The organism is Sphingobium sp. FW305-3-2-15-F-TSA7, from assembly GCF_058787155.1.
On the sequence record NZ_JBYSZM010000017.1, the window covers coordinates 1 to 115,343 of the forward strand.

83 protein-coding genes and 2 tRNA genes (1 of these 85 running past the window's edge) are annotated in these 115,343 nt (G+C 65.1%); 35 read left to right on the forward strand and 50 right to left on the reverse strand.

The genetic code is table 11. The annotated features are described in order from the left end of the window. Positions 1-86: 86 nt before the first annotated feature. Entirely contained in the window at positions 87-1,379 is a 1,293-nt protein-coding gene (locus AC3WN8_RS14790) for an O-antigen ligase family protein (protein WP_492670212.1), read from the forward strand. Here the strand turns inward: AC3WN8_RS14790 and AC3WN8_RS14795 are convergent. Further along, positions 1,355-2,131, reverse strand: a complete 777-nt coding sequence (locus AC3WN8_RS14795; RefSeq protein ID WP_492670213.1) for a DUF2569 domain-containing protein — start codon at positions 2,129-2,131, stop codon at positions 1,355-1,357. The genes AC3WN8_RS14790 and AC3WN8_RS14795 overlap by 25 nt on opposite strands. Before the next feature lie 333 nt (positions 2,132-2,464). Here AC3WN8_RS14795 and AC3WN8_RS14800 point away from each other — a divergent pair, with 333 nt between their 5' ends. From AC3WN8_RS14800 to AC3WN8_RS14810, 3 genes are read left to right on the forward strand one after another with little or no spacing between them, the layout of a single operon-like run. Further along, entirely contained in the window at positions 2,465-6,019 is a 3,555-nt protein-coding gene (locus AC3WN8_RS14800; RefSeq protein ID WP_492670214.1) for a DUF7507 domain-containing protein, read from the forward strand. A gap of 25 nt (positions 6,020-6,044) precedes the next feature. Continuing rightward, on the forward strand, positions 6,045-7,421 hold the full coding sequence (locus AC3WN8_RS14805) for a tetratricopeptide repeat protein (RefSeq protein WP_492670215.1): 1,377 nt from the start codon (positions 6,045-6,047) through the stop codon (positions 7,419-7,421). Between the two features lie 60 nt (positions 7,422-7,481). Then, positions 7,482-7,793, forward strand: coding sequence for a hypothetical protein (locus tag AC3WN8_RS14810; RefSeq protein ID WP_492670216.1), 312 nt, complete (start codon positions 7,482-7,484; stop codon positions 7,791-7,793). 13 nt (positions 7,794-7,806) lie between these two features. On the opposite strand, the gene AC3WN8_RS14815 is transcribed toward AC3WN8_RS14810, so the two are convergent. From AC3WN8_RS14815 to AC3WN8_RS14855, 9 genes are all read right to left on the reverse strand, one after another. Next, positions 7,807-8,145, reverse strand: a complete 339-nt coding sequence (locus AC3WN8_RS14815) for a hypothetical protein (RefSeq protein ID WP_492670217.1) — start codon at positions 8,143-8,145, stop codon at positions 7,807-7,809. Positions 8,146-8,300: 155 nt separating this feature from the next. Next, a complete protein-coding gene (locus AC3WN8_RS14820) occupies positions 8,301-9,707 on the reverse strand; it encodes an erythromycin esterase family protein (RefSeq protein WP_492670218.1) in 1,407 nt (468 codons plus the stop codon). A gap of 99 nt (positions 9,708-9,806) precedes the next feature. Continuing rightward, the gene (locus AC3WN8_RS14825) at positions 9,807-12,335 is read right to left on the reverse strand and encodes a TonB-dependent receptor (protein WP_492670219.1); all 2,529 of its coding nucleotides are present in this window, start codon (positions 12,333-12,335) and stop codon (positions 9,807-9,809) included. A 107-nt stretch (positions 12,336-12,442) separates the two neighbouring features. After that, positions 12,443-13,495: a FecR family protein gene (locus AC3WN8_RS14830; protein ID WP_492670220.1), complete on the reverse strand. Its 1,053-nt coding sequence runs from the start codon at positions 13,493-13,495 to the stop codon at positions 12,443-12,445. Further along, positions 13,492-14,025 (reverse strand): RNA polymerase sigma factor, encoded by a 534-nt coding sequence (locus AC3WN8_RS14835; protein ID WP_492670221.1) that lies wholly within the window; start codon positions 14,023-14,025, stop codon positions 13,492-13,494. Before AC3WN8_RS14835 ends, AC3WN8_RS14830 begins: the two co-directional genes overlap by 4 nt. A 296-nt stretch (positions 14,026-14,321) precedes the next feature. After that, complete coding sequence (locus tag AC3WN8_RS14840) at positions 14,322-15,716, reverse strand: alpha/beta hydrolase (protein ID WP_492670222.1); 1,395 nt, start codon at positions 15,714-15,716, stop codon at positions 14,322-14,324. Positions 15,717-15,771: 55 nt separating this feature from the next. Continuing rightward, a complete protein-coding gene (locus tag AC3WN8_RS14845; RefSeq protein WP_492670223.1) occupies positions 15,772-18,909 on the reverse strand; it encodes a TonB-dependent receptor domain-containing protein in 3,138 nt (1,045 codons plus the stop codon). 88 nt (positions 18,910-18,997) lie between these two features. Further along, complete coding sequence (locus AC3WN8_RS14850) at positions 18,998-20,035, reverse strand: FecR family protein (protein WP_492670224.1); 1,038 nt, start codon at positions 20,033-20,035, stop codon at positions 18,998-19,000. 2 nt (positions 20,036-20,037) lie between these two features. Continuing rightward, positions 20,038-20,553, reverse strand: a complete 516-nt coding sequence (locus AC3WN8_RS14855; RefSeq protein ID WP_492670225.1) for an RNA polymerase sigma factor — start codon at positions 20,551-20,553, stop codon at positions 20,038-20,040. Between the two features lie 322 nt (positions 20,554-20,875). On the opposite strand from AC3WN8_RS14855, the gene AC3WN8_RS14860 reads away from it, so the two are divergent. The 4 genes from AC3WN8_RS14860 to AC3WN8_RS14875 all read left to right on the forward strand — a co-directional run bounded on the left by AC3WN8_RS14860 (position 20,876) and on the right by AC3WN8_RS14875 (position 23,740). Then, positions 20,876-21,178, forward strand: a complete 303-nt coding sequence (locus tag AC3WN8_RS14860; protein ID WP_492670226.1) for a putative quinol monooxygenase — start codon at positions 20,876-20,878, stop codon at positions 21,176-21,178. A gap of 80 nt (positions 21,179-21,258) precedes the next feature. Next, positions 21,259-22,242 carry a hypothetical protein gene (locus AC3WN8_RS14865; protein ID WP_492670227.1) on the forward strand — a complete coding sequence of 328 codons (984 nt, stop codon included), beginning with the start codon at positions 21,259-21,261 and terminating at the stop codon, positions 22,240-22,242. 308 nt (positions 22,243-22,550) lie between these two features. Next, complete coding sequence (locus AC3WN8_RS14870) at positions 22,551-22,925, forward strand: MarR family winged helix-turn-helix transcriptional regulator (protein WP_492670228.1); 375 nt, start codon at positions 22,551-22,553, stop codon at positions 22,923-22,925. Next, positions 22,925-23,740: an NAD-dependent epimerase/dehydratase family protein gene (locus AC3WN8_RS14875; RefSeq protein ID WP_492670229.1), complete on the forward strand. Its 816-nt coding sequence runs from the start codon at positions 22,925-22,927 to the stop codon at positions 23,738-23,740. Before AC3WN8_RS14870 ends, AC3WN8_RS14875 begins: the two co-directional genes overlap by 1 nt. Before the next feature lie 27 nt (positions 23,741-23,767). Here AC3WN8_RS14875 and AC3WN8_RS14880 read toward each other — a convergent pair whose 3' ends face one another. Beyond that, positions 23,768-24,382, reverse strand: a complete 615-nt coding sequence (locus AC3WN8_RS14880) for a TetR/AcrR family transcriptional regulator (protein ID WP_492670230.1) — start codon at positions 24,380-24,382, stop codon at positions 23,768-23,770. 74 nt (positions 24,383-24,456) lie between these two features. Here AC3WN8_RS14880 and AC3WN8_RS14885 point away from each other — a divergent pair, with 74 nt between their 5' ends. Next, positions 24,457-25,395, forward strand: coding sequence for an SDR family oxidoreductase (locus AC3WN8_RS14885; protein WP_492670231.1), 939 nt, complete (start codon positions 24,457-24,459; stop codon positions 25,393-25,395). A gap of 329 nt (positions 25,396-25,724) precedes the next feature. Here AC3WN8_RS14885 and AC3WN8_RS14890 read toward each other — a convergent pair. After that, positions 25,725-25,800: transfer RNA gene (locus AC3WN8_RS14890), tRNA-Thr, on the reverse strand. Between the two features lie 159 nt (positions 25,801-25,959). On the opposite strand from AC3WN8_RS14890, the gene AC3WN8_RS14895 reads away from it, so the two are divergent. Then, the gene (locus AC3WN8_RS14895; RefSeq protein WP_492670232.1) at positions 25,960-27,273 is read left to right on the forward strand and encodes a PAS domain-containing protein; all 1,314 of its coding nucleotides are present in this window, start codon (positions 25,960-25,962) and stop codon (positions 27,271-27,273) included. 123 nt (positions 27,274-27,396) lie between these two features. Further along, entirely contained in the window at positions 27,397-32,058 is a 4,662-nt protein-coding gene (locus tag AC3WN8_RS14900) for an NAD-glutamate dehydrogenase (RefSeq protein ID WP_492670233.1), read from the forward strand. Between the two features lie 646 nt (positions 32,059-32,704). Here AC3WN8_RS14900 and AC3WN8_RS14905 read toward each other — a convergent pair. Then, complete coding sequence (locus AC3WN8_RS14905; RefSeq protein WP_492670234.1) at positions 32,705-33,397, reverse strand: alpha/beta fold hydrolase; 693 nt, start codon at positions 33,395-33,397, stop codon at positions 32,705-32,707. Positions 33,398-33,532: 135 nt separating this feature from the next. On the opposite strand from AC3WN8_RS14905, the gene AC3WN8_RS14910 reads away from it, so the two are divergent. From AC3WN8_RS14910 to AC3WN8_RS14925, 4 genes are read left to right on the forward strand one after another with little or no spacing between them, the layout of a single operon-like run. Beyond that, complete coding sequence (locus AC3WN8_RS14910) at positions 33,533-34,177, forward strand: PepSY-associated TM helix domain-containing protein (RefSeq protein WP_492670235.1); 645 nt, start codon at positions 33,533-33,535, stop codon at positions 34,175-34,177. Positions 34,178-34,191: 14 nt separating this feature from the next. Beyond that, complete coding sequence (locus tag AC3WN8_RS14915; protein ID WP_492670236.1) at positions 34,192-34,728, forward strand: DUF2271 domain-containing protein; 537 nt, start codon at positions 34,192-34,194, stop codon at positions 34,726-34,728. A 15-nt stretch (positions 34,729-34,743) separates the two neighbouring features. Next, the gene (locus AC3WN8_RS14920; protein ID WP_492670237.1) at positions 34,744-35,628 is read left to right on the forward strand and encodes a DUF4198 domain-containing protein; all 885 of its coding nucleotides are present in this window, start codon (positions 34,744-34,746) and stop codon (positions 35,626-35,628) included. Between the two features lie 53 nt (positions 35,629-35,681). Next, positions 35,682-36,611, forward strand: coding sequence for an FAD:protein FMN transferase (locus tag AC3WN8_RS14925; protein WP_492670238.1), 930 nt, complete (start codon positions 35,682-35,684; stop codon positions 36,609-36,611). Positions 36,612-36,775: 164 nt separating this feature from the next. Here AC3WN8_RS14925 and AC3WN8_RS14930 read toward each other — a convergent pair whose 3' ends face one another. From AC3WN8_RS14930 to AC3WN8_RS14945, 4 genes are all read right to left on the reverse strand, one after another. Next, a complete protein-coding gene (locus AC3WN8_RS14930; protein WP_492670304.1) occupies positions 36,776-39,100 on the reverse strand; it encodes a TonB-dependent receptor in 2,325 nt (774 codons plus the stop codon). A gap of 572 nt (positions 39,101-39,672) precedes the next feature. Then, positions 39,673-41,472: a diguanylate cyclase gene (locus tag AC3WN8_RS14935; RefSeq protein ID WP_492670239.1), complete on the reverse strand. Its 1,800-nt coding sequence runs from the start codon at positions 41,470-41,472 to the stop codon at positions 39,673-39,675. Between the two features lie 50 nt (positions 41,473-41,522). Then, a complete protein-coding gene (locus AC3WN8_RS14940; protein WP_492670240.1) occupies positions 41,523-42,476 on the reverse strand; it encodes a diguanylate cyclase domain-containing protein in 954 nt (317 codons plus the stop codon). 135 nt (positions 42,477-42,611) lie between these two features. Then, the gene (locus AC3WN8_RS14945) at positions 42,612-43,253 is read right to left on the reverse strand and encodes a peptidylprolyl isomerase (protein ID WP_492670241.1); all 642 of its coding nucleotides are present in this window, start codon (positions 43,251-43,253) and stop codon (positions 42,612-42,614) included. A 103-nt stretch (positions 43,254-43,356) separates the two neighbouring features. Here AC3WN8_RS14945 and AC3WN8_RS14950 point away from each other — a divergent pair, with 103 nt between their 5' ends. The 8 genes from AC3WN8_RS14950 (at position 43,357) to AC3WN8_RS14985 (ending at position 60,839) form a co-directional block, all read left to right on the forward strand. Continuing rightward, positions 43,357-43,908 (forward strand): ECF-type sigma factor, encoded by a 552-nt coding sequence (locus AC3WN8_RS14950; RefSeq protein ID WP_492670242.1) that lies wholly within the window; start codon positions 43,357-43,359, stop codon positions 43,906-43,908. Further along, entirely contained in the window at positions 43,895-46,207 is a 2,313-nt protein-coding gene (locus tag AC3WN8_RS14955) for a serine/threonine-protein kinase (RefSeq protein WP_492670243.1), read from the forward strand. Before AC3WN8_RS14950 ends, AC3WN8_RS14955 begins: the two co-directional genes overlap by 14 nt. Before the next feature lie 121 nt (positions 46,208-46,328). Then, on the forward strand, positions 46,329-55,952 hold the full coding sequence (locus AC3WN8_RS14960; protein WP_492670244.1) for an autotransporter-associated beta strand repeat-containing protein: 9,624 nt from the start codon (positions 46,329-46,331) through the stop codon (positions 55,950-55,952). 130 nt (positions 55,953-56,082) lie between these two features. Further along, a complete protein-coding gene (locus tag AC3WN8_RS14965) occupies positions 56,083-56,937 on the forward strand; it encodes a hypothetical protein (RefSeq protein ID WP_492670245.1) in 855 nt (284 codons plus the stop codon). Then, positions 56,910-57,452 carry a TolC family protein gene (locus AC3WN8_RS14970; RefSeq protein ID WP_492670246.1) on the forward strand — a complete coding sequence of 181 codons (543 nt, stop codon included), beginning with the start codon at positions 56,910-56,912 and terminating at the stop codon, positions 57,450-57,452. The genes AC3WN8_RS14965 and AC3WN8_RS14970 overlap by 28 nt, the downstream gene beginning before the upstream one ends. Next, positions 57,449-58,492 carry an HlyD family secretion protein gene (locus AC3WN8_RS14975; protein WP_492670247.1) on the forward strand — a complete coding sequence of 348 codons (1,044 nt, stop codon included), beginning with the start codon at positions 57,449-57,451 and terminating at the stop codon, positions 58,490-58,492. The genes AC3WN8_RS14970 and AC3WN8_RS14975 overlap by 4 nt, the downstream gene beginning before the upstream one ends. Continuing rightward, a complete protein-coding gene (locus tag AC3WN8_RS14980) occupies positions 58,489-59,685 on the forward strand; it encodes an ABC transporter permease (protein ID WP_492670248.1) in 1,197 nt (398 codons plus the stop codon). Before AC3WN8_RS14975 ends, AC3WN8_RS14980 begins: the two co-directional genes overlap by 4 nt. Then, entirely contained in the window at positions 59,682-60,839 is a 1,158-nt protein-coding gene (locus AC3WN8_RS14985) for an ABC transporter permease (RefSeq protein ID WP_492670249.1), read from the forward strand. Before AC3WN8_RS14980 ends, AC3WN8_RS14985 begins: the two co-directional genes overlap by 4 nt. Here AC3WN8_RS14985 and AC3WN8_RS14990 read toward each other — a convergent pair. The 6 genes from AC3WN8_RS14990 to AC3WN8_RS15015 form a co-directional block, all read right to left on the reverse strand. Beyond that, complete coding sequence (locus tag AC3WN8_RS14990) at positions 60,785-61,792, reverse strand: NADP-dependent oxidoreductase (protein WP_492670250.1); 1,008 nt, start codon at positions 61,790-61,792, stop codon at positions 60,785-60,787. The genes AC3WN8_RS14985 and AC3WN8_RS14990 overlap by 55 nt on opposite strands. Before the next feature lie 57 nt (positions 61,793-61,849). Further along, entirely contained in the window at positions 61,850-62,008 is a 159-nt protein-coding gene (locus AC3WN8_RS14995) for a hypothetical protein (RefSeq protein WP_492670251.1), read from the reverse strand. A 96-nt stretch (positions 62,009-62,104) separates the two neighbouring features. After that, positions 62,105-63,133: an alpha/beta fold hydrolase gene (locus AC3WN8_RS15000; RefSeq protein WP_492670252.1), complete on the reverse strand. Its 1,029-nt coding sequence runs from the start codon at positions 63,131-63,133 to the stop codon at positions 62,105-62,107. Positions 63,134-63,150: 17 nt separating this feature from the next. Then, positions 63,151-65,610: a TonB-dependent receptor gene (locus AC3WN8_RS15005; protein ID WP_492670253.1), complete on the reverse strand. Its 2,460-nt coding sequence runs from the start codon at positions 65,608-65,610 to the stop codon at positions 63,151-63,153. Between the two features lie 95 nt (positions 65,611-65,705). Next, a complete protein-coding gene (locus AC3WN8_RS15010) occupies positions 65,706-66,662 on the reverse strand; it encodes a FecR family protein (protein ID WP_492670254.1) in 957 nt (318 codons plus the stop codon). After that, on the reverse strand, positions 66,646-67,146 hold the full coding sequence (locus AC3WN8_RS15015; protein ID WP_492670255.1) for an RNA polymerase sigma factor: 501 nt from the start codon (positions 67,144-67,146) through the stop codon (positions 66,646-66,648). Before AC3WN8_RS15015 ends, AC3WN8_RS15010 begins: the two co-directional genes overlap by 17 nt. 226 nt (positions 67,147-67,372) lie before the next feature. Here AC3WN8_RS15015 and AC3WN8_RS15020 point away from each other — a divergent pair, with 226 nt between their 5' ends. From AC3WN8_RS15020 to AC3WN8_RS15035, 4 genes are all read left to right on the forward strand, one after another. Beyond that, positions 67,373-67,882, forward strand: coding sequence for an RNA polymerase sigma factor (locus tag AC3WN8_RS15020; protein ID WP_492670256.1), 510 nt, complete (start codon positions 67,373-67,375; stop codon positions 67,880-67,882). Then, positions 67,879-68,916 (forward strand): FecR family protein, encoded by a 1,038-nt coding sequence (locus tag AC3WN8_RS15025; RefSeq protein ID WP_492670257.1) that lies wholly within the window; start codon positions 67,879-67,881, stop codon positions 68,914-68,916. The genes AC3WN8_RS15020 and AC3WN8_RS15025 overlap by 4 nt, the downstream gene beginning before the upstream one ends. 96 nt (positions 68,917-69,012) lie before the next feature. Continuing rightward, positions 69,013-72,021 (forward strand): TonB-dependent receptor domain-containing protein, encoded by a 3,009-nt coding sequence (locus tag AC3WN8_RS15030; protein WP_492670258.1) that lies wholly within the window; start codon positions 69,013-69,015, stop codon positions 72,019-72,021. A gap of 80 nt (positions 72,022-72,101) precedes the next feature. Beyond that, positions 72,102-73,286, forward strand: coding sequence for a serine hydrolase domain-containing protein (locus AC3WN8_RS15035; RefSeq protein WP_492670259.1), 1,185 nt, complete (start codon positions 72,102-72,104; stop codon positions 73,284-73,286). Positions 73,287-73,385: 99 nt separating this feature from the next. Here AC3WN8_RS15035 and AC3WN8_RS15040 read toward each other — a convergent pair whose 3' ends face one another. Beyond that, a complete protein-coding gene (locus tag AC3WN8_RS15040; protein WP_492670260.1) occupies positions 73,386-74,306 on the reverse strand; it encodes a LysR substrate-binding domain-containing protein in 921 nt (306 codons plus the stop codon). 99 nt (positions 74,307-74,405) lie between these two features. On the opposite strand from AC3WN8_RS15040, the gene AC3WN8_RS15045 reads away from it, so the two are divergent. From AC3WN8_RS15045 to AC3WN8_RS15055, 3 genes are all read left to right on the forward strand, one after another. Next, on the forward strand, positions 74,406-75,575 hold the full coding sequence (locus tag AC3WN8_RS15045; RefSeq protein ID WP_492670261.1) for an MFS transporter: 1,170 nt from the start codon (positions 74,406-74,408) through the stop codon (positions 75,573-75,575). A gap of 134 nt (positions 75,576-75,709) precedes the next feature. After that, complete coding sequence (locus tag AC3WN8_RS15050; protein WP_492670262.1) at positions 75,710-76,579, forward strand: CPBP family intramembrane glutamic endopeptidase; 870 nt, start codon at positions 75,710-75,712, stop codon at positions 76,577-76,579. A gap of 205 nt (positions 76,580-76,784) precedes the next feature. Next, on the forward strand, positions 76,785-77,432 hold the full coding sequence (locus AC3WN8_RS15055; protein WP_492670263.1) for a helix-turn-helix domain-containing protein: 648 nt from the start codon (positions 76,785-76,787) through the stop codon (positions 77,430-77,432). 47 nt (positions 77,433-77,479) lie between these two features. Here the strand turns inward: AC3WN8_RS15055 and AC3WN8_RS15060 are convergent, their stop codons facing one another. Next, positions 77,480-78,928, reverse strand: coding sequence for a helicase HerA domain-containing protein (locus AC3WN8_RS15060; RefSeq protein ID WP_492670264.1), 1,449 nt, complete (start codon positions 78,926-78,928; stop codon positions 77,480-77,482). Positions 78,929-79,102: 174 nt separating this feature from the next. Next, a complete protein-coding gene (locus AC3WN8_RS15065; protein WP_492670265.1) occupies positions 79,103-80,332 on the reverse strand; it encodes a DmpA family aminopeptidase in 1,230 nt (409 codons plus the stop codon). A 137-nt stretch (positions 80,333-80,469) separates the two neighbouring features. On the opposite strand from AC3WN8_RS15065, the gene AC3WN8_RS15070 reads away from it, so the two are divergent. Then, positions 80,470-81,435, forward strand: a complete 966-nt coding sequence (locus AC3WN8_RS15070) for a LysR substrate-binding domain-containing protein (protein ID WP_492670266.1) — start codon at positions 80,470-80,472, stop codon at positions 81,433-81,435. Here the strand turns inward: AC3WN8_RS15070 and aptA are convergent, their stop codons facing one another. From aptA to AC3WN8_RS15105, 7 genes are all read right to left on the reverse strand, one after another. Continuing rightward, positions 81,436-82,755: an omega-aminotransferase AptA gene (aptA, locus tag AC3WN8_RS15075; protein ID WP_492670267.1), complete on the reverse strand. Its 1,320-nt coding sequence runs from the start codon at positions 82,753-82,755 to the stop codon at positions 81,436-81,438. 130 nt (positions 82,756-82,885) lie between these two features. After that, positions 82,886-83,254 (reverse strand): DUF427 domain-containing protein, encoded by a 369-nt coding sequence (locus AC3WN8_RS15080; RefSeq protein ID WP_492670268.1) that lies wholly within the window; start codon positions 83,252-83,254, stop codon positions 82,886-82,888. Between the two features lie 62 nt (positions 83,255-83,316). After that, on the reverse strand, positions 83,317-84,420 hold the full coding sequence (locus tag AC3WN8_RS15085; protein ID WP_492670269.1) for a YkvI family membrane protein: 1,104 nt from the start codon (positions 84,418-84,420) through the stop codon (positions 83,317-83,319). 169 nt (positions 84,421-84,589) lie between these two features. Further along, on the reverse strand, positions 84,590-86,491 hold the full coding sequence (locus AC3WN8_RS15090) for a CocE/NonD family hydrolase (protein ID WP_492670270.1): 1,902 nt from the start codon (positions 86,489-86,491) through the stop codon (positions 84,590-84,592). Positions 86,492-86,610: 119 nt separating this feature from the next. Then, on the reverse strand, positions 86,611-87,729 hold the full coding sequence (locus AC3WN8_RS15095) for an HlyD family secretion protein (RefSeq protein ID WP_492670271.1): 1,119 nt from the start codon (positions 87,727-87,729) through the stop codon (positions 86,611-86,613). Then, positions 87,726-88,163, reverse strand: a complete 438-nt coding sequence (locus tag AC3WN8_RS15100) for a PaaI family thioesterase (protein WP_492670272.1) — start codon at positions 88,161-88,163, stop codon at positions 87,726-87,728. The genes AC3WN8_RS15095 and AC3WN8_RS15100 overlap by 4 nt, the downstream gene beginning before the upstream one ends. Continuing rightward, positions 88,160-88,753, reverse strand: a complete 594-nt coding sequence (locus tag AC3WN8_RS15105) for a TetR/AcrR family transcriptional regulator (protein WP_492670273.1) — start codon at positions 88,751-88,753, stop codon at positions 88,160-88,162. The genes AC3WN8_RS15100 and AC3WN8_RS15105 overlap by 4 nt, the downstream gene beginning before the upstream one ends. A gap of 69 nt (positions 88,754-88,822) precedes the next feature. Between AC3WN8_RS15105 and AC3WN8_RS15110 the strand changes: the two genes are divergently transcribed. Then, on the forward strand, positions 88,823-90,373 hold the full coding sequence (locus AC3WN8_RS15110; protein WP_492670274.1) for a DHA2 family efflux MFS transporter permease subunit: 1,551 nt from the start codon (positions 88,823-88,825) through the stop codon (positions 90,371-90,373). A gap of 18 nt (positions 90,374-90,391) precedes the next feature. Here AC3WN8_RS15110 and AC3WN8_RS15115 read toward each other — a convergent pair whose 3' ends face one another. The 6 genes from AC3WN8_RS15115 to AC3WN8_RS15140 form a co-directional block, all read right to left on the reverse strand. Continuing rightward, positions 90,392-92,080, reverse strand: a complete 1,689-nt coding sequence (locus AC3WN8_RS15115) for a serine hydrolase domain-containing protein (protein ID WP_492670275.1) — start codon at positions 92,078-92,080, stop codon at positions 90,392-90,394. 118 nt (positions 92,081-92,198) lie between these two features. Then, the gene (locus AC3WN8_RS15120; protein ID WP_492670276.1) at positions 92,199-93,380 is read right to left on the reverse strand and encodes an erythromycin esterase family protein; all 1,182 of its coding nucleotides are present in this window, start codon (positions 93,378-93,380) and stop codon (positions 92,199-92,201) included. Between the two features lie 176 nt (positions 93,381-93,556). Then, the gene (locus tag AC3WN8_RS15125; RefSeq protein ID WP_492670277.1) at positions 93,557-95,191 is read right to left on the reverse strand and encodes a serine hydrolase domain-containing protein; all 1,635 of its coding nucleotides are present in this window, start codon (positions 95,189-95,191) and stop codon (positions 93,557-93,559) included. Further along, on the reverse strand, positions 95,179-96,201 hold the full coding sequence (locus tag AC3WN8_RS15130; protein ID WP_492670278.1) for an N-acetyltransferase DgcN family protein: 1,023 nt from the start codon (positions 96,199-96,201) through the stop codon (positions 95,179-95,181). Before AC3WN8_RS15130 ends, AC3WN8_RS15125 begins: the two co-directional genes overlap by 13 nt. Further along, entirely contained in the window at positions 96,198-97,706 is a 1,509-nt protein-coding gene (locus AC3WN8_RS15135; RefSeq protein ID WP_492670279.1) for an amidohydrolase family protein, read from the reverse strand. The genes AC3WN8_RS15130 and AC3WN8_RS15135 overlap by 4 nt, the downstream gene beginning before the upstream one ends. After that, positions 97,706-99,904: a TonB-dependent siderophore receptor gene (locus AC3WN8_RS15140; RefSeq protein ID WP_492670280.1), complete on the reverse strand. Its 2,199-nt coding sequence runs from the start codon at positions 99,902-99,904 to the stop codon at positions 97,706-97,708. Before AC3WN8_RS15140 ends, AC3WN8_RS15135 begins: the two co-directional genes overlap by 1 nt. 180 nt (positions 99,905-100,084) lie before the next feature. Here AC3WN8_RS15140 and AC3WN8_RS15145 point away from each other — a divergent pair, with 180 nt between their 5' ends. Beyond that, entirely contained in the window at positions 100,085-101,044 is a 960-nt protein-coding gene (locus tag AC3WN8_RS15145) for a MurR/RpiR family transcriptional regulator (protein WP_492670281.1), read from the forward strand. A 53-nt stretch (positions 101,045-101,097) separates the two neighbouring features. Here AC3WN8_RS15145 and AC3WN8_RS15150 read toward each other — a convergent pair whose 3' ends face one another. Together AC3WN8_RS15150 and AC3WN8_RS15155 are read right to left on the reverse strand one after the other, a co-directional pair. Further along, positions 101,098-102,639, reverse strand: a complete 1,542-nt coding sequence (locus tag AC3WN8_RS15150) for a right-handed parallel beta-helix repeat-containing protein (protein WP_492670282.1) — start codon at positions 102,637-102,639, stop codon at positions 101,098-101,100. Between the two features lie 185 nt (positions 102,640-102,824). Next, entirely contained in the window at positions 102,825-104,057 is a 1,233-nt protein-coding gene (locus AC3WN8_RS15155; protein ID WP_492670283.1) for a hypothetical protein, read from the reverse strand. 114 nt (positions 104,058-104,171) lie between these two features. Here AC3WN8_RS15155 and AC3WN8_RS15160 point away from each other — a divergent pair, with 114 nt between their 5' ends. Continuing rightward, positions 104,172-105,089, forward strand: a complete 918-nt coding sequence (locus AC3WN8_RS15160) for a class I SAM-dependent methyltransferase (protein WP_492670284.1) — start codon at positions 104,172-104,174, stop codon at positions 105,087-105,089. A gap of 60 nt (positions 105,090-105,149) precedes the next feature. Here AC3WN8_RS15160 and AC3WN8_RS15165 read toward each other — a convergent pair. From AC3WN8_RS15165 to AC3WN8_RS15175, 3 genes are all read right to left on the reverse strand, one after another. Beyond that, a tRNA-Gly gene (locus AC3WN8_RS15165) sits at positions 105,150-105,223 on the reverse strand. Positions 105,224-105,282: 59 nt separating this feature from the next. Beyond that, on the reverse strand, positions 105,283-105,966 hold the full coding sequence (locus AC3WN8_RS15170) for an RBBP9/YdeN family alpha/beta hydrolase (RefSeq protein ID WP_492670285.1): 684 nt from the start codon (positions 105,964-105,966) through the stop codon (positions 105,283-105,285). A gap of 263 nt (positions 105,967-106,229) precedes the next feature. After that, on the reverse strand, positions 106,230-106,646 hold the full coding sequence (locus tag AC3WN8_RS15175) for an RrF2 family transcriptional regulator (RefSeq protein WP_492670286.1): 417 nt from the start codon (positions 106,644-106,646) through the stop codon (positions 106,230-106,232). 126 nt (positions 106,647-106,772) lie between these two features. Between AC3WN8_RS15175 and AC3WN8_RS15180 the strand changes: the two genes are divergently transcribed. Next, complete coding sequence (locus AC3WN8_RS15180) at positions 106,773-108,209, forward strand: aldehyde dehydrogenase family protein (protein WP_492670287.1); 1,437 nt, start codon at positions 106,773-106,775, stop codon at positions 108,207-108,209. Here AC3WN8_RS15180 and AC3WN8_RS15185 read toward each other — a convergent pair. The 6 genes from AC3WN8_RS15185 to AC3WN8_RS15210 all read right to left on the reverse strand — a co-directional run. Then, entirely contained in the window at positions 108,194-108,910 is a 717-nt protein-coding gene (locus AC3WN8_RS15185; RefSeq protein WP_492670288.1) for a FadR/GntR family transcriptional regulator, read from the reverse strand. The genes AC3WN8_RS15180 and AC3WN8_RS15185 overlap by 16 nt on opposite strands. Next, on the reverse strand, positions 108,907-109,713 hold the full coding sequence (locus AC3WN8_RS15190; RefSeq protein ID WP_492670289.1) for a helix-turn-helix domain-containing protein: 807 nt from the start codon (positions 109,711-109,713) through the stop codon (positions 108,907-108,909). The genes AC3WN8_RS15185 and AC3WN8_RS15190 overlap by 4 nt, the downstream gene beginning before the upstream one ends. Before the next feature lie 55 nt (positions 109,714-109,768). Further along, positions 109,769-110,716, reverse strand: a complete 948-nt coding sequence (locus tag AC3WN8_RS15195) for an alpha/beta hydrolase (protein ID WP_492670290.1) — start codon at positions 110,714-110,716, stop codon at positions 109,769-109,771. 191 nt (positions 110,717-110,907) lie between these two features. After that, positions 110,908-112,314 carry an FAD-binding oxidoreductase gene (locus AC3WN8_RS15200; protein ID WP_492670291.1) on the reverse strand — a complete coding sequence of 469 codons (1,407 nt, stop codon included), beginning with the start codon at positions 112,312-112,314 and terminating at the stop codon, positions 110,908-110,910. Positions 112,315-112,316: 2 nt separating this feature from the next. Then, on the reverse strand, positions 112,317-114,419 hold the full coding sequence (locus AC3WN8_RS15205) for a TonB-dependent receptor (RefSeq protein WP_492670292.1): 2,103 nt from the start codon (positions 114,417-114,419) through the stop codon (positions 112,317-112,319). A gap of 143 nt (positions 114,420-114,562) precedes the next feature. Next, positions 114,563-115,343, reverse strand: partial view of a carboxylesterase/lipase family protein gene (locus AC3WN8_RS15210; protein WP_492670293.1) — the 3' portion only. It continues 704 nt past the right edge of the window; 781 of the gene's 1,485 nt are visible here — the last part of the coding sequence; the start codon falls outside the window, past its right edge; its stop codon occupies positions 114,563-114,565.

Genomic DNA, 115,343 nt, shown 5'->3' on the forward strand with positions numbered 1-115,343 from the left:
CACCCCATCTACGGACAGTGCCCCCGCTTGCCCGACGCCCGAATATAGCAGAGGCTCCTTCCGGCCGTATAGTGGAGCATGGCGAGATGACAGCAGCCCCATCGCCCGATGAGCCGGTGAACCATCTTTTCGTCTGGATCCTAATCGCGGCAGCACCCCCAATCTATGCACTGGCAAGCTGGACGGCGTTCGCTGCCCCTGGGGCGGTGGCAGGACTTCTGAACCGGTACTCGTTGCCGATTGTCACGATCGAGATGCTTGTCATCGGCATGTCGCTCGCCTGGGGCTTTCGGCCAATTCACATGTTCGAACATCTGCCGACCGCGCCCAAGTCCGCGATGGTCATGCTCATCGCCCTGACGTGGGCGACGGCGTTGTTCCGCGCACCCGATCAGTCAGCGGCCCTGGCCGGTGCCTATGGTACCACAATCCATATGCTGTTCGGCCTCGCCCTGTTCTCACTCGTCCGCGATGCCCACCTCATATCACCTGATCGGATCTGGCGCGTGTTGCTCGCAGGGCAGTTGGCCTTTCTCATCGTCGTCGCGGCGTTCGTCCTCACCATGTGGGACATACGAGACTTCGACTGGTCGCGGTTCAGATTGGCCGGAAGCAATGTCCGCCATCTGGGCTATTATTCGGCGTCCGGCGGCTTGATCGCGCTCGGGCTCGCCATCACCGATCCGATGCGCGTCCGTCGCTGGGGATATGTGGCCATCGCCGCGGCGTTCGCGGGCCTGGGCTTCTGGACGGGATCACGCGGCGCGGTCTTCGCCATTCTGGCCGCACTGCCGCTTTGCGCGCTTGCCTCACCGTCCTTTCGAGGGCGATTTCCCGTTATAGCCTGGCTTGTCAGCATATGCGCAGGCGCGCTGCTCGCCGGGGCATTGCCGGTACCCCATCCTTATTTCGGGATACAGCGGGTCATCTCATCGGCCGCCACGGCTGAGTCCGGGATCGACGCCTTGAGCAGCGGACGCGTCGCGATGTGGCGCGGGACGCTCACCAAGATCGCGGAGCAGCCTTGGCTCGGCCTGGGCGAGAGCCAGTTTCGCAGCCAGGTTCCCGAAGCACTGCGCTCGGCGAACCATCCTCATGACGCCGTGCTGCAGATCCTCCTGCAATGGGGCGTCGTCGGCCTCGCGCTGGTCGCAATTCTGGCCATCATGCTGGCGGCACGGATAAGGCGCGTCGTGGACGCGGCGCCCTCGGCAACCGCGCCGGCAATCGGCGTCATTGCCGGCTTGCTGACCTTTTCGCTTTATGACGGAACACTCTATTATCCATATCCCATCATGATGATCGTCAGTGCGGTGGCGATCATCCTCGGTCACGACCGTCAGGTGGACAAGGGTCAGGCCGGCACCCGGCTCCGATAGGTCAGGTTCACCCGGCGCGAAAACAGCAGATAGGGCAGCCAGATCGCGATGCTGATCAGCGCCTTCTTGCTGTTGCCGGTCAGCAGTCCATCGAGTGCGGCGGCGACGGCGGGCGGCACGTTGGGCACCGCCGCCATCAGCTTCGCGATCGAGGATTGGGCCAGCAGATCGAATGCCCAGACCAGCGCCAGGAAGCGCGGGAACCAGGGGACATGGCGCAGCGCCATGACGAAGGCGATGGCATAGAGGCTGGTGAGCACGACGACATCGGCCAGCATCAGCACGTAGAGGCTGTCCAGCCAGACCGGCGCCGAGCCGCCCGGCGCGGGCATCGCGGTCAGGAATTCGACGGTGCGGACGGGAATGTTGAGCAGCATGCCGATCAGCAGCGACGCCATCAGCCCGGTCGCGCCGAACAGCGGCAGATGGCGCTGGGTCACGCAATCGACCGTCCGCCATGCACCGAAGCGCGCGAGGCGGATTTCGGGCTGGGCCAGGAGCGCGCCGCGCGGAAACCAGTGAAATGCCAGGAACAGCGAGATGACGGGCGCCGCCACGACGAGAAGATAAGGCAGCGCGTTCGCCAGCGCCGCGCCGCCCGAGGGGATCGCGGTCAACGGCACGCCGAGCCTCAACCCGCACAGCGCACTCGCCAGCGCGACCCAGATGAGCACGAGGGTGCGGATATTGGCCTGAAGCTGGCCGACAAGCGTCACGCTTTTCGCGTGAAAGCGATTCCTGAGCCGTTCCATCCCGTCCCTACTTCGCCAGGCGGAGATTGTTCCATCCGCACCGACATGGTGCCTCAACATGCTTAACAAATCGCAAAGCCATCGGTTGCACCGACAATGGACCCGCCCCTCACAACAAGCAATATCGAAAGATATATGACCAGTTACGCAAAGATATAACTCCAGACATGCAAAGTAATAGATCAAATACTCTACGAAATCCCGTTTCGGAACATAAGTATTAAAATGGATACCTTGCAACGTAATTGGGTTAAAATAGCGTTAGCCCCGAGTCGCGCCAGAGAGGCGGACCGATCTGCCTCCAGCTCGCGCGACACAACAGTGGAGGATGTCATGGCGACAACTTACGATGCAACCGGTTATGTCGAGCAGACAATCGGCGGACTGATCGTCCATCATTTGGCGACGGGGGAGCGCGTGACCTCCGGATCGGGGCTCTATCAACCCTTCCTCCACCAGGATTCCAACGGCCCGCTTTCGATCGGATATAATTCTGACGAAAACGGCAATCCGCTGGACGTAGGCAGTTCGCAGACCGAAGCGCTGCGGCTCTCCAATATCCCGATCATCTATCGGGCGGGTGTCGCCTATTACGAATTCCGCCTCGATGTGAACGAGCCGAACAACGACAACCGCCAGGTCGCGCTCGAGCAGCTGCGGATCTACACCGCGACGCGCGAAGCGAGCCTGGCCGATTATAATAACGGCTTCACCGCGCCCGGCGTGTTCACCACCGTCTACGATCTCGACGCGGGCGAGGATCGCCGCGTGCTGCTGTCCGACGACAGCACGGGCGGCGGCACCGACGATTATGCGTTCTACATTGCGGTCAGCGCCTTCTCCGGCGATCCCGCGACGACCTTTGTCACCTTCGTCAGCCAGTTCGGCCCCAATCCCGACGAGGATGGCGGCTTCGAGGAATGGCGCACGCAGGATGCCGCGAGCATCAGCGGCATCAAATTCGCGGACCTGGACGGCGACGGCGTCAAGGACGCCAATGAGGCCGGTGTCGCGGGCTTCACCGTCTATATCGACGCCAATAACAACAACATATTGGACAATGGCGAGGCATCGACCGTCAGCGGCGCGGGCGGCGTCTTCCATTTCTATGGCTTGCCGGTGGGCGAGAGCGCCGTGACGGTGATCATACGCGAAGCATTGACGCCCGCGCAGCAAGCCGACTGGCTGCTGACCACGGGCGATGCGTCCGGGGATCATGCCGTCACCTATTCCGCGGCGCAGGCCTATGCCGTCGAGGTCGGCAACATGCCGATCATCAAGGCGATCACGGTCGACAAGACGGTCGATTCGGTCACGGGCGGCACCCCGGACAACAAGGCCGACAGTGCCGGTGATGTGATCCACTATCTGATCTCGCTCGCCAATGCCGGCAATGTCCCGCTGACCAACGTCACGCTGACTGATCCCAATGCGGATGCGGGCAGCATCACCTATGTCAGCGGCGATGGCGGCGTGGCGGGCGTGCTCGAGGTGGGTGAGACCTGGATCTTCTCCGCCACGCATCTCGTCACCCAGGGCGAGCTCGACAGCAATGGCGGCGGTGACGGCGATATCGACAACACCGCGACGGGCAGCGCCTTCTACAACGCCACCGAAGTGCAGGACGACGATTCCGCAGAGGCGGGACTGGTCTACAACCCACTGCTCGCGATCGAGAAGGATTTCGTCGACGTCACCAATGACGACCAGACGACAAGCAGCGAGGCGGACAAGGCCGGTGATGTCGTCAATTACCACATCACCGTCGAGAACACCGGCAACGTCACGCTGACCGGCGTGACGGTGACCGATCCCGCCGCCGATCCGGGCAGCATCCAGCGGATCATCCCCGTCCAGCCATCGGCACTCGATGATGGTGATGCCCTGCTCGAAGTCGACGAGATCTGGACCTACTCCGCCACGCACACCGTGACGCAGGCCGAGCTCGACGCGAAGGGCGACGGCACCGGCGTGTTCGTCAACACAGCGACTGCCGACAGCACCGAAAGTCCCCCGGACGACGACGACGCGGAAACGCCGCTCGTCTATGATCCGCTGCTGGCGATCGAGAAGGATTTCGTCGACGTCACCAATTCGGATCAGACGAAGAGCAGCAGCGCCGACAAGGCGGGTGATGTCATCAACTACCACATCATCGTCGAAAACACCGGCAATGTGACGCTGACCGGCGTGACAGTGACCGATCCCGCCGCTGATCCGGGCAGCATCCAGCGGATCATCCCCGTCCAGCCCTCCGCGCTCGACGATGGCGACGACTTGCTCGAGGTCGACGAGACCTGGACCTATTCGGCCACGCATACCGTCACCCAGGCCGAACTCGATGCGAAGGGCGACGGCACCGGCGTGTTCGTCAACACAGCGACTGCCGACAGCACCGAAAGTCCCCCGGACGACGACGACGCGGAAACGCCGCTCGTCTATGATCCGCTGCTGGCGATCGAGAAGGATTTCGTCGACGTCACCAATTCGGATCAGACGAAGAGCAGCAGCGCCGACAAGGCGGGTGATGTCATCAACTACCACATCATCGTCGAAAACACCGGCAATGTGACGCTGACCGGCGTGACAGTGACCGATCCCGCCGCTGATCCGGGCAGCATCCAGCGGATCATCCCCGTCCAGCCCTCCGCGCTCGACGATGGCGACGACTTGCTCGAGGTCGACGAGACCTGGACCTATTCGGCCACGCATACCGTCACCCAGGCCGAACTCGATGCGAAGGGCGACGGCACCGGCGTGTTCGTCAACACCGCCACCGCCGACAGCACCGAAAGCCCGCCCGACAGCGACGACGCGGAAACCCCTCTGGTCTACGACCCCGAAGTCGATCTCGAAAAATATGTCTCGGTCGATGGCGGGGTAACCTTCACCGACGAGGATAATCCGACCGGCCCGACCACCAGCCTCAATGCGCCGGTGATCTTCCGCATCACCGTCGCCAATACCGGCAATGTCACGCTGACCGATATCGCGCTGACCGACACGAAATACGACCTGACCGGCGCGCCGCTCTATCTCGATGCCGACAAGGACAGCGTGCTCGACGCCGACGAAACCACGGTCGTCACCTCGCTGGCACCGGGCGAACAGGGCATCCTGCTCTACTCCCTGCCCTATGAGACCGGACAGCATGTCAACACCGCGTCGGTGACCACCGGACAGGGCGCCACCGACTCCGATGCCGCGCATTATTTCGGGCTGGTCAATGACGGGCCCGGGGTACGCACGCCCGGCTTCTGGTCCAATCTCGGCTTCGGTTTCTGGGACGGCAAGGCCGGCCTGCCCAAGCAAGCGGGCCAGCCCGGATTCGCCGATCACGAATTGCTCTATGCCGTCGATTCCAATCGCAACGGATCGATCGGCGCAGGCGATGCGCCCGGCTTCCTGCTCGGCGATTTCGATATGAACGGGCTGACCAATGGCGGCGAGGACACGATCTTCATTCCGCTCGCGCTTGCCCAGCAGCTTATCGACGCGTCGCAAAAGGATCAGCAGGACGGACGCTGGATGCTGGGCCGCGATACGGTGGCGACCTGGCTCAATTACCTGGCCGGCAACAATATCGGCGAGGCGAACGATCCGAACAGCCCCAAGGCGTTGCTCCAGGATGCCGTGGACTGGTTCCAAACCTATGCCGACGCCAATCACGACAATATAATGGACCTGGCAAAGGCGAACGCGATAAAGACCAGCGATGCCAAGTGGAGCGCGCCGGGTGACGGCGGCTATGGCGCGTTCGTCTCGGCCGCATCGATGCACAACCAGCTGGACGCGTATAACAATACGGGCAGCACATCACCGGGGCACGACTATGCCGGCGACGCCGACAGTTCGGTCTTCCTGTTTGCGCTGGCCAACATCGTCTAGCTTGCCAGCCATCGCGGCGCTGCTGTTGGCGACCTGCACGAACGGTTTCGCGCAGGTCGCCGAGCGCCCGGCAGATGCCTGGGCGGAACTGAATGCCCAGGTGCAGCAGGCCTATCGCGACCAGCAATATCAGCGCGGCGCCGAACTGGGCGCGGAAGCGCTCGCACTTGCCGAAAAACGCTTCGGTTCGCAGGATACGCGCACGATCATGTCGGCGAACAACCTGGCACTCAATTACGACGCGCTCGGCCGGCTGGACGCGGCGGAACCGCTGTTCCTGCGCGCGCTGCAATCGCATGAGCGCGTCTATGGTCCCGATCATCCGCTGACCCTGGTCTCGCTCACCAACCTGGCCGGCCTCTATCAGCTTCGCGGCCGGTTCGACGAAGCCGAGGCGATGCTGCGCAGGGTGATCGATGCGCGTGTCCGGCAATTCGGCGAAGACAGTGCCGACACCGAACGCGCGCACCACAACCTGCAGGCACTGCAACACGCGCGCGCGGCAGCACACCCGGAAACCCTGGCAACGACCGCGCCGGCAGCGGCAGCGGCAGCGGCATTGCCGGTGCCGACGCCGGCAATGGTGGCAGTGGCAATACCTGTGGCAGTGGCAACGCCGGTAGCAGTGGCAACGCCGGTAGCAGTGGCAACACCGGTAGCAGTGGCAGCGCCGGTGGCAGTGGCAGCGCCGGTGGCAGCGGTAACACCGGTAGCGGTGGCGACAGTGAGCCCGGAGCCCTCCTCGATGGCGGCACTGGCGGGAATCGATCTCGCGACAATCGCCTTCGAGGATGGGGCCGGATATCCGCCGGCAAACCGCATCCACGGGCTAACATCCGTCCTGCCGATCACGCCGCATAGCGATGCCTTCGCCGATGCGCGCGACGTGAAGACCGGCCGCTTCCTCCCCCGGCCGGCCGCGATCTCCGGGCATGTCGAGCAGGTCGCGGACAGCCCGGCGGTGGCCCCGGAAATGCGCGTGGCATCCGCGCCGATGGCGGCAGCCGCGGCGGCGCCCGATCCGACGCCAATCGCGACGCCTGCAGGCATCGATTTCGCCGCGATCGCCGTTGGAGGGGATGAGGCCGGGCACTCGGCGGTGAATCGCATTCGGGGACTGACGTCGTTCCTGCCGATCGCGCCAAGCGTCGACGCCTTCGCCGACGCGCGGGACGTGAAGGCCGGCCCATCGCGCACCAGGCCAACCATGATTTCAGGACAGGTCGAGCGCGTTGCGGACAGCGCACCGGTGCCCCCGCCCCCGATCGCTTCGGCACCGGAGACCGGTCAGCCCGTCCTGATCGTCGACCTCTCCGCCCTGACCTTCGGCGAAACCGATGAGGTGAAGAGCGACATGGTCACGACCGCCGAGCCGAAGGACGCGGCATCGGATCCGCCGTAACGGGTCATTTGTGGCAAGGTTTGCGACCATAACCATGCTACGGCCATCGACATGGTTCAAATGCGCAGCCTTGCCGGCATCGTCGACGTCGACGGACTTAAATATGAGTGGGAACTCCAGCGAGAGCCGCAGTGGAGCGACGTCGATGGCTGGAAGGGCATGAGCATCTCGTTGCGGGAAAAGGATATGCAGCGTGGGGCGCTGCTGGAATTCCCTCCGCCGAAGCGCCTGTTGAAAGGATTGCAGCGGGGCCGCCTTCAGATCAACGACGCGATCGTCGCCAGGGGAATTCGCGCAGCCTTGCTGGCGGGATGGGAGCCGGCGTCGCGTGGCAAGCCGATGGTGTTCACGGTCGATGCCGACGGCAATTAGGCCCAAAGCCTGATCAGCGTTGCTTCTTGGCCGTGGTCGCGGTGAAGTCCGGATCCTTCTTCGCCACCCAATCGACGAATTTGCGCACATTGGGGTTGGCCAGCAGGCCCTCCACAACCATCCCATGGCGCTGCAGTTCAGAATTGGTGAAATTGGCGATCAGCGTCTGCTGGCAAATGGGGTGCATGGGCACGGTATCGCGCCCGCCCCGGCTCTTGGGCACGGGATGATGCCAGACAATGGTCTTGCCGGTAGGCCGGTCGCAGAGCCAGCAGGGCACCACCGGCGCCGGAGCCTCCTCCTCGCGATGCAAGTCGCCATAGGGACCATGTTTCGGATGCTTGCGGGCCATGCGTCTACCTGATTTGCCTGAACTTGCGCTGCCCACCTACAGCGGACCGGCCGGTATTGCCACGAGCATGTCGCGACGCCTCAATCTCCTATCGCCTCCAATCCGGCCGACGATCCATTTGTCGGAACATGGCGCCTCGACAAGATATTCTCGGCTTATCTCGGCATTGGCCTGGATCGGGATAAAGCGGAAAAATGAACGATCGCATCGGTGGCCGAGCTTGGAACAAAAGCGATTTCGGTATTCAAGTTCGCTCTCAGCGTCTGCGAAGCTCCCAGCCATTTCCGGACATCCGACGCCGGCTTCGCAAGACGGAGACTCAAGATGAAATTGTTCGGATCGGCGGCTCGCAGCGCCATATCTACACGACCGGCCGTGCGATTCCGTTCTCCGAGATCGGCGTCATTCGTCGCCGAGCTTGTCGCAATGATCCGAAGCGCGCTTCCAAGGTCTTTCCGCAAATGCTGACCCATCATGACTGCGGGTTTGCGGTAAACGCTCCAAAGCCCGCTGCGCAGGGAGGCGTTAACAATGTGCGCGTTGTGCGCAAAGACCATCATTTTCCCGCGCGGCCCTTCTTTCTGCAGCGCCCATATGACGTTGGCCGCCATTGCGGCGTCACGAACGCTCGACGGCTTGTAGAATTCCGGTGAAAGCCCGCCGCCAGGCGGGTCCGGAGGCAGAACTGCGAACATCTGTTCGATTTTCTCCGCAACGACAAGATTGCGACGCTCGAAATCATAGTCGTCGGGAGAGCTGGCTGCGACGATGGCCTGACGGCTTCCTTCGAAGGCATGTGCCAGCGCGCGCAGCAGGCTCCGGAATTGAGCCCGCTCCTCTGCCGAAAACGACGAATAGCCCTTTTGCGAGAACCGGGGCAAGAACTGCTCCAGTGTGCGCCGGGTTTCCCGGGGCAATTCGACCCCAGATCTTGTCATCAAGGCCAACGGACCATCCAGCGTCGATCGGGCATTCTCGATCTCGCCCGCGTCGCTCCCACCGCTAATGTCTATCCCGTAGACCCTGACCTTGCGCTCCGACACGGCGTTGTGGTTCCGAAGCCATCGAAGCAACTCGAGATTTTCGCTCGCGCGACCGAAGCCCCACGTAAACCCGCGCTGCAGAACGTCGCGTGGATCCTCCGCGCCGCCAAGGACATAATCGTTCAATAGACGCGCTTCGGTGAAGCCGGTCTCCAGAGAGATCGCGGTATAGCCGCATTCCTCAACGAGGAATCGGAACAGGCGATTGCGAAACGCCAGCGGTTCGTGGACCCCATGCGCCGCCTCACCCAGAGCGACGACCCTGGAATTTCCGACGATCGCTTTTACGGCGCGCGCCTCCGCGCCGGTGATGGCGGGATCCTGCAGCGCGACAGGTGCCGCATTTTCGCGCGCCCAGACGATAAACGCATTTTCACTCGAAACGCGCCGCTCGACCGCGACAATTTTCCCCTGCGCGCGCGCCTTGCGAGCCAGTAACGGATCGCCTTGAAGGCAAATCCACCCGAGAAGAGCGGCCATGCAAAGGCGGCGGAAATAGAGGCAGGTTTTTATAGCCATGTCGATCTCGCACAAACGCGTCCCGATCGCTTTCGAGATAGCAGGTCAGGGCCATCGCCTCCCCCGCCTGCTATCCGGAATTTCGGACATTCGAGAGCGTCAGAAATTCTTAGTGACGGTCAATCCCAGCGTTCTCGGCCTGGAATATACGATCAGATTGCTCGAAACAGGGTCCCCGGACAGTGACGCTCGTTTGTCGGTCAGATTGTTGACATACACATCGAACTTGAACGTGCGATATTCGACGCCCGCACTGAAATCGGCCTGTACATAGGATGGATAGACAAGGGGGGCGAGCACGAGCCCTCCGATACGGTCGTCCACATAGCTGACCGATCCACCGACATGTGCGCGCAAATCGGGCCCCAGATCAAACTCGTGATTGATCGATACACTTCCAGACCATCTGCTGCTCATGGGCAGGCGGGATCCTTCCGGCAAATTGGCAAGGTCTCCCGCCGTCGCGGGAAGCGCCTTTACCAGCCGCGCGTCGTTATACGCCACCCAACCGGCCACGGTCAGACCTGCAATCGGACGGCTTTCGAGGGAGAGTTCGACACCTTCGCTTCGTGCCGTGCCGGCATTGGCGTTATACCCCAGAACAGTTGTCGGCACCGTCAGCCCCAGCTGGATATCGCTCCAGTCGATCCTGTAGATGGACAAATCAAAGGAAAGCGCGCCATTCAGGATTTTACCCTTGGTGCCTATCTCGTAATTTGTCGTGGTGTCATGCGAATATTGACACGGGACACCCATTACGCCGCAATTCGAATTCGGACCGCCCGGTCTGTAACCTGATGCAACACGGCCATAAACCATTATATCGGGGCTGATTTTATATCGCGGCGAAATCAGATAGGTGAAGGGACTGTCCTTGGCCTTAAGAGTGGGCGTCTGAAATGTATCGCTGTTCGGATCGAAGAAAATCCGGACGAGTGGGCCTTCTCGCGACACGCTGGCACCTTCCTGCCTGATGTAAGCAAGGCGACCGCCAAACTGAATATCGAACTTGTCCGTGATCTGCAGGTCCAGATTCGAGAAAAACGCAGTCTCTTTATATTTTGACGGCAATCCGTTGGTGAGCAATGTGCCCACGAACTCGCCGGTTTGTGCATTGACCGCCTGGAAGTCGCTGGAATCGTCAATATTTTCGTTATTGTACAGAGCGCCGATCAGCCAGGTCGATTCACCGCCAAAGATCTGCAGCGGAATTGAAGCGCGCAGTTCCTGCGAAAATCGCTTTGCGGTATTCGCACCGTAGACCGCCACGCCGGACACCCCGAAGAATGTCGTCGCCAGGTCGCTGAAAAAACCGCCCAGGAACGGAGCCGTATAATCCGGCGCCGAAACCACTTTCAGATAGGACGATCCCGTTATGGACTTCAGTTCGACATTTCCGATTTTACCCGTGACGATTGCGGAATAATTCTCGATCCTCTGCTTGTAGATGTTGACGCCCGGAATTCCGCTGAGCTGCAAGTCGTTGCGCGTGCTCAAGGTCGCATTGGCGACGTCGGCGCCGGCGGTAAGACTCTCTTGAACAAGACCGCTCAACCTGACGGAGAATTCGCTGTTGGGCTGCCAAAGCAATGCCACGCGCCCGCCCTTGCCGTCACGCCGATTCACGTCGTTTTTCCCGGTCAGCGGGTTGTCGACATAGCCGGGATCGCGAAGCCTGAAGCCACTGGCCCTGACCGCGATGGTATCGCTGATCGGCACATTGATACCGCCCCTCAGGCTATAGCCCATTTCCCCGGTGCGGACCGTGTTGACGCCCGCCTGAATGCGCCCGCTCACCGCGCCAACTGACGGATCGATGGTAACGAATTTCAACAGGCCGCCCATGCTGCTCGCGCCGTACAGCGTCCCTTGCGGGCCCCGCAGGACTTCGATGCGCTCAAGGTCGCCCGGATCGATGTCGGGCACCACCGCCGCGAAAGAGGGGCTGGCGGACGCACCGAAAGGAACGTCGTCCACCACGTTGCCGACGACCGCGTTACCCACGCCACCCGTCGAGATGCCGCGTATGACAATGATCGCCTGGCTTTCCTGGCCTTCAAGACCGCCTGCCTGATAGCTCACGCCCGGGATCTTCGAAAAATAGTCTTGAACCCGTAGCTGGTTCGTCTGTGCGAGTTGGGTCGTGTTGACGACAGTCACCGGTACCGGCACGTCCTGCAGACGCTCGGAGCGCTTTTGCGCGGTGACGACAATATCCTCACCGCCATTGAACTGGTCTGCAGTTGATCGTTCATTGCCAGTGTCCGGCCCGCCGACCCCGTTTCCCGCCGCTTGCTCTACGATCAACGCGCCCTGAGACGTCGCCCGGACCGTCAGACCCGTTCCACCGAGCAGGCGGCTCAATGCCTCGGATGCGGTCAGGTTGCCGCGCACCGCGGGGCTGCGACGCGCCCCTATGATGGCGGCGCTGAAGATGATCTCCGTGCGGGTTTGGCGGCCGACCTGGCGGATTGCCGTCGACAGGCTTTGCGCGGGAATATCCACCGAGACGGCGCGTTGAGCCTGCGCCGACGCCGGCAACGCGGTAAGCGCAAGCGGCGCAATTCCGAGCATCATGGCCATTCTGATCATTGAAAATCCGGTCGTCGTCTCGCGAGCGCTCACCATGATCCCCCCTTTTTGTTTCTCTCCGGGGAAGCGCGTCGCCCCTCCCTTTCGGAAGCACGCAGCAAAAACAAAAACCCACACCGGAGCATGAATTTTTTGTGGCGGGACTATTTGTGTTTCGTGCCGGCGACCAAATCGATCCGGTCCGGTGCCGGTCGGGCCTCCACCGGCAGCAATTCGCTGACGATCGCCGCGAAACGCTCTGGATCGCCTGTACGGAAAACACCGCTCACCCTCAATGCACCGACCCGATCATCGGCGATCACCAGCGGCCTTGTCGTGTACCGATTAATCTCCGCGACAGCGTCTCCAAGCGGCATATCCGCAAACTCGACAAAGCCTTCCCGCCAGCGCAACTGCGTACCGAGATCGACGGCGGAGACCTGCTGCGCGGCGCCCATTTCAGCCACCAGTTCCTGTCCGGGCACCAGTGTCGTTGGGGAAATCGGGCCGAGCGTGGCGCTGGATACGGCCAGCCGGTCGACGACAACCTTGCCCTCCACCAGGGTTACCTGCATCCGGCCAGGATCCAGCCGAACCTCGAACACCGTACCGAGCGCCGTGATCTGCCTGTCCGCCGCCTCGACCACGAACGGATGCGTCGGGTCATGCGCGACCTCGAACAAGGCTTGACCACGAACCAGACGCACGACCCGACGTTCCGAGTCGAAGGCAAGACGGATCACGGTATCGGTATTGAGGGTCACCGCACTGCCGTCGGGAAGCTGAACGCGACGCTGTTCGCCTTTTCGAGTGGCAAGATTGGCTGCGTTGGACGCAATTGCAGATGCGACGCCCTGAACGGGCGCATCCATCACATTGGGCACCCCGGTGAGAAACAGCGCTCCGGCAATCGATGCGGCCAGAGCGCCGCCGATCGCCCATTTCCACCGACGGCCAGACGGCGCAGGCCCGTGTGAAAGCGCATTTTGCCGAAGGGCCGAGAAGGCAGGATCATCGGCATTGGCATCGTACAGCCCGGCGGCCCGCTCCATGCGGGCATATTGTGACGCATTATTGGGATTGGCATTCAGCCAGGCGTCGAACTCCGCCTGTTCGGCCGGCGTGAGATCACCGCGATCCTGGCGGATATGCCAATAGGCTGCGGCCTCCTCGGGCGACATGCCGAGCGTCGGCTCCTGGCGGACAAGCCCCTTCATTCTTCGTCCATCCTGCGCGCAATGTGGAGGGTCGCGCGCTGCATATGTTTTTCCACCGCGCTGACCGAAATGTCGAGCCGAGCCGCAATGTCGAGATAACGCATGGCTTCGATCCGTCTCAGCACGAAAATCGCCCGCGTCCTGTCCGGCAACTCCAGCAGGATCGCCGTCGCGCGCAGCAACTGTTCCCTATTGGCAAGCACGTGCTCGGGCGAGAAATCCACATCCGAATGCAGATCGGGGTCGAAGGGCTGGTGCAACGCCTCGTGCCGCGCCCGCCCGCGACGGCTCCTGTCGACGAGGACGTTGCTGGCCGTCTTGAAGACATACCCATCCACATCGTCGCCATTCTCGATCTCGCCACGGCGCAGCAGCCGTTCAAACACGTCCTGCACCATATCCTCCACGTCGGACGCTTTGCTGACCCGGCGTGAGAAATAGCGACGAAGCGACGATCGGAAACGGTTATGCAACCGGGCGATGCGGGCATTCTCGTCGGGCGATGTCGGACCGATGTCCCGCTTCTGCACGCCTCACCCACCCATTGCGCGGTTGCGCTCCCGGTTGCCCATGCAGCCGGTTCTCACACCTAACACGCAGCCGCGGACAAAACCCGCACCTCCTTGATACCCGACCAGCACACGGGGCTACAGAACGCCGAGGCCGGAGCGACCGCTTCGGAAAAGGAGGTGCCGGGCAAGGGGTGTCTATGTTCGGGATGCTCCAGCGCCGGTTTTCACTGAGCGCGCCTCACAGCCACCCAAAACCAGCCGAAGTGCGTCGTACGGCCGTTTCCGATCCATTCGATCAATGCCGTTGCTGCGGATCATTTGGCTGGCCCGACAATGCCCTTTTTTGCGTCTTGCCGGAGCTTGCGCAGCTTGATCTCATTGCTCCAGATATCATCATATTCGCCCGGTTGTTTTGCAGCCGCCTCATAATATGGAAGGGCCTCGGCAGGCCGCCCTATTTCGGTGAGCACACGGCCCAGGCGTTCCTTCATTCCGGAATATTCGGGGAAGAGCGCGACGTTGCGCCGCGCCGCAGCCAGCGCGTCATCGTAACGTTTCTGCTTGACGAACCATTCGGTCAGAGCGTCGGATTCACCGGGCTGGGGCGCTACATCATAACCATATTTGCGTGATCGCGCGGCCTGATGCGCGGCAAGCAACGCCGGAAAATCCTTACTCCCGACAAAGTCCGACCCCTCAAGATCGTGCATGTTCATATCGGGCGCCCAGCCCTGATACAGCGCGGTCAGGCCGTCATAGAGCGTGCGATGCGGCGTGGTGCCATGCGTATCGTCCGGGTAATAACGATGCTTCCAGGTCAGGTGGGCAGGCGGGCTCGTGGTGAGCCAGTCGACCAGCTTCTGGCCGGAACCGCTGATCGTATTCTCGTTGTCGCCCCATCCGATGAACAGGAAATGCGGCTGCTTGAGCGTCGTTAGCTTTTCCTGCGCCAGCTTTACATAGGCCTGCTGATCCCACCACAAGGACGGGCTGGCGGCGATATGCGCCTGGAATGCATCCGGCCGATCGAGCAGCGCGATCATGTTGAACAGACCGCCGAGCGAATGGCCCGTCAGCACGCGATAAGGCGCGGTGCGATAGTGCGAATCCACCCACGGCATCAGTTCATCGGCAAGGAAGTTGGCGAAAACGCCCGCGCCGCCGACCGGACTGTGCTTGTCCTCTTCCCGTTGCTTCTCGTCGTGCAAAATCGGCGCAGTCAGGTCACGCATGCGGCGCCGCATGTTGGGCACGGCGATCACGATCATCTCGGGGATAAGGCCGTTATCGCTCAGGAAATCGACGACGCCGGACGCGTGAAGCAGATGCTTGTTGCCATCGAGCACGATCAGGACGGGGTAGCGCTGCTTCGACTGCGCATAATGGTTGGGCAGATGAATCAACACCTCCCGGTCCTCGTCCAGCAGCTTCGAATGGATGGCGAAGCGCTGACCGAGCAGGATCGGCTCCGCCTTCGACGCATTACTCTTCTCCGCGATGGCTGACTGCGAAAGGAAAGTTGCCGCACACGCCAACAGGAAGGCGCCGTATCTCGGAAAACGTGCGAAACCTATCATCTTCATTCTCCAATCGTCAGCAGATGGCAGAAGATCGCGTCCAGCCGGATCATTTCCATTCCGATCAGCTCCTGCGGCGGCGGCAGACGCGGGGCCCCATCCGGGCGGCAGCAGCGCCGGATGCGAAATCACCCCCGGCGCTGCATGTGGTCAGCCCCGCATCTTCGACAGGTCGCTCAACCGAGCCTTAGAACTTCAGATTTGCCGTCAGGAAAAACGAACGACCAAGGGCATCGTGATACCCAGACCTCAGGAAAGGAGGGGCCGTGTCGAAAAGATTACTGACGCCAATGCCGACGGTAGCGATTTCAGTAAAATTATATGTAACATAAACGTCGTTGTAGAGCCGGGACGGAATATGATTCCGATCATATTCTTCCGACGTCGCGTCCGCGTCGTTCTTTGAACTTGAAATATAGCGAAACGTCCAATTTGTCTTCAGCTTTCCAACGTCCGCGCCCAACGTCAAACTGCCTCGGAAATTTGGCATCAATGCGGAGTTATGGAACTTCAATACGTTATCAGGCTGAGTCGCGTCGGGCGTCTGATCGTATTTGAAATTGTAACTCCCGACAAACGACGCCGAGATCGTCACCGGCCTTCCCAAAAGGACACCGGCATCGGTGCGGTAATCGGCTGAAAAATCAATGCCTCGATAGATTAACCGACCAATATTGACCGACGATGCCAGCACCTTTTCGATCGAATGATCCGCCCTGCGCGTGATGAGGCTGCAAGCTGTGCTCGCGGGCGGATCCGTATCGTAGCAAGCACGAATGACACTGTCCAAATCGAGGTTCTCGACAGCGTCGGTCATCTTGATCTGGAAGTAATCGATGGCGGCTCTAAATCCGGGCAGAAAGCGCGGTTCGAATATAGCGCCGATCGTGAGGCTGTCGGAGGATTCCTCTTTAAGATTTGGATTGCCACCACTGATCAAAGCTTTTGGAGCTCCGTATATCCCACCATTGCCAATATCTCGGAAGTTCGCGGGAACGCCGCTTGCGGCGCACCCTTTGGCTCGATTGGCCGTTGCGCCAAGCTGGGTGGCGTCACACGGATCGAACAAGGCCAGCGTCGACGTCGATACCGTTGCCGGGGTGTACAATTCGTTCAGATTCGGAGCGCGAACGCTGTGCGATATCGTGGCCCGGAGCCGAACATCGGAGACCGGGGCCCACACCAGTCCGGCCTTCCAGGTAAAAGTGCTGCCGATTGTCGAATAATCGGACAGCCGCGCTGCGCCATCGATCTCCAATGCCTGAAAGAAGGGCACATCGCGCAGAATAGGGACGACAAGTTCACCGTAAGCCTCGGAGACGTCGAAGTTGGCTTTTATGCCTCGTCCGAAATTCAACGCCAGCAAGCCCTGGGCTGCCAATGGATCACCCTGGACGTCGATGGTTTCCCGGCGATGCTCGACGCCGGCCGAAAATTTGACCGATCCCGCGGGCAAATCAAACAGACTGCCATTAAGATCGCCCCCGCTCACAAACTGTGTATTGGTCGTCAGCGTGCGCGCATTATAATTGAAATATGGCAGCGCCGCCGGATCGATGGAATTGATTCCCAGGACATTGATGGGCTTGCAACCAGCCGCACGGGCAGTCGCGCTGAAGCAGACCGGGCGTCCGGTTTCCGGGTCAAGCACGACATCAGTTGCCTCGCTTGCGCGCGACGTGATCTTGTCGTTCAATGACAAAGACCGATTGTCAAAACGCCCATATTGGCCAAATACCTGCCAGGCGATACGATCGTTCAATCTACCGTTGAGCCGAACCGTCCCGGTGTAAATGCTTCTTGTGACGGCCAATCCAGTACGGCCCTGATCATTCCCGGTGCGCTGGACCGTAAGCGAAGTAAGGCCGCGCTCGTCCATCAATGATTTGATCGCCGCCGGAATAAACGGATTGTCGCGACCCGGCTCGTGATGCAACTCGATATCCGGATAGTATGGATCGGCAAGATTGAGCGCCTTGGTTTGTCCAAACTGAAGGTCGGAGGTGAGATTGACGCCATCAAGCACTTCATATGAAAAATGCGTCATCGCCGATATCGTTGACAGCCTTCCCCGTAACAAAACGAAATCGGCGGGATTATACCCGTCTCCGCCAAAGGCAATTATCGGGTCGTCGGCAGGTCCGGCATAAGGATAAGTGGAATCATTCTGCAGTGCCCTTAGCGCACCGTTCTCATACGTCATTCGAGGGAGCTCGCCGATCTTGAACGAGCCCCCCGGAGTGCCTGGCCGGTACCGAAAATTGTCGTAGACGATTTGGTTCGGGATGCCGTCAGCCGGGCCGGTGTCGGCAGGATTTCCCAGAGCAATCTGGAATGTCCGGGTCCAGGGCCGATCCGTCCAGTTGATCATGTTATCGTGATTGTAGGAGACACCTATGGTGACGCGACCTCGCTCTCCGACTTTCCCGCCGAATATACCGCCATAGCTATAGCTGTATCCATCTCCGCGGCTCGACAGCCCCTGGCGTGTGCTGAGTTCCAGACCGTCCACATTCTCGCGTAGAATGACGTTGACCACACCCGATACAGCGTCCGCTCCGTAAATGGCCGCCGCTCCCCCCGTGACCACCTCGGCTCGCTCGATCATGTTCGACGGGATCGACGAAAGATCGGTCGCGGCTGTGGTGCTTCCCCCTGAAACGCGCCGGCGGCCATCGATCAGGACCAGGGTGCGATTTGTCCCCAACCCGCGAAGATTCAGGAACTGCGCGCCCAATTCGGCAGGGGCAGCAAATGCGTCATTGCCCGGCCCTTGCCCGGGAGCGAACTGGGGCAATTGATTCAAGGCCTGATAGACGTTGCTGAAGCCTTTCCGCTCGATGTCCGCACGATTCTCGACCGTCACTGGGCTGGGCGTATCGTATGTCGTCCGCGCGATACGCGATCCGGTGACGATGATCGCATTGTCCTCGGATGCTGCGGCATCGTCTGCTGCTGAACCTTCCTTGTAATTCGATGCCGGTTGTAAGCCGGCGCCCCCCACTGCGGCAGCCACGATGAACACGCCTTGCGGACTGAGGCGATAAGTCAGGCCCGAAGTGCCAAGCAGAATACGAAGCGCACCACCGGCGGAGTGCGAGCCACTGACGGACACCGAACGCTTTCCACGCGTCTGGCCGCCGTCGAAAGAGATCGGCTGACGGGCAGCCTTGCCGAATGCGCGGAGCGCCTTTGCCATGTCCTGAGACGGAATGTCGAACCGGTAGGTCGCCTCCTGGGCATAAGCCGCGAGGGGCATTGCTGCCATTGTCGCGGCGAAGGCTCCGCTCGCCAAAAAACACGCTCTGCGCAGAGTTCCGATCATGCTTCCCCCTTGTCGCGCCAGGCTGATCTTTATTGGCGCTACAGGATAAGACGCGCCACATCCGGGCGACTGTCATTCGACCGCAAAATTAACGCATGAAGGTTTTGACGCCTGCGCGGTCTTCGACGCGCAGCGGCACAACGCTGGTGACGCCCTCGATGAACGCAGCTGAATTTCCAGCCGAATAGACACCATTTACGGGCGTGCGCGCCGCTGCTGCGGTGCCGACGGCCATCTTCTCGTTCGAATAGCGGTTCATGCGCTCTACTGCGGACTGTAGCGGTTCGTCGGCGAAGCTGAGCATGCCCGCTTCCCATGTCAGAGTGAGTGCGGGGTCGGCAGGCACGATCTTTGTCAAATCCGTCGAAATGTCCGCTACCAGCTCGCGACCCGGCATAAGTGCAGCATCCGACATGCGCGATTCAGTGCCGGAGGCATTTACGGGTGCCGCGCCCAGCCGCTTGCCCCGATCGCTCATCACGGCGACATGACCTTCGTAGAGAATGACATGTACCTTGCGTCCAAGCAGTTCGACGCTGAATTCGGTGCCTGTGGCAATCACCATCCTGTCAGCGGCGGTGACCGTGAAAGGCCGCAATGGATCCTTGGCGACGTCGAATTTGGCGCGCCCGTGGACGAGCTGCAATTCTCGTCGCGAGCCACCATAGCGCACACGAACATTCGTGTCGGCATCGAGCGATATGCGCGATCCGTCGTCCAGCACGATGACGCGGCGTTCGCCGGTCGCGGTGACATAGGATGCAAAGGCGAACTGCGCGTAGATGCCATAGGCAAGCAGCATCAGGACCAGCGACGCGGCGACGGCGAAAATCTGTCGATATCCTGAGAAGCGGCCCGCCCAGCGGCGACGATTGGTCGCACCGAATCCGTCCAATGCTTCCGCGCGGAAAGCAATGATATCCGGCTGCAGGCTGATTTCGTCGATGCCGTGCCATGTCCGCACAATATCCTCGAACGCCAGGCGATGCTGGTCCGATTGCGAGAGCCAGGCTGCGAATGCCGCCTGCTCCTTGTCCGTCATGCTGCCATCGGCCATGCGGATGCACCACAGCCCGGCTTCCTCGAGGAGCGACATGCCGTCCGCTGTATCGGGAGATGCCGTCATGATCACGCCTCCCCTCTGATACGGCTCGTCAGGAGCGCCAATGCCCGCGCGAGTTCTCGGTCGATCGTACTCATACTGACCCCGAACGCCTCGGCAACGATCTTGCGATCCATGTTCTCAAGCCGGCACAGAAGGAAGATCGTACGGGTCCGTTCCGGAAATTCCGCCACGCCCTTGCGCAGGATCGAAAGCGCCTCGCGGTCGCTGGCTATGCGGAGCGGATCGAGAGGATCGACGCCGCGGCCTTCGATCATCGACACCCCCGCGCGATATTCGCTGCGAACCTTCTCGCGCCGCCCCCGATCATGGAGGAGATTGGCGGCAATCTGGAAGATGTAGGCTTCGGGCGATTGCATCTCGACTTCATCATGCCCGGCGAGGCGCAGGAACACCTCTTGCGTCATGTCCTCCGCTTCGGAGTGGTTGCGCAGGCGGCGAAGGAAATACGCCATGAGCACCGGCCTGAATCGCCGGTTCAACTGGGTAAAGTTCGCCCTGTTTTCAAGCGCGCCGGTCATGCAATTCCGCCCTCGTGATTCCCGCATGACATAAGACGCACGAGCACGGATGGATCGTCACAGAGATCTTCACTATCTTGAAGAATCGAAAAAGCACATAAACTTAATCGCATTTCGGTGACATGTGCAAAAACCCCTTAACTATCTGACGATTGCGCTGCCAAACCGCGGGGCAAGAATTTAGGGGTTTTTGCACGTATCACTGGAATACGAACGTCCGAAGGCCTGCCGGCGCGGTTTTCAATCTGCCACACAATTCCCGAGCTATTCTCTTCAAAGAGGTTTATGCAGCGTTCGGCCGGGGGGTGCACAGGAGGACACCATGACAGCCTTGGCGCTTTATGTAGAACTCAAAGCAAAGCCCGGGAAGGAAGACGCAGTTGCGGCTTTCCTGGCAAGCGCGAGAGGCTTGGTCGATGCCGAACCGGGCACGATAAGCTGGTTCGCCGTTCGCTTCGATCAAAGCACGTTCGCGATCTTCGATGCCTTTGATGATGACGCCGGTCGCGAGGCCCACCTCTCCGGCAAGGTGGCTGCCGCACTAATAGAGAATGCGGAAGAATTGCTGGCCACGTCGCCTCAGATCCGCAAGGCAGATGTTTTGGCCGACAAGCTGCCGGGCTAGCTCAATGCCGCTATGGCCGCGTTGGAAGTCCAGCCGGCTACGTAGACCTAAGGCTCATCTTGGAGCTTGAGGAGGACGGCATGACAGCTTCACCAATTCGCGTTCTGCTCCAGACGACGATTCCGTCGATCGAGGACGATTGGAATATCGGGCGGTTCTCGATGATGCGAGACTATCTCGCGAACTTGACCAACGACGATGGCTCGCCGCTCTGCCTCGTCACCGCACGCGACCGTTTTGAGCCCGGCCGCCCTGATCCCATATTGTCGACCATGGATCGATCGGACTTCGACGAGCTTTGGCTATTTGCGGTCGATACCGGCGACGGCCTTCACGCTGAGGATTGCGCTGCGATAGGCCGCTTCCGGTCGAACGGCGGCGGTTTGCTGGTTACGCGAGACCATATGGATCTTGGAAGATCGGTCTGCTCGCTAGGCGGCATCGGACGCGCGCATTATTTCCACAGCACGAACGTCGATCCCGACGAGGCGCGCCGCGTCATCGACGACCGCGAGACGTCGTACATTCTGTGGCCCAATTATCATTCCGGGGCCAATGGCGACTTCCAAGAAATCGAGATCATCGGCCCCCCGCATCCGGTGCTGCTTGATCCGACGGTATCGGGAGGGCTGATCCGATATCTGCCGGCCCATCCGCATGAGGGAGCGGTAGGGGCGCCGATCGATGATCAAACCGCGCGGGTGATCGCGACGGGAACCAGCCAGGCCAGCGGCAGGCAGTTCAATTTGATCGTCACATTCGAGCCGTCGGCGGATGGTGGCCCGGGCATTGCCCAGTCGACCTTTCACCATTTTGCCGACTTCAATTGGGACCCCGCAGCGGGCTGCCCAAGCTTCGTCGAGGAGACGCCCGGCGCTGCACTTGCGCGATCGCCAGAGGCTCAGCGGTCGATACGCCGCTACGTCCAGAACGTTACTTTGTGGCTGGCCGGCCGGGAGCCATTTGAAGATCGTAAGGACCATCGTGAAGGGCAGTTGGACGAAGCGCTGGAAGAAAGCTTTCCAGCAAGCGACCCGCCAGCGATCATCTCCGATAGGCTGTAACTGATCGAACAGATGAACTTCGCTTGTCCTTTAGAATGGCGGCTTCCGGGAAGAGCGGTTGGCATCGTCTACTTCCGAGATTGGTCGACTGCCGATCGGCAGCTTTCCGTCTTCGACCATTGCAAACCGGACAGTCTCCTGCCGGCCCAAAAGCCGCTGCCCCTTCTGACGAGAGGGCGACATTAGAAGTGCTTGACACATTGTTAGCCCCCTGACAATATTGTTAGGTGCCTGACAATAATTACGAACGTGAGCCGCGATCCATCGCGATCTGGGCGAAGCGATGCTATTTCGCCGGACGAACGGTGATGGAGGACGCGCTTCGCGTCCACGGGCTCGGTGCCACGCAATGGTACGTCCTGCACCAACTCGCCACCATTGGCCCCACGAAGCAGCGCGACCTTGTGAAAACGCTCCAGGTCGAACGGGCGACCCTGAGCGCAGTGGTGGGGACACTCGTGGCCAAGCATCTCGTCGAGCAGGTGCGGGACACCGTCGACCTGCGGCAGAAGCTGCTTCGCCTTACTCCCGTCGGCGAGAAGCTGTGGGACGAGCTGCCTGATCTCAGTTTCATTCACGAAGACGCGTTCGGCAGCGTCAGCGAGGCCGATGCGGCGATCGTGGTGCGGGTGCTTCGGACTGCGACCGAGTGCCTCGCTCAAAGATCCGAAGGAGGAATGTGATGACGATCCTTTTGACGGGAGCGACCGGTCTTGTCGGAGAGCGCCTGCTAGCCCGGCTCGTCGAAGCCGGCGTGAGCTGCCGCGCCCTGGTTCGGGCGGGCAAGACCGTCGCTGTCGGTGCCACGGTTTTTGAGGGCGACCTTTTCGACCGCGATGCGCTCGCCAGGGCGGTCGACGGCATCTCGGCGATTGTGCATCTTGCCGCTGTGTTTCGCACCGCCAACACGGATCTGATCTGGAAGAGCAATCTCGAGGGGACGCAGAACCTGATCGCCGCAGCAAAGGCGCAGGCTCCCGACGCACGCTTCATCATGGCCAGCACGGCGCATGTCTACGGTCGGAGCGGCTCCCATCCGGGTCGAGAAAGCGATGTCGTGGATCCGCAGCAGGCCTATCCCGCGAGCAAATTGGCTGCCGAGCGCGCACTGCAGGGCAGTGGCCTTGGCTGGTCCGTCCTGCGCTTCCCCTTTGTGTATGGCGACGGTGACGGTCATCTTGAGGCGTTGCCGTCGCACCTGGACACGTTCGCGTTCCACCCGGCGCAGCGCATGAGTACAGTCCACCACATCGATATTGCCGCGGCCATCCGACTGGCGTTGACCGGCACGTTCGACGGGCAGATCGTCAATATCGCGGACGACGCAGCGACGACACTCTACGAACTGGTGCGCTTCGTCGGTAAGGATATGGATACGTCGTCAGAACCGATGTCGGACCCATGGTATCTGCATGTGGATGGATCCCTGGCACGCAGTCTCGGTTTTCGGCCCAGCGTGCGCACAGTCCGCGAAGCGGTCGAAGGCGGCCTGATGTAGGCAACGTCGCTTGTAGCGATCCCGAGCTCACCGGCGGGTGAGCAACTCCGTCTCCAGGGTGCCGAAGGTTTCTCGCAACAGAGTGGGCATCGTGCGCGCGCCGGCTTCCTGGTTGAACGCTTCGGTGGACAGGCGGATGGCGCCCATCGCGATCATCGCGACCAGCTTGAGCGCGGGTTGCCGTTCCGGTTCGGGCCAGCGTTCGCGCAATGCCGCGAGCAAGGTTCTTTCCTGCTCGACATAGCTGGCCTGCTTGCGGGCCTGCACGGTTTCGCTCGATCGCATCAACCGGTCGATCGCGAGCATGTCGTCGGGGGGGACCGCGGCGCATACATCGAGGACGGCGTCGCGCACGGCCTCGATCGGGCGCTTGTCAGGGGGCGCCTTGCGGATCGCCTCGGCGATCGTGGTCCCCATCCCGCTCTGCAGGGAAATGAGGATGTCGTCCTTGGACTTGAAGTAATGGAAGAAGCTTCGACGCGAGATTGCGGCCGCGGCGGCTATATCGTCCAGCGTGGTCGCTTCGTAACCGCGATCGAGAAAGAGGCGTATCCCAGCCTCGGTGATGCGCTTCATGGTCTCGCGGCGCTTGCGAGCCCTCAGGCCTTCCTCCGAATTCGCACCAGTAGACGCCGCCGGCATGATGCCCCTCTTGAAATATGCACTGAGTGCAAATATTATCCTGCACTCGGTGCATATATATGGACGAATAAAACATGCGTAAATGGACGGTGGCAGATATTCCCTCGCAGGATGGCCGCGTCGCGGTGGTCACCGGGACGGGAGGCCTCGGTTACGAGACGGCGCTCGCCTTGGCGCGCGCGGGCGCGAACACGATCATCGCCGGCCGCAACGCGAAAAAGGGGGCGGCCGCGGCGGCCCGGATTTCCGCCGAGCTTCCATCCGCGTGCGTGCGGTTCGAGTTGCTCGATCTGGCATGCCTGGCTTCCGTCGCGGCGTTCGCGGCCCAACTAGAAGGCCAGGAGGAGAAGCTCGACCTACTAATCAACAATGCCGGCGTGATGGTCCCGCCCAAGCGTGAGGAGACGAGGGACGGTTTCGAGCTTCAGTTCGGAACGAATTACCTCGGGCATTTCGCGCTGACGAACCACCTGCTTCCGCTGCTTCGCAGGGCGGGCAACGCAAGGGTCGTCTCGCTTTCGAGCGTCGCCGCACGCAGCGGCGCGATCGCCCTCGACGATCTCAACAGCGCGAAGGGCTACAAGCCGATGCCGGCGTACAGCCAATCGAAGCTCGCCTGCCTGATGTTCGGCCTCGAGTTGCAGCGCCGCAGCACCGCCGGCGGTTGGGGCGTGACGAGCATCATCGCGCATCCCGGCGTCGCGCGTACCGACCTCCTGCACAATGCTCCGGGTCGCTGGAGCGGAATGGGCCTGGCGCGGACACTGTTATGGTTTCTTTTCCAGCCGACCCCGCAAGGAGCGCTCCCGACGCTATTCGCGGGGACATCCGCGGACGCCGAGCCGGGCGGCTATTATGGCCCGGATGCACTGGGCGAGACGCGCGGATATCCCTCACCCGCTCGGATTCCGCCGGCTGCACTGGACAAGACAATCGCACGGCGTCTTTGGGAAGCCTCCGACAAACTGATCCAGAGCTCCATCAGCTGCCGCTCAGCGACCGATAGACCTTAGAAATTCGACCGCCGAGCTAATAAAATGCCGGCTTTGCACGATGTGACGCCCGATAGCTGCCGGTCTGCAGACGGACCAAAATTCGCCTTTCGCCGACGGACTCAGTGGGACTGAACACAATCGGAGACGGCGCGCATATGTGGGCGAGCGCAGGTGCGTGCGCAAAAATCGGAGCACCGGAGCCAAAGCAGCTATTCTGGAGCAATTCGGCCAGGACAACGTCTCGCGCGGACACCTAAGAATTCTCGCTCCGCCAACCCACGGTAAAGTGGCGACAATTCGGTCTGCCCCTGAGGGGCTAGCTCTGAACTGCGGAGACGGGGACTGAATGGTGCCGCTTAGGTGACTCGAACACCTGACCCTCGCATTACGAATGCGATGCTCTACCGGCTGAGCTAAAGCGGCCCACTGCATCCCGCGCCGATCTGCGGGCGGGTGGCGATTAGCAGCGCTTTGCGCGTTGCACAAGCATCGAAGATGCGGATCGTCACCATGCCCCACTTTACCATTCTTCAACCATATGGGTGCACTGAGACGGATGGGCGACGTGCCCTGGAGCGCGGAATGGATACGATGCGGGCAATCGAGGAGCAGGATGCGTTCGACCGCAGCCATGCGGACGACGGGACCGCCCATGCGCAGACTTCGATCGGCACCGACGAACGCCGCATGCATGTGCGTGCCTATAATCACTGGGCATCTTTGCTCGAAGGGCGCCCTTATCCGTTGATCGCGGACCTCCAGCCCGCCGACCTCGAGGATTTCGGCCCGCACAGCGTGCTGCTCGATTTCACCACCGATGCCGAAAATCCGTCGATCGCCTATCTCGGACGCAAGCTCCAGGACGAATGCGAACTGGATCGGGCGGCCACCGTCACCGACATTCCGAGTCGCTCGCTGCTGTCGCGGCTGACCGATCATTATCTCGAGATCATCGCCAACCGTGCGCCGATCGGCTTCGAGGCCGAATTCGTCAACGGGCGCGGATCGAACACGCTCTATCGCGGCATATTGATGCCCTATTCGTCGACGGGTGAAGCGATCGATTTCATCTATGGCGTGATCAACTGGAAGGAAATGGCGGCCGCCGATCTCGAGGACGAACTCGTCCTCGAAATGGATCAGGCGATCCGCACCACCCCGCGTGCCGTGGCGCCCGCCGTACCGATCTGGGCCGACGGCCCCAATGGCGAGACCATATCCGCACTTGGCGACGGGATCGACGACGACGGCTTCGGCGAAGAGGATGAAGCGCTCGAGGATATCGCGGCGCTGCCCGAGGATGCGGGTCTCGCCGACTGGCTCGACGTTGCGCGCAACGGCGCCATCGCATTTCGCGGCGCGGACAGCCGCAGCCGCGCCGCCCTCTATCGCGCGCTTGGCCTTTGCTATGATTTTGCGCTCGTCGCCGAACGCCGGGCGGAGGAATATGCCGAACTGCTCGAGGATGCCGGCCTGACCGCGCAGGCACGCGCGCCGATGACGCCGATCGTCAAGCTCGTCTTCGGCATAGATTATGACAAGGGCAGGCTGACCGAATTCGCCGCGGCGCTGAGCCATGGCCGCCGCCTCTCTCTGGGCGCCGGCGAACTGCGCGGCTTCCTCGAAAGCGCCAGGGGCGGACTGAAAGCGATCGTGAAGGCCGAACGCGCCCTGCGCACGCACGCGACGCCCCGGCCCGATCGCGCCGAGGCCGGCCGGGCCAGGCTTCGCGATGTCGCGCCCAAGGGGCTCATCGACATGGAAACCGGCGATGCGGAATTCGTCCTGCTGATCGCACGCCGCATCGGCGACGGCACCATCGGCGTCATCGATGCGGTGGAGGATTCCGACATGCTCGACCGCGCGCTCCGCAAGGCCGCCAAAGCACCCCGATAGCTCAAATCAACGTCCGTCATGGCCAAATCGACGCCCGTTATGGGTTGAGATCGCCACCGCATAGGCGCATAGACGCGTAATAATATTGCGCGGAATCACCGCGTGACTTGCAGGCGGAGTAATATGACGGACTCGATCGAAGTGCGGCCCAGCGCGCTCGCGAAACCCTTTCATGCGCCCATAGCGGCGGCACTCGTCGAGGGCGCATTGCCCGGCGAAACCCAGAATTTCGGCAAGGCCGCACGTGCGGCGGCAGCGGCGTTCATCGCGGAAACCGCATGGCAACGCCGGCCCGAGACGCCCGCGATCGCCCTCGAATCGATCGGCGCGGAAGAGGAAGGGGGTCTCCGCCGCATGCGGCTGGCGGTGATCAACCGCGACAAGCCCTTCCTCGTCGATTCGATCGCCGGCGCCATCGCATCGTTCGGCCTCGCCATCGAACGCCTGCTCCATCCCGTCGTGCCGGTGGCGCGCGACAAGGACGGCCGGCTGAGCGCGATCGGCAAGAAGGCAGGCAAGGATGCCGCGCCCGAATCCCTGGTCTATGTCGAAATCGAGCGCGCCGACGCGAAGGATCGCCGCGCACTGGTGTCGGCGATCCGCGACACGCTGGGCGATGTCCGCGCCGCCGTGCGCGACTGGCCGAAAATGCAGGTGGCGTTGCGCAGCGACGCCGAATCGCTCGGCGATACCGAGGGCGCGGCGTTGCTGCGCTGGTTCCTCGACGGCAATTTCACCCAGCTCGGCCACCAGGTCCGCCTCAATGACGGCACGATCGAATCGTCGCTCGGCATCGCCGGCAATGACGGTGCCGCGATCCTGGCCGATGCCTCGCTCGATCTCGCGCGCAAATGGCTTGCGGCCAAGGGCAACAAGGCCCCGCTCGTCGTCAAGTCCAACCGGATTTCCTCGGTCCATCGCCGGGCGCCGCTCGACGTGCTGATCGCGCCCGTCGTCCGTGGCGGCAAGACCGTCGGCCTTTCCATCCATAGCGGCCTGTGGACCAGCGCCGCGCTGGCGGCCGCCCCCGGCAAGGTGCCGGTGCTGCGCCATGGCCTCGCTTATATCCAGGACAAATACGGGTTCAGCGCCACCGGCCATGCCGGCAAGGCGCTGGCGCATGCGCTATCCGAACTGCCCCATGATTTGCTGATCGGTTTCACGCTGGAGCAGCTCGAGGAAGCCGCGCTCACCGCGATGTCGCTCGCCGATCGTCCGCGCCCCGCCTTGCTGCTGCAGAAAAGCCCGCTCGGCCGGCATTTGTTCGCGCTGGTCTGGCTGCCGCGCGACGAGGTCTCGACCGCACGGCGCGTCGCCATCGGCACCATGCTGGAGGAAGCGGCCAACGCCACGGTGCTGAGCTGGGCGATGGAGCTCGACGACGGCAATGTCGCGCTGATCCGCTATGCGCTCGATCTGCGCGACGGCGGCAGCCTGCCCGACAACGCCGCGCTCGATCGCCGGCTGGTGCAGATGGTGCGCGGCTGGCTGCCCGGCGTCGAGGCGGCCTTGGGCGAATTGGGTGAGGGACAGCGCGGCGCGGCGCGCCTCGCCATGCGCTACGCCAACGCCTTTCCCAACGGCTATCGCAATGCCTATGGGCCGGAGGAAGGCGCGCGCGATATCGCCCGGCTGGGGGCGCTCACCGAAACGAGCGATCGCGGTTCGCGGCTGTTCCGTCGCGAGGGCGATGCGCCCAACCAGCTCCGCCTGAAAATCTATCATGCCGGCGGCCTGATCCCGCTGTCCGACGCGGTCCCCGCGCTCGAACATTTCGGCTTCCGCGTGCTGGAGGAGATCCCGACCGCGCTCGATGCCGGCAAGCTCGGCTATATCCACGATTTCCTGCTGGAGACGACCGCGAATGCGGACGATCTGCTCGCACGCGCCGATGTGATCGAATCCACCATCTCGGCGGTGCTCCAGGGTCGGGCCGAGAATGATTCGTTCAACCAGCTGATCACCACCGTCGCGCTCGATCCGCAATCGGTCGTGCTGTTCCGCGCCTGGTTCCGCTATCTGCGCCAGACCGGCTTCGCCTATGGCCTCGACACCTTCACCGCGGCGATCCGCCGCGCACCGACGGTCGCACGCCGGATCATCGAGCTGTTCCACGCGCTGCACGATCCGGCCAGCAAGGCCGATGCCGAAGCGGCCGAGGCGGCGATCGACGCCGCGCTCGCCAAGGTGACCGCGATCGACGACGACCGCATCCTCCGGCGCATCCGCGCGGTGGTGGCGGCGACGCTGCGCACCAACGCCTTCTCCCCCGCCGCCGCCGAGGCGCTGGCGTTCAAGCTGGACAGCGCGGCGATCCCGGGCCTGCCGGCGCCGCGCCCCTGGCGTGAGATCTGGGTCTATTCGCCGCGCGTCGAGGGCATCCATCTGCGCGGCGGGCCGATCGCCCGCGGCGGACTGCGCTGGTCCGACCGGCGCGACGATTTCCGCACCGAGATCCTCGGCCTGATGAAGGCGCAACTCGTCAAGAATGCGGTGATCGTGCCGACCGGCGCCAAGGGCGGCTTCTATCCCAAGCAGCTTCCCAGCCCCGCCACCGATCGCGACGCCTGGCTTGCCGAGGGCACCGAAAGCTACCGCATCTTCATCCGCTCGCTGCTGTCGGTCACCGACAATATCGTCGAGGACAAGGTCGTCCATCCGCAGAGCGTCGTCGTGCGCGACGGTGAGGACCCCTATTTCGTGGTCGCCGCCGACAAGGGCACGGCCACTTTCTCCGACGTCGCCAACGCCATCGCGCTCGACCGCAATTTCTGGCTCGGCGACGCCTTCGCATCGGGCGGCAGCCAGGGTTACGACCACAAGGCGATGGGCATCACCGCCAAGGGCGCCTGGGTCTCGGTCCAGCGGCATTTCGCCGAAATGGGCATCGACGTGCAGAGCGATCCGGTCACGGTCGCAGGCTGCGGCGACATGTCGGGCGACGTCTTCGGCAACGGCATGCTGCTGTCGAAATCGCTCAGGCTGGTCGCGGCGTACGACCATCGCCACATCTTCCTCGATCCCAATCCCGATCCGGCGGCGAGCTGGGCCGAACGCGCGCGCATGTTCGAATTGCCGCGTTCCTCCTGGGCCGATTATGACGCCAAATTGATCTCGAAGGGCGGCGGCGTCTTCCCGCGCACCCAGAAGGAGATCCCGCTCAGCAAGGAGATCCAGGCCGCACTCGGCATCAGCGCCAAGAAGCTCGATCCCTCCTCGCTGATCTCGGCGATCCTGACCGCGCAGATCGACCTGTTCTGGTTCGGCGGCATCGGCACCTATGTGAAGTCGCGCGACGAGAGCAATGCCGAGGTCGGCGATCCGGCGAACGACGCGCATCGCGTCAATGGCGGCGACATGCGCTGCCGCGTCGTCGGCGAAGGCGCCAATCTGGGCGTCACCCAGGCGGGCCGCATCGAGTTCTCCGAACGCGGCGGCCGGATCAACACCGACTTCATCGACAATTCGGCGGGCGTCGATTGTTCGGATAACGAGGTCAACATCAAGATCCCGCTCAACCGCGAGATGCGCGAAGGGCGGCTGTCCTTCGAGGATCGCAACGCCTTCCTCGCCAGCATGACCGACGACGTGGCGACGCTGGTGCTCGAGGATAACCGCTTCCAGACGCTCGCGCTGTCGATCGCCGAACGCGGCGGCGCCAACGCCCTGCCCCAGCAGGTTCGCGTGCTCGAGATCCTCGAGGCCTCGGGCCGGATCGATCGTGCGGTCGAGGGGCTGGAAAGCTCGGACGAGTTGCTGCGCCGCGCGCAGGACAATCGCGGACTGACCCGCCCGGAACTCGCCATCCTGCTCAGCCATGGCAAGCTCGCGCTCCAGGACGCGATCGAGAAAAGCGCGGTGCCGCAGGATGGCGCGCTGACGCCGCTGCTCCACCAGTCCTTCCCCAAGCCGATGCGCAAGCGTTTCGCCAAGGCGATCGACGCGCACCGGCTGCGTTCGGAGATCATCGCGACCGAAATGGCCAACCGCTTCGTCAACCGCATGGGGCTCGTTGCCCCGTTCGAGCTGGCCGAAGAGGAAGGCGCACCGCTCTCTCAGGTGACGATGGCCTATTTCGCCGCCGATGCGATGTTCGGCCTGCAATCCTTGTGGGACGCGATCGAGGCCGCGACGGTCAGTGAAACCACCCGGCTCGAACTGCTGGTGACGGCGGCCGCCGCCGCCCGGCTCCACGTCAGCGATCTGTTGCGCGCGACCCGGCAGGATTCGCTGGTCGGCGAGACCGCCGAGCGGCTCGGCCCCGGCATTGCCCGGCTCGACCGCCAGACCGACAAGCTGCTCAAGGCCGAGGCCAAGAGCCAGGCGAGCGCATTGCGTGCCCGGCTGGAAGCGCTCGACGCGCCGGCCGCGATCGTCGACCGGATCGTCCGGCTCGACGAGCTCGACGGCGCGGTCGGCATCGCCGATCTCTGCCGCGACCGCGACTTTGACGAGATCGAGGCGACCAAGGCCTATGTCCGGCTCGGCGAGGCGCTGGGGCTCGACTGGGCAAAGGCCGCCGCGCTGCGCTGCGCAACTGCCGATCCGTGGGAGAAGCTGCTCGCCGCCGGCCTCGCGCGCGATTTCGAGCAATTGCGCATGGACTTCCTGGCCCGCGCCGAAGGCGGCGATCCGCAGGCCGTGGCGGATAGCTGGCTGGATGCCCAGGCCGCGCGCATCGCGCAGTTCCGCGCCCTGATCGACCGCGCCCGCACCGCACCGGTCCCGACCACCGCGATGCTGGCACAGATCGCGAACCAGGCCAGGATCCTGCTGGCGCGGTAAAACCACCCCTTTTTGTCATTCCCGCGAACGCGCACTGCTGTCCGGGATTTCATTTCAGGCGTCCGGTGCGAAGCGGGAATTCTGGGTGATGGGTCGCTCTTCTCGTTGTCGAGACATGATTTGGATGTGATCTCTCCTCCCTGCGCTTCAGCGCGGGGAGGGGGACCGCCGGCCAACGGCCGGTGGTGGAGGGGAAATGCGATATTGACGTCGCGCAGGGCCTTTAACTAGCGCTTATGGAGCGATTTCTGTGAGATACGGGGAGGAATGACGTATCGCAATTCCCCTCCACCACGACGCTTCGCGCCGAGTGACGGGTCGATCGTGCCCCCGGCACGGTCTTGGATTGCCGGGGGCAATCCAACCCGGCACTCCCCCTCCCCGCGCTGAAGCGCAGGGAGGAGAAAGTCTCGTTGCCCCAAGTACCGAGCAAAATCCCGGACACCAGTGCGCGCACGCGGGAATGACAATGCAGGATATTTATACCCGCGAGCGTGGTAGCCGCGCCCGATCCCTCCGCGTATCCGCGGCTCCGCGCGAACCATTCCGATACACGGTGCCTGTCCCAATTCATCAGATTCACGCGGAGCCGCGGAGACGCGGAGAGGAGAGATTGACGTAGGCGGTCGGGACGACTGGCTTCCGCCTATCCCTGAAGCCAGCCCCGCAGCAGCGCGCTCGTCTCGCCGGGCGCCTCCATCGCGGGCAGATGGCCGCATCCTTCGAAGACATGCAGCGCCGAACCGGCGATATCCGCATGGATCGCCCGCGACGCGGCCGGCGGGGTGAGTCGGTCGCCGTCCCCCACGCCCACGATCGTCGGCACCGTGATCGTGGACAGGGTCGGCCGGCTGTCGGGCCGGGTGAGGATTGCCTGTTGCTGGCGGAGAAAGGCGTCGCGGCCGACACGCTGCGCCATCGCGGTCACCGCCTCCCCCACCGCACCCTCGACATGCGAGGGGTGAACGAGCTGCGGCAGCAGCCGTGCGGTGACGCCGATGAATTTGCCCAGCCTGAGCGAGTCGATCGCGCCGCGCCGTTCCGTCGCGCGCGCCGCGTCATCGGGTGAAGCGCTGGTCGCGAGCAAGGCAAGCCGCGTCACGCGCTCCGGCGCCTGGCGCATGATCTCGAACGCGACATAACCGCCCATCGACAGCGCCGCGAGCGCGAAACGCGGCGGTGCCGCGGCCAGCGTGCGGGCCGCCATCGCGGCGACACTGTCGTCGAGCGTGAGGTCTGCGACGACGGGCGCGGCAATGTCTGCCAGATCGTCGATCTGCGCGCGCCACAGCGTCGCATCGCACAGCAGCCCGGGCAGGAACAGGACAGGCATGAGCATGATCGCGGGTCATGACATGCGCGACCGGCAATGCCAACGCGCCGATACGATTTGCGACACTTTTCGATATTGTAAATGCGAATCGTTCTCGATATGCGATTCTCATCACCCAATAGCAGGACCGATGCGGCGCCGATGCCCGAACCGACGCCGACACGAACGCCGCCGAAGCGCAACCGCAAGGCATTCTGGCTCAAGCAGCTTCATACCTGGCACTGGATGAGTTCGGCGGTCAGCCTGATCGGCCTGTTGCTGTTCACCATCACCGGATTCACGCTCAACCACGCCGCCGAGATCGAGGGCGCGCCGGTGGTGACCGAGGGCAGCGGCCAGCTCCCCGCGCCCCTGCTTCCGCAGATCGCCCCCGACGACAGGCCCGACGCCAAGAAGCCGCTGCCGCCCGCCGTCGCGAAATGGGTGGGTGAGACATTCTCGGTCAAATCGGGCGGCACCGCCGAATGGTCCGCCGACGAGATCTATCTGGCACTGCCGCGCCCCGGCGGCGACGGCTGGGTCGCGATCGACCGTGCGACCGGCGCCGCGACCACCGAAAAGACCGACCGGGGCTGGATCTCGTACCTGAACGACCTCCACAAGGGCCGCAATGCCGGCACCGCCTGGAAATGGTTCATCGACATCTTCGCCTTTGCCTGTCTCGTCTTCGCGCTGACCGGCCTGGTGCTGCTCCAGCTTCACGCCGCCAAGCGCCGGAGCACCTGGCCGATCGTCGGTCTGGGGCTCGCCATTCCCGCGGCCATCGCCATCGTCTTCATCCATTAGGGAGCCAAGGAACCATGCAGCTTTCCCACCGTATCGTCCTGACCGGCGCCACGCTGGCCGTGGGCGTAGTCGGGGCGCTCGCCGCTCCCGCCGCGGCGCAGACGATGGACGTCACCGTCACCATCCCGCGGCTGACCGTGGCCGAATATCATCGGCCCTATGTGGCGATGTGGATCGAACCCGCCGCCGGCGCGCCGCGCACCATTGCGGTCTGGTACGATTTCGACATGAAGAATAACGAGGGCACCAAATGGCTGCGCGACGTGCGCCAATGGTGGCGGGCCTCGGGCCGTAGCATGCAATTTCCCGCCGATGGCGTGACCGGCGCGACGCGCGCGCCGGGCGCGCAGAAGATCAGCTTCACCGCCGGACGCGGACCGCTCGGCACGCTTGCGCCGGGCCAGTACACATTGTTGATCGAGGCCGCCCGCGAAGTCGGCGGCCGCGAATTGCTCCGCCTGCCCTTCGCCTGGCCACCCAAGCCCGGCCAGACCGCACGCGCCGCGGGCACCGCCGAACTCGGCGCCGTCAGCGTCGCTTTCCGTCGTTAATAGGGGGAGGATTCAATGAAGATCCGTATCGCACGCATTCTCGCAGGTGCGGCGCTCGCCGCTGCGCTCGTCTCTCCCGCCGCCGCGCATCGCCAATGGATGATGCCGTCCGCCACCGTCCTTTCGGGTGACGATGTGTGGGTGACGGTCGACGCCGCCGTCTCGAACGACCTGTTCTATTTCGAGCACCAGCCGATGCGCACCACCAACGTCAAGGCGTGGGCGCCCGACGGCTCAGAGGTGAAGATCGAGAACGCCTCCACATTGCGCTATCGTAGCACCTTCGACGTGCACCTGCTGCAAAAGGGCACCTACAAGATCGCGTCGGTCAGTGATGCGCTGATGGGCAGCTATACGCTCAACGGCAAGACCGAGCGGTTGCCGCGCGGCACCACCGCCGAAAATCTCGCCCAGGCGATCCCGGCGGGCGCGACCAACGTCCAGACCGCGGAGAGCAGCAATCGCAACGAGATCTTCGTGACCGTCGGCGCACCGACCGAAACCGTATTCAAACCGGTCGGCAAGGGCATCGAGCTGGTGCCGGTCACCCATCCCAACGATCTGATCGCGGGCGAAGCCGCGACCTTCCAGTTCCTGCTCGACGGCAAGCCAGCAGCGAACCTGCCGGTCACCGTCATCCCCGGCGGCATCCGCTATCGCAACGCGCTCAACCAGATCGACGCCAAAACCGGCGCCGACGGCAAGGTGACGATCACCTGGCCCGAACCCGGCATGTACTGGCTCAACGTCACCACCGGCAGCGGTCGTGGCGAAGGCATGGGTGGCCCCGGCGGTCCGGGCGGTCCCGGTGCCGGAGAAGGTCAGCCGCCGGCGGCACCCGCCGGCCCGCCGCAGCGTCGCGCCAGCTATGTGACGACGCTCGAGGTGCTCGCGCCCTGACCGGCGATCCGCGGATCCTGATTCCCCGCGCACTTTCCCCGGCCGCGTTCGCCATGCGCGACGCGGCCGGATCCATTGTGACGCTGAACGGCCTTACCATGGGCACGAACTGGTCGGTGCGCGCGATATCCCCGCCGACAGGCATCGCACGCGACATTCAGAGCGTGCTCGATCAGGTCGTCGCCCAGATGAGCAACTGGGAAGCGGGATCGGAAATCAGCCGCTTCAACCGCGCCGCGCCGGGCGTCTGGCGGATGCTTCCACCAGAATTCGCGACCGTGCTCGACGCCGCGCTCACCATTGCCCGCGACAGCGACGGCGCGTTCGACCCGGCAATCGGCACACTGGTCGACCTGTGGGGTTTCGGCCCCTCGGGTCCCATCGCCGGACCACCGGATGACGCCACACTGCTGCGCGCCCGCGACCAGGCTGGCCATCGCCGGATCGAGCTCGATATGCTCGGCCTGCGCGCGCGTCGCACCCGCAATGCCGCGCTCGACTTTTCCGGCATCGCCAAGGGTTATGGCGTCGATCGCGTCGCCGAACTGCTGCTGTCGCGCGGGGTACGACATTTCCTCGTCGAGGTCGGCGGCGAATTGCGCGGCGCAGGGCTCAAGCCCGACGGCCAACCCTGGTGGATCGATCTGGAAGCGCCGCCCGGTATCGCATGTGCGCCCGCCCGCGTCGCGCTGCACGAGCTGTCGGTCGCGACGTCAGGCGATTATCGCCGCTGGTGCGAGCATGACGGCCACCGCTATGCCCACAGCATCGATCCCGCGACCGGCCGCCCCACGACCAATGGCGTGCGATCGGTGACGGTGCTTCACCCCAGCTGCATGCGCGCCGACGCCTGGGCGACCGCGCTCACCATCGCCGGGCCGGATGCGGGCATGGCCATGGCCGAAACGCAGAAGCTCGCCGCGCTGATCGTCAGCGACGGTGGCGAGGCGATGTCCTCCGCGATGCGCGCAATGCTCGACTGAAGGGGCGAGAGGGCCGGAGCTTGATCCGGCGGGATGCAACCCTCCTTGTCATTCCCGCCTACGCGGTAATGACAAGGAAGGGGGAAATCAAGCGTCTGACATGACCGCCCCAGCGCGCTTTATGGCCGGCGACAGAGGGACAAGTCGCCGGCCATCGCTGTTCGTCAGAAGCTGTAATAGAGGCTCAGCACCGCCGACCGGCCCTCGCCGGGCATTGCCCAGCCATTGTTGCGGATGCTGGTGTAATATTTCTCGTTGGTGAAATTCTGGACGTTGAGCTGCGCGGTCAGCCCTTCGGTGACCGGATAGGAAAGGAAGGCGCGGTGCGTCAGATAGCTGTCCGCCTTGTACAGCACCGTCGTCGGCGTCGTGCGGGCATTGTTAAGATAGAAGCTGCCCTGATAGGTCAGGCCGTAACCCACCTGCAGCCCGAACGGGAAGGTATAGGTGGTGAACAGGCTGCCCGAATGCTTGGGCGTGTTGGTCAGCGGATTGCCCGCCTGCGGATCGAATGCCGGGCAGCTATAGGTGGTACCGCCGATCACCTTGGTCGCGCCGGGATTGGCAAGGCACTCATCGGTGATGCTCTGCTTCACGACACTGTCGAGATAGGTGTAGTTCGCAAAGATCGACCATTCGCGCGTGATGTTGCCGGTGGCGCCCAGCGAGATGCCGTCCACCCGGTTGCGGCCGTCATTGACCGGCAGGCTACCGACGAACGGATCGTTGGCGGTGACGCGGTAATTGGTCCGCTCGTTGCGGAAGAAGGCGGCGGTGAGCTGGAGCTTGCGGTCGAACAGGTCGATCTTGCCGCCGATCTCGTAATTCACCGCCTGTTCCGGCGCCAGGCTGCAGGGATTGACGTTCAGGTTGGTCGCCGCCGCCAGGCCGCAGCCCGAACGCACGCTCGTCGAGGTCGGATTCTTCGAATTGCCATAGGCGATGTAGAGGCTCGACGCGGGCGTGGGCTTGAAGACCAGGCCGACGCGGTAGGAGAAAAGGCTGTCGTCCGAACTCTGGGTGACGCCGGTCAGATAACGGCTCGTCTGTCCGGCCGGGATCGCCAGCGCGTCGGGCGTGATCGTGTCCGATCGGAAATCGGCCTTGTTCTTCTCGTAGCGAAGGCCGGCATTGAGTTCGAGCTGGTCGGTGATCTTGATCGCGTCGAAGACGTAGATCGCCTTGTTGTTGGTTTCGCCGTCCTGGTGCCCCGTGCGGATCGCGTTGATCGGGCCGGTATAGATCGCGTTGGGATTGGCGATGTTGATCGGATCAAGCACCGGATTGGGGGTGGCGCCGCCGGGATTGCGCTGCACATTGCCGTTATTGAGGATGTAATCCTCGACCAGGAACGATGCGCCGATCACCATGGTGTGCTCGAGCCCGCCGGTGTCGAAGTTCAGCCGCACGTCGAGCTGGTTGTAGAGCGTCTGGTTCACCGAGTTGCGATAGCCGCCACGCGGCCCGCTCGGATAATAGATGCCGGGCAGCTGGCCGGCGGCGCAGGCCGCACCGGTCGGCAATGTACCGTTGGCGAGGCAATAGCTGCCCTGCGGAGGATCGACGATCAGCTTCTGTTCGACGCGCTGCCAGCGCGAGAGATTGCGGATCGACACAGTGTCGTTGAACGCGTGATCGAAGATGATCGTCGCCTGGTCGACGGTCTGATCCTGGACGTCGACATTCTTGTAGCCGTAATAGCCCGAGTCCGAAGCGCCGGGCAGCGGGCCGTCATACAGGGCGTTCTTGTAATAGGGCACGCCATATTGCGGCGTATTCTTGTCCTCCTGATGGATATAGAGGAACGTCAGTGAGGTCGGCCCGTCGATGCCGAGCTTGACCGACGGCGCGACGCCCCAGCGCTTATATTTGTCGAAGTCGCGGCCGGGCACGTCGTTGCGATGGAACATCGCGTTGACGCGGACGGCGGCGAGATCGGACACGCGGACATTGCTGTCGACCGTCGCGCGATAATAATCGTCGGTGCCGACCCCGGCCTGCAGGATCGTCAGATCGTCGGCGCCCGGGCGCTTGGTGACCAGATTGACGGTGCCGCCGATCGAGCCGGAGCCGCCATAGACTGAATTGGCGCCGTTCACGACCTCGATCTGCTCGAGGTTGAAGGGGTCGGTGCGGCTATATTGCGCGCTGTCGCGCACGCCGTCGATGGTGATGTCGGTATTGGCGCTCTGGCCGCGCAGGTTGATGCTGTCGCCATAGCCGCCGCCGCCTTCGCCGGCGCCGAAGGTGATGCCGGGAACGGTGGCGAGCACGTCGCGCAAGGTCAGCAGGTTCTGCTTGCGGATCGTCTGGCTGCTGACGACGGTGATCGTCTGCGGCGTGTCGAGCAGCGGCCGTACCTGCTTGGGCGATTCAAGCTCCGAATGGGGGTTGGTCGCGGTGACGATGATCGGCTTGGCCTCGGCATCGCCATGCTGTTCATCCACGGGGACGGTATCATCGGCTGCGAAGGCGGGCGAAGACAGCATTCCGACGCACGACAGAGCGAGAAAGGCTGGCGCTGCGGCCGATGTTTTTCTGGACACGGTGAAACCCCCATTATTGTCTGCGGGGCCTGCTATTGAGAGTCGTTCTCACTGTCAATGCTATTGCGAGACATTCCTAATTTCATGTCCGCGACGCTCGATTCCATGGGCTCCAGGCACGGCCTTGTCTGGGCCGCCGCCCCGATCTCGGTCGACGATGCATTGAGGGAAACGGCGAAACTGCCGGGCAGACCGACGACACCCGCCGAAATCGGGGCACGCGCAGATTTCGTTCGTGACGTGCGGCGACATGAAGGCGTCCGCGCTGCGGACAAGCAAACCCCCGGCAGGGAGGGACCGCCTGCCGGGGGAGCTTCGGGCATGAATGCCCTCAAAGGGGAAATGGCCGGCGACAGAGGGACAAGCCCCGGCCACCCCCTTATCGCTACAAGCAACAGTCAGAGCTCAAAGCCGCTATTTGCTGCCTCTTTTGTTATGCTATTGAGAAACATTATCACTGTCAAACCGCAAAATGATCCATTCTGATTTTTGCGGCAAAACGGATCCGCAGCCGCTCAGGCGGCTGCGCTGTCCTGGGTTCCGGACAGGCTGGATGCACGCAGCGACTGGTTGCGGCCGCGACGTTTCGCTTCGAGCAGCACCGCATCGGCGCGGTTGATGAGGTTGTTGGGCGGGCTGTCCTCCGGCGACGCCGCGACGCCCACCGAAACCGTGACATTGCCCAGGATCCGGCCGCGATAGGCCAGCGACGCCGAGGCAACCGCGATGCGCAGCTGCTCCGCCAGGTTGAGCGCCGACGATGCATCGGCATCGGGCAGCAGAACCGAAAACTCCTCGCCGCCGAACCGATAGACACTGCCGGCCGGCCCGATCACTTCCAGCATGATCTGCGCGACATGCTGCATCACCGCATCGCCGGCATCATGGCCGAACTCGTCGTTGAACCGCTTGAAATGGTCGATATCGATCATCAGGCAAGCCAGGCCTTCGCCCGTGCGATCGCGCGTGCGCCGATTGAGCGCCTCGTCGAGCGAGCGGCGATTGAACAGGCCGGTCAGCGCATCCTTGATCGCAAGATTGGTCAGTCGCTCGCGCAGGCGGAGATTGGCGAGCGCAAGGCCGATATTCTCCGCCATCAGTTCGAGATAGAGCCGCGTCGTCTCCGCCGACTCATGTCCGGCAGCTTCCTCGAAATAGAGCAGGCCGACAGTGTCGCCCTGCGCGGTCAGCGGAACGCACAGGCTCGCCACGTCGATCTCGCCGATATGCGGGCAGGCGACATCGCTCCTCTCGCGATTGCTGACATGCGGACGGCCGCGGCGCAGCCCCCAGCATGCCGTCGAGGGAAAGGCGGTAGTCGGCTGTACAGGGTCGAGCCAGGTGCCGACGCGTGAAAGGCCCGTACGGCTGTCGTTGAGCACATAGAGATTCCCCGGCAGGCCCGGAAAGATCTGCGGCGCGAAACAGGTGACGACCTCGGCCAGTTCGTCCTGCGAGTCGCACGCCTGCAGCCGGTGCATCATCTGCAGGATCAGATCCTTGGTCTCGCGATCCGCCTTTTGCGCGGCGTCGAGCTTGTCGCGCTCGAGCCCGTTGTTGCGGAAGACCTCGATCGCCGTGGTCATGTCGCCAATCTCGTCGCGTCGACGGGCGGGCGGAACATCGACGGCATAATCCTGATTGGCGAGACGCGTGACGATGCCCGCCATCCGCACGAGCGGCAGCGCGACGCGCCGCCTCAGCACGAAATAGAGCACGCCCAGGAACAAGGCCGCGGTCAGCCCGAGCATGATCTTCGCGGCCAGGCTCAGCGCATCGCTGGTCTTCTGCGCCTGCGCCACCGCCGTGTCGGACCGCGCGGCGACCAGGTCACGGAAACGCACGACCGGATCGAGCACCGCCGCCTGCGCGCGTTCATGATCCGGCCCGAACAGCAATTGCGTGGCGCCGTCGCGGTCGCCGGCCTGCATCTTCGCAACGCCGGCGCGCTCGATCGCGTCGAGCTCGTCGAGATTGCGTTCGGCCTGATGCAGCGCCGCGCTTTCGGCCGGCGCCAGACCCAGGCGCTTGAGGCCATCGATGGCGCGTTCGCGCGCACGGATCTCACGCTCCTCGCGAAGGAATGCCGCAAGATGACGGTCGGCGCCGCGCATGACGTAAAGCCGAGCCTCGTCGGCGCGCTTCTCCGATTCCAGCGCCAGCGTCTCACCGAATTCCTCGAGCGTCAGCTTGTGCTCGATCGCGATGCGCTCGTCGGTGGCCGCCTTGGCCGAAAGCAGGAAGGCGACGCCCGAAACCGCCGTCAGGACGACGGTGAGACCATAGGCCCAGTTGGTGATGGTGCTGATCCGCATCGAACCAGTCTTAATCGACACGCGTTGAAGTGTGGTTAAGGATCCGGACCCTAATTCAGCGCGTCGGCCGACCGCAGCGTATTCCGGCCCGCGCGCTTGGCCGCATAGAGCGCGGCGTCGGCCGCGACGAACATCGCCTCGGCATCATAGGCAAAGGGGTCGGCGGTATGCGCGATGCCCGCCGAGGCGCTCAGCTCCAACAGGCGGCCTTGCCAGAAGATCGGCATGGCCAGGCTGGCAAGGAGGTCCGCAACCTGCCGATCCAGCGTCTGCGGGGGCCAATGCGGACGGGCAAGCACCGCAAATTCGTCGCCACCGATCCTGGCCACCATCAATGCATTGTGAAATCCGGCCGAAAGCCGCTTCGCAACCGCTTCCAGACAGGCATCCCCGGCGGCATGGCCGCTGCTATCGTTGATCTGCTTGAAACCATCGATATCGAACAGGACCAGCGCGCCCAACGGCGACATCTCCGGATCGGCCAGACGTCCGTCGAGGAACCGGCCCTGGAAGATCGCGCGATTGACCAACCCGGTCAGCGCATCGCGTTCGGCCAGCTTTCGCATGGCCTCCCAACGCGCTCTTTCCTCGGTGATGTCGTGCTTCAGGCCGTACAGATGAGTCACGCGCTCACCCCGGCACACGACATCGGCGGTCAGGCGCATCCAGCGATGGGCGCCGTCGATGCGCCTGATCCGCGCATCCATGCTGAAACAACGCCGCCGGCTGATCGCCTCCATGCGAAGCCGTTCCATCGCTTCGCGCGATTCGTCGCAATACATTGCAACGGCATCCCCGCGCGTAATCTCCGATCCCTCCGGAATGCCGAACAGATCGAACACGCCTGTGGTCCAGCTCAATGCCTCGGTCGCAAGATCGCATTCCCACGCGCCGATCCCGGCAAGCATCGTCGCGCGAGCAAGCAGGTCGGGCGCGGCGCTGGCTCGGCCCCACCGCATATCGAGCGGGATCGAACGAGTCGGATCGGGTCGGTGCAGGATCATATGGCACCCCGGCAATCCGCTGCCCCTGTCGATGGCACCCTGCTCATCGGATCGACGATAAGCGCCAATGGATTAAGGCCAAGTTAGCCAAGCGATATCCCCGCACACCCGATCCATATCGATACATCCACATTTCTAGGGTGCACGGCGCGCGGTGGTGACCTTGATCGGGGCGGCGATCATCTGCCCCTTCATCACGCCTTCGCCCTGGGTCGCGGAGGTCGGCGCCTGGAGGATGCGGCGGACTACGTCCATGCCCTCGACCACCCGGCCAAAGACCGCGAAGCCCTGATTGTCGCCGGGCTTGGTCGGATCGGCATCGAGCGAAACCAGATCGCCGATGGTGATGAAGAAATCGGACGTGGCGGTGCCCGGCGCATCGCGCGCCATCGAGATCGCGCCGTCCAGATGCGACAGGCCGGTCAGGGTGGTCGGTTCGTGTTTGATCTTGGGCAGCAGCTTTTTGGGGTCGTTCCTGATGCCCGCCTGGATCAGGCCATAGCCCTCCCCAACCTTCAGCGCACGATAGAAGCTCATCCCGTCGAAGCGCTTCTGATCGACATAACGCAGGAAATTGGCGGTGCTGATCGGCGCCCGCTCCTTTTCCAGCTCAAGCACGATCGCGCCTTCGCTGGTCTGGAGCGTGACGCGGACGGTCGCCGGCTTCGGGGCGTCGGCAGGAGCCGGCTGGGCGGCGGGTGCGGGAGCAGGCGGCTGGGCGAAGACCGGGGGGACGGCAAGGCACAGCAGCGCCAGAGGTGCGAATCGTCTCAACATCCGACAGGTTTAACCCGGAATCCGAACGGAAACCTATCGGGCTTGACGGGTCTGGGCTGGCGGCATCTTATGCGCCGGGGTCAATCGCCGGGGACTCGATCGCATGCATATCGCGGCCGCACAGGACGCAGGGGTGGACTCCGCCGCACCGCCGCGCATGCTGTTGATCGATTGCTATGCCGAAATGCGCCGCACCGCCCGTGCCATGATCAGCGGTGAAAGCGATCTGTCCTTCCAGCCCACCGATCTCGCGCATGAAGCGGCGATCCGGCTGATGGGGCTGGATCGCATCGAAGTGAACGGCCAAAGCCATATGCTGGCGCTGTCGGCGCGGGTGATGCGCCAGACGCTGATCGACGAGATCCGGCGCGCACGGGCCGCCAAGCGTCAGGCGCCGGACTCGCTGACCGAATGGCCGGGCGGCGGCCGCACCCGGATCGAGCTCGATATCCTCGACGACGCCCTGCGCGCGCTCGCCGAGGTGTCCGCCGAACATGCCGAGATCGTCGAGCTGCGCTTTTCACTCGGCCTGACCGTCGAGGAAGCCGCGACCGCGACGGGCATCACCACCCGGACGGTCAAGCGCCGCTGGCAGGCCGCGCGCGCCTGGCTGCAGCGCTATCTCGAAACGGACGGGGCCGTTGTCCACGCTTGAGGCCAGGCGCCGGGCGCTGCTGCTCTTCGAGCGGCTGCTCGACCTTCCTCCCGGCGCACCACAGCGCGCAACCCTGTTCGACGGCGAGTCGCCCGAGATCCTGGCCGAAGTCGCAGCACTCGAAGCGGCAGAGGCACGCAGCGCCGAAAGCTTCGCCACCGCATTCGACGGCGACGAACCGATCCTTCCCGGCGAACGGCCGCTGCGCGTCGGCGCCTATCGGCTTGAGGCGCTGATCGGCGAAGGCGGCATGGGAGAGGTCTGGCGCGGATCGCGCGACGACGGGCTGTTCGAGCATCGCGTCGCGATCAAGCTTATCCGTCCCGGCATCGTCTCCGCCGCGGCCGAGGCGCGCTTTGCCGATGAGCGCCGCCTGCTCGCCCGGCTCGACCATCCGGGCGTCGCGCGGATCATCGATGGCGGGGTGAGCGAGGGCGGCTGGCCCTATCTGGTCACCGAACTGGTCGAAGGCCGACCGATCGCGCAGCGGGTTGCGGCAGATGGCGACAGCTTGCGGCAGATTGCGGCGCTGGTGCGTGAAGCCGCGAGCGCGATCCAGGCCGCGCACGGCCAGTTGATCGTCCATGCCGATATCAAGCCGGGCAATCTGCTCGTCACGGCGCACGGCCGGGTGAAGCTCGTCGATTTCGGCATCGCGCGGCTGATCGACGACAGCGCAGAAGCGCCGATCGGACTCCAGCCGATGACCCGGGCTTATGCCAGCCCCGAACGGGTGGCGGGCGCGCTGCCCGACGTCGCGGACGATATCCATGCGCTGGGCGTGGTGCTGCGCGATCTGGCCGCCGACCGGCCAAGCGATCCGGGCATTGCCGCGATCGTCGCGCGGGCATCTGCGCCCGCCGCGGCCGATCGCTATCCCACCATGGAGGCGATGGGCGCCGATCTCGACCGCTGGCTCGCCGACCGGCCGGTGCGCGCACATCCCCCCTCGATCCGCTATCGCCTCGGGCGCTTCGCCAAACGCCATCGCTTCGGCATGGCGGCGAGCGGCATCGCGATCCTCGCCATGTTCGCCGCTGCGGCGATCGGTGTGATCGGCCATATCCGTGCGGAAAGCGCGCGCGAAGCCGAAGCGCAGCGTGTCGCCGATCTTCGCTCGGTCTCGCATTATCTGCTCTTCGATCTTCAGGCGGAGATGGCGCGCCAGCCCAATTCGCTCGCCATGCGCACGCGCATCGCCGAGCGGCTCCAGCTCTATCTCGATCGCATGGCCGCCGATCGCCGCGCGACGCCGCTGATCCGGATGGAAGCGGCGGAGGGGCTGCTCCGCCTCGCCGAGCAACAGGGCGATCCGGGCCAGGCCAATCTTGGACAACCGGCCTATTCCCGCCGTAATCTCGAGAGCGCCGCCAATCTCACGCGTGGACTGGCCGGCCCCGACGCCGCCATACTGCGTGCGCGGATCGGCATGGCGCTGGCACGGCAGGTCACGATCTACGACCATGCGCTCGCCCGCGCCGACACGCTGCTTGCCGGCGCCCTCGCCGATCTCGACACGGCGGGCGTGACGGGAAACCGGTTGCGCGCCACTTATCTCACCGAATTGTCCACGCTGCGCGCCTGGCAGAACCGCTATGACGCGGCGATCGCGGCCGCCCGGTCCGCGATGCGTCAGCCCCTGCCCGCCGACCCGCGCGAAGCGGCGCTGCTGTCGTCGCGCATCGCCGACATCCTCGCCGAGAGCATCTTCTATCGCGGCGATCACGCGGCGGCAGTGGCGCCATATCGCAAACAGCTCTCGATCCTGACCGACGCCCGGAAGCGTTGGCCCGACGATGCCAAGATCCGCCGCAACTTCGCACGCGCGACCTGGGCGCTGGGCACCACCCTGATCGATCTCGGCCGCTTCGCCGAAGCGCTGCCGTTGCTCGAACAGGGCCTGACCGAGATCCGCGCGATGATCGCGCAGGACCGCGACAATGCCGATGCCGTGCGGATGCTGCGTATCCAGGAGATCGCCTACACCCAGGCTCTGGGCGGCGTCGGTCGCGCGGAGGAGGCCATCGCGATGCTCAAGGTCAATGTCGAGCAGCGCCGCCAGGCGTGGCTGGCGCAGGCCGGAGAAGCGATGCGGCTGCGCGACTATGCCATCGCCATCGCCGCGCTCGGCGATCTCCAGGCCGAGCATGGCCGCACCACCGATGCCTGCCGGACCTATGATCAGGCCGAAATCATGTTCGGGCGGCTGAAGCGCGACGGCAAGTTCATCGATCTCGACCGGGATTATTCCTATCGGCTGCTCGGCGAGGCGCGCGCGCGATATTGCAGGGGTGCCTGAACCGGGCCCTCCCCCAAAAAAAATATGCCGAACGATAGAGTCGCTGTCCCCTTTTCCCGTCCGATTGCGCCTTGATCACTGTGCAGGGCGTGCCTGCACCTTGTGAGCAAGGGGTGGACAGGTGGCGGACAGCTTCTCGAACGCGAACGGACGGCCGATTTTCCGAGGACTCCGCAGCCGGCTCTGCCTCGGCAGCGCGGTGCTGGCACTGACCGCAATCACCGCCGACCCGGCGGCCGCCGCCTGCTCCGCGACCGCCCCGGCCAGCAACGCGACGGTCAATTGCGACGGCGCCAGTACCGCCGGCGTCGTCGCCGAGGCCAGCACGGGCGTGATCGTGAACGTCCTGCCCGACGCGACCGTCATCCCCTCGAGCGGCCCGGCGATCTGGCTCGGCAGCAATGCCGAGCTCGATCTCGGCGTGCGCAGCGTCACCGGCAACGAAGGCATCGACAGCTATGCCGTGCTGCTCGGCAATGGCGCGACGGTCACGCTCGACGGCACGATCCGCGGACGTGGCGGCATCACGGGGCCGACCCAGGTTTCGGGCTCCACCGGGCTTTCCGGCGCCTATATCACCCTCAATGCCGGCAGCCAGATCGTCACCAACGGCTCGGCGCTCAACGCCGCGATCGACGGGCGCGCCGGCGGCAATACCTATCTGGTCAATGGCGCGATCCGCGCGACCGGCACCAGCGGCCAGGGCATCCGCCCGGGCAATGGCGACATCATCACGATCGACACCACGGGATCGATCACGACGCTGTCGGGTGACACCGCCGACGCCATCGACGGATTCGGCAAGTCCGGCGTCACAATCCTCACCGGGGTGGGATCACTGATCGAACTGCACGGCATCGGCCGCGGCATTCAGCTCGGCAACAATGCGGACCTGACATTGGCCGGCACGATCCGCTCGGCCGGCGATGCCGCGATCGCCAACTCCTCGGGCGGCGTGGGGGTGGAGGTTGGCGCCAACTCGACCGTCCGCCTGCTCTCGACGGGCTCGATCGTCACCGGCAACACCCAGAATCTGGGCAATAAGGGCAGCGGCGGGATCGGCATCAGCACTTTCAATTCGGGGGTGCCGAGCAACTCCACGGTGATCGTCGACGGCGTGATCGACACGCAATTGGCCCAGGGGATCTTCGGCGGCATCGGCGATACGCTGACGGTGGGCGCGACCGGCCGGATCACGACGCGCGGCAGCGCCCGGGCGCTGTTCTACAACACCCAGACATCGGTGGGGAACGGCGCGCTGACGATCGACATCGGCGGCAATGTCGAGCAGCTCGGCGGCGCCAGTGCGCTCTTTATCTCCGCCAGCCGCGCGCAGGGCGAGACGGTGGAGACGCCGGTGACCGCCAACGTCACGATCCGCGCGGGCGGACGGCTCCACGCTGCCGGCAATGTCGCTTATGCGCAGGACGACGGCGCGGGCACCTTCCCCGAAGTGATCGACACTCTGGTGGTGGCGGGCACCGTCTCTCGCGGCGGTGTCGGCGTCGCCATCGGCCTGAACGACGGCGCGGACCGCGTCACTTTCCTGCCCAGCTACACGCTGATCGGCGATGTCGACGGCGGCACCGATCCGGCACAGGCAGCGGAGATCGACACCTTCGCGCTCGACGGCGGTCAGGGGACCACCGCTACCTTCAATTTCGGCGCCACCCAGATCCGCAATTTCGAGGCGGGCGAGAAGCTCGGCGCCGGCGCCTGGACGCTGACGGGCGACAGCAGCGGCCTCAATGGCATCTTCGCGGTGAAGCAGGGCATGCTGACCGTCGGCGGCGTGATGACCAACACCGGCGTCGACGTGGCGAGCGGTGCGGTGCTGGGCGGCGGCGGCGCGTTCAGCGGCGCGGGCAGCATCGCCAATGGGGGCATATTGCTGGGTGCGGCCGGCAGCGACCTGGGCTTCGGTTCGCTGATCCTCAATCCGACATCGCAGATCAACGTGACGCTGGGCGCGCCGAGCAAAACCGCGCTGTTCAAGGTGGATGGCGCGTTGACGCTCGATGGCCTGCTCAACGTCACCAATGGCGGCGGTTTCGCGTTCGGCACCTATCGGCTGTTCGATCATGGCGGGGCGCTGACCAATAACGGGCTCACCATCCAGTCGCTGCCGCAGGGATTCAATCCCGGCGACTGGGCGATCGGCACCGGCACCGCCGGCCAGGTGAACCTGATCGTCGCGGGTGGACCCGGCGAACAATATTGGGACGGGCCGAACACGACGCCCGGCAATATCGCCAACGGCCAGGGCGACAGCGGTATCTGGAATGCCAGCAGCACCAATTGGACGAACCAGGCCGGCAGCATCAACGCGCCCTGGGCGCGCGGCATCGCGGTCTTCGGGCCATGCCCCGGCAATGTCTGCAGCACGGGCAACGGCGCCTATACCGTCACCGTCGATGCGGCGGGCGTTCTGGCGCGGGGGCTGCGCGTGCTGGGCCTGCCGCTCAAGCTGGCGGGCGGACCGATCACGCTGGCGAACGATGCGCGGATCGACGTGATTCAATCCCAGGATGGATCCGGTTCGATCAGCACCGCCGGCACCGTCCATGCGACGGGCGACCTGACCAAGGGCGGCGCCGGATCCTTCCTGTCGACCGGTCAGACGCGGGTCGATGGCGGGCTGATCGTCGAACAGGGCGTGATGTCTGCATCCGGGGCCTCGGCCGCGATCACTGTCGGCGGCGCGGTCACCGTCGGCGGCACGGGAACCGACACCTTCCCGACCCGGCTGGTCGCGACTGCGGGCGCGAAGCTGACCAGCGCGGGCGGCTCGGTCGCCGGCGCGGCGAATTCGGCGAGCAGCATCTTCATCCAGTTCGGCGGCAGCTGGGATGCGGGCGACAATGCGATCGATGTCGGCGCGTCGGGCAAGGGCGTGCTGCGCGTCTACAGCAATTTCATCAACGAAGTGTCGGAGATCAAGGCGAGCGAGATCGTGCTCGGCCGCAATGCCGGCGGCAACGGCCTGTTGCAGATCTGGGGCGACGACGTCGATGCCATCCTCACCACCGCAACGATCCGCGGCGGCGTGGGCGGCGGCAGCGTCGAGTTCGACAATCAGAGCAGCACGACCGCCTCGGTGTTCACCCCGCTGCTGAGCGGCAACCTCTCCACCACCTTCCTGAGCGGCGTGACCACATTGCGCGGCATCAACAACTACACCGGCGCAACCCTGGTCAATGGCGGCAAGCTGTTCCTCGACGGCGCGAGCCTGCCCGGCACCGCGGTCACCGTCCAGCGCGGCACGCTGGGCGGCGCGGGCACCTTCGCGGGGCCGGTGAGCTTCGCGGCGACCAATGGCATATTGCAAGGCAGCGCCGGTCAATTGCTCAACATGGGATCGCTCGCCTTGGGCAGCGGCACCGCGATCAACGTGACGCTCGGCGCGCCGAGCACGAGCGCGCTGTTCAACGTCACCGGCGCACTGACGCTCGATGGTCTGCTCAACGTCACCAATGGCGGCGGCTTCGCGCTCGGCACCTATCGCCTGTTCGACTATGGCGGGGCGCTCACCAATAACGGGCTCACCATCCAGTCGCTGCCGCAGGGCTTCAACCCCGGCGACTGGGCGATCGGCACCGGCACCACCGGCCAGGTCAACCTAATCGTCGCGGCGGGGCCGGGCGAACAATATTGGGACGGGACCAACCTGACCCCCGGCAATGTCGCGAACGGCCGCGGCGGCACCGCCATTTGGAACACGAGCAGCACCAACTGGACCAATCAGGCCGGCAGCATCAACGCGCCCTGGGCCGGCGGCATCGCGGTGTTCGGGCCATGCCCCAACAATGCCTGCGTCAACGGATCGAGCACCAGCCCCAGCTATGCTGTCACCGTCGATGCAGCAGGGGTCTCCGCAACGGGTCTGCGCACGCTGAACGTGCCGGTGACCCTGGCCGGCGGCAAGATCACGCTGGCCGACGATGCGCGGATCGACGTCAATCAACCGACCTCGAACAGCTCCGGCACGCTCAACGCCAGCAACGTCATCCATGCGACAGGCGACCTGATCAAGGGTGGCCTCGGCTCCTTCTTCTTCACCGGCCAGACCCAGATCGATGGCGGGCTGACCATCGAGCAGGGCGTGATGATGGCGACCGAAGCGGCGGCGACGCTGAACGTCGCGGGTGCGATCACCGTGGGCGGCACCGGGACCGACGCCTTCCCGACGCGGCTGCTGGCAAGCGGCGGCGCGAAGATGACGAGCGCTGGCGGATCGGTCGGCGGTGCCGCCAACACCGCGGGCAGCATCTTCATCCAGCGCGGCGGCAGCTGGGATGCCGGCGCCAACACCATCGATGTCGGCGCATCGGGCGTCGGCGTGCTGCGCGTCTATAGCAGCCTGATCACGGCCATATCCGAGATCAAGGCAAGCGAGATCGTGCTCGGCCGCAATGCCGGCGGCAACGGCAAACTCCAGATCTGGGGCGACGCCGGCAACGGCATCGTGACGGCAACCACGGTGCGCGGCGGTGTCGGCGGCGGCAGCGTCGAATTCGACAATCGCAACACCACGAACCTTGCGTTCGCACCGCTGATGACCGGCAATCTCTCCGCGACCTTCCTGAGCGGCGTGACCTCCTTGCACGGCATCAACGACTATACCGGCGCGACTTTGGTCAATGGCGGCAAGCTGTTCCTCGACGGTGCGAACCTGACGAACAGCGCCGTTACCGTGCAGCGCGGCACACTGGGCGGCGCGGGCACGATCGCCGGCCCGGTCAGCTTCGCCGCCACCAACACGATATTGCAGGGCAGCGCCGGGCAGCTCCTCAACATGGGTTCGCTCGTGCTGGGCAGCGGCACCGCGATCGACGTGACGCTCGGCGCGCCGAGCACGAACGCTTTGTTCAACGTGACGGGCGCACTGACGCTCGACGGTCTGCTCAACGTCACCGATGGCGGCGGCTTCACCTATGGCGCCTATCGTCTGTTCGATCATGGCGGCGCACTCACCAATAACGGCCTCACCATCCAGACGCTGCCGACCGGCTTCAATCCCGGCGACTGGACGATCGACACCGCGACCGCCGGGCAGGTAACGCTGAACGTGATCCAGGCCGGCGGCGATCAATATTGGGATGGCGCGAACATGGCGCCGGGCGGCGTGGCGAACGGTCGCGGCGGATCGGGCGTGTGGAACGCGGCCAATACCAACTGGACCAATCAGGCGGGCACGATCAACGCGCCCTGGGTCGGGCAGAATGCGGTGTTCGCGTCGGCGGGTGCGTCGACCGTCACCATCGAGGGCGCGCAGACCGTTACCGGCATACGCTTCCTGAGCGGGAGCGACTATCGCTTCGCTGCGGGCGCCGCCGGCGGCCTCATCATCGGCGGCGCCACCCAGTTGACGCTCGATCAGCAAGGCACGGATGTCACGACCATCCGCGTCGCCGCGCCGATCACTGGCAGCGGCGCGCTGACCAAGAGCGGCGCGGGCACGCTGATCCTGTCCGGCACGAACACCTATGCCGGCAACACCACCGTCTCGACGGGAACGCTGCAGATCGGCGACGGCGGAACGGCCGGTAGCATCACCGGCAACGTCGTCGACAATGCGGTGCTCGCATTCAACCGGTCCGATGATTACAGCTTTGTCGGGGACGTCTCGGGCACTGGCGGCCTCGTCAAGCAGGGCGCCGGCACGCTGACGCTGACCGGCGCGAACAGCTATGCCGGCGGAACGACCATCGCCGCCGGAGTCCTCCAGATCGGCAATGGCGGCACGACCGGCAGCATCACCGGCAATATCGCCAATCAGGGCATTCTCGTCTTCAACCGTTCCGACGCCACGAGTTTCGGCGGAATCGTCTCGGGCTCGGGCAGCCTGATCAAGACGGGTGGCGGCACGCTCACCCTGACGGGCGCCAACACTCATGCCGGGACGACGACGGTGCAGGCCGGAACGCTGCTTGTCGACGGATCGATCGTCGGTGCGCTCGTCGCCGAGGCCGGCCGGGTCGGCGGGACCGGTTCGATCGGCGGCAATGCGACGATCGGCAATAGCGCGACATTGCTCGGTCGATCCGGTGCGCAGCTCGACTTCGGCGCGTCGCTCACGCTGAGCGCCACCAGCAATGTCGATGTGACGCTGAGCGCACCGGGCGTTACCGCACTGTTCGACGTGGCCGGCAAGCTGACGCTCGACGGCGCGCTCAACGTGACGGCGGGCACGGGCTTCGGCCTCGGCACCTATCGGCTGTTCGATTACGATGGTGCACTGACCGACAATGGCTTGGTGATCTCTACCGTGCCGCTGGGCTATAATCCCGGCGACTGGGGCATTTACACCGCTAATGCCGGGCAAGTGGACCTGATCGTCGCGCAGGCGGCGGGCGAGCAATATTGGGACGGCGCAAACATGGCGCCGGGCGGCGTGGCCAATGGTCGCGGTGATTCGGGCATATGGAACGCCGCCAACACCAACTGGACCAACCAGGCGAACACCATCAACGCGCCTTGGGCCGGGCAAAAGGCGGTGTTCGCTGCGGCAGGCGCATCGACGGTGACGATCGTGGGCGCGCAGACGGTGACGGGCCTGCGCTTCCTGAGCGGTGCGAACTACAGCCTGGCGGCGGGCACGGCCGGCGGGCTCACGCTCTCCGGCGCCGTGCAGATCGCACTCGACCAGCAGGGCACGGACGGCACCACGGCACGGATCGCGGCGCCGCTCACCGGCAGCGGCGGGCTGGTGAAGAGCGGCGCGGGCACGCTGATCCTGAACGGCGCCAACAGCTATGCGGGCGGCACCACCATCGCCGCCGGCACGCTGCGGATCGGCGATGGCGGCACCAGCGGCAGCGTGACGGGCGATATCGTTAACCAGGGCGCGCTCGTCTTCGATCGCAGCGATAGCTTCGGTTTTGGCGGCGCGATCAGCGGCGCGGGCAGCCTAGTCAAGGCAGGCACGGGCACGATGACGCTGACCGGCGCGGCGACGCATGGCGGCGGCACCGCGGTTTCGGCGGGCACGCTACGCATCGGCTCGGGCGGCAATCTGGGCGGCTCCGCGACCGTTTCGGCGGGCGCGACGCTCGCCTTCGACCGTGCCGACGCGCTCAGCCATGGCGGCGCGATCGGCGGTGCGGGCAATCTTGTGAAGACCGGCGCGGGCACGCTGACGCTCGGCGGCAATTCGGGCGGTTTCGCAGGCAGTACGGCGGTGCAGGCGGGCACGCTCAACCTGACGGGCACGCTGGGCGGCACGCTCTCCGTCTCCTCCGGGGCGACATTGACCGGCGGGGGCACGGCATCAGGCGCGGTCTCGATCGCCTCGGGCGGCACGCTTGCCGGCCGCAGCGGCACCACGCTCTCGATGGGATCGCTGACCCTGGCGGACGGCGCGGTGATCGATGCCGCGCTGGGCGCGCCGAGCGGGAACGGGCTGTTCGCGGTGGCGGGCAATCTGGTGCTCGACGGTACGCTCAAGGTCTCCGACGCGGGCGGCTATAGCCTGGGTGTCTATCGCCTGTTCGACTATGGCGGCGCGCTGACCGACAACGGCCTGGCGATCGGCCAGCGCCCGCAGGCCGACAGCACGGTCACGACGGTGCAGACCGGCCAGGCGGGCCAGGTCAATCTGGTGGTCGAGGTGAAGACCGGCCCCGATTTCGTGCAGTTCTGGAACGGCACTACGACCAGCCCGACGGGCAGCGTCGTCGGCGGCAGCGGGACATGGACGTCTGGGCCGCTCACCAACTGGACCAATCCCAATGGCAGCGCCAGCTATGGCTGGAACGGCGGCTTCGCGGTGTTCCAGGGCACGGCGGGTGTCGTGACCGCCGAAGCCGGCGTTTCGACGCAGGGCATGCAGTTCGCAGTCGACGGCTATCGCCTTGCCGGCGCGCCGGTGACGCTGGCCGCGCCGGGCATGACGGTGGTGCGCGTCGGCGACGGCAGTGCCGCGGGCGCCGTCTGGCGCGCGACCGCCTCCGCCGCGCTGACCGGCGCGAGCGGGCTGGAGAAACAGGATCTCGGCACGCTGATCCTGACCGGTGTCAATGACTATGCCGGCGGCACGCATATCGCCACGGGCACACTGCAGATCGGTGACGGCGGCACCACGGGCAGCGTGGCGGGCAATATCGCCAATGACGGCACGCTGATCTTCAATCGTTCCAACACGATCGATTTCGGTGGCGCGATTTCGGGCGGCGGCGCCCTGGTGAAGACGGGTGCGGGCACGCTGCGGCTGACCGGCGTAAGCAACTATACCGGCGCGACCCAGGTCAATGCGGGCACGCTGAACGTCAACGGATCGATCGCGGCTTCGGCGGTAACGGTGGCGAGCGGCGCGACATTGGCGGGCAGCGGCACGGTGGGCACGACCACCGTCGCGGGCACGATCGCGCCGGGCAACAGCGCGGGCACGCTGACGATCGCGGGCAATTATACGCAGCTTGCCGGATCGACCTATGCCTATGAGCCCGGCGACCTGATCCGCGTGACCGGCACCGCCGTCATCCAGGGCGGCCGCGTCCAGGCCGCCAATGTCGCGGGCGCCAGCTATCGGCTGGGCGATCGCAGCGCGATCCTGACCGCGCAGGGCGGACGCAGCGGCGCGGGCTATGCCGGCGTCGATCTGGCCTCGCCGCTCACCCAGCCCTTCCTCACGCTCGGCCTCACCTATGATGCCAACAGTGTCTATCTCCAGGCGGTGCGCAACGGCGTCAGCTTCGAAAGTGCGGGGCTGACCTTCAACCAGCGCGCGGCGGCACGCGGGATCGATGGGCTGACCGCCGCGAGCCCGCTCTACACCGCGATGGCCAATGTCGCCGACCTCGCCACCGCGCGCACGGGCTTCGACGCCGCGTCGGGCGAGATCCACGCATCGCTCAAGGGCATGTTGCTCGACGATGGCCGCCATGTCCGCGACGCGGTTCAGGGGCGGCTCGCCCAGACAGCGGGTGAGGATGGCGCCGGCCTGTGGGCGCAGGCGGTGGGATCCTGGGGCGATTGGGACAGTGACGGCAATGCCGCCCGCCTCGACCGGTCGATCATGGGGCTGCTGCTGGGCATCGATACCGATCTCGGCGGCGGCTGGCGCGGCGGCGTGACCGCCGGATACAGCCGCTCGAAGGCCGATGCTGCGGCCCGCGCATCGCATGCCGAGGCGGACAGCGTTCATGTCGGCGCCTATATCGGCGGGCGCTGGGGCGGAACCAGCATGCAGGCGGGTGCGGCCCTTGCCTGGCACGATGTCTCGACGCGGCGGAGCATCGGCTTCACCGGCTTCACCGAGACGGCACGCGCCGATTACGATGCGCGCGGCCTGCAGCTCTTCGCCGAAGCCGGCCATCGTATCGCCCTGGGAAATGCCGGAATCGAGCCGTTCGCTGGCCTGGCCTATGCCCGCCTCCGCACCGCCGCCTTCGCCGAGATCGGTGGTGCTGCCGCGCTCAGCGCCGATCGCCAGACCGAAAGCGCGAGCTGGTCGACGCTGGGTCTGCGCGGCGATGCGCCACTGGGCGAAGGCGCACTGCTCTACGGGTCGATCGGCTGGCGCCACGCGCTGAGCGGCCGCCTGCCCGCCGCCGACCTGTCCTTCGGCAACGGCACTGCCTTCACCGTGCTGGGCACCCCGCTCGACAAGGACGCGGCGCTGCTCACGGCCGGTGCCCGCTTCACCCTGGGCAAGGGCGCGACCGCCGGCATCGGCTATACTGGGGCGATCGGTTCGGCTGCGAGCGACCATGGCGTGAGGGCGACGGTGTCGTTCCGCTTCTAGGGGGTGATAGGCCACCCGGCCTGGATCGGGTCTCCGGCGGGAGGCCGATCACGGGCTGTCTGTCCGCAACCGATTGATCGACGACGGCAATCGCATGTACGCAGGTGATCGAACCGCGGAGTGTGTCGTCATGCCGACTCGCCATGTTGTTTCGGCGTTGGTGCTGGTTTCGGCAGTGATGGCGCCCTGCGCCGCCCAAGACACGCCGTCGATCCCGCTCGACTATCGCGCGGCGCAGGCGCGGCTGGTCGAACGGTCCGACGCGATCGCAGCGCAGGATGCGAATGTCCGCAGCCGCGAGGCGCAGGAGGGGGCGACGCGTACGCTCCACCGGCCCGATGTCGATTTCGAGGCGCAACTGCTCGACTATCAGAAGACATTATATCTGCCGCTCGGCTCGCTCGCCCCGGTCGCGCAAAGCTTTGGCATCGCCGATCCGCTGCGCTTCCAGCAGGAGCGCACCAGTACGCGCCCGATCGTGACCGCGACCCTGCCCATCTATGCCGGGGGGCAGATCTCGGCAACGCAGGCCGGCGCGCGCGCGCAGGTGGCGCAGGCGCGCGCCGACCGCGCGATCGCGGTCGAGGACCAACTGCTGACGCTGACCCAGGCCTATTTCGGGCAGCAGCTTGCCGAACGCGCCCTGGGCGTGCGCCGCGACGTGCTGGCGGGCTGGAGCGCCATGTGTCCGACGCCGTCAAGCTGGAGCGCGAGCGTTTCATCAGCCGTGCGCAGCGGCTGCAGGCCGAAGTCGCGCGCGATGATGCAGCGCGCGAATATGAGAAGGCGGTTTCCGATCTCGCGACTGCCAATGCCGTGCTCGCCGGACTGCTGCGCGCGCCGGGCGGGGTGCGGCCCACCAGCCCGCTTTCGGTCGACAGCCGATCGCTGGAACCGCTGGAGACTTTCAAGGCGGCGGCGCTGGGCGAGCATCCCCAGCTCGACCGGCTGCGCGCGATGGGCGACCAGGCGGATGCGGGCGTGAGCTTGCAGCAATCCAAGCTGCGCCCCTCCATCTACGGCTTCGGCCAGTATAATTTCGATCGCCGCAACAGCCTGTTGACCGATCCCGACTGGTCGGTGGGGGTGGGCGTCAGATACAAGCTCTTCTCCGGCACCGGACGCCGCCAGATGGTGGAGTCGGCGCGGCAGACCGCCGCCCAGGCCGAAGCCGGGCTGCGCGAGGCGCAGACCCAGATCGAGATCGGTGTCACAAAATATTGGAACGAGGCGGAGGCGGCGCGGCGGCGCTTCCTGCTACTGGCCAGTTCCATCACCTCGGCCGAGGAGAATCTGCGGCTGCAGACGCTGTCCTACCGCGAGCAGCAGGCGACCTCGCTCGATGTCGTCGATGCCGAACTCGGGCTCGGCAAGGCGCGTATCCAGCGCGCCCAGGCCGCCAACGACTATATCCAGGCGCTGGCCCATCTGCTCAACGCGAGCGGGCGGATGGACCGGCTACCCGACTATCTCGGACACTCCGACACGGTGATTCCATGACCGAAACCGCATTGCCCGCCACCGAAGACCTGGCACCGGAGGAAACTGCCGCGCCCGACCGCGGGCGGCGCCCGATCAGGCCGATCATCGTGGGCACCGTCCTTGCCGCACTGCTCGCGCTCGGCCTATGGCTCAGCTACCGGCCAGTGCCCGACCAGCTTCAGGGCATGGTCGATGCGCGCGAGATCCGCATAACCAGCAAGGTGACGGGTCGGATCGACCGCTTCTTCGTAGAGGAAGGGCAGGCGGTGCGCGCCGGCCAGTTGCTCTACACCGTGACCAGCCCCGAAGTCGCCGCCAAGTCGCAACAGGCGGAAGGCGCGCTCGCCGCCGCGCAGGCGATGGCGGACAAGGCCGATGAAGGCGCGCGGCCCGAGGATATCCGCGCCGCCGAGGCACAATGGCGGCGCGCCCAGGCCGCCGCCGATCTGGCGCGCGACACCGCCGGGCGCACGCAGCGGCTCTACCGCGAAGGCGTGCTTGCCGGGCAGAAGGCGGACGAGGCGCGCACCAATGCGGTCGCCTCCGCCGAGGCGGCGCGTGCGGCACGTGCACAATATGACGCGGCCTTGGCCGGCGCGCGGCCGCAGGATCGCGCCGCCGCCAGCGGGCAGGCGCAACAGGCACGGGGCGCGGTGGCCGAAGTGGCGGCGGCCGAAGCGGAGACCCGCATACTCGCGCCCGCCGATGGCGAAGTCGGCCGGCGGCTGGCCCAGCCCGGCGAATTGGTGCCGCAGGGCTTTCCCGTCTTCCTGCTCACCCAGGCGCAGGCACCATGGGTGACCCTGACGGTGCGCGAGGACCAGTTGAACGGGCTCAAGCGCGGCGCGGTGATCGGTGGCCGCATCCCGGCACTGGGTGATCGCGCCGCGCGTTTCCGTATCGCTTTCGTCGCACCGGCGGGCGATTTCGCGACATGGCGCGCGACGCGCCAGTCGAGCGGCTTCGACATCAAGAGCTTCGAGGTGCGTGCGGTGCCCGCCGCGCCCGTCACCGGGCTACGCCCAGGCATGACCATATTGTTCGACTGGCCACAATGACGGCGGCGGAGGCTGCCGGGGCGGACGAAAGGCGAGGCGCGTTCCTCTCCAGCCTGCGCCGCGAGCTGGCCTTTCTCGCATCCAGCTTCTGGGACCGCACGATGCTGGGGCTGATCCCGCTCGCGTTGCTGGCCGTCGTCTCGATCGAATTGGCCGACGGCGTGCTGCGCGACCTGCCGATCGCGGTGGTCGACGAGGATGGCGGCAGCATCGCCCGCGAGCTGACGCGACGGCTGGATGCCGCACCCGGCCTGGCGGTGACGGCGCGGCCCGCCAACATGGCCGCCGCCGAGCGGCTGGTGCGCATGCGCGAAGTCTATGCGGTCGTCCTGATCCCGCACGAGGCGTCGCGCAGCGTGATGCGCGGCGAGACCGGCAGCATCATGGCATTCTACAATGCCAGCTATTCCACCGCATCGGGCGCGGCGATGCGCGAGATCGGCGCGACGGTACAGGCCTATGCCGGGCAATTGGCGGTGCGCGAGGTGGCGGCGCTGGCCGGGCCCGGCCGGGTGCGGGCGCCACCGGTGGGCGCGCAGACCGCAATATTGTTCAATCCGCAGGGCAGCTACGAACTCCAGCTTGTCGGCCTGCTCCATCCCGCCTTGCTCCACCTGATCTTCATGGTCGCGGTGGTGAGCGCGCTGGGGCGCGAATTGCGCGACGGCACGATCGGCGGCTGGCTGTCGACCAGACCCGGCATCGCGGCGGCGCAGGTGGCGGGCAAGCTGCTGCCCTATTTCGCGGCGTTCATGGTCTGGTCGCTTGTGGTGACGGCCTATCTGGCGGGCATTCGCGGCTGGCCGATCGCGGGCAGCCCGATGCTGATCCTGGCGGGCTATGCCGCCATGTACCTGGCCTATGCCGGGGTCGCTTTGCTGCTGATCGGGCTGACCAGTTCGATGGCGCAGACGCTGTCGCTCTCCGGGCTTTATGCGGGCGCGTCCTTCGCCTTTGCCGGGGTGATCTTCCCGATCGAATCCGCATCGGGTTTCGCGCGGATCTGGAACGCGATCCTGCCTTATACCGCCTTCGCCAATCTCTGGTCCGAACAATATGTGATGGGGGCGCCCGTTGCGGTCTCGCTGCGGCAGATCGGGATCATGCTGATCTTCCTGCTGGCGGGCGCCGCGATCGGCCTGCCGCGCTATGCGCGCGCCGCCGCCCGGCCCGATCTGTGGGGCAAGAGATGATCTGGCAGTCATTCCTCGCGACGTTGCGCGCGATCCTGGCCGATCGGGCGGTGCTGCTGCTGCTCGTCGGATCGGCGATCCTCTATTCCTTCTTCTATCCCGCCGCCTATTCGGGCGAGGTCGCGGTCCGCATTCCGGTGGCGCTGGTCGACAATGATCACAGCGCGACGAGCCGCGCCTTCGCCGTCCGGGCCGGGGCGGTGCAGCAGGCGCGGATCGCCGCGCGCGTGGCGACGCTGGGCGAAGCCAGGGCGCTGATGCAACGCCGCCGGGTGGATGCGATCCTGCTGATCCCGCAAGGGTTCGAACGCGCGATCCTGCGCGGCGAACAGGGGCACGTGCCACTTTACGGCAATGGCGCCTTCCTGTTGCGCAGCAGCACCTCGCTCACCGGGCTGGGGTCGGCACTCTCCGCGATCGGGCGCGACGCGGCCGTCACCCAGGCGATGGCGCAGGGCGCGCCAGCGCCGCCCGCGCTCGCGATGATCCAGCGCCCGCTGTTCAACACGCGCGAAGGCTATGGCAGCACGGTGGTGCCGGGCGTCACCTTCCTGATCATCCAGCAGACGATGCTGATGGGTCTGGCGATGCTCGCTGCCACCCTGGTCGAGCGGCGCGGGCCGCACCGCTTCACGACGCGCAGACTGCTCGGCACCGCGCTCGCCTTTTTCACGATCGGCGCGGCGGTGGTGATCTATTATGTCGGCTTCGTCTTCTGGTTCCAGGATTATCCCCGGGGCGGCGCCGACGGGCCGACCCTGATCGTCTCGGGCACATTGTTCGTGGCGGCGACGGTTGCGGCGGCACTCGCGCTCGCCAGCTTCTTCCGCACGCGCGAGCGGCCGGTGCAGCTCTGGATCATGACCTCGCTGCCGATCTTCTTCCTCGCCAACCTGTCATGGCCGGCGGAGCAGACGCCGGGCTGGCTGGTGCTCGCCGCGCGGCTGCTGCCGAGCACGCCGGGCATTCATTTGATGGTCGGCACCAACCAGATGGGCGCATCGATGACCGAACAGGCGCCGGAACTGATCAACCTGACAGTATTGGCGGTGGTTTATGGGTTCATCGCCTGGCTGCGGCTGACACGGGCCGGCGGCGATCAATCCGCGATGCGCACCACCACCTTGCCCTTGGCGCGGCCCGATTCGAGATAGGCGAATGCCTGGTCGACCTCGGCGAAGGGAAAGATGCGGTCGATGACGGGTTCCAGCGTCCCGTCGTCGACCAGTCGGGCAAGTTCGGCGAGCTCGGTGCCGCTCGGGTGCATGAACAGATAGCGATAGGTGACGCCGTGCTTCGCGGCCTTCGCGCGCAGCCCATAGCTGACGATCCAGAACAGCGCGGCGAGCGCGGAGCCTCGGCCCAGATCCTGTCGCGCCGTCCGGGGCTCCGGCATGCCCGCCACCGACACCACCGTGCCGCCGCGCTTCACCACGCCGAAGCATTTTTCCAGCGTTTCCCCGCCCAACAGATCGAAGGCGCCATCCATGTCACGGACATGATCCTCGAAGCGTTGCGTCGTATAATCGATCACCACATCGGCGCCGAGCCGCTCGACCAGCGCCCGGCCACGCGGCGAGGCAGTGGTCGTCACTTCAGCGCCCAGCCATTTCGCGATCTGGATCGCGAAGGTACCGACACCGCCCGCACCACCGGGGATGAACACCCGGCTGCCCGGTGCGAGCTTCAACTCGTCGCGCAGCGCCTGAAGCGCGGTGAGGCCGGCGAGCGGGATGCCCGCCGCCGCCTCGAAATCGAGCGAGGCGGGCATATGAGCAAGAACACCCTGGGGCACGACCGCATAGTCGGCGAAAGCGCCCATCGCGCCCTTCGGCATGCGCGCGAAAACGCGGTCTCCCACGGAGAAACGCGTCACACCGTCACCGCACGCCTCGACGACACCGGCTAGCTCATTGCCCATCACCACCGGCAGGCTGTAGCGCTGGACGGGCTTGAGCATGCCCTGTCGCGTCTTGAAATCGACGGGGTTGAGGCCGGCCGCGCACACGCGAACCAGAACCTCCCCTGCCCCGGCATCCGGGCGCGGCACTTCGCTCAGTTCCGCAGCGTCCGGTCCGCCATATCGGGTGAGAAGCAAGGCGCGCATGCCCGCGAATATGCCGGAAAGATCGTGGCTTCGATACCCTGGGTGGAAATCTCGCGATTAAACGGCGTGCGTCGGGCGCGCCTTCACCACAATCGGCAGATTCGTGTCCGCGGTGAATGCCAGCGGTACGAACGGCCGCTGATTATGCCCGTTGGTCGATCCGTCCGAACATGCCGCCACGCCAATGGCGATGACCAGTCCAATCGCAATACGCATCATGGCTCCTTCCCGGGCGGCACTATTCCCGAACGGCCCAGGATGCAAAGGTCGCGATCGCGCCCGGACTATTCGGCCGGCCCGACCCCAGCGGCGTCAATCGCCGCTTGCGCCCACCTGCCTTCCCGGCATGTCCCGGCGGACGGCATCGACCACCTGGCGCGTCGCGCCGATCACGGCATCGGGCCGGTCGATCTGGACATAGTGATTGGCGTCAGTCAGCACCCGGTGCCAGCTTCGTGTCGACCAGGACGCCTGATCGTCGTGCAGCGCCCTGAGTTCCGCCTGGAGACGCACGCCCTGCTGCGGGTTCAGACGCATCTCCTTCAATATCTCCGGCGAATAGGGTGCGACGCCGGTGAGCACGAACAGCGGCCGGCTGCCGAGATCCCCCAAAGCGCCAGCACGCGCCATCGTCCGGTCGAACCCTTCGAGTTCGGCGATCGCGCCGACGACCGACCGGTGCGACAATGAAGTGGTCTCGGCGATGATCGCCGGCGGCCCCTTGGGCGGCTCCTTGCCGCCCACCGCCAGGCGCACCGCCCCCATCCAGGACAAGGCCGCGATCGCCTTCATCGTCGGCACCATCGTGCGCGGATGCATGTCCGCGCCGGTAACGCGGCGGAAGCGCGCGATCTGGTCGGGATGCGAGGTGTCGACGAAGACCAGCCCGGCGACGCGGTCGCCATGATCCTGCGTGAACACCGTTGCATAGGGGCCACCGATCGAATGCGCGACCAGCACCAGCGGGCCGGTGACGCCTGCGGCATTCAGCGTCGCCTGAAGATCGCGCGAGATCGCGGCGGCATCCTGCGGCCCCGATTTGGGATCGCTCCACAATATGCCAGCGCGATCATAGGCGCAGGCGCGTGTGAACGATGCGACCGGATCGAACACCTTGCTCCACGACAGCGATCCCGACAGCGTCAGCCCGGCTTCGAAGATCACGGTGGGCGATCCGCTGCCCCGGCAATCGATATGCATGCGCCGCCCGCCGATATCGACCAGCCGGCCGGTCGGCGGATAAGCGGATGCCGCTTGCCGCCGTTCGAGAGCCTCATAGCCGCTGCCGGCGACGACGATCACCGCCGCCATCCCCAGCACGCCAAGCCCGATGCGCTTCAACCAGCGGCGCCCAAACATCAGAAACGCGTCTCGACCGCGAGGCCGATCGTGCGCGGCTGGACCGGCGTGACCAGCACATAATTGGGCCGATTGAGTGCGTCGCGCGACAGCGAACGCGTGAGCGCACCATCGCTGTCCAGCAGGTTGCGGGCATAGACGCGCAGCGTCCAGCGTTCGTCGATGGTCAGCGCGGCGTTGAGGTCGAGCGCGCTATAGGCGTCCGCGACGACCGGATAGAGCAACGGATTGGCATTCGTCACGTCGGACAGGCGCCGCCCGGTATGGCGCAGGCCGGCGCCGACCTGCATCTCCGCATTGTCGGCCGCGCGAAAACGGTAATCGGCGGTGAGCGCGCCGCTGAACTTCGGGATCCGCGGCAACCGGTCGCCGTCACGCCCGCCCAGGCTGGGCGGCGCATCGGCCGTCAATTGCGCATCGGTATAGGCGCCGTTGGCGCCCAGCGTCAGCCCGTCGATCGGCCGCCAGGCGATCGTCGCCTCGAAACCCTGGCTGCGCGCGGAACCCGCATTGGCGAAGCCTGCAGTGCCGCCGGCGAAATTGACAAGAAGCTGGATGTCCTTCCAGTCCATGTAGAAAGCGGCGAGGTCGAGCGTCACGCTGCGATCGAACAACAGCGATTTCAGGCCGATCTCGTAATTGACCAGCGAGTCCGAATCCACCGTCGGCGGCACGCCGGGCAGGACGACATTGGGGCCGCCGGGCCGATAGCCGCTGGCGACGCGCGCATAGAGCATGGTGTCGCGGTTCAGGTGAAAACGCGGGCTGACGCTGTAGGTGACGACGCTTTCCGCCGACGTTCCGGGGGTGTTCGCCGTCGGCACGATCGCGCCGCTGCTGATCTGGCGAAAGCGCTGTTCGTTGCGCGCCCAGCGCAGTCCGCCGGTGACGTCGAACCGGTCGCTGAACTTGTAGGTGGCGTTGCCGAAGACCGCATATTCCCGATATCGGGCGGGCAGGCTGGCGATCGCGAGCGGATTGAGGCCGGGAAGCGGATTGCCGCTCATGTCGAACGCCCCGAGCCGTTGCCCCTGCCCCGTCTTCTCATGGGTGAAGAAACCGCCGATCAGCCACTCGAAACGGTCATTGGTGGGTGAGGTCAGCCGCACTTCCTGCGTGAATTTCTTCATGTCTAGGTCGAGCGTGAAGGGTGCCAGGCCGACCGGCGCGCCGAACAGCGGAAACAGCACGCCATAGGCGCGGCTGGTATCGCGGACATGGCGGGTGCGCGTGCGATTGTACGAACCGGCCGCGGTCAGCACGGCGAAACCGAGATCATAATCGATCGTGGCGGCATAATAGTTCAGCGTCTTGCGAAAGCTCTCGGGCAGATAATTGTTGTTCGACAGACCGTTGCCGATGCGTTCGCCGGTCACCAGATCCTCGACGACATTGGCATTGCCGTCGGCGTCGATCGTCTGCCACAGCCCCGACAGCTTCACCGAGAGATCGTCGGTCGGTTTCCACAACAGGCTGACGCGGCCGCCGCGCTGTTCATAGCCATTTTCATCGCGCTTGCCGGTGGTAAGGCTGTCCACATAGCCCGGCGCCTTGCGATAGGCGTAGCTCGCGGTCAGGCCCAGCCGATCCTGCACGATCGGCAGATTGATCATCGCCTGCCCCGCATAGCCGGCATGGCCCGCGCCCCGGATGCCGAACACTTCCCCGCCGGCCTTGCCCGAGACATCGTCGAGCCGGGGCGAGACCGTCACATATTTGAGCAGTCCGCCGATCGAGCTGGCGCCATAGAGCGTGCCCTGCGGTCCGCGCAGCACCTCGATCCGTTCGATATCATAGGGCAGCAGGTCGAGCGTGAAGCCGGCACTGCGCGCATAGATCGAACTGGCGCCGACGGGCGCGTCGTCGAGATAGGTGCCGACCGTCGTGCTCTCCCCGATCGGCGCGATGCCGCGCAGCGACACCGTCGCCTGGCCCGGCGTGCCGGTGCTGTCGATCTGAAGCCCGGGAATATAGGGCCCGACATCGGTAAGCTGCCCCGTGCCGAACTGCTCCATCTGGCGCCCGCCGACGACGCTGATCGAGATCGGCACATTGCGCTGCTTCTCGATGCGCTTCTGCGCGGTCACAACGATCTCGGCATCGCTTTCCGGCTCCGCATCCGCTGCCACCTCGTCGGAGATCCGCGTGACCGATGCCGCGCGGATCAGGATCGTGCCATCGGCGTTCACGCTGGCGGTCAGGCCCGATCGCGCGATCAGTCGGGCGACGGCGTCGCGCGCGGTGAAAATCCCCTTGAGCCGGGCGGCCGCCTGCCCCGCAACCGTTGCGGGCGCAAAGATGATGTTGGTGCCGGTCCGTCGCGAAACCGCCTTCAGCGACGCTTCGAGCGATTGTGCGGGCAGGTCGAAATCGATTGCCTGGGCATGGGCGGCCGCGGGCGCCAGTGTCGCGACCATCGCCGCCGCCATGATCGTCTCGCGCAAGAACCGCTGCCCCATTCCATCCCCCGTCTTTTATGACGCTGGCCGTTCGCCAACACGCCATAGACGCGTTGCCCCCATGGACACCCCACCCCCTTTTTTTCGAATGATGCTCAGTCGGCCGCGCGGCCGGGTTTTCCGAGACGCGGCCCCTGTGGCGATGCGGTCAGCGCCAGCCCGTATATGTCCGACACCGCGCGCGCGAACTGCGCGCTGTCGGTGGCGCGGAACGCGCCGCTGATCCGCAATTGCGCAACGGCGGGATCGTCGATCGCGATCGGCCGATCGGTATAGCGATTCATTTCCGCCACCGCCTCGCCGAGCGGGGTATCGCCGAACACGACCTGTCCGGTGCGCCAGGCGCGGGCGGTCTGGAGATTGACAGCCTGAAGCGTCGGCCGCGCATTGGGTGTCGGCAGTTGCAGCCGCTGGCCGGGAGTCATCTCGATCTCGGCGGGCGCCACGCCGTCTTTCGGCGGTTCGACGACGCGGACCTTGCCCTCCGCCAGCGTCACCGACAGGCCGCCATCGACATAGCGCACGTCGAAAACCGTGCCCACCGCCACGACGCGGGTGCCGCCCGCCTCGACGATGAAGGGCCGGAGCGAGTCCTTCGCGACCTCGAACGACGCTTCGCCGCGATCGAGCCGGACGAGACGACGATCGCCGTCGAACGCAGTCGACAGCGTCGTCGCGGTGTTGAGCGTCACCACCGAACCATCGGCCAGGCGCAGCGAGCGCTGCTCGCCCACCGCGGTCGCAATGGGTGCAGGACGCTGCGCATACCAGCCACCGAAACCGACCGCGACGGCCAGGCTGGCGGCGAGCGCCAGCGCAAGCGGCCTGCGGATCCATCGCATGGGCTGCGCGCGCGCGACCTTGGCGCCCCCGGCGAGATCCCAGGTCTCGCTCGTCATCTCGAACGCCGCGCGGTTGGCCGCGCTGGCATCGAGCCACGCGCGGAAATCGCGTTCGACCTCCGGCCCGCGCGTGTCGGACTGAAGGCGCGCGACCCAGACCGACGCCTCGACGATCTTCTCCTCGTCCACGGGTTCAGACTTCGCGGTCAATGCGGTTCACCTGCAGGGTCAGCTTCGCCATCGCGCGCGCCATCGCCTTTTCGACCGCGCTCGACGAGATGCCCAGCGCGGCCGCGGCCTGGCTGTAGGTCATGCCGTCGATCCGGACGGCGACGAAGATCTCCCGCGTGCGTTCGGGCAGATCGGCGATCGTGGCCTCCACGACGCTCAGACGTTCGCGCATCGCCAGCACCTCGTCCTGGGGCGGCGACGCCGGATGAAGCAGATCGAGCACCGCGCGATCATTGTGCGCGGTCGTGCGCACGCGCTGATGCCGGCCAAGCGACGCCGAAAGATTGAGCGCGGTCCGCCAGAGGAAACGTTCGCGATCGACGATCAGGCGTTCGGGCGGCTGGGCGGACAGCCGGGTATAGGCTTCCTGGACGATATCCTCGGCATCGTCGCCGGCACGCGTCCGAGCGCGCAGATACTGCATCAGCCTTGCCCTGAAGCCATGATCGGCACGATCAGCCATGCGGCCCTCCTCTCGCGCACGAGGATCGCGCATCCGCGCGCGAGTGCAAGAGGGATTCGGATGCGATCCCGGTCGGGTCGACCGCCGCATATGAATCTGCCAGCCCGCCGCTACGCCCACCCCCGATTGGCCCCTCGCCGCGACGGGAGAAATTTTGCATCATCCGATGTGGGTGTCGGGATGTGGTGCGTCTTATCCCAGTTGAGCCAATGAACGGGCGGGGAGCATGCAATCCAGCGAAGACCTTGAGATGAGCCGTTTCCACCGTGAATATCGGCCCGCGCTCATGGCGTTCTTCCTGCGGCGCGTGCACAATCACAGCGAGGCAGAGGACCTGACGCAAGAGGTGTTCATCCGCATCGCCGGGAGCATCCACGCGCCGATGCGGCAGGCCGATGCCTATATCTTCCAGGTGGCGGCCAATCTGCTGCGCGATCGCGCGCGCCGCGACCTGGTGCGGCGCGACTATGCGGCGGGCGCGCGCAAGGTGGATGGCGCGGGCGTCGACATGCTCGATCCCCACCGCGTGGCCGCCGGCCGGGAGGCGCTGGCGCTGCTGAGCTCGGGCCTTTCCGAATTGCCGGAGCGGACGCGCCAGATCTTCCTGCTGTTCCGCTACGAGAATATCGACCAGCGGACGATTGCCGAAAGTTTCGGCATCAGCGTCAGTGCAGTGGAAAAACATGTGTTCAGGGCGATGGCAAAATTGATCGCGAAGACCGGAGCTTTGGAATGAACCCGACGCCGCATAACGACGACGCGCCCAGCCGCGAAGAACAGGCGGGGGAATGGTGCGTCCGCCTGTCGACCGGATCGCTGATGCCCGACGAACAGGCAGCGTTCGATCGCTGGATGGCGGGGGATCCGGCCAATGCCGCTACGCTCGATCGCGCCTTGGGCGTCTGGCACGGACTGCAGGCGATCGGCGATACGCCGGAGATCATCGGCCAGCGCGCCGACGCGCTGGACGCGCTGCGCCGCGCCAATCAGAGGCGCTGGTCCCGCCGGCTCAACATGCGCTGGCCCTGGGCGGTCGGCATCGCGGCAGTGCTGGTGGTGGCGCTGGTTTCCAGCCTATGGCTGATGTCAGGACCGGACATCTATCGAACCGGCGTCGGCGAGCGCCGCACCGTGCTGCTTGCCGATGGATCACGGTTGTCGCTCGACGCAGAGACGCGCGTCGAGGTGGACTATGCCGGCGATCGGCGCAGGCTGACCCTGGTTGCCGGGCGCGCGAAGTTCGACGTGGCGAAGGATGCCGCACGGCCCTTCACCGTCACGGCGGGCGACCGCACGGTGATCGCGACGGGCACCGCTTTCAGCGTCGAACTGCTCGGTCGGCAGCTCCACCTGATCGTCTATGAGGGCAAGGTCGCCTTCATCGCGGGAAGGATGCCCGCGGTAACCGAACTGCTCGCGATCAAGGCGAACCCGGCCGGGCGCGCGACGCCGGTGACGCCGGGCAACGAACTGATCGCAGACCTGACGCTGCCCGAGGCGCCCCAGCTCGTCCAGGCCGATGTCGCGCGCTCGCTGGCATGGGAGGGCGGGCAGCTCAACTTCGTCGACGAGCCGCTGGCGTCCGCCGTGGCACGGATCAACCGTTATAGCGGCACCAAGATCGTGATCGGCGACGGCGCCACCGCCGATATCCAGGTGAACGGCGTGTTCAATGCCGGGGATTCCGCCGCGTTCGTCGAAGCGGTTGCCGATGCCTATGGGCTGCGCGCGCGGCACGAGGGTGACGAAATCCGGCTGGGAACTCCGTAATCGAAACGTCATGCATTTTTCATGTGTGGGTCACGAACCGCCGTGCGTCTCATCCTCCATGCCCCGGAAGCGGGGAAGATGGCAGGGGGATTATCGATGTCTGGGATCATCATGGGCCGGCGCCGCCGGCTGCTTTGCGCGTCGGCCGCGATCGCAGCGGCACTGCCGGTGCCGGCGCTTGCGCAGACGCAGACCTTTCAGTTCAATATCGAGGCGCAGTCGCTGGACGGCGCGCTGCGCGCCTTCGCGCGGACGACGCGGCGGCCGGTGCTGTTCGACGGCAAGCTGGTCAAGGGAAAGACCAGCCCGGGGCTGAAGGGTACATATACCGCCGAAAGCGGGCTCGCGGTCCTGCTCTCCGCATCGCGGCTGCGTGCCACGCTGGGATCGCGGGGCGCCTATGTGATCAAGGCGCACCAGCTTGCGGCAAACGGCGAAGGCGCGGCATTGCAGGCAATGAGCGCTGGCGGCGCGGACGAGCAGGCTGCGGCGGATGCCGCCGCCGATCCGATCGTGATCACCGGATCGCGTATCGACAAAGCGGGATATGAGGCACCGACGCCGACGACGGTGGTCGGTCAGGCCGAGCTCAAATCGGGAGATCGTCCCAATATCGTCGAGGTCCTGAACGACCTGCCGCAGTTCAAGGCGAGCACGACGGCGACGGCGACGGCAGTCTCGATCTATTCAGGAATGGCGACGCCCGACATGCGTGGGCTCGGCGTCAACCGCACGCTTTCGCTGATCAACGGCCGGAGATTCGTGACCACGATCCTGGCCGGCGGTGACCTGAATTTCATTCCGAAATCGCTGGTCAAACGTGTCGATGTGGTCACCGGGGGTGCGTCGGCGGCATGGGGCTCGGGCGCCGTGGCGGGTGTGGTGAACATCATCCTGGACGACAAGATGACCGGCCTCTCCGCCGCCGCGGAATCGGGTGTCTCGTCGCGTGGAGATGGCGCGCGCTATCGCGGTGAACTGAGCTGGGGCACGAAATTCGCAGACGATCGCGGTCATTTCATGATCGCCGCCGAATATCTCCACCAGAGTGGCGCCCTGGGCCGCACGGCGAATAATCGACCGAATCTCGACGGCGCACTCTACACCAGCACGTCGGGCCAGCTCAGCATGGAGCGGGATGTCAACTTCACCAATGCGACGCCGGGCGGGATCATCATGAGCGGTCCGCTGGCGGGCCAGAATTTCAATACCGATGGGACGCTGAGCCCTCTTGTGCTGGGCAGCGCGGTCAATCCATCGAGCTATCTGATGATCGGGGGCGGCAGCCGCAGCTCCAACGATCATTATTCGCTGATCAATCCCTATGATCGCTACAATGTGTTCGCACGCGCCAGCTATGAGCTCAGCGACGCCGCCAAGCTCTGGGTCGATTTCGGCTGGATGCGCACCAGTGGATCATCGACCATCCTGCCGCAGGTGTTCCGCGCGACCTCGACAGGCGGTGGCCTCGTCATCCAGCGTGACAACGCCTTCCTGTCTCCGGCGATCCGAAGCGCGATGGGAGCGACGACGAGCTTCCGTCTTGGCCGGTTCCTCGACGATATCGGACCCAACAAATTCTTCTCCCTCGCCTATCAGCGGGATCAGGTGGATGGTGCGATCGGCATCGAAGGGAAGATCGGGGACAATTGGCGCTATTCGGCTTATTACAATTACGGCGAGTACCGCACGAAGCAGCGGACCTTCAATCAGACGATCACGACCAATTTCAACAACGCCGTCGACGCCATCATCAGCCCGACGACGGGCCAGCCGATCTGCCGCATCGCGCTGACCGATGCCAATACCGCGTGCCGGCCGATCAACCTGCTGGGGCAGAACAACGCCTCACCCGAAGCGATCGCCTATGCCTTTGGCGGTTCGCTTTCGATCAACAGGATTCTGCTGGATTCGACGGGCATCAATCTGCGTGGCGACCTGTTCTCGACATGGGCGGGACCGGTTTCGATCGCCACGGGCGTCGAAGCGCGGTGGGAGAGCATCGTAACCGATTATGTCGATCCGCTGTCGCTCGCGCGGGCCTTCGGTTTCGACAATCGCTCGAATCTGAGCGGCGGCTTCAACGTGAAGGAGGGCTTCGTCGAAATCGCCGTCCCCCTGCTGGATGCCGAGGGGATCGCGACGATCGATGTGAACGGTGCGGCGCGATACAGCGATTACAGCAACAGCGGCGGCATCTGGTCCTGGAAGTTCGGCGGCACTGCTCGGCTGTTCGATGATTTCCGGCTGCGCGCCGTCTATTCGCGCGACATCCGATCGCCGAACATTTCGGAACTCTACACCGAAATGGCGTTGGGAGTGGGGACCGTCGCCGATCCATTCAATGGCAACAACCCCGTCAGCTATCAACGCTATACAGGCGGCAACCCGGATCTACAGCCGGAGATCGGCCATACGCTGACATTGGGCGGCTCATGGACGCCGGCCGCCGTCCCGGGCCTCAACCTGTCGGTCGATGCCTATCGGATCGACATTGATGGCGTGATCGGCACGATCACCATCGCTAATGCGCTCGCGCAATGTTTTGCGGGATCCGCTGTCGCCTGCGCGACGATCGAGCGCCGGCCCGATGGCAGCCTGCTCGCCTATGGCAATTATCAGAATCTCGCATTCTACAAGACACGCGGCGTCGATTTCGAGATCGGCTATCGCTTGCCCGTCAATATAGGCGAAATACCGGGGACCGTGCGGTTCCGGCTGCTCGGTACCTATGTGGACAAGTTCATCGTCAACGATGGCGTGATTACGCGCGAACGCGTAGGTGATATCGGCAGTGCGAGCTGGGCGGTTCCCTGGCGCATGACGGCGATGCTGGGCTGGGAAACGGAGGATTTCTCGACCGAAGCGCGCATCCGCTATGTCGGACGCGGATATCAGGATCAGACCCTGCCGATCGTCAACAACCGGATCGCCGCGCGCGCCTATCTCGATCTGAGCGCGCAATATCGGATCGGCGAAGCCTTTTCGATCTATGCCAACATCAACAATGCGCTCGACCGTGATCCGCCGCTCTCGGGCAACTCTGCGTTGTTCCATGACGCGATGGGTCGCTATTTTTCCGGCGGCGTTCGACTCAAATTCTAACTGCGAGGGAGCAAGCCGGACATGCGTTACGGCAATCGCCGATCGCACATGTCCGGTTTGCGCGATGGGGAGGTAAAGATATGAAAACTCTGAAGATGGCAGGTCTTGCGCGTATTGCGCCGGTTATCCTGATGCTCGCGCAAACAGCGGCGCCGGCCCCGGTGCTGGCGCGTTCCGCGAGCACCGCGCCGGTCGCGACCTCCGTGGCGGCTATCGACAAGATGATGGCGGATAGCTTGGCATCGCAAAAGCTGGCCGGGGCCGTGATCGGCGTGATGAAGGACGGCAAGATCGTCCTGATCAAGGGCTATGGCATGGCGGACCTCGAAGAGGGGCAGCCGGTAAAGCCCGGCACGATCTTTCGCATCGGATCGATCACCAAGCAATTCACCGCCGCCATGCTACTGATACTGGTCGATCGTGGGCAATTGTCGCTGAGCGATCCGATCGCAAAATATTTCCCTGACTTCCCGAAGGCGGAGGGGATCACCGTCCGCCACCTCCTGGATCATACGTCGGGCATCCACGGCTATACCGACAAGGCATTCTGGGAGGCGACATCGCCGCTCGGATTGCGCGCCTGGCGGGCGCAAAGCACCGAGGATATGGTCAACTTCATCGCCCGACAGGACAGTCTGACCGATTTTCCGGTCGGCACCGACTATCGCTACAACAACTCCGCTTATGTGATGGCAGGCGCCATCGTCGAGAAAGTGACGGGCAAGCCCTATGCGGAGGCGCTGGACGCGTTGATCGCCAAGCCGCTGGGGCTGACCGACACCGCCTATGACGATGAACGCGCCATCGTGCCGCACCGCGCCAAGGGGTATCAGGTTCGTGACGGCAAGCTGGCTTATCCGATGCCGTTGTCGGTAAGCGTGGCAGCCGGCGGTGGCGCGATGCGCTCGACTGCGGCGGACCTCCTGCACTGGCAAGAGGCGCTGCTGGGTGGAAAAGTGCTGAAGCCGGAAAGCCTGGCACTGATGACCCAACCCGCGAAACTGACGGATGGCCGGCCCACCAGCGCGGTTCAGAAACCCGATCCGGACGGTCGTCCGCCGCTGGACTACGGCCTGGGTATCGCGTTCGGCAATCGCGACGGGCGCCGCATCATCGGCCATGGCGGTGCGATCAACGGCTTCAACGGCATGCTCTATACCTATCCCGACGACAGGACGGCGATCGTGATGCTCGCGAACACCGCCGGCGGCGCCGGTGAGCGCTATTGGGACGTGGTGGGTGCCTGGTTCGGAGCGCCGCAGTAAAAGACCATCAGCTTGGATGTTTGCGATCTTTAAGCCCTGCTTGTCGCAGTTGCGCGCAATGCTTCCGTCAATGCCGGGATGATTGCGGTGCGATAGCGTTCAGCCCGATCGCCGCACGCCTCCCGCGCCCAGCCGTTCGGCCAGGAAATCGACGAAGACGCGGACGCGTGTCGGCGTGTTCGTCCCGCCGACAAAGACGGCGTGGATATCCTCGCGGTCGCCGGGATTATAGGCTTCGAGCAGCGCGACCAGCCGCCCGGCCGCGATATCGTCGACGACATGGAAGCTGCCGACGCGCGCGATGCCGACACCCTGTCGCGCGAGTTGGACCAGGGTTTCGCCGTTGTTCGCCTCGATATTGCCCTTGACGCCCAGCGCATAATCGCGGCCGTCGCGGCGAAAGGGCCAGACCGGCTCCGCGCGGCGGAAATTGAAGTTCAGGCAATTGTGGCCGAGCAGATCTTCCGGGATCTGCGGCGTCCCCATTCGCGCCAGATAGTCGGGCGAGGCGACGATCGTGCGCCCATTCTCGCCCAGCTTCCGCGCGGTCAGCAGGCTGTCGGGCAGCGGGCCGAAGCGGATGGCGACATCGGCGCGGCCGCCGGCGATGTCGACCAATGTGTCGCCCAGGCTGATATCGACCAATATGCCCGGATAACGTTCGACGAATTCCTCCAGCAGCGGCACGATCGACAGCCGCCCATGCGCGAGCGCCGCACTCACGCGCAACCGGCCGCGCGGCGCCGCCTGCTCCGCGATCGCGTCCTCGGTTTCGGCCATGTCGGCCAGAATCCGCTGCGCCGCCAGATGATAGGCCTCCCCCTCCGGAGTCAGGGTCATGCAGCGCGTGGTGCGCACGATCAGCCGGACGCCCAGCCGCGCCTCGATCCGCGCGACGATCCGGCTGACCGCCGAGGGGGTCAGCCCCAGCACCCGCCCGGCCGACGAGAAGCTGCCTTCGCGGATCGCCGCGACGAATGCTTCCATCTCGCCCGAACGATCGATCATTTCGCGCGCCATTGTTGATTCTCACGCACAGATGCTTCGCCTCCGCTCCGTCTACCGGACATTGCCGCCAAGCGCCATTTGGCCAGGATCAAAAATGAAAGGGTGCGTCCCATGAAGATCAACCCGCCACTCCTGGCGCTGGCCATCGGTGCATTCGGCATCGGCGTGACCGAATTCGCCCCGATGGGGCTGTTGCCGGTGATCGCCACCGATCTCGGCGTCTCGATTCCGGCCGCCGGCCTGCTGGTCAGCGCCTATGCGCTCGGCGTGCTGATCGGCGCGCCGCTGATGACGCTGACCACCGGGCGTGTGCCGCGCCGCACCTTGCTGATGCTGCTGATGGGGATCTTCACGGTCGGCAACCTGCTGTCGGCGATCTCCGACGGCTATGCGATGCTGCTCGTCTCGCGCGTCATCACCTCGTTCAATCATGGCGCATTCTTCGGCGTGGGATCGCTGGTCGCGGCCAGCGTGGTGCCCGCCGACAAGCGCGCCGGCGCGGTCGCGGCGATGTTCATGGGCCTGACGATCGCCAATATCGCAGGCGTGCCGCTCGCCACCTGGGCGGGCGAACTGATGGGCTGGCGCGCCGCTTTCTGGGGCATCGCGCTGCTCGGCCTCGCGACGCTGGCGGCGTTGCGCTTCGCGCTGCCCGATCTTCCCGCCGATCAGGGGACCGACATGCGCGCCGAACTGCGCGAACTGACGCGCGGCCCCGTGCTTGCGGCGCTGGCGCTGACCGTCATCGGATCGAGCGCGATGTTCACCGTCTTCACCTATATCGCGCCGATCCTCCGGGTGGAGGCGCAGGCGTCGACAGCGTTCGTCACCGCGATGCTTGTGCTTTACGGCCTGGGTCTGACCGTCGGCAACTGGCTGGGCGGGCGTTATGCCGATCGCTCGGTCGACGGCACGCTGATCGCGGCACTCGGCGGACTGGTGGTGCTGCTGATCCTGTTCGCCGGGGCGATGCACTGGCCGGTGCCGGCGGCCGTGCTGATCTTTCTCTGGGGCGTGGCGAGCTTCGCGCTGGTGCCGCCGCTCCAGATGCGGGTGATGACCGAAGCGGCCAGCGCCCCCAATCTCGCTTCCGCGATGAACATCGGCGCCTTCAATCTCGGCAATGCCATCGGCGCCGCGCTGGGCGGCGGCGTGATCGGCGCCGGCCTGGGCTATCCCGCGGTATCGATCGCCGGCGCAGCAATGGCCGCGGCAGGGCTGGTATTCGTCCTCGCCCTTCGCCGCGGCCCGGCGGCGGTGCCGTTGAGCGAGGCCTGCTGACCGGGTGCCGCCGCCTCTGCGACCGCAAATCACAGCCTGATCGAGCCTGAAATTTCCGTTTGGAAAAATGCGGGCATCATCATACGCTCGGGCAGAGAAGCCGGCCCAGATCGCCCGGCTCGGGGAGAGCGGACATGGAACGAAACAGGCTGGCGGGCGACATATCGCTGTTCCTGGTGCTGACACTGGCCATAAGCTGCATTTTCTACGTGCTGATCCTCAACGCCGGCGAAGCGCCGGGCGTACGACAATATGTGACGGGGCTGATGTGGTCGCCCGCGGTCGGCGCATTGCTGACGGTGCGCATCCGCCGGCTGGACCTGGCGTCGCTCGGCTGGGGCTGGGGGGAAAATCGCTGGAACCTGGCCGGCTATCTGATCCCCTTCGCTTATGCCGGCATAGCCTATCTGATCGTGTGGCTGGCCGGCTGGGGCGGTTTTGCCGATGCCGACAATGTCGCCAAGCTGGCCGCGATGCTCGGCTGGCAGGATGCCAAGCCCGCACTCGTCGTCATCGGCTATATGCTGGTGATGATGACGACCGGCTTCGTCAGCTCGCTCGCCACGGGGCTGGGCGAGGAGATCGGCTGGCGGGGTTTCCTGGCACCGCGCATGGCGGCGCTGACGGGATTCACCCCCAGCGTGTTCATCGTCGGGCTGATCTGGGGCGCCTGGCACATGCCGCTGCTGCTGTTCGGCGATTATAATCAGGGCACCGAATGGTGGGTCTCGGTGCCGTGCTTCATGGTGCTGGTGCTGAGTTGCAGCATGATCATGGCGTGGCTGCGGCTTCGCTCCAACAGCCTGTGGCCGTGCGCCATCGTGCACGCCAGCCACAATCTCTTCATCCAGGCGATCTTCACGCCGCTGACCGGCGAGCGCGGCAGCGCCACCGCCTATACGACCGGCGAATTCGGCATCGTCGTGCCCGTCGTGCTCACCGTCTTCGCGATCTGGTTCTGGATGCGGCGCGGCCAGGTCACCGTGCCCGGCGCGGCGACCTGATGGGCCCGCTCCCCCAAGCCTTGCGGCCCGAAACATGGTCGACTCCGGTGCGATCGCGCCCGTTCGATTGCACACAGGGCATGGAGACCATATGTAACGGCATAGTTGAAGCGACAGGTTCCGATCGAAACATAATGATCCTCCCCACAGAAACGCCGAATTCCGCCGACGCGTACGGCATTCACATCGATCCGGCGTTCCGCGCATGAAGGCCGACCAGCCGACACTCGGCGCGCTGATGCGCAGCCTGCGGACCCGCAACAGCTGGACGCTCAAGGAAATGAGCGATCGCAGCGGCATCCCGATCTCGACCCTGTCGAAGGTCGAGCATGACCGGCTGACGCTGACCTATGACAAGCTCTTGCAGCTCAGCCAGCGGCTCAACATCCGCATGTCGGAGCTGTTCGCGGAGACCGATCCGGGCGCCGAAACCCAGGTGACGGCGCGGCGCAGCATCGGCGACATGGATCGTGCTATCCGCGTCACCACGCCCAATTACGATTACCACTATCTCTGCACCGAATTGCGCCGGAAGCGCATGATCCCGCTGATCACGCGCATCCGCGCCAAATCCGCTGCGGAGTTCGGCGATCCGGTTCGCCATCCGGGCGAAGAGTTCGTCTATATCGTCAAGGGGCGGATCGTCGTCCACACCGAATTCTACGATCCGGTGACGCTTGGCGAAGGCGAATCGATCTATCTCGATTCGAACATGGGCCATGCCTATGTGACCGCCGAGGGCTGCGACGAGGCGATCGTGCTGGGGGTCTGCTCGAGCGCCGAGGACGGGCTGATGGATTCGCTGCTCAACCTTCATGGCGAAGACGCAGAGCTCGAGAACGCGCCGGTCTGACTTAAGGGGCGGCATCCCCGCCTGACTGTGCCGCTAGCGCCACCCGCTCAGGCGGCGGCGGGCATCGTGGTCCAGCCCAGCGCCGGAATGGTGATCGATCGCTTGCCCGACATGTCGACGCGGGTCACCAGGATCTGGCGGTCCTCGATATAGCTGATGATGCGCTGGGCGCGGCGGAGCGAAGTCGTGCCGTAGACGCGCGCGAGTTCCTCGTCGCTCGGGCAGGGCTCGCCGTCGCGCGCGGCGCGGGCGATGCGCAGATAGGCACCAAGCATATCGTCGGGCAGCCCGTGCGCCGCCGCAATCGCGGGCGCCCATTCCTCGCTCATATCCTCGAACACGCCCGCGCGCGCGGCCCCCAGCCGCCGCGCGAAGGAAGATGCATCGAGCGGTGGCCGGTGCACGCCCATCATCCGGCAGCGCACCTGGAAGTCCTGAAACATCAAGGCGGCCGAGCGTGACGACGAATCCGGATCCTCGACAAGCGCACGCAACGCCTCGGCGACCACCGGGCCGGGGTCGATCGCGGGTGCCGACGGACGTTCGGGCGCAGGGGCGGTGCTGGCCTCGATGGTATGGAGCACATCATCGACCGGCGGGGGCTTGGGCGGCACATAGGTGATCGGCGCTGGGCCGGGTTCATCCAGTCCGTCGAGCAGGGTCTGGCGCATATCCTCGGCCGAAATCTGCGGCAACGGGGTGAGCATGGGGCCGGTGCCCCGCGCGGCGGTTTCGACGGGGCCGATCCGGATCGAGATCGGCCTGCGCGATATTGCCGGGCCGAGCGCCAGGAAATTGCCGCGCTGGAGATCGCGGATCGCATCGGCCTGGCGCCGTTCCATGCCGAGCAGATCGGCGGCGCGCGCCATGTCGATATCGAGGAAGGTGCGCCCCATCAGGAAGTTGGACGCCTCTGCCGCGACATTCTTGGCGAGCTTGGCCAGGCGCTGCGTCGCGATGATCCCGGCAAGACCGCGCTTGCGCCCACGGCACATCAGGTTGGTCATCGCCGACAGCGACGCGCGCCGCACCTCCTCGGTCACCTCGACCGCACCGGAGGGCGCGAACACCTGCGCCTCGTCGACCACCACCAGTGCGGGATACCAATGCTCGCGCGGCGCATCGAACATGCCCGACAGGAAAGCGGCGGCGCAGCGCATCTGGCCTTCGGCGTCCAGCCCCTCGAGGCTGAGCACGACCGATGCGCGATGCTCGCGGCAGCGCGCGGCGAATTTGACGACTTCGTTGATCGAATAATCCGCGCCTTCGACGACGACATGGCCATAGGGCCCGGCCAGGGTCACGAAATCGCCCTCAGGATCGATGATGACCTGCTGGACATGCTCCGCGCTGCGTTCGAGCAGGCGGCGCAGCAGGTGCGACTTGCCCGATCCCGAATTGCCCTGGACGAGCAACCGCGTCGCCAACAGCTCTTCGAGATCGATCGAAGCGCCCTTGCCCGTATTGTCCGTGCCTATATCGACTTGAATCGTCATGCCGCCGTTTGGCCGAGATGCCACCATCCCGGCAAGGGCCGGATGCGCCTTTCGTCGCGACTTGGCGAAATAGACTCTGGTTCCGGTTCAGATTGCACCGAAACGACTCGGAATTGTCCCTTGCTTGCCGCGATTTCCGAGCCGGCAGGTGAGTCCACCTGCCTCGAAATCACTTTAGGGTGTGGCCCCCGCGGCCGCGTTCCAACGCTTCATCGACCGCTTCAGCACGTCGTGCGGCAGGCCGAAGACCTTGAATCCGTCGGCCCCCGTCATGTCGCGCGCGGCGACCATCGCGTTGACGACGGCTTCCTCGGTCGCATCCACTGTCGCCTCGAACAGCGGCGTCAATTCCTCGTTCGAATACATCTCGACCTGGGTCTGGCCGGTCTGCACCGCCGGGACTTGCGGATTCGCCGTCGAGAAGGCGACGAAGATGTCGCCCGACCCCGCGCTGGCGACCGAACCCAGACGGCCGAGCCCAAGCCCGGCGCGCTTCGAGATACGCTTGAGCTGATGCGGCAGCAGCGGCGCATCGGTCGCCACGACGATAATGATCGAGCCGTCTCGCGCACGCCCGACCGGAGCCGATGCGGGCGCACAGGCCCGGATATCCTTGCCGTCGCCGCCCACCTTGCAGGGCAGATAGCTGTCCGCCAGTTCCTTGCCGACCGGTGCCCCGCCGATCCGCAGGCTTTTGCGATCGCCGTAATTGCACTGCACCAGCACGCCGACGGTATAGCTTTTCCCGCCCTGCTTCACGATGCGCGACGACGTGCCGATGCCGCCCTTGAACATGTTGCAGATCATGCCGGTGCCCCCGCCGACCGCGCCCTCCGTCACCGGGCCGCCGCGCGCCGAATCGAGCGCCTGGCGGACATGGTCGGGCTTCACATGGAAACCGTTGATGTCGTTGAGCACCCCGTCATAGGTTTCCGCGACCAAAGGCACGAACCAGCGCGCGTTCCAGCCCTTGTCGACCATCCAGCCCACGGCGGTATCGCGCGCGATGCCGACGCTGTGGGTATTGGTGATCAGGATCGGACCATCGAGCAACCCCCGCTCCTCCAGCCAGACCGTACCGGTCATCTCGCCGGCGCCGTTGAGCGTCGACCAGCCGGCGAAAACCGGCACGGTCGACTGGCGGCCGCGCGGAATCACTGCGGTTACGCCGGTGCGCACCGGGCCTTGGCCGACCTTGGTCGCGCCCTCGCCCGAAATCAGCGTCGTGTGGCCGACCTCGACGCCGGCGACGTCGGTGATCGCATTGAGCGGCCCCGTTTCGCCGTGGAAGGGAACGCCGAGATCGCGCGCACGCTCAGGCGCGGTCTGGGCATGGGCGACGCCCGTGAAACCGCTTGCCAGGGCGAGCACGGCAAGCGCCGTGCGGAATGTTCGATCGATCATATGTCCCCCGAGCCAGTAAAATAGCGGGTGATTGTCGCGGCGGTGACGCAAACCGCAAGGTGCGAAGCGCAGACCGCCGTTGCCCTCAGCGCACCAAGATCGCTTGTGTTTGTGGCCATGGTCAAGATAATCGCGCAATGCCGCAGCCGACCGACGACGCCCCATCATCGCCCGAAGCCAGCGACGCGCGGCATGCGGCGGCGATTCCGCCCTTCGCGGCATTGCGCGCGTTCGAGGCGGTCGGCCGCGAAGGCGGCATCCGCAAGGCGGCGGCGGCGCTCAACCTCGACCATGCCGTGGTCAGCCGCCATATCCGCCTGCTCGAGGAATGGCTGGGGATCGGCCTGTTCCACCGCGACGGCGGACGGTTGCGGCTGACCGAAGCGGGCGGACGTTTCCACGCACGGATCTCGGGCGCGATCGCCGAGATCGCGCATGCCACGACCGATGCGATGGACAATGACGGCCATCGTGGGCGCAGCCTGAAGCTCTGGTGCGTGCCCGGCTTCGCCGCGCAATGGCTGACCGACCAGATCGCCGATTTCGAGGCGCTCCATCCCGATCATCGCGTCGAACTGCGCCCGACCGACGCCGCCGCCGACCTGCTCGCGCGCGAGGCCGATATCGATATCCGCTTCTATGGCGACGATTGGCCGCCCAGTCCCGGCGGCAAGGGGCTGCGCTTCGTGGCGCTGGCGCGCCCGTCCATCCTGATGGTCGCCAATCCCGGGATGGCGGCGCGACTGGCCGACGCAGCACCCGCCGACCTGCTCGACGCGCCCTTGCTGCACGAGGAACATGACGAGCAGTGGCGCGCCTGGCTGCGGCTGAACGGCGTTGCCGTGAACGGCAGGATCGCGGGCCCTTTGCTCTGGCACGCGCATCTCGCCATCGCCGCCGCGCGGCGCGGACGCGGCGTGGCGCTGGCGAGCGACTATCTGGTCGCCCGCGATCTCAAACAGGGCGCGCTGGTCGAAGTGCGGATGCCCGGCACGCGCCAGGTCGAGCTGGGCACCTATGCCTTCGTCACGCGCGAGGACCGCTGGTCCTCGCCCGCGATCGCCGCGCTCCGCCGCTTCCTGCTCGCGCGCGCGGCCGCCTGATCAATCGGTCGCGTTGAGCGCCGCGCCGATCCGCTCGACGATCTCGTCGATCTGCGCCTCGCTGACGATCAGCGGTGGCGACAGCGCGATGATGTCTCCGGTCACGCGGATCAGCAGCCCCTCGTCGAAGCAGCGCTGGAAGATCTCGAAAGCGCGCCGCCCCGGCGCATCGGGCCTGGGGGTGAGTTCGATGCCCGCGATCAGGCCGAGATTGCGGATATCGACGACATGCCGCTCGCCCTTCAGCCGATGCACCGCCGCTTCCCAATAGCCGGCAAGGCCGGCGGTGCGGGCGAACAGCCCGTCCTCGGCATAGACGGACAGTGTGGCGAGCCCGGCGGCGGCGGCGAGTGGATGGCCCGAATAGGTATAGCCATGGAAGAATTCGATGCCCCGCGGCGCGCCCTCGACGATGCGATCATGCACCGCGCGGCTGGCGGCGACCGCGCCCATCGGCACCGCCGCGTTGGTCAGTCCCTTGGCCATCGTCACGATATCGGGGGTGATCCCGAAATAATGCGCGGCGGTGGGGGCGCCCAGCCGCCCGAAAGCGGTGATCACCTCGTCGAAGATCAGCAATATGCCGTGCCGCGCCGTTATCTCGCGCAGCCGCTCGAGATAGCCGCGCGGGGGCACGAGCACGCCGGTGGAGCAGGCGACGGGCTCGACGATCACGGCTGCGATCGTTTCCGGCCCGTGCAGCGCGACCAGCCGTTCGAGCTCGCCGGCCATGTCCTCGTTGGTGTCGGGCTGTCCGCGCGTGAACGCCGCCTCCGCGCGGTAGGTGGCGGAGAGATGATCGACGCCCCAGATCTGCGCACCGAAGCTGCGGCGGTTCCCGCCGATCCCGCCGACCGAGGTGCCGCCCATATTGGTGCCGTGATAGCCGCGTTCGCGCCCGATCAGCCGCGTCCGCGCGCCTTCGCCATTGGCGCGGTGATAGGCGAGCGCCATCTTGAGCGCGGTATCCGCCGCCTCCGATCCCGAATTGGTGAAGAAGATGCGATCGAGCCCGGCCGGCATCATGTCCGCCAGCGCGCGCGCCAGTTCGAAGGCCTTGGGATGGCCAAGCTGGAAGGTCGGCGCAAAATCGAGCTCGGCGGCCTGTTCGCGGATCGCCTCGACGATCGCGCGACGGCCATGGCCGGCATTGACGCACCAGAGCCCGGCGGTCGCATCGAGCACCGGCCGCCCGTCCGGCGTGCGATAATACATGCCCTCCGCCGAAGCGAAGAGACGCGGCTGCGCCTTGAACCCGCGATTGTCGGTGAAGGGCATCCAGAAGGCGGACAGATCGCCATCGGCCTGTTCGGGATTCATGGGGCTCGCATCCTCCTGTATTTCCAATGCTGGTTGGCGCGAAATGTTGCGCCAACCAGGATGGAGGGCAAGGTGCCAAGCTCGCCGCGACGTTGCCCTGCGGGCACCATCGCGCGCACGGACGCAGCGTTTATTCGATCGCGTCGACCCGATCGGGATAGAAAGCCAGATGATCGCGGATCCCCGCGACCGCATCGTGCGGATGCTCGTAGCTCCACACCGCATTGCGCGAGCGGTCGCCGCCGATGGGGATGCTGAAATAGGATGCGTCGCCCTTGTACGGGCAATAGGTCGCATGATCGGTCCGTTCGAGCAGCGCCATGTCGACATCGGCGCGCGGGATATAATGGACCGGCGGATAATTCGCTTCGCGCAGTATCAGCGAATGCTGCGTATCCGCGACGGTCCGTCCCGCGACGGTGACGGTGACTCGCCCGGGATGGGCCTCGATCGTGATCGGATGATCCGTGCCAGGAATCAGGATCGGCTTGTCGGTCATGGTGGCGTCCTCCGGCTTCCCATGGAAATAGGAAGCCGGACGGTCCGCCGCCAGATCCCGGCTTACACAGTCGCAGGAACCGCCTGCCCGCCGCGCATCAGGCGATACAGGCCAACGGTCAGCAGCGGTACCACCAGCACGACCAGGAAATAGATGGCGCTATAGCGATATCCCGTGCCGATCAGCTCGATCAGGCCGATCGCGGTGGCGGCATAGCCGGCAAGCACGATCAGTGAAATCGCGATCACCGGCCGGGCGGCCTTGGGCAATGGCCGGCCGCGATCGAGCGCGCTTCGGGCCAGCCGCTCGTTGAAGCCGTGCAGCAGCCCCACCCCTGTCTTCAGCAGCGCACCGAAGATGACCAGACGGATCACCAGCGACAGCGTCGGGCTGTCGACACGGTCGAGCACATAGCTGACCGGAAGCGCAGACGCCTTTACGTCCGGATAAAAGGCGCTGAGCGTGAGCAAGAAGGCGAAGCCCGGCAGAAGGATCAGCGGCCCCGCGATCGCGCCCGCCCACAGCGCCTCGCGACGGCTGGCGAAATCGCGCGCGACGAAGATCAGCACGGGCAGGATGGTGATGTTGTACGCGGTATAGCTGACCCCGTTCCACAGCGCCGGACCGGCGCGGACGGGCTCGGAACCGAGCGCGGTCGCCATGTCGCCGCCGAACTGCGCGACGACGAGGACGAACATCGTGCCATAAGCGATATAGAAGATGATCGACCAGGCGGAGATGACGCGCTCGATCAGCGTGTTGCCGAAAAAGACCAATGCGGCGACAAGCGCCATGAACAGGCTGGCGCTCAGCCAGTGCGGCATGCCCGCCAGTTCGGCGAGCAACTCGCTTGCCGCCGCCGACACGACGGCGAGCGCGAGGATGAGCGCCGCGATATAGCCGATCTCGAACAGCCAGCGGAACCGGCCGAGCAGCAGCCCCATCAGGCTGTTATAGTCGAAGGCCTTGGCGGACCGCGCAAGTTCGAAGGCGATCATCGCACCCACGCTGAACAGCAAGGCGGTCAGCGCCATGCCGATCAGCCCGGAGACCGGATTGACCGAGAGGAAGAACTCCACGAGTTCGCGGCCGGTGGCATAGCCACCGCCGACCAGCACCGCCTGGATGACGAGCCCGGGCACCACATAGCGAGTCAAGCCGCGCACATCATTTCTCCCCGTGAAATCTTTTATCTCGAGCGCTTCCCGACCGAAAAACCGGTTCCGACTTTTCGGGAAGCGCTCTGGAATCGATCGGTTATGCCCGTTCCGCGATCACAACACATACCGTATCGGGACTGTCTCTATCCCGATCGGGTCAGAAGCCCCGTCCCGCTCAGCGCGCGCCGGCTACTCGTACCGAGATCGCGGACGGCTGAGCGGCGTTGTGGACGATCGCGTGCGTCTGCGCCTTGAAATCCGCCGGCTTCGCCTTGAGGATATTGGGCACGAAGGTCTGCGGATTGCGGTCGATCAGCGGGAACCAGCTGCTCTGCACCTGGACGGCAATGCGATGCCCTTTCTTGAAGACATGCGATGCCGAATGCAGATCGATGGTGTAGCGCAACACCTTGCCCGGCGCGATCGGCTCGGGCTTTTCATAGCTGTTGCGGAAACGGCCGCGGAAGACGTCGTTCGCGACCATGCGCTGGCGACCACGCAACTCGGCCGGCGTCGCTTCGTCCGATGGCGAGACGTCGATCAGCTTGACCACCCAGTCGGCATCGGTGCCCGTGGTGCTCGCGAAGAGCTGGGCGGCGACATCACCTGAGATCGTCAGATCCTCGGTTAGCGGCTCGGTCTGCCAGAACAGCACGTCCTTGCGCTTGGCGAAGGGCGCCTGGTCGTCGGCGATCCAGCTCGACCAGGTCGAACTCGGGTGCATGAAGGGCTTGAGGTTGGCGCGATCGCGATAGGGCACCGGGTTGGCGGGATCCGACACGAAGCTGTCGGGCTTCTCGCCCGCGCCAGGCGCTTCGAAGGACAGTCGGCCGCCACTGCGCAGATAGAGTTTGCGCTCGACGCCCTCGACCGGCGGCCATTGCTTGAGCTTCTGCCACTGGTTGCTGCCCGACTGGAAGACCATCGCCTCGGGCTGGTCGAGCGTGCCGATCCCCTTCAGCCAGTAACGGAACCAGGGCAGCTCGACATTGGCGCGGAATTCGGTGCCGGTCTGCGATCCGAGCGGATAGGGACCGTATTTGCTGCCCTCGCCGCGCCAGCCGCCATGGTTCCACGGCCCCACGACCAGATAGTTGAGCCCCTTGTCGTCGCCCTTTTCCTGATTGGCGTAGATTTCCATCGGACCGTAGAAATCCTCCTGATCCCACCATCCGGCGACGATCAGATTGGGCGTCGCCACCCTGGCGGGCATCATGTGAGAGGTGCGGCCGGTCTTCCAGAACGCGTCGTAATTGGGATGATCGACGAAATTCTGCCAGCTTGGCATGGTCCGGCCCAGCTTCTGCTGGTCCAGCGTCGCGAGATCCTTCTGTTTCAGATACCAGTCATAGGCATCGTCGGTGCCGAAATCGAAGGGTTTCATCGATCGGCCATCGGTCTCCAGCGCCGATACCCAGGACCAGGCATAATCGAGGCGGAAAGCGCCATTGTGCAGGAAATCGTCGCCGATGAACATGTCCTCGGGCGAGGCCTGCGACGACACCGCCTTGAGCGCGGGATGCGGATCGATCGTCGCGATCGCCGCGGTCCAGCCGCCATAGGACACGCCGAACACGCCGACCTTGCCGTTGTTGTCGGGCAGCGTCTTCACCAGCCAGTCGATCGAATCATAAGTGTCGGTCGCTTCGTCGATGCCGTCGGGCGTCGTCCTGGTCGGGCGCAGATTGACGAACTCGCCCTCCGACGTGAAGCGCCCGCGAATATCCTGGAAGACGAAGATATATTTGTCGGCCGCCAGTTCGCCATAGCCGCCGTCCTTGGTCAGCGCCCGATCGATCCGCGCCGATGTGAATCCATAGGGCGACCGCGTCATCATGATCGGCAATTTCTCGGTCACGCCCTTGGGACGCCAGACCTGTGCGTGCAGCTTCACACCGTCGCGCATCGGGATCATCACGTCTTCGCTGACATAGCCCGAAACGGGGGCCTCGACGGGCGCCGGGCTGGCCTGCGCAAGTGCCGCGGACGTCGACAGGATCGGCGCGGAGAGCCCGCACGCCAGGGCGATCGCGAGCAGCTTCGCCCGGCGTCCCGGATTGCCATTGAATATGCGCATATGGTGCCTCCCCGTTTTGGGACTAACGAGACGATCGGAAATCGATTGTCAGTTGGAACCAAAATTCTCCAATCGAGATTACAAATCCTGAACAGGAGGTCCGACAAACATTCCCGGCTTTACCGATCGAGTGCGACCTCGACCGTCGTCGAGAGGCCGGGACGAAGACGCGGCAGGCCCGGCTGGCCGGCATCCAGCACGATCCGCACCGGCACGCGCTGGACGATCTTGGTGAAATTGCCCGATCCCGGCTCGAAGGGCAGCAGCGAGAACTCGGAGCCGGAGGCCGGAGCGAAGCTTTCGACATGGCCGGTCAGCGCGTCGCCGCCCAGCGCGTCGACCTCAACCCGCGCCTTTTGGCCGACCAGCATGCGCCGGGTCTGCGTCTCCTTGAAATTGGCGACGACATACAACCCCTGGCTGGGGACCAGGGTCAGCAGGCGCGTGCCGGGCTGGACAAAATCGCCCGGCTGCGCCTGACGATTGCCGACCGTGCCGGAAACGGGCGCGCGGACGAGAGTGTAACCGCGATCCTGTTCGGCGAGACTGAGAGCCGCGCGCGCGCGCTCGGCACCGGCCAGCGCACGCGCCAGATCGGCCTCCAGGCTGGCGCGCCGGGTTGCGGTCACCGTCGCGCGGTCGCGCGTCGCGGCGAGGCTGGCAACGTCATGCTGCGCCTTGGCGCGGGCATCGGCGGCGGCCGCGCTGACGCGCTCGGCATCGCGGCGGGTGGCGAAACCGCGCTCGGCCAGCGCCGCGAAACGATCATTATCGGCCTCGGCACGGCGGCGCTCGGCATCGGACGATGCGATCGCGGTCCGCGCGACCGCGATATCGGCATCGGCCAACCGGTTCTCCGCAACGTGTGAGGCGAGCGCAGCACGCGCGGCCGCCACCCCGGCATCGGCGTCGTGCACCGCGGCCTCGGCCGCGGCGAACCGGGCCGCGAATTCGCGATCGTCGATCCGCGCCAACGGATCGCCGACACGCACCTGCTGATTGTCGCGGACGAGGATCTCGGCGATCTGACCGCCGATCCGCGACGAAACCACCGTGCTGTCGGCGCGCAGATACGCATTGTCGGTCGATTCATGCGATGCCGGCGACAAGATCCAGGCGACGCCCGCAGCGCCGATCAGCAAAGCCAAGCCACCCGCCACCAATGCGCGCGGCATCCGGCGCGCGGGCGGCGCGGCGGCCGGGGCCGCAACGATCGGCTCCGCCGTCAGCGCATTCATGGCGTGATCACCAGCAATGTCGATGTGGCGGAGGCAAGCAACCGCCCGGTCGCATCGGTCAGCTTCGCTTCGGCAAAGGCGACGCGGCGTCCGATCGACACGACGATCCCCTCCGCGCGCACCCGTCCGGTTTCGGCGGTCATCGCTCGGTGATACGCCACTTTGAGTTCGAGCGTCGTATAGCTCTGCCCGGGCGCGAGCCGCGAATGGGTGGCAATGCCGCAGGCGGAATCGAGCAGCGTCGCCGCATAGCCGCCATGGACGGTGCCGAGCGGATTATAGGTGCGCCCGTCGGGCTCGCCCTCGAACACCGCACGCCCCGCCTCCACCTCGACCAGCGCGAAATCGAGCGTGCGGCCGATCGGCGGCTGATTGCCGTGCGCGAGCATCGCGCGGATCTGCTCGAGGCCGGAAAGATCCGAGCCGTCACTCATGCGCCGCCTCCCAGCCCGAAGCGCTGCCGGATCGCCGCCGCGGCATGCGCCAGGATCGCATCGGACTGCGCCGGATCCGCGACGGCGCGCGACAAGGACAGCGCGCCGACCATTTCCGAAAGCATCGCGCTGGCAGCGGCGGCAGCATCGGCCACGCCAAGGCGCGCCAGCGCATCGGCCAGCCAGCCGGTGAGCGCCGCGATCCCCCTGCCGAAGCGTTCGCGCGATACGGGTTCCAGCCGCGCCATATCGGTCGAGAGTGCAGCGATCGGGCAGCCGCGTTCGCGCGAATCGCGGTGACGCTGCGACAGGTAAAAGCCGACATAGGCGTCGAGTGCGGCGCCCGGATCCCGTGCGGCCGCCTCGCGATCGAAACGGCCGCGCACATCATCGAACATCACGTCGATCGCCGCGGCGACCAGATCGTCCTTCGATGCGAAATGCGCATAGAAACCGCCATGGGTGAGCCCGGCCTGTTTCATCAGCGCCGCCACACCGACGCCGTCCGGCCCCTTGGCGCGGATCGCGGACGCGGCCTCCCTCAGGATCTTTTCGCGGGTCTTTCCCCGGTGCTCGGCATCGTAGCGCATCACTGCCTCTTGCTTTATATGATGATCATCATATTATCTACGCCAGGCAAACGCAAGGGGTGAAGGACAATGTCGGGCACGACGATCGCCCCGGAAGACCTGCCGGATACGCGCAAATATCTGATCTTCGGCGTGATGGCGTTCGGCCAGTTCATGGCGTTGATCGACATCCAGATCGTCGCGTCCTCGCTCAACGAAGTCCGCGCCGGCCTGTCGGCAAGCGCCGACGAGATCAGCTGGGTGCAGACTGCCTATCTGATGGCCGAGCTGGTGATGATCCCGTTCGCCGCCTTCCTGGCGCAGGCGGTGTCGACACGCTGGCTGTTCGCGCTGTCGGCCGGCCTGTTCACGCTGGCGAGCGCCCTGTGCGGCCTGGCGTGGAGCATCGAATCGATGATCGCCTTTCGCGCGCTGCAGGGCTTTGTCGGCGGCGCGATGGTGCCGACGGTGTTCGCGACCGGCTTCGTGCTGTTCACCGGCAAGCAGCGCGCGATGATCCCCGCGATCCTCGGCATGGTCTCCGTGCTTGCGCCGACATTGGGGCCGACATTGGGCGGATGGATCACCGATGCCTTTGGCTGGCGCTGGATCTTCTATATCAACATCGTGCCGGGCGCGCTGGTCGCCGCACTGGCCTTTCTGCTGATCCGCGTCGACAAGGCCGATCTGTCGATGCTCAAGCGGATCGACTGGATGCATCTGGCGGCGATGGCGGTGTTCCTCGGCGGCCTCGAATATGTGCTGGAGGAAGGCCCCAGGAACGACTGGTTCGAGGATGATGCGATCGCGATCGGCGGCTGGCTGTCATTCGTCGCGCTGCTGCTGTTCCTCGAACGCTCCTTCCGGTCGAGCCGGCCGATCGTCAGCCTGACGCCGTTCCGCCGGCCGACATTCGTCTTCGCCTGCGTCTTCAACCTGGTGATCGGTTTCGGCATCTATTCGGCGACCTATCTGGTGCCGGTCTTCCTGGGCAGCGTGCGCGGCTACAACGCGTCGGAGATCGGCACGACCGTGTTCGTCGCCGGGCTGATCCAGATGCTCGGCGTGCCCGTCGCCGCCGGCCTGTCGCAGCGGATCGACCCACGGATCATGATCACCTGCGGGCTCGGCCTGTTCGCCATTGGCCTCTGGATGTTCAGCTTCATGACGCCCGAATGGGGATTCCACGCGCTGCTCTGGCCGCAGGCGGTGCGCAGCTTCGCGATCATGCTGTGCATCGTGCCAAGCGTGACCATGGCGCTGAACGGTTTCGAAGGTCCGGAGCTCCGCTATGCCTCCGGCCTGTTCAACCTGATGCGCAACCTGGGCGGCGCGATCGGCATCGCATTGGTCAACACCTGGCTGCAGGACAATGCCCGGCTGCACATGCTGCGGCTGGGCGAGGCATTGGGCAGCGCCGGACGCAGTGGCAGCGAACTGATCGAGGCGCTTGCCCGTCACGCAACCGCGGTCACGCCCGATCCGGCCCGCGCCCTGGCGATGGCGCAGGCGATCGCAGGCCGGATCGTCCAGCGCGAAGCGCTGACGCTGGCGTTCAACGACGTCTTCCGGCTGATGGCGCTGCTGTTCGTCGCGGCGCTGGTGCTGGTGCCGTTCTGCCGGCCGATCCGCCAATCTTGAGGCACCGGAATCGCCCCGTCAGGCGATCCGGATGAAATCCATGCCGCAGAAGATCAGCCGCGACGGCACGCCGTTCACCGCCCCATCGAACCAGACCCGCGTGACGCCGCCCACATCCTCCTTGGGCGACCAGAAGCCGGCCGGCCGGCGGACGAACTCGCCCGCCCCCTCCGCGACGAGCGCATTGCCGCGCGCCAGGACGGCGAAGGTCCCTTCCGACGAGCCATATTCGCCGACCAGGGGCTTGAGCGCGGCAGCAACCGCGGGCTGGGGCAACGCTCCACCACGGCCGAACAGCGTACCGCCCCACCAGAAGCGATCGCGCGTCTCCCCGAAATCCAGCGAATGCGCGGCATAGCCCGGATGGTCGGTCGCGAGCGACGCATTGCCGGCAAGCTCGACCCTGCCCTCTCCGCTCCCGTCGGCGAGCACCAGCCCGACATTGGTCGCGCGCAGCGTGACCGAGCGGCCGTCGGGCCCGACAAAATTGCCGGCATAGCTTTCCGGTTTCGGCACGCGGCGGAACGCGAACGGATCGGGGGGCGGCGGCAGCGCGGTTCCCGCCGCGACCGCGCGCATGAGCTGGACCGCATAGGCCGAGGTCTGGCGCGGACGATAGGAGATCAGCCGCCCGTTGACGCTGGCGAAACAGGCGACGCCGGCCGCCGGATCGGCATGGAAGGCCGACGAGAAGAGCGTCATGCCGCCGGTATGATGGAGCGCGGGCTTGCCGTCGATCTGCACCGTGCCGAAACCGCTGGCATAGCGCGCACCCGGGCCGAATTCGGAGGAGGCGATATCGGCGGCAAGCAGTTTCCGCGCCGCCGCGTCGGACATGAGCGGCCCGCCCCTGCCCGCGCCGAGCGCGAGCACATAGCGCAGATAGCCCGCCATGCCGTCCGCCGAGGCGGCGACGGCGCCCGCCGCATTGTCGGACTCGCTCCATGGCCCCGCGATCAGCGCGACGCGGCTCATTGCCGCGCCATCCTCGCGGAACGGCACATAGCCCGTTGCGTAGCGCCCGCGATCGGCGGTGCGGATATGCGCGGTGGCACCCGCCATGCCCAGCGGCCTCAGGACATCGTCCTCCAGCGCCTGGACATGCGATTTGCCGGAGACCTTGCCGATGATCAGCCCGAGCATGGCATAGCCGATATTGCTGTACGACATGCGCGCGCCCGGCTTGTAACCGGTCCACAGCTTGCCGTCGGGTGTGCGCGGAAACACCGGCGCGTCATGCGCCAGCCCGCCGGCATGGTTGAGCAGTTGCAGCACCGTCATCGGCTGGGCGGGCAGCGGCACGCCGGCAAGATAGCGGGAGACCGGCGCATTGAGATCGATCAGCCCCTTGTCCTGCGCGGCATGCAGCCACAGCCCGCTGATCGACTTGCTGATCGACCCGATCTGGAAAAGCTGATCGGGATTCACCGCCACGCGCTTGTCGACATCGGACCAGCCGACGCTGAGCGATGCCGCGAAACCCTGCGCATCGACCAGGCTGATCGTCATGCCGGGCAGGCCGACCGCGTCGAGTTCGGCGGCAGCATAGTCGCGCAGCCGCTCCAACGCCTCGCCATAATCCCTTTCCGACTTGTTTCGGATCGCGAGCGTCGCCGGCGTCTTCGCCGCACTCGCCATCGCGGGCAGGCTCGCCGCGACGGTCCCGACCGCCGCCATGCCGAGCAGATCGCGCCTGTTCACGCCCATCATTCTTCTCCCAATCCGGTTTTCCGCCGCCGCGGTTCGCCGCGCATGCTCCGGTCAAACCCCGATCTCGTCAAGGCAGAGAATGGCCTGAACAGGACAAGATTGTCCGAATTTGCACTTAGGGAGCGACTGGAGAGAGGCGATCGAAGACGACGACCGCATCGAAGGCGGTGGCGGGCGGCATCCGCATCTCGGTCGCGAAATTGGCGCGGATCGTCTGGTCTCGCGCCAGCCATGCCGCGGCACGCGGCACCGTTCGGGCGGGGCGGATGTCGAGCATTAAATCACCGCGCCCGACGGCCGCGAGCGCGGCATCCAGGCTGCCGGGCGCCTGCGCATCGGATATCGCATCGGGCGCCGCCGATGCGGAACTGGCCGCGACGATCAGCAGGTCCTTGCCCAGCGCCTTGCGCAGATGCTGCCCCATCGCCATCGGCGCGTGCGCATAGACATCCCAGATGCCACCGCGCAGCGGCGCGTTCACGACATGGCCGTTGTGCGCGAACACCAGCACCCGGCCCGCCGGCCCTTCGCGATCGAGCACCCAGCGGACATTCTCCGCCATCGCGGCATCGCGCACGGCATCGGCCCTGTAGAGGCCGGGCGACAGCGCCACGTCCGGCGCCTCGGGCGGCGCGGTGGCGAACAGCGCCTCGAGCTGGCGCGTGGCGATCATGTTGTGCCGGGCCCAATCATAATCGGCCCGCGTCGAAGCGGCGATCAACGCCGTGCGATGGCGATCGAAAAAGCCGATCAGATCGCCGATGGCTTCGCGTAGGCGGGCATGATCGCGTGGCGCGAGCGCTGCATAACCGTCATGGCTGAAACGATCGACAAAGGCCGTAACGGCCGCGCGCGCGTCGCGCGATTGGTCTGGCGCGACGCGGGCCAGATAGGCCAGGCTGTCGCGCAAGGTCGCACCGGCATTGCGCCACAGCCCGCTGGCTTCCCCGCCGCTCATGTCGATGCCGTAAAAGCCGATCCTGCGGCCCGGGTCGCGCCCGGCATTATAGCCGCGTATCCATTTGATGAGTTCCGCATTCTCGGGATAGCGCCCGAACCCCCAGCTGAGGCGGCCGGGCAGGAGCCGGCGAATATCGCCCGGCCCGCCCGCGGCATAATCATGCAGAGGGCGCGCTTCGTTGAGCCCCGATTCGATCGCGATCGCGGTGAAGCCGCCATGCTCGACAAGATAGCGGAAAAGGCAGTTGCGAAAGGCGAGCGGCTCGTGCGTGCCATGGCCGGGTTCGCCGAGCGCGACGACCCGCGCGGTGCCGATCATCGACAGGATCGGCGCCATCGCGGCCTGGTGCGATGGCGAGGAACAGTCGGACAGGGGAATGATGCGCCCCCGTGCCCATGCGGCAAAGGCATCCGCCCCGCTATCCGGCTGTCGCGCCGCAGCGGGCGAGACAGCTAGCGCCAGCGCGAGCAACGGCCATGGTCGGAAACACCATGACCGTGCCGCACCGCATTTCACGGCAGGTCGATCCGATAGGCCGGCACGCCGGTCAGCAACAGCCGCTGCGCCTGGCCGTCGATCAGCGTATCGAACGCCAGCCATTCGGGCGCATGCGCCGGGCTGGCCATGCGGAAACGCTCGCCATCGGGATCGAGCGGCGTGGCGTCGCCATCGGCATAGGCCATCATCAATTGGCCGTTGCGGACGAGAATGCGCACATCGGGCCCTTCCTCGCCATGCATGCGATAATGGCCGACGAGCGGACGATAAGCGGCGGGCGCTTCGGCAGGCGCCTTTGTCCTTTCGCTGACATAAGCGGTCACGCCCTCCACCACATCGGTCACGGCGCCCTTGTCGTCGCGGAAGAATGTGAAGGCGCGCGGCCCTCTGGGCGTCACATGCAGCCCCCAGCTCTGCCCGCCCAGGCGCGCGAGCGGCAAGGCGGCACCGCCCTCGCTCAATGTCAGTCCGCCCCTGGCATCGGGCGCGAAGCTCAGCTTTTCTCCCTTCGGCCCCACGAACCGGCCGGCGAAACCAGCCGCATCGATACGCGGCTTGGGCGCCGCGTCGGCGGGCTTGGGCGTACCGCCGCTGGCCCGAACCAGGCGGGCGATGACGCGATCGCGCAGCGCCCCGTCGAGCGGGCCGTTGGCGAGGAAGACCACCGCGAAACCATCGGCCAGATGCGCCGACAGATAGGCGCGGAAGCCCGCGATCGAACCACCATGCGCGATGATGCGCCCACCGTCCTGCACATCGACGCCATAGCCGTAATCGTCGCTGACCGGCGTCGCGAAGCGGTCGAAGGCGCGGACCGAGATCAGCCGACCGGATGGCGTGTCGCCCCGCGCCAGCAGCATCCGGGCGTAAGCGCTCATGTCCCCAACGGTCGAGACGATCGCGCCGTCCGATGCGAGATAGTCGAACCAGGGTGCCTCGACAAAACCGCCATCGGGTGTCCGCTCATAGCTGGTTGCGATATGGCCGCGCAGCCGGCCGTCGATCTGCGGCGCGCTTGCGGCCATGCCCAATCGATCGAACACGCGCTGCTGCAGGATCAGCGGATATGGCCGCTGGTCGATCTTCTCCGCCGCATAGCCGAGCAGTTGATAGCCCGAATTGGAGTACCAGAAATGCGCGCCCGGCGCGTAGCGCGGTTCGAATTCGTTGAGCGCGGCGATCACGAAACGCATCGACGCGACATGGGTGAGATAATTGGGCAACCCCGCCGTATGCGTCATCAACGCATGGCCGGTGATCGCCGGAAAGCGCGAGCGCGGATGGAAATCGGGCAGGTAACGCGCGATCGGCGCTTCGGGGTCGAACCGCCCCTCATCGGCGAGTTGCATCATCACGATCGCGTTGAACGATTTGGAGATCGATCCGATCGCGAAGCGCGTCTCCGCCGTCACCGGCTGGCGGCGCGCGATATCGGCATAGCCGTGGGTCGCCGCCATCAGCATCCGATCGCGGCTGGTGACCGCGACCGCGAGGCCGGTATTGCCCGGCGCCGCTTCGACCATGGCGCGGACATCGGCGAGCGCGGCGCGCATCGCCGCGGTTTCGGTCTGTGCGCCGGCAATCGGCGCGACGAACAGGAGGCCCAGCGCAAGCGAGAGCGCGGCCAGCAGGGATTTCATGACAGACATGCGTTCACCAGCTCCTCAAATGCCGGGCCCGGCCGCATCGGATCGGCGACGGGCAAACCCCATTGTGCGCGGCCGAATGCGATCGCCTCGTCCGCGGCCTCGGCCGAAAGCCCCGCTGTGTTGAGCGACACGCCGGCACAGCGCGCCGCGGGGTTGGTCAGCCGGGCCAGCCGCAGCGAAAGCGCGACGGCTTCGTCGATCGATGGCAAGGCATAGTCGGAAAGGCCGACGATATTGTCCCGCCCATAAGCGTGGCAGAGCACCAGGACGTCGGGTTGCGAGCCGTGGAGCAGCCCCAATGACACGCCCGCATAGGAGGGATGGAAGATCGATCCCTGCCCCTCGATCACGTCCCAATGATCGGGGTCGGCTGCGGGGCTGAGCAGTTCCGCCGCGCCCGCGACGAAATCGCTGATGACGGCATCGATCGGGATGCCCGATCCCGCGATCATGATCCCGGTCTGCCCGGTTGCGCGGAAATCGGTGTCGAGCCCGCGCGCGCGAAATGCCGCGGCGAGCGACAGGGCAGTATATTTCTTGCCCAGCGCGCAATCGGTGCCGATCGTCAACAGGCGCTTGCCCGATCGGGGGCGCCCCGTGCCGATCGGCAGGTCGGCCGGCGGCGTGCGGATATCGATCAGGCGCCGGCCGAGCCGGGCGGCCGCGGCGTGAAGGCGCGGATCGGCGGACAGCCGGTCATGCGCGCCGCTGACGATGTCGAGCCCCGCTTCCAGTGCCTCGAGCATACAGGGGATCCACGCCTCGCGGATACCCCCGCCGATCGAGGCCATGGCGAGCACCAGCGCACGCGCGCCGGCGGCATGGGCCTGGTCGGTTCGCATGACGGGCAGGCCCAGCGAAGCGCGGGCACCAGCGCATTTATATTCGGCGACGCACAAGGACGGCGCCCAGTCGCGCAAGCCCAGGCCGGTCTTCAGGAACGTCGTGTCGTCGGCATCGCCCAGGAAGAGCAGATAGGGGCGCGGCAGATCGATCGGCACGCCGCTCATGGCCTGATCTCCGATCGAACGGGTCGGCCGGGCCGCGCGTCGGCCACCAGTTTCCCGCCATCGACGACAAGCACGCCGTTCACCATCACATAGCGGAAGCCGTCCGAATAGCGTGCGGCGTCGCCATAGGTCGCCTTCGTGCCCACCGTCCTGGGGTCGAACAGCACGATATCCGCATCGGCGCCGGCCTGGAGCCGCCCCTTGCGCCGCATCGCGGGTACGAAGCTTTCCAGCCTTTGCGCCGGCATCAGCGCCATCTTGCGGATCGCCTCGCTCCAGCCCAGCACCTGCGTGTCGCGCACATAATGGCCAAGCACACGCGCGAAGGTGCCCGCCGAACGCGGATGGCTGTTCGGCCCCTCGACATTGCCGGCATCGCTTGCCACCAGCACCAGCGGATCGCGCAGCAGCGCCGCGATCGTCGCTTCGCTGTTCATATGCATGATCACGCCATCGTCGCCGGTGCCCGAACGCAAAGCGTCGAACTCGGCCTGGGTCAGTCGCTTGCCGGTGACGCGCGACTGGAGATCGCCGACGGTGACGCCCCAGCGCTTTTCCCAGCCGGGTTCGAAGATCACGCTGCGGATCGCGTCGACCGAACCGTCCCAGGGATAGGTCTCGGTCGAAACGTCGATGCCACGCTCGCGCGCCGCGCGCATCAGCTGCACCATCAGCGGCGCATCGGACATCGCCATGCTGTTGATATGGACGACATGGACGCAGGCCTTGGTGATCGCGGCGTTGGCGATGCTTTCCTGTACCGATTCCAGCGTGCTGTCGGGTTCAACCAGGCTGCCGTAGCGGACATGGGTGAAGACGCAGCTCTTCGTCTTTCCGGCGACGCGGGTGACGTCGAGCATTTCCTTGTGCGTGATGCCCGGCGCATATTGCGTGCCGCTGCCGACGCCGATCGCGCCGTCGCGCAGCCCCTCCTCAAGCAACGGCGCCAGGCGCGCATATTGGGCGTCGGGAATAGGCTGGTTGATCTCTGCCGCGGTAAAGGCGGCCATTTCGTCGCCGAGTGCTGCGAGCCCCGCCGCACCGCCGCCTTTCTGGAGGAAGTAGCGGATGGCGGTGTGGCCGACGCTGGTGCCGTAATTGATGCGTTCGCGCCCCTGTTTCGCATCGTACCATTTCGCGACCGGATAGGTGCCGATCTCCAGCTCGAGCCGGGTGGTGACACCGTCCTTCGCTTCATAGGCGGCGGTTTCGTCGTTGGTGGCGTGCGAATGCAGGTCGATGAAGCCCGGCGCCGCCATCAGGCCGCGCGCATCGATGGTGCGCCGCCCTTTGATCGGCGCTTCGGTGACGGCGACGATCCTGTCGCCATCGACCGCGATGTTGCGGATTCCATCGAGCCCGGTTTCCGGATCGATCGTCCGCGCACCGAGATAGACGATGTCATGCACGGCGCCGGCGGACGGCGATTGCGCCGTCCCCGGAACCGCTGCGAACGCGAGGATCGAGGCGGCGGCCAGAACCGCCGGAGATGTTCGACGAACCATCAGAACCCCGCCCTCAACGATAGGGTGACGCTACGCGGCTCACCCACGACATTGCCATAGAACAAGGTCTGATAATTGTTGATGTAATAGAGTTTGTCGAAGATGTTCTTGACGTTGAGCTGCAATCGCCAGCGATCGAAATTATAGCCCATCGAGGCATCGACGAGCGTGTAGCTCGGCAGGTCGCGGGTCGAGCCGTCAAAGGCGGTCTTGACCGAGTCGACGAAGCGGATACCGCCGCCGACGAACAGGCCGCCGTCGAAATCATAGCTGGTATAGAGGCTGGCGCTGGTCTTGGGCAGGAACGTGATGGTCTTGCCGACCGCCGTCGGATCGGCGTCCTTGCTGATCTTGGGATCGAGAATGGTCAGGCCGGCATTGACCTGCCAGGACTTGGTCACGCGCCCGATCGCTTCCAGCTCCAGCCCGCGATGGCGCACTTCGCCCAGCGCGCGATAGCGATCGAAGCCGTCGGGCCCCTGCTGGTCGTAGACGCCCTGATTGGCCTGTCGAAGATCGAAGAGCGCGCCGGTGAGCAGGATGCGCCGATCGGGCGAGACATATTTCACGCCCAGCTCATATTGCTTGCCGGCGAGCGGCGGCAGCACATTGTCGTTGATGTCGATCGTCAGCTGCGGCTGGAAGGACTCGCTGTACGAAGCATAGATGTTGAGCCCCTTGATCGGCTCCACCGTCACCGCGGCGCGATAGCTCAATTGCCCGTCGCCGCTGAAATCGCGCCACGGCCCGTCATCGGAGCGGGTGGAGATATCGGGTTTGGAATAGGACAGGCCGGCGAGCAATGTCACCGGCTCCGCCACCTTCAGCACCGCCTGGCTGGAAAGGGTGAGGAATTTGCGGCGCCGTCTGTCTTCGAAGATCGTGCCGGGGAAGATTGCCGAGCCGATGATCGCGTCGATCGCATCGACACCGTCGAAGATGTTCGCATGTCCGGTTCCGCTACCATCGACCTCCGGCAGGCTCTGGCGGGTGAAGGACGCGGTGCTTTGATAGATCGCCGACGCCGAGATGAAGCTGTCGGACATGCCGAGTTCGTCGAGCTTGTAGATGGTCGACGCGCCGATGCTGAAATCTTCGACCGGGAATTTCAGGAAATTCTGGATCTGGAACGAGAAGTCGCCATTCTCTTCCAGCCCATAGGCATAGGCGGCGGGGCCGCGCGTATGGGTCTTGAGATAATTGGCTTTCAGGCTGATCGACCAGACCGGAGAGACTTCCCAGTCGAGCCCGGCATTGATGCGCTTCACCGAAGTGACGAGGTCGAAATCCTTCGATCCGATGAAGAAGGACCGCCCGACCGGGGCCGGCGATCCGTCCGCCAATGTCGGGATGCCGTCGAAACCGGTGCGGCGATAATGTTCGTAGCCGCCATGCACATAGCCGGTGAGGCCATCGGCGATATCGGCATCGATGCCGCCGTACAGCACGGTCTTGCGGGAATCGACGTGCCGCATGAAGCTGCCGGCCTGCTCATGCGCGGCAATGCCGATCGCGCGGACCGAGCCGGAGGCATTGAGCGCGTGCGCCACCTGCCCTTCCAGCCGCCAGCGCCCCCATGAACCGCCGAGCAGTTCGACATAATTGGGCGTATCCGGCCGCGCGCCCTTCGACACGAGATTGATCAGGCCGCCGGGGCTGGCCGCGCCATAAACCACCGAGGCCGGCCCCTTGACGATCTCCATGCGCTCGATCGTCGCATAATCCGGCTCATAGATGAGCGAGCCGATGGTCAGCCCGTCGAACGCCGCCCCGCCGGCGAAGCCGCGCAGCTTGACGATCGTGCCGAACCCTTCCTGATTGCCCGCGAACAGCGCGCCCGGCGCATATTGTGCCATCTCGCCCAGGGTTTTGAGGTCGGCGGCCTTGAGGAAATCCTTGCTCACCAGGCTGATCGCCTGCGGCACTTCCTCAATCGGCAGCGGCAGGCCGGTGGTGCCGCTCGTATCCTCGGTCAGGTAACGATAGGCGCCGGTGACGACGATGTCCGCGCCGGTTTCGGTCGTCTGGGGCTCGGCATTCTCCGCCCCATCCTTCTGCGCGCCGCCGTCCTGCGCATATGCCGGGCTTGCGAGCAGCCCGAGCTGGACGGCCAGCGCGCTCGCGGTGAGCAAGCGTGTCAATCGCACGGGACGTCCATGTCCCGCGCACGCGTCATTGCCTTGCCAGAGCGTCGTCATTGCGCCCCCTCCCTGAAATGTTGATCTGAATTGCGGAGGAAGCGTCGACCTCTCCTCCCGCCCGGTTTCCCGCCAGGCAGGCCAAGAAAAGGCTCATGACACCTTTCTGTCAATTGATAGTTTCATTGGAAAACTAACATCTTTTGCGGTAGGAAATCGCGAGCAGCAGGGAGAGATGCCATGGAAGATGACGAAGTCCGGAAAAGCGCGGTTTCGACGTCGGCAAGCGATCCGCCCGCCGCTTCGCCGGCGATCCCCAACGTGCCTTTGCTGCGCCGCCTTCAGGCCGAGCTGGAGCGCTATACATCGGCCGAACGGGCGGTGGCCCGGCACATATTGGCCAATTACGCGACGCTCGCCTTCGAGACGGCCGAGTCGCTGGCCGATCGGGTGGGGGTCAGCGCGATCACCGTGGGCCGGTTCTCCCGCCAGCTCGGCTATCGTAATTTCAAGGCGCTCAAGAACGAACTCAAGGACAGCACATCCGATGCCTTTCCCTGGCTGATCGGCCCCGACCTGGCCGAATTCGTCGATGCGCCCGGCCAGCCGAGCGACCTGGAAAGCAGCCGCCAGCGCGAGATGAACGCGCTGATGGCTGTCTATCGCCTGGCGGAGACGCCGGGTTGGGCGGCACTGGTCGCGTTGCTCGCACAGTCGCGCACCGTCCATATCGCCGGCTTCCAGACCGAGCGCGGCATTGCCATGCTATTGGCCAATCATCTGCAATTCATGCGTGACGGTGTCCGGCTGGTCGATCTGAGCGCAGGCAATTATGCCGATGTCTTCGCCTATGAAGAGACCGACACCTGCCTCGTCGTCATCGATATCCGCCGCTATTCGCGTCAATCCTATCTGATCGCCGAACAGGCCAGCCAGCACGGTATCCCGCTGATCGTGCTGACCGACATCTATTGCGACTGGGCACCGCGCTTCACCCGCCATGTCGTCGCGGTGCCGACGCAGACCGGAATGTTCTGGAGCTCACCCGTCGCGCTGGTCTGCGCGGTGAACCTGATGGTGAACGGCGTCATCAAGCTGATCGGCGCGCGCGTCGAGCAGCGGCTGGAAAAACTCACCCGCCTCCACCAGACCTTCACCGGCTATGTCGGCCACCAGCCGCCCCGACCCAAAATGCCGTGACATGTTTGCCGATGCGTCCGGGGACGGGATTATGCTCCCGTCCCCGGGGGTGATCAGACCAGGGTCACCTGGAAAAAATCCTCGGTCGTGGAGGCGCCGATGGAATCGAAACTCCATTGCAGCGACGAGGTGATGGCGGTCCCCGGATTAAGCCCGGTAAACACTGCCTCCAGCATCAGTTCACCCGCAGTCGTACCGGATTTCTTCTGCACGGTCATCGATGCGCCCGGCGCGGTGCTCGCATCGGCTTCCTGCACCAACTGGCAGCCGATGGTTGCGAAACCGATCGCCTCGAGGCGCACAAGATATTTTCTCGAAAAGGCTTTTCCAAAGCCGCCAGCTTCCAGAGAAAAGGCGTTCACCACAAGGGTTCCGGTCAGCGTCTGCAGGTTCGTCGTGGCGCCGGAAGCGGCGCTTCTGGTAAATTTCACCAGGTTCTTCTGAAGCGAAGCCGGAATGGCCGAAGATGGTGAAACGATATGCTTGCGCGCACGCGAATGAGCAAAATAAAGCGTGTTGTTGCGGCCCAGCGCATCATTGTTCATGCCGGTCATCATCATCCGCGCGGGACCATCGCTTCCCTTGAACCAGCTATTGCTCCCGAACTGCACGATACCATCGGACTGGAACTGATAGGGCGCCAGGCCCGATGGGCTGTTCCAGCCGGTGAAGTGGCAATCATCGAAGCTCACCGAGTTGCTCGAACTGCTTTCCGCCAACAGATATTCGTGCGTGCTTTCGAAGTAGCAGCCCTTGAACGTGACGTTCCTGGCATCGGTAAGATCGATTGTCTTCTGACCGGTCACACCACCGCCTTCGAAACGACACCCGATGAAGTTCACGACCTCGGCGGACCGCAGATAGACATGGCTGGATGCATGATTGGTGAAATCGCAGGAAATGAAATCAACGGCGTTTGTCGTCCAGGCATCGACCTTCACGCCATAGCTGGCACCGGCAAACGTACATTGGCTGAATTTCGACGTCTGCAGCAGCTTGTTGCAGCTCAGATTCTTGTCGGTCTGGAGCTGGAATCCGACGTTGTTGAATATGAGACCCGCCACTTCATTCGTGACGCTGATGTCCAGGCCGACCGTCCCGCCATGAAAGCTCAAATGCTCGAAGGTCGCGAAGATAAAGCCCGCCGGATCCTTGTTCACCGCCAGCGCGCCGGCAAATGCATGATTCTGATTGTCGATGATCGAGCCGGCTTGCGAATCCCCGCGCAGGGTGACGAAATTGGGAATCTTCAGCGAATCACCGCTGCTGAGCACATATCGCCCACGCGGAAGGAACACCGTTCCACGACCGGCTTCGACCGCGTTGATCGCCGCCTGGATCGCAGCCCAGTCGCGGGATTGACTCAGGGATGTGACATGCGGGCCGAACGCGGCCTGCGCTGCCGCCAGCGATGCAAAGGAAGCCGACAGGGCATGGAAGGTACCATCGCCCAATGCGCCAAAATCCTTGACCGACACCGTGTCTCTCAACCGGCCCTCGACAGTCCGCACCTGGCTTGGCGAGCCAGAGGGGCTGAAGCCGACCAGAGAGGCGCCGTTGGAAGCGGCAAGTTGCGTGTCTGTGATGTTTGCCATGGTGGTTCTCCTGAGTTGAACAACAGGAGAGTTTGCAGGGAATTTCCTACATGTATCCAACAAAGTGCCACAATAATTCCGGCAAGGTGCGCAACTCTTCTTAGATATGTCCTTGCTTTGGATTGCGCGTCCCGCCCTTGCGAAGAAGGGTAGGACGCAAGGTGTGGACCGAATAATTTCGCGCGTCAGCAGCCCTTGCCGCCAAGCGCGCCGGACAGCATTCCGCCCAGGCCGCCGAGCCCGCCTTTCTTGCATTTCTTCTTGCCCGCGCGCGGCGCCTCATCCTCGTCATCGGCCATGGCGGACATGTCGCCCATATCGGGACCGCCCACCATCATCATGGTCGTCGACCGGAACCGCACCTTGCTGGTCCATTCGAGTTTCCAGGGCGTGGCGGGGTTTGCCGGGCGCGGCGGATAGGAGAAATTCACTTCGGGACCATAGGCATAGAGGCTGGCCATCATGAATTGCGGCGCCGCCGCGCGCACTTCGGCGGGAATGGTGCAGCTTGTCTGGGTCGGCGGCAACACGACCTTTTCGCCGATCAGCCTGCGAACGGTCTCCGGCGACAGCCAGTCCCACAGCCCGCCGCCGAATTCGCGCGTCGCCGACGATGTCCACCACACCAGGTCACCGCCCCGCCCGGCATCCTCCTTCCCGCCGAACGCCCAGGCATAATAGCCGGTGGCGCCCGTCACCGAGCCCCAGCCCAGATTGGTCGCGCCGCCGCTCTGCTCGCTGGCGCGGCCGGCGATGCCGGGCATATAATCCTGCGCCAGGGTGAAATTGATTTCGGGCGAATAATTCCCCGCGACGCGATGGTCGCCGATCAGCGAGGATCCCTTGCCCGGCTGCTTGCCGCCCTTGCCGCTCGGCCACCAGCCGAAGGTCTTGCTGTTGGTCAGCGACGGCCCGCGATCCACGGGCACCCGGGTCGAAAACAGATTGGGCGGCATCTGCCCCGCGGCCAGCTTGGCGAAATCGATGATCACCGGCTGGCCCGGGCCGGCCTTGGCACCGCATCCCCAATAGATCAGCAATCGCCCCTTGGGTCGTTCATATTCGCCGACGGGTTCGGGCGTGCCGGGCGTTGGCGTGATCAGCGGCAGCACATTGCCCATCCGGGCGCCGGCGGGCGGGAAGTGATCGGCCTTGGCCGGTGCCGGCGTCGGTGCCCGGCTCGATCCGAGCCGCAACTGGATCGAATGGGATTCGCGATTGCCGCCGCCGAACATCATGCTCATCGCCCCACCCATGCCACCGCCGGCCATGCCGGCCATGCCGCTCTCGGTGCTGACGCTCATGACGTAGCGGGCAACCGGTGCCGATGCCTGCTGGGCGGTCGACGGCGTGAAGACCAGCCAGCCCCCCGCCAGCACCATGCACGACACCAGCGATATGCGCCCATAGCGATTCATAGGAAGCTCCCCAGATTGTTGCGTGCCCAACCGGGGTGTCCGTTTTTGGCAAATCCGGACAAGAAATCCCCTGCAATTCAACGGCATTGGGGATGATGATAACCGGACGTCGCGGTGATATCTTGGGGACAGGTTTCGGGTTTTGGGTTACTTCCTCACGATCTGCGTGCGGCAAGCACTCATCTGCACCGAATATTTCGATGGCCGCATGATCTCGAGCGCTCTACGGCGGATGTAATCACGCAACAGGTATCGCAATCCGACATGAAATTAAAAAAGATCGACGGTGAGTTCACGCAGCGCGGAGACGCCGAATCCGACAATGATGCAAAGCTCCACGACATCGCGCGCAATCGCTATGCGACCGGGGGATTTGGTCCGCAATGGAATCATCATTCCCTGAGCTTCATGAAGCGACAGGTTTTGTCGCGCATTCTCTATCTGGACCAGCTTTACCGCAAGATCCTGGATGTTCCCGGCGTCATTTGCGAGTTTGGTGTGCATTGGGGCGCCACAATGGCGACCCTGTGCAATCTGCGCGGCATCCACGAACCCTATAACCATTCCCGCCGCATTCACGGCTTCGATACTTTCAGCGGTTTCGTCGATGTCGATGCGGCCGATGGCGGCTTTTCCAGTGAAGGCGACTATTCCACATCGCGTGGCTATGAGGCGGAACTGACCGAGATCCTCAGCCTGCACGAGAGTTTCTCCCCCATTCCCCAGATCCAGAAATTCGAACTGGTGAAGGGCGATGTGACCGCCACGCTGCCCGGATGGCTCGAAGACAATCCCCACGCGATCGTGGCGATGGCGATCTTCGACATGGATATCTACAAACCCACCAAGACCGCATTGGAACTGATCCTGCCGCGCCTGGTCAAAGGATCAATCCTGGTCTTCGATGAATTGAACTGCCCCCATTTCCCCGGCGAAACCAAGGCTCTGGATGAAGTGCTCGGCCTGAACAACATGCGGCTCAAGCGCTTCCCCCATCAGCCTTATTGCGCCTGGGCGGAGTATGGCGCCTGAACGAACCGTCCGCCGCCCGATCGCTGTTCGGCGATACGCTGGCAACGGGATCGAAAAGTCTGGAGCGGGTAGCGGGGATCGAACCCGCATCACAAGCTTGGAAGGCTAGTGCTCTACCATTGAGCTATACCCGCGCACCAAGGAGGGCGCCCTGCCATTGCGCGCGCGGACAGTCAACCGCCTGGATGTCGGTTCAGCGCCGCGGGTCGCCCGCGCTGCCGAGCGGCGCGTCGGCCGGTGGATAGAGCGACCAGGGGCCGGCCGCGGAGCGGTCCGCCGGTGCCAGCCGGGCCCGTTCGTTGGCGGCGGCGATCAGCCGGTCGAGCAGCCGCTGGCCGAACAGCCAGGCGCCCAGGCCCGAATCGGCATTGATATGGCCGAGTTCACCGACATCGACGAAATGGCTGCCCCAGAATTTCGCCATGTTGTGCGCTCGATCGATCGAGGCATATTCGTCGTTGCGGCTGGCGACGACGATCGAGGGGAAAGGCAGGCTCACCTTGGGCGCCGGCCCGAAGCCGCCGACCGAGCGACTGAGCCCCTCATGGTCGCAATCGGGCGGCGCCACGAGCAGCGCGCCGGCGACCGGCCAGCCATAGGGTTGCCCCTCCAGCGCCGCCCACCAGGCCACGGCCAGGCAACCCAGGCTGTGGGCGACGAGCACCACGGGGGCAGGTGCGCCCTTGATCGCGTGATCGAGCTTCGTGACCCAGGGATTGCGACGCGGCGCCCCCCACATGCCGAGATCGACGCGTTCGCAATCGCCGCGCGTCGCTTCCCAGATGCTCTGCCAATGCGCGGGCGCCGAGCCGTTGAGACCCGGAACGGTCAGGACCAGGGGCGTATTTCCCCGGCCGGCGAAATCATGGTCGACCATTCTCGTCTCCACCCGAAATGGACGGTGCGGGGGCATCGTCCCGGACGGAACGCCCTTCGGGTGATGCTGGCCTGCGAACGGCGCCTTCCTCCGCTTCCGGTGCTCACATATTGAAAATACGCTGCGTTCCGGTCCTCGAAAGACGCCTTTCTCGACTCAGCCTGACCCGAATCGCAATCCGTCCTTAGGCTCCAGAATTAATTCAACCAATCAAGTTGACAAGGGGCAGTTCGCTCAATTGGGGCACAACTGCGGCAAGGCGATCAGGCGAGCGGTACGGGGTCCGCGAGCGTGATCCGGTCGAGCACCTGGGCCGTCTCGTCGCGCACGCGCAGCATCAACTGACGCAGCCGGCAAACGCTTTCCTCCAGGCAATTTTTGCATTTCTCATGCGCGTAACGGCTTGCGCACGGCACCAGCGCCAGCGATCCGCGCGTCAGGCGGACAATATCGCCATAGCTGACATCGACGGGCGCCAGTGCCAGCCAATAGCCGCCATCCTTGCCGCGCTGCGTGGCGACCAGCCCGGCCCGGCTCATCTCCGACAGGATGACGGTGAGGAACTTCGCAGGGATGTTCTGCGCGGTCGCGATCTCGGTCAACTGGATCGGACCTTCCCCATAATGGTCCGCAAGGTGCTGAAGCGCGCGGATTGTGTACCGGGTCCGTTGAGAAAGCATGGCTTTTCTTGGACCCCCGCACCGCGCTTTGCAACCGCCTAGAGACGCCCGCCAGCAGTAAAGTTTCTGCCGGAATCGGCCTGCTCGCCGATGGACCCGGCCGCCGCGCCGGGATAGTCATCGGCAATGACCGAAACGCTCCCCCACATCATCGGCGGACAGGCGGTTTCCGCCGACGCGCCGCTCACCAGCATCAACCCGTCGGATACCGACGATATCGTCGCCCGCTTTCCCTCCGGCGGTACCGCGGAGGTCGATGCGGCGGTGGCGGCGGCGCGGGCCGCGCAGCCCGACTGGGCGCACGCCTCTCCCGAGGTCCGCTCCGATCTGCTCGACCGGGTCGGCAATATGATCATGGCGCGCGCCGCCGAACTGGGCGAATTGCTGTCACGCGAGGAAGGCAAGACTCGCGCCGAGGGGCTGGGCGAGGTGCTGCGCGCCGCGCGCATCTTCAAATATTTCGCGGGTGAGGCGCTGCGTCGTCACGGCCATACGCTGGAATCGACACGCCCTGGCGTCGACGCCGCGACCTATCGCGAGGCGGTGGGCGTGTGCGGGCTGATCACGCCATGGAATTTCCCGATCGCGATTCCGGCCTGGAAGGCCGCGCCCGCGCTCGCATTCGGCAACACCGTGGTGCTCAAGCCAGCCAATGTCACGCCCGCGACCGCCCATGCGCTGGCCGCGATCATCCAGGAATGCGGCGCCCCACCGGGGGTGTTCAACCTGGTGCTCGGGCGCGGCGAAGTCGGCCAGGCGATCGTCGATCATGCGGATGTCGATCTGATCTCCTTCACCGGATCGCAGGGCGTCGGCGCCAGGGTGGCGGCGGGCGCCGTCGCGCGCCAGGCGCGCGTCCAGCTCGAGATGGGCGGAAAGAACCCGCTGGTCGTGCTCGCCGATGCCGATCTCGACCGCGCGGTCGCGGTCGCGCTCGACGGCGGCTTCTTCCAGACCGGGCAACGCTGCACCGCATCGTCGCGCGTGATCGTCGAGGATGCGATCCATGATCGCTTCGTGGCGGCGCTCGCCGAGCGCGCGGCGGCGCTCAGGGTCGGCGCGGCGCTCGATCCCGAAACGCAGGTCGGCCCGGCGGCGAGCGAAAGCCAGTTCGAGCAGAATCTGCGCTATGTCGGCATCGCCACGGGCGAAGGCGGCCGGCTCGTCACCGGCGGGGAAGCCCTGACGCTGAAGACGCCCGGCTATTACATGGCGCCGACATTGATCGCAGACACCGATCCCGACATGCGGATCAACAATGAGGAAGTGTTCGGCCCCGTCGTCTCGACGGTGCGCGCCAGGGATTACGAGGATGCGCTGGCGCTCGCCAATCGCGGCAGCTTCGGCCTGTCCTCGGGCATCGTCACCACCTCGCTCAAACATGCCCGGCATTTCCGCCGCCATGTCCGCGCGGGCATGGTGATGATCAATTTGCCGACCGCGGGCGTCGATTACCACCTGCCCTTCGGCGGCACTCGCAAGTCGAGCTACGGCCCGCGCGAGCAGGGGTTCGCGGCGGTCGAATTCTACACCAGCGTCAAGACCGTCTACACCGCCGACTGATCGATACTCTCCAGCAAATCATCGATCGACGCGTCGAAATGCGTGTCCATCGCGGCGCGCGCGGCGGCGGGATCGCGATCGGCGATCGCCTGCGCGATGATGCGATGGTGGACGAGCATCTTGCGGCGCAGTTCGGGGGTGTCGCGCGTCCGCCAAGCGGCGGGCACCGCCATCGTCATCATCGGGCCGAAGGACCGGACGATCTGAAGGAACAGGGCATTGTGGCTGGCCCCTGCAATCGCCTCGTGCAGCGCGATATCGTGGCGCGTGACCTGATCGAAATCGTCGCCCGCCGCCACCATCGCATCGGCCAGCGCGATGATCCGCGCGGCTTCCTCGTCGGTGCGCTCGGTCGCGGCGAGCACCGCGATGCGGAGTTCGAGCGTGCGGCGCACGTCCCAGATATCGGTGATCGAGATCTGCGAGGTCGCGACGCCATGATCGAGCGAAGCCGCCATCACCGATCCGTCGAGCGCGCCGACGCGCGCGCGCCGGCCATTGGCGACGTCGATCAGCCTGAGCGCGGCGAGCGCGCCGAATGCCTCACGCATCACCGCCCGACTCACGCCCAGCGCCTCGGCGAAATAGCCTTCGCCCGGCAGCGTGTCGCCCACCTTCAGATCATTGTCCTTGATATGGTCGCGCACCGCCTGCACCGCCTGGTGTACCAGCGAGCGGCCGTCGGATGCCCCGCCGCTCATGCCGCCACCCGGCAGGCACGATATTGGGTTGGGGCGACGCCGAAGCGGCGCGCAAAGGCACGAGTGAAGCTGGCATTGTTCAGATAGCCGCAGCGATAGCCGATCGAGGAGACCGGCAGGTCGGTCGCCATCAGCATCCGGCACGCCTCGCCCAGCCGCTGCTCGGCCAGCGCGTCGGCGACCGTGCTGTCGAACATCTCGCGGAAGCCGCGCGTCAGCTTGGTGCGGTTGAGTCCGCAGGCACGGGCGATGCCGTCCAGCGTCAGCTTTTCGGACCAGCGTTCGTCGATCAGGCGTCGTGCCGCCATGATGCGCTGGCTGTCCGCCTGCGAAAGCTGCCCCTCGCCGATCATCGGCACCAGTTCCTCGGGTCGCTCGACGAGCAGGCCGAAGGTCTCGCACAGCAATTCGATGCTCTTCGCCAGGCGATAGGTGTCGCGAACGGCGATCGGCAGCGCACAATCGCGCAGCGCCAGAGCGATCGCGCGGATCGGTGCGGGCATGTGATAGGCGCCGCCGTCGCACGCGGGCAGCCGGCCGAAAACGCGTCGGCAAGCGGCCGGGCAGACGATCAGGATCAGCCGCGCGGTGCCGTCGGTATCGAGCGCGCAGCGGTCCGGCCGCGCATGATAGCGAAAGGTGGGCGCAGCACCGGGCCCGCCAAACGCGAAGTCGATCGCGATCGCATCGGCCGGCCATGCATGATCGCCGACGCCCCCCGCTCCGACCAGGGTGATCATCTCGTGCGACACCTCGACGCGCTCCATCATGCCGTCCACTTCACCCTCTCCGTCGTGGGACATGGTTGCCGTCTAAACCTATCAGACAGGTCTTGCAATAGCTATCAGATAGGTTTCCTTACGACCCGGTAGCGAGGAAACGTGCCAGCGCGGCACGGCTGTCGCGACGCGCGGTCTCCGCCACCGCCGCGCCGGGCATCAGATCGAAGCCGTGAAAGGCACCGGGATAGACATGCAGTTCGGTCGGCACGCCCGCACGCATCAGCCGGCGGGCATATTCGATATCCTCCTCGACGAAGAGGTCGAGCGCGCCCGTGCTGATGAAGGTCGGCGGCAAGCCGGAAAGATCGGTCGCGCGCGCCGGTGCCGCATAAGGCGAAACCCCGTCCACGCCGGGATCGTGGCCGAGCAGCGCCGACCATCCGAAGCGGTTGTTGCGCGCGGGCCAGATGAATTCGCCGGCATAGGGATGCGGATCGGCATGCACGCAGGTGCGGTCGTCGAGCATCGGATAGATGAGATGCTGGAACGCCAGGCGATGCTCGCCCCGATCGCGCGCCAACAAGGCGAGCGCAGCGGCCAGGCCGCCGCCCGCGCTTTCGCCCATCACGCCCAGCCGCGCAGTATCGATGCCGAGATCGCCGGCATGCGCGATCGTCCAGCCCAGCCCGGCATAGCAATCCTCGATCGCGCCCGGAAACACGGTCTCGGGCGCCAGCCGGTAATCGACCGAGACGATCGCGCAGCCGAGTGCCGCGGCAAGCGGCCGATGGACATATTCGATCTGCTTCGCCGCGCCGGCGACATAGCCGCCGCCATGGATATGATAGATGCACGGCAACGCGGCAGACGCTTCGGCGGGCCGGTAGATGTGCAGCATCACATCCGGTGCGCCGGCGGGGCCGGGCACGGCAATGCGCTCCAGCGTCGCGGTGCTTTCGTCGACCTGTGGCAGCGGCAACTTGCGTGTCCGCATCGCCGGCAATGTCTCCGCGCTCAGCATGACCATCGGAAACAGGTTGAGCAGCGGCTTGAGCGCGGGATCGACGAGATGCTGGCTGTTCATCGGATGCTCCAATCGGACCGGATCATGTCGGATGATCCGATACGCGATCCGAAATCATCCGCCAGACCCTATCCTTCCAGAGTCGCTCCGGTTCAGGCTGAACCGAAGCGGCTCTGGATTCCCTTGTTGCCGTGATTTAGCTTCGCTGACCTGCGGTTCCGAGTCTGCAGGTGCTTCCACCTGCCTCGAAATCACTCCAGAACAAAGATCTTGTCGGGATTGAACAGGTTCTTCGGATCGAGCGCGCGCTTGATCGTTCGCATCAGATCGACCGCGTCGCCCAGTTCATCGACCAGCGCGTCGCGCTTGCCGAGACCGATGCCATGCTCGCCGGTGCAGGTGCCGTCCATCGCCAGTGCCCGCGCGATCAGGCGATGGTTGATCGCCTCCACTTCCGCCATCTCGTGCGGTGCCGCGGGATCGATCGCGAAGACGACGTGGAAATTGCCGTCGCCGACATGGCCGACGATGGTGGCCGGCATCGACGCCCCCTCCAGATCCGCCTTGGTCTCACCGATGCATTCGGCAAGCCGGCTGATCGGCACGCAGACGTCGGTGGTCCAGCCGATCGAACCGGGACGCAGGCCGAGCGCCGCATAATAGGCCATGTGCCGCGCCTTCCACAGCCGCGAGCGCTCCTCGGGCAGGTTCGACCAGCGGAACTCCCCGCCGCCATTCGCCGATGCGAGGTCGCGTACCGTTTCGACCTGTTCCGCCACCGAGCGTTCGGATCCGTGAAATTCGAACAGCAAGGTCGTCTGTTCGGGATAATCGAGCTTCGAATAGGCGTTGCACGCCTTCACCTGCATATCGTCGAGGATCTCGATGCGCGCGATCGGCACGCCGAGCTGGATCGCCTGGACCACGGTGTCGACCGCGCCCTTCAGCGTGTCGAACGGACAGACCGCAGCCGAGATCGCCTCTGGTATGCCATAAAGGCGCAAGGTGATTTCGGTGATGATGCCCAGCGTGCCCTCCGCACCGATGAGCAGCCGAGTGAGATCGTAACCCGCGGCCGATTTGCGCGCGCGGCGCGCGGTGCGGACGATGCGGCCGTCGGGCATCACCACGCGCAGCGACAGCACCGCTTCGCGCATCGTGCCGTAGCGCACCGCATTGGTGCCCGACGCGCGCGTCGATGCCATGCCGCCGATCGTCGCATTGGCGCCGGGATCGATCGGGAAGAACAGCCCCTGGTCGCGCAGATCCTCGTTGAGCTGTTCGCGCCGGACGCCGGCCTGGACGGTGCAGTCGAAATCCTCGGCATTGATTTCGAGGATCGCGTTCATCTCGCTCAAGTCGAGGCTGATACCGCCGCGCACCGGCGTGACATTGCCCTCCAGCGAGGTGCCGGCACCGAACGCCACGATCGGCACTTCGGCGGCGACGCTTAATTTGACGAGTTCGGCCACTTCCTCGGTCGAGCGCGCGAACACCACCGCATCGGGCAGCACCGGATCGAAATGGGTTTCGCTGCTGCCATGCTGCAGACGGATCGACTCACCCAAGTGCAGGCGGTCCCCCACCAGTGCCTGCACCTGGGCAAGGAAGCCGTCCGGCAACGGCTTGCGGCGATCGACGGCGAACGGTGCGGTCATGATCAGAACCGCGCCGTGGCGCGCACGCCGATGCGGCGGCGACTGCCCTGGATCGCCAGATTCCGGGCGATCGGCGCGGGCAGGCCGGCGCGCAGCAGCACGGACCTGTCGATATAGCTCTCGATATATTTCGCGTTGAACAAATTGGTCGCGAAACCGGCAATGTCGAAATGGTCGCCCAGGCGGAAGGTGATCGAGCCGTTGACGAGACGATAGGACGACAGGCGCGGCGCGACATTGGGATCGAGCGACGACCCTACCCGGCTGCCCTTGGCGACGATATTGGCATCGAAGATCAACGCATTCTCCCCCAGCGGCACGGTGTAGTTGCTGCCGATATTGAAGTTCCAGTCGGGCGTGAAGATGATCCGATCGGTCGAGACATGGAAGCCCGTCGTCGCGAAATACTGGCTGTCGTCGGTGATCCGGGCATGCAGCAGCGTCGCGCTCGCGCTCAGCCGCCAATTGTCGGTCAGGCGGTAGCTCGCTTCCGCTTCGACGCCATAGCTTTCGACGGTGCCGGTGTTGAGGTTGATCGCAACGAAACCGACGCCGCTGGTGTTGGGTGCGAGCGAATTCTGCCCGATGAAATTCTTGTAGTCATTGTAGAAGATCGCGGCGTCGAGCGAGAAGCGGCGATCGGCGCTGCTCAGCTTCGTGCCCAGTTCATAGGTCCAGACATCGTCGCCGCGATAGATCAGGTTGGGGGCGCCCGGCCCGTTCTGGCCGCCACCGCGCACGCCGCGCGCGACCGAGGCATAGGTCATGAAATCGGGCGACCAGCGATTGGAAAGCGTCACGCGCGGCTGGAACTCGCTGGCGCGATAGGTCGGCGCGGTCGTGGCGGTGCTGACGTCGAGCGTCTGGTGATCGTAACGGCCGCCGACCGCGAGATCGAGCGTATCGGTCAGCTTGGCGAAGATCGTGCCGAACACCGCCTGCGACTTGTTCTCGCTAAAGGCGGCGCTGGGTGCGGATAGGCCGAGCGGCACGATGGTGTTGATCCCCGAGGCGTCGGTCGTCGACTTGCTGGCGAAGACGCCGATCAGCGTCGAGATCGAATCGCTCCACTGCGTGTCGAAGCGCAGCTCGCCGGTCTTGGTGATCAGCTTCGAACGCCCGGAAGTGCGCAGGAAGTCGATCGGGCTGTGATCGCCGTCACCCGCCGACACCACGTCGCGACGATTATAGGCGCCGACGATCGTGATCCTGGTCTTGATCGCGTCCGCGTCGAACTCGCCCTTCAGATTGACGCCCTTGTAAGTGATCGTCGCGCGGTTGAGCTGGTTGGTCGATCCGTCGAGCGTGTAGTCGGTCGGGCCCGCGACGTTCAGATAGGGGGTGTTGCCGCCGCTGACGCGATCGTAATTGGCGTTGAGCGTGAACTGCGCCCATTGGGCTGGCTTCAGCCGGACGGTGCCGTTGACGGTCTTCTGTGTCAGCGGGTTCTGCTTGCCGCCGGCCAGCAGATTCTCCTGGAAACCGTCCTGGTGATGATAGGCGCCGCCGATGCGGACCTGGAGGACATCCTCGACGATCGGCCCGCCGACGCTGGCGGAGATCGACCGATAATCGTCCGATCCGGCGAGCGCACCATCCATGCGCCCTTCCCACTGGTTGCCCGGCTGGCGCGTGATGACGTTGATCGCGCCGCCCAGCGTATTGTTGCCGAACAATGTCCCCTGCGGTCCGCGCAGCACCTCGATCCGCGCGACGTCGACGATCGGGCTGTTCAGATAGGATGTGTTGGGCTGGTAGATGCCGTCGATGAAGATGCCGACGCCGGGCTGCACCGTATCGATCAGCGTGGTGCCGATGCCGCGCATCGAAACGAAGGCGCGGCCGACCGAGTCCGAGTTGATGTTCAGGCCGGGCGCAAAGGCGGCGATGTCCTTCACCGTGTTGATCTGCTGCTGCTTCAGCATGTCGCCGCTGAGCGCGGTCACCGCGATCGGCACGTCCTTCAGCGATTCCTCGCGCTGGCGAGCGGTGACGATGATGTCCTGCTCGCCCGCTTCGGTGGCGGGCGCGTCCTGCGCAATGGCCGGAACGGTCGTGAAGGCGGCGGCGGCGCAGCCGGTGGCAAGCAAAGTGGTGAAGCGCATCGATCCTCATCCCTGCGAAAGCGCCGATCCGATGTCGGGCTTCTTCCTATGCGCAATACCTATCTGATAGCTTACCTATATGAAAGGTCCGTCGTCACCCCAACCTGTGCCGTTCGGCCCGATCAGTTGACCGAGCGGCACGGTCAGCGAAGAAACGGCGCAGCGGGCATGACCGGTTCGAACCCCGCCTCGCCCGCCGACAGTGAATAGACCTGCCGAGTCTCACCATCGAATTCGGCCCAGGGCAGGCGGCCATCGGTGGCGAAGCCGGCCCATAGCGCATGGATGCGCGCGGCGAGATCCTGTGGCGGCACCTCTCCCGTCAACCCCTGCGGCCCGGTCGTGCGCGCCAGCGTATCGAACACGAAGGGCATTTCCATGCCGTGCGCCGCGCCGAGTTCGCCGCCGAACGCGGGCGAGCGCCAGTCGAACTCGTACAGATGCGTGCGCCCGCGATGCGCCTCCGCGAAGCGCCGCGCGGGCCAGCGGAAGACGAGATCGGTCAGCGCGTCGGTCAGCGCCTGGCCGGGCTTCACGCCCCTTCGCCCCATGCCATAGGCCTTGAGCAGCTTGCGCGCATGGGGCTGCGAGCGATGAACCGCATAGGTGGCGAGCAGCCGACCGATCCGGTCGCGCACGCCGGTCGGCACCAGATAGAGATTCATTTCCTCGGCATTGGTGCCGATCAGCAAATCGACCTCCGCCCCCGCGCCCGCCGCCAGCGCATCAAGCGGGCGCCGGGGCAACACATCGTCGCCATGGACGGGGGTGAAGCGGCTGATCCCGAACACGGGCTCGCGCCCCTCGGCATCGCGCAGGTCGATACGCGCGGTCGGCAGCGAGACTTTTTCCAATGCGTCGAAACAGGCCTCGGGCTGCACGCCGCGAAAGCCCTCGGCATCAGCGGAGACCTTGAGCAGCTTT

Bases quoted from the DNA above. Each gene is read 5' to 3' on its own strand.
- AC3WN8_RS14980 (WP_492670248.1), top strand. From the start codon at position 58,489: ATGACGGCGGCGGAGGCTGCCGGGGCGGACGAAAGGCGAGGCGCGTTC.
- AC3WN8_RS15035 (WP_492670259.1), top strand. From the start codon at position 72,102: ATGAAAACTCTGAAGATGGCAGGTCTTGCGCGTATTGCGCCGGTTATC.
- AC3WN8_RS15025 (WP_492670257.1), top strand. From the start codon at position 67,879: ATGAACCCGACGCCGCATAACGACGACGCGCCCAGCCGCGAAGAACAG.
- AC3WN8_RS14985 (WP_492670249.1), top strand. From the start codon at position 59,682: ATGATCTGGCAGTCATTCCTCGCGACGTTGCGCGCGATCCTGGCCGAT.
- AC3WN8_RS15180 (WP_492670287.1), top strand. From the start codon at position 106,773: ATGACCGAAACGCTCCCCCACATCATCGGCGGACAGGCGGTTTCCGCC.
- AC3WN8_RS14975 (WP_492670247.1), top strand. From the start codon at position 57,449: ATGACCGAAACCGCATTGCCCGCCACCGAAGACCTGGCACCGGAGGAA.
- AC3WN8_RS15175 (WP_492670286.1), bottom strand. From the start codon at position 106,646: ATGCTTTCTCAACGGACCCGGTACACAATCCGCGCGCTTCAGCACCTT.
- AC3WN8_RS15070 (WP_492670266.1), top strand. From the start codon at position 80,470: ATGCCGCAGCCGACCGACGACGCCCCATCATCGCCCGAAGCCAGCGAC.
- AC3WN8_RS14820 (WP_492670218.1), bottom strand. From the start codon at position 9,707: ATGGCTATAAAAACCTGCCTCTATTTCCGCCGCCTTTGCATGGCCGCT.
- AC3WN8_RS14845 (WP_492670223.1), bottom strand. From the start codon at position 18,909: ATGATCGGAACTCTGCGCAGAGCGTGTTTTTTGGCGAGCGGAGCCTTC.
- AC3WN8_RS15115 (WP_492670275.1), bottom strand. From the start codon at position 92,080: ATGGGCGTGAACAGGCGCGATCTGCTCGGCATGGCGGCGGTCGGGACC.
- AC3WN8_RS15200 (WP_492670291.1), bottom strand. From the start codon at position 112,314: ATGACCGCACCGTTCGCCGTCGATCGCCGCAAGCCGTTGCCGGACGGC.
- AC3WN8_RS15135 (WP_492670279.1), bottom strand. From the start codon at position 97,706: ATGGTTCGTCGAACATCTCCGGCGGTTCTGGCCGCCGCCTCGATCCTC.
- AC3WN8_RS14810 (WP_492670216.1), top strand. From the start codon at position 7,482: ATGCGCAGCCTTGCCGGCATCGTCGACGTCGACGGACTTAAATATGAG.
- AC3WN8_RS14860 (WP_492670226.1), top strand. From the start codon at position 20,876: ATGACAGCCTTGGCGCTTTATGTAGAACTCAAAGCAAAGCCCGGGAAG.
- AC3WN8_RS15095 (WP_492670271.1), bottom strand. From the start codon at position 87,729: ATGAATGCGCTGACGGCGGAGCCGATCGTTGCGGCCCCGGCCGCCGCG.
- AC3WN8_RS14850 (WP_492670224.1), bottom strand. From the start codon at position 20,035: ATGACGGCATCTCCCGATACAGCGGACGGCATGTCGCTCCTCGAGGAA.
- AC3WN8_RS14880 (WP_492670230.1), bottom strand. From the start codon at position 24,382: ATGCCGGCGGCGTCTACTGGTGCGAATTCGGAGGAAGGCCTGAGGGCT.
- AC3WN8_RS14965 (WP_492670245.1), top strand. From the start codon at position 56,083: ATGCCGACTCGCCATGTTGTTTCGGCGTTGGTGCTGGTTTCGGCAGTG.
- AC3WN8_RS14885 (WP_492670231.1), top strand. From the start codon at position 24,457: ATGCGTAAATGGACGGTGGCAGATATTCCCTCGCAGGATGGCCGCGTC.
- AC3WN8_RS14795 (WP_492670213.1), bottom strand. From the start codon at position 2,131: ATGGAACGGCTCAGGAATCGCTTTCACGCGAAAAGCGTGACGCTTGTC.
- AC3WN8_RS15060 (WP_492670264.1), bottom strand. From the start codon at position 78,928: ATGACGATTCAAGTCGATATAGGCACGGACAATACGGGCAAGGGCGCT.
- AC3WN8_RS14950 (WP_492670242.1), top strand. From the start codon at position 43,357: ATGCATATCGCGGCCGCACAGGACGCAGGGGTGGACTCCGCCGCACCG.
- AC3WN8_RS15080 (WP_492670268.1), bottom strand. From the start codon at position 83,254: ATGACCGACAAGCCGATCCTGATTCCTGGCACGGATCATCCGATCACG.
- AC3WN8_RS14895 (WP_492670232.1), top strand. From the start codon at position 25,960: ATGGATACGATGCGGGCAATCGAGGAGCAGGATGCGTTCGACCGCAGC.
- AC3WN8_RS15050 (WP_492670262.1), top strand. From the start codon at position 75,710: ATGGAACGAAACAGGCTGGCGGGCGACATATCGCTGTTCCTGGTGCTG.
- AC3WN8_RS15030 (WP_492670258.1), top strand. From the start codon at position 69,013: ATGTCTGGGATCATCATGGGCCGGCGCCGCCGGCTGCTTTGCGCGTCG.
- AC3WN8_RS14990 (WP_492670250.1), bottom strand. From the start codon at position 61,792: ATGCGCGCCTTGCTTCTCACCCGATATGGCGGACCGGACGCTGCGGAA.
- AC3WN8_RS14910 (WP_492670235.1), top strand. From the start codon at position 33,533: ATGCCCGAACCGACGCCGACACGAACGCCGCCGAAGCGCAACCGCAAG.
- AC3WN8_RS15155 (WP_492670283.1), bottom strand. From the start codon at position 104,057: ATGAATCGCTATGGGCGCATATCGCTGGTGTCGTGCATGGTGCTGGCG.
- AC3WN8_RS15005 (WP_492670253.1), bottom strand. From the start codon at position 65,610: ATGGGGCAGCGGTTCTTGCGCGAGACGATCATGGCGGCGGCGATGGTC.
- AC3WN8_RS15040 (WP_492670260.1), bottom strand. From the start codon at position 74,306: ATGGCGCGCGAAATGATCGATCGTTCGGGCGAGATGGAAGCATTCGTC.
- AC3WN8_RS14970 (WP_492670246.1), top strand. From the start codon at position 56,910: ATGGGCGACCAGGCGGATGCGGGCGTGAGCTTGCAGCAATCCAAGCTG.
- AC3WN8_RS14830 (WP_492670220.1), bottom strand. From the start codon at position 13,495: ATGAAGGGGCTTGTCCGCCAGGAGCCGACGCTCGGCATGTCGCCCGAG.
- AC3WN8_RS14870 (WP_492670228.1), top strand. From the start codon at position 22,551: ATGGAGGACGCGCTTCGCGTCCACGGGCTCGGTGCCACGCAATGGTAC.
- AC3WN8_RS14995 (WP_492670251.1), bottom strand. From the start codon at position 62,008: ATGCGTATTGCGATTGGACTGGTCATCGCCATTGGCGTGGCGGCATGT.
- AC3WN8_RS14905 (WP_492670234.1), bottom strand. From the start codon at position 33,397: ATGCTCATGCCTGTCCTGTTCCTGCCCGGGCTGCTGTGCGATGCGACG.
- AC3WN8_RS14875 (WP_492670229.1), top strand. From the start codon at position 22,925: ATGACGATCCTTTTGACGGGAGCGACCGGTCTTGTCGGAGAGCGCCTG.
- AC3WN8_RS15145 (WP_492670281.1), top strand. From the start codon at position 100,085: ATGGAAGATGACGAAGTCCGGAAAAGCGCGGTTTCGACGTCGGCAAGC.
- AC3WN8_RS15205 (WP_492670292.1), bottom strand. From the start codon at position 114,419: ATGCGCTTCACCACTTTGCTTGCCACCGGCTGCGCCGCCGCCGCCTTC.
- aptA (WP_492670267.1), bottom strand. From the start codon at position 82,755: ATGAATCCCGAACAGGCCGATGGCGATCTGTCCGCCTTCTGGATGCCC.
- AC3WN8_RS14815 (WP_492670217.1), bottom strand. From the start codon at position 8,145: ATGGCCCGCAAGCATCCGAAACATGGTCCCTATGGCGACTTGCATCGC.
- AC3WN8_RS15020 (WP_492670256.1), top strand. From the start codon at position 67,373: ATGCAATCCAGCGAAGACCTTGAGATGAGCCGTTTCCACCGTGAATAT.
- AC3WN8_RS14865 (WP_492670227.1), top strand. From the start codon at position 21,259: ATGACAGCTTCACCAATTCGCGTTCTGCTCCAGACGACGATTCCGTCG.
- AC3WN8_RS14945 (WP_492670241.1), bottom strand. From the start codon at position 43,253: ATGTTGAGACGATTCGCACCTCTGGCGCTGCTGTGCCTTGCCGTCCCC.
- AC3WN8_RS15130 (WP_492670278.1), bottom strand. From the start codon at position 96,201: ATGAGCGGCGTGCCGATCGATCTGCCGCGCCCCTATCTGCTCTTCCTG.
- AC3WN8_RS15195 (WP_492670290.1), bottom strand. From the start codon at position 110,716: ATGAACAGCCAGCATCTCGTCGATCCCGCGCTCAAGCCGCTGCTCAAC.
- AC3WN8_RS14900 (WP_492670233.1), top strand. From the start codon at position 27,397: ATGACGGACTCGATCGAAGTGCGGCCCAGCGCGCTCGCGAAACCCTTT.
- AC3WN8_RS15110 (WP_492670274.1), top strand. From the start codon at position 88,823: ATGTCGGGCACGACGATCGCCCCGGAAGACCTGCCGGATACGCGCAAA.
- AC3WN8_RS15120 (WP_492670276.1), bottom strand. From the start codon at position 93,380: ATGGCGCCGATCCTGTCGATGATCGGCACCGCGCGGGTCGTCGCGCTC.
- AC3WN8_RS14920 (WP_492670237.1), top strand. From the start codon at position 34,744: ATGAAGATCCGTATCGCACGCATTCTCGCAGGTGCGGCGCTCGCCGCT.
- AC3WN8_RS15125 (WP_492670277.1), bottom strand. From the start codon at position 95,191: ATGTCTGTCATGAAATCCCTGCTGGCCGCGCTCTCGCTTGCGCTGGGC.
- AC3WN8_RS15045 (WP_492670261.1), top strand. From the start codon at position 74,406: ATGAAGATCAACCCGCCACTCCTGGCGCTGGCCATCGGTGCATTCGGC.
- AC3WN8_RS14940 (WP_492670240.1), bottom strand. From the start codon at position 42,476: ATGATCCTGCACCGACCCGATCCGACTCGTTCGATCCCGCTCGATATG.
- AC3WN8_RS15090 (WP_492670270.1), bottom strand. From the start codon at position 86,491: ATGCGCATATTCAATGGCAATCCGGGACGCCGGGCGAAGCTGCTCGCG.
- AC3WN8_RS14855 (WP_492670225.1), bottom strand. From the start codon at position 20,553: ATGACCGGCGCGCTTGAAAACAGGGCGAACTTTACCCAGTTGAACCGG.
- AC3WN8_RS14930 (WP_492670304.1), bottom strand. From the start codon at position 39,100: ATGCTGTCTTCGCCCGCCTTCGCAGCCGATGATACCGTCCCCGTGGAT.
- AC3WN8_RS15055 (WP_492670263.1), top strand. From the start codon at position 76,785: ATGAAGGCCGACCAGCCGACACTCGGCGCGCTGATGCGCAGCCTGCGG.
- AC3WN8_RS15015 (WP_492670255.1), bottom strand. From the start codon at position 67,146: ATGGCTGATCGTGCCGATCATGGCTTCAGGGCAAGGCTGATGCAGTAT.
- AC3WN8_RS14790 (WP_492670212.1), top strand. From the start codon at position 87: ATGACAGCAGCCCCATCGCCCGATGAGCCGGTGAACCATCTTTTCGTC.
- AC3WN8_RS14915 (WP_492670236.1), top strand. From the start codon at position 34,192: ATGCAGCTTTCCCACCGTATCGTCCTGACCGGCGCCACGCTGGCCGTG.
- AC3WN8_RS15100 (WP_492670272.1), bottom strand. From the start codon at position 88,163: ATGAGTGACGGCTCGGATCTTTCCGGCCTCGAGCAGATCCGCGCGATG.
- AC3WN8_RS15105 (WP_492670273.1), bottom strand. From the start codon at position 88,753: ATGCGCTACGATGCCGAGCACCGGGGAAAGACCCGCGAAAAGATCCTG.
- AC3WN8_RS15140 (WP_492670280.1), bottom strand. From the start codon at position 99,904: ATGACGACGCTCTGGCAAGGCAATGACGCGTGCGCGGGACATGGACGT.
- AC3WN8_RS15190 (WP_492670289.1), bottom strand. From the start codon at position 109,713: ATGTCCCACGACGGAGAGGGTGAAGTGGACGGCATGATGGAGCGCGTC.
- AC3WN8_RS15170 (WP_492670285.1), bottom strand. From the start codon at position 105,966: ATGGTCGACCATGATTTCGCCGGCCGGGGAAATACGCCCCTGGTCCTG.
- AC3WN8_RS14800 (WP_492670214.1), top strand. From the start codon at position 2,465: ATGGCGACAACTTACGATGCAACCGGTTATGTCGAGCAGACAATCGGC.
- AC3WN8_RS15150 (WP_492670282.1), bottom strand. From the start codon at position 102,639: ATGGCAAACATCACAGACACGCAACTTGCCGCTTCCAACGGCGCCTCT.
- AC3WN8_RS14925 (WP_492670238.1), top strand. From the start codon at position 35,682: ATGCGCGACGCGGCCGGATCCATTGTGACGCTGAACGGCCTTACCATG.
- AC3WN8_RS15185 (WP_492670288.1), bottom strand. From the start codon at position 108,910: ATGAGCGGCGGGGCATCCGACGGCCGCTCGCTGGTACACCAGGCGGTG.
- AC3WN8_RS14935 (WP_492670239.1), bottom strand. From the start codon at position 41,472: ATGCGGATCAGCACCATCACCAACTGGGCCTATGGTCTCACCGTCGTC.
- AC3WN8_RS15065 (WP_492670265.1), bottom strand. From the start codon at position 80,332: ATGATCGATCGAACATTCCGCACGGCGCTTGCCGTGCTCGCCCTGGCA.
- AC3WN8_RS14825 (WP_492670219.1), bottom strand. From the start codon at position 12,335: ATGGTGAGCGCTCGCGAGACGACGACCGGATTTTCAATGATCAGAATG.